This window comes from Streptomyces carminius, assembly GCF_002794255.1.
GTDB lineage: Bacteria > Actinomycetota > Actinomycetes > Streptomycetales > Streptomycetaceae > Streptomyces > Streptomyces carminius.
The window spans coordinates 2,501-117,843 of record NZ_PGGW01000017.1; the positions used below are offsets into that span (position 1 = coordinate 2,501).

Sequence of the window (115,343 nt, forward strand, 5' to 3'; positions counted from 1 at the left end):
CGGCCGAGGCATGGCCGGACACATGGACCTTGGCGTTGCCCTTGTGGACGACGTCGGCGCCCCACCGGGTCAGCCCGTTGATCACCCGGTAGACCGCGTTCTCGTTTCCCGGGATCAGCGAGGAGGCGAGGATCACCGTGTCGCCCGGGACGATGCGGATCTGGTGGTCCCGGTTGGCCATGCGCGACAGCGCGGCCATCGGCTCGCCCTGCGAGCCCGTGCAGACGAGCACCACCTCGTCGTCCGGCAGGTCGTCCAGTGTCTTCACGTCCACCACCAGGCCGGCCGGGACCCTGAGGTAACCCAGGTCGCGGGCGATTCCCATGTTGCGGACCATCGACCGGCCGACGAAGGCGACCCGCCGTCCGTACTCGTGGGCCGCGTCGAGGACCTGCTGGATGCGGTGGACGTGACTGGCGAAGCTGGCCACGATGATGCGTTTCCGGGCGCCCGCGAAGACCTGGCGCAGCACCTGTGAGATGTCCCGCTCGTGCGGGGTGAAGCCGGGCACCTCGGCGTTGGTGGAGTCCGCCAGCAGCAGGTCGATGCCCTCCTCGCCCAGCCGCGCGAAGGCGCGCAGGTCGGTGAGGCGGCGGTCCAGCGGAAGCTGGTCCATCTTGAAGTCACCGGTGTGGACGACCAGGCCCGCGGGAGTGCGGACGGCGACCGCGAGCGCGTCCGGGATGGAGTGGTTGACCGCCACGAACTCGCAGTCGAAGGGGCCGATGCGTTCGCGGTGCCCCTCGGCCACCTCCAGGGTGTACGGCCTGATGCGGTGCTCCTGGAGCTTGGCCTCGATCAGGGCCAGCGTGAGCTTGGATCCGATCAGCGGGATGTCGGGCTTCTCCCGCAGCAGGAACGGGACGCCGCCGATGTGGTCCTCGTGTCCGTGCGTCAGGACGATGCCGTCGATGTCGTCCAGGCGGTCCCGTACGGAGCTGAAGTCCGGGAGGATCAGGTCGACGCCGGGCTGCTCCTCCTCCGGGAAGAGGACACCGCAGTCGACGATCAGCAGCCGGCCGCCGTATTCGAAGACGGTCATGTTGCGGCCGATCTCGCCGAGCCCGCCCAGCGGGGTGACGCGCAGACCCCCCTCGGGCAGCGCCGGCGGGGAGCCGAGTTCGGGATGCGGGTGGCTCAAAAGTGTCTCCTCACCACGCGCGCCACGCGCCCTGACGGGGCACGTGGCGCGCGGTCGTCGTGCACTTGCGGTTGTCGGTCCTTATGTAGTTGTGAAGTCTGTTTCAGAGCTGTACCCCGCCGGCCGCGAGATCGCGCCTGAGCTGTTCCGTCTCCTCCGGGGACAGCTCGACGAGCGGCAGACGCAGCGGACCTCCCGGCAGGCCCTGGAGGGCGAGGGCCGCCTTGCTGGTGATCACGCCCTGGGTGCGGAACATCCCGGTGAAGACCGGCAGCAGCTTCTGGTGGATCTCCGTCGCCTTGGTGACGTCACCACTCAGATGTGCCTCCAGCATCGCCCGCAGCTCGGGGGTGACCACGTGGCCGACAACCGAGACGAAACCGATGGCGCCGACGGACAGCAGCGGGAGGTTGAGCATGTCGTCGCCGCTGTACCAGGCGAGGCCACTGGTGGCGATGGCCCAGCTGGCACGCCCCAGGTCGCCCTTGGCGTCCTTGTTGGCGACGATCCGCGGGTGCTCGGCCAGCCGGACGATGGTCTCCGTGTTGATCGGGACACCGCTGCGCCCGGGAATGTCGTAGAGCATGACCGGCAGGCCGGTGGCGTCGGCGATGGCGGTGAAGTGCCGGTACAGGCCCTCCTGCGGGGGCTTGCTGTAGTACGGCGTGACGGCCAGCAGGCCGTGGGCACCGGCCCGTTCGGCCGCGCGGGCCAGCTCGACGCTGTGCCGGGTGTCGTTGGTGCCGGCTCCGGCGACGATGTGGGCACGGTCCCCGACCGCCTCGACCACGGCCCGTACGAGCTGGGCTTTCTCCTCGTCACTGGTGGTCGGGGACTCACCGGTGGTGCCGTTGACGACGATGCCGTCGTTGCCGGCGTTCACCAGCTGGGCGGCGAGCTGCTGCGCGCCGTCGAGGTCGAGGTCGCCGTCCGCGGTGAACGGCGTGACCATCGCGGTCAGAACCCGCCCGAAGGGCGTCTGCGGTGTCGAGGTCGGAGCCATGGGTCCCACGCTACTCGCAGCCTGCGGTGCGACGCTCCCTCGGGAGGCCGGTTGCGGAGCCCGACACTGCCCGCTCGGGGGTTCAGACAGTGCCGGGTCCGTAGAACGAGCCTAGACGAACCATTCCCAATGCCGCAATTCGGACTGAGTGTGGGAGGCCGGCGTCCAGTCCGGCACGGCACGCCTCCCCTTCCACCCCGCCGGCGGCGGAAACGGGCGCGGTCCCCCGCGGCAGACTCCGGAGCCGGACGCTCCGCCGGAGGTCCGGGTGCTCTCCGCGGGAGAGCACGGACCACCGTCGGACCCCGCCCGAGGGGCCGCGCCGGACGGTCCGCGACGAGTCCGCGCCCTTCACCTCCATGGCCGTGCCGGGCCTCCGCGTCCGGGGGTACCGGCCCCGGAGACACCGGGCCCGCCCGGTGGGCGGGCAGGACCGGCCCGCCACCGCCGAAAGCCGCTGATAACCTCCTGCCTCACAGGCCCCACCGACCGTGCCCGTGAGCGAGGATCCCGTGCCCCTGCACTTTCTGACGGCCGACGGAGAACCGGACACCGCCCCCTCGGACGCACCCCTGCCCCACGAGGAACTCGAGCGGTGGCGGCGTCCGTACCGGCCCGGTCCCTGGCGGGTCGCCGGAGCGGCCCTGCTCCTGCTTCTCGCCTCCTACATGCTGCTCTCCACCCTGATCATCGCCATGGCCGGCACCCTCGCGGCGGCGGGCGTGTCCGTGCTCGTCTCCGCGCTGGTGATCGCGTACGCACTGCGCCTGCTGCGGGTGGGGGTGTGGGTCAGCACCCAGGGGATACGCCAGGTCGGTCTGTTCATGACGGTGACACTGGACTGGAAGGACGTGGCGGTCGTACGGACCGTCCAGCAGCCGGTGAAGTGGCTGGGCACGCCGCGCTCCGTACAGGGCCAGGCGCTGGTCGTCGAGCCGCGGGGCCGTGAGGCCCTGCGCACGGTCCTCACCGACCACAACGCCGACTTCCTGGCCCGGCCCGAGGCCTTCGACCGGGCCGCGGACGTGGTGGAGGGCTGGGCCGCGGAGTACCACCGCCCGTAGGTGCGGGAGGGGCCTCGGTGCGGGACGCCCCGGTCCTGCGGAGGTCCGCGGTACCCGCCGGGTGCCCCGACGCTCCCTTCCCGACGGCGCGCCGGGGGCACATCAGGGCGGTTCCGGGGGCAGAACACGGGATTGGTTCTCGGGTCTCGGGACCCTCCGGCCGGACCCGGCCCGTCCGGCGGGTCCTCCGCCCCGGCCCGGGCTCCCTTGAGCCCGGGCTCCTTCGACCGGTCCCCGGCCGGGGTGGCCGGGGTGTGGTCGGATCCTGCCCGAGCCGTCGCTCAGGCGGCGGTCTTCCCGGTCTCACGCACCGGTTTGCCGTCGTGCAGCGCGATGGCCCGCTGCATGGCCCGGCGGGCGCGCGGGGTGTCCCGGGCGTCGTGGTAGGCGACGGCCAGCCGGAACCAGCAGCGCCAGTCGTCCGGCGACTCCTCCGTCTCCTTCCGGCGCCGGGCGAAGACCGCGTCCGCCGCCTCGCGGTCGACGCGCCCGCCAGGAGTCCGGGGAAGGTCGTCCGCCGGCAGCCCGCCCTCCGCCTCCAACTCCCTGACCAGTCGGCCCGCGTTCCGGGCGAACAGGGTGTTGTGCCACAGGAACCAGGCACCGACACACGGCAGCACGAGGGCCGCCACGCCCATTCCCACCCCGGCGGGCTCGCCGGTCCTCAGCAGCAGCACGCCCTGCACGGCCACCACGGCGAAGACGACGACCAGCGCGATGGCGAGGAAGGCGTAGGTGATCTTTCCGCCCATGTCCGTCGGCCCGCCCGTCAGTCCAGGTCCAGGAAGTGCTCCAGCCCCACGGTGAGGCCGGGGGTGCCGACCACCCGCCGCACGCCCAGCAGGATGCCCGGCATGAAGCAGCTGTGGTGCAGCGAGTCGTGGCGGATGGTGAGGGTCTCCCCGGCGTCGCCGAGCAGCACCTCCTGGTGGGCGAGCAGCCCGCGCAGCCGCACCGCGTGCACCGGCACCCCGTCCACGTTCGCGCCGCGGGCGCCGTCGAGGGCGGAGGTGGTGGCGTCCGGCTGCGCCGGGCAGCCCGCCTCGGCCCGCGCGGCGGCGATGAGCTGCGCGGTGCGGGTGGCGGTGCCCGACGGCGCGTCGGCCTTGCCGGGGTGGTGCAGCTCGACGACCTCGACCGACTCGAAGAAGCGGGCCGCCTGCCGCGCGAAACGCATGGTGAGGACCGCTCCGATGGAGAAGTTCGGCGCGACCAGCACTCCGGTGCCGGGTGAGGCGTCCAGCCAGCCGCGCAGCCGGTCGAAGCGCTCGTCGGTCCAGCCGGTGGTGCCGACGACGCCGTGGATGCCGTGGCCGACGCAGTACTCGAGGTTGCCCAGCACCGCGTCGGGGTGGGTGAGGTCCACCGCGACCTGGGCGCCCGCCCCGGTCAGCGCCTCCAGGCTGTCGTCCTTGTCCAGGGCCGCGACGAGCTCCAGGTCGTCGGCGCCCGCCACGGCGCGTACGGCCTCGGAGCCGATCCGGCCGCCGGCGCCGAGGACTGCTACACGGAGCTTGCTCATGTGCGTGTTTCCTTCACGGGTGCGGAAGTACGGGGGTACGGCCGGGTCCGGGCCGGACGGCGTCAGACGACGGCCTCGTCCAGCCGGGCGGCCTGCTTGTCGGTCAGCGGGCCGATGACCGACAGCGAGGGCCGCTGTCCCAGGATCTCGCGGGCCACCGAGCGGACGTCGTCCGGGGTGACGGAGGCGATCCTCGCCAGCATGCCGTCCACCGACAACTGCTCCCCCCAGCACAGCTCGCCCTTGCCGATGTGGTTCATCAGCGCCCCGGTGTCCTCCAGACCGAGGACCGTGGAGCCGGAGAGCTGGCCTATGGCCCGCCGCAGCTCCTCGTCGTCCAGACCGTGCTCGGCGACGTGGTCGAGCTCGTCGCGGCAGATCTTCAGCACGTCGTGCACCAGGTTCGGACGGCAGCCCACGTACACGCCGAACAGGCCGCAGTCGGCGAAGCCGGAGGTGTAGGAGTACACGCTGTAGGCCAGTCCGCGTTTCTCCCGCACCTCCTGGAACAGCCGGGAGCTCATGCCGCCGCCGAGAGCCGCGCTGAGCACCCCGAGCGCCCAGCGGCGCTCGTCCGTGCGGGACAGCCCGGGCACGCCGAGGACCACATGGGCCTGCTCGGTGCCCCGGTCCAGCAGGTCGACGCGGCCCGCGGTGCGCACCCGGCGCGCGCCGGTGCGGGGGCCGATGGGCTCGGCGTCGGTGCGGGTCAGCGCGCCGGCCTCCTCGAAGGCCCGGTGCACCTGGCGTACGACCTCGTCGTGGTCGAGGTTGCCCGCGGCGGCGACGACCAGATGGGTCGGGTCGTAGTGGCGGCGGTAGAAGCGGGCGAGGCGGTCGCGGGTGAGGGCGCCGACCGTCTCGTTCGTACCCAGCACCGGACGGCCCAGCGGGGTGTCGCCGAGCATGGTCTTCGCGAACAGGTCGTGGACGCAGTCCCCGGGATCGTCCTCGGTCATGGCGATCTCCTCCAGGACCACCCCCCGCTCGGCCTCGACGTCCTCGGCCCGGATCAGCGAGCCGGTCAGCATGTCGCAGACGACGTCGACGGCCAGCGGCAGGTCGGTGTCCAGGACCCGGGCGTAGTAGCAGGTGAACTCCTTCGCCGTGAAGGCGTTCATCTCGCCGCCGACCGCGTCGAGCTCCGCGGAGATGTCCAGGGCGCTGCGCCGCCTGGTGCCCTTGAACAGCAGGTGTTCCAGATAGTGGGTGGCGCCGCCCAGGGCGGGTGTCTCGTCCCGGGAACCGACCCGGGCCCAGATGCCGAAGGTCGCGGAGCGGACGTCCGGCACGGACTGGGTGACGACCCGCAGGCCGCCGGGGAGCACGGTCCTGCGTACGGCCCCCGAGCCGCTCGCGGCCCCGGCCGGGACCGCGGCCCCTCCCCGGGCGCGATCGGAGGGGCCGGACGGGCGGGAGGCGGGATGGTGATGGGCGACGGCCCGCCCCACCGTGGCGGTGGGGCGGGCCGTCGTACGGGGCTTGCGCGTCACTTGGTCGCAGCGTCCTTCGCGTCGGCGGCCTCGGCGGACGCACCGTCGGCGCCCTTGCCGTCTTCCTCGTCCACGACGGGGATCAGCGAGAGCTTGCCCCGCTGGTCGATCTCGGCGATCTCGACCTGGACCTTCTGTCCGACCCCCAGCACGTCCTCGACGTTCTCCACGCGCTTGCCGCCGGCGAGCTTGCGGATCTGCGAGATGTGCAGCAGGCCGTCCTTGCCCGGCAGCAGGGAGACGAAGGCGCCGAAGGTCGTGGTCTTCACGACCGTGCCCAGGTAGCGCTCGCCGACCTCGGGCATCGTCGGGTTGGCGATGGCGTTGACGGCGGCCCGGGCGGCCTCGGCGGACGTACCGTCGGCGGCACCGATGTAGATGGTGCCGTCGTCCTCGATGGTGATGTCGGCGCCGGTGTCCTCCTGGATCTGGTTGATCATCTTGCCCTTGGGGCCGATGACCTCGCCGATCTTGTCCACCGGGATCTTCACGGTGATGATCCGCGGCGCGTTGGGGGACATCTCGTCCGGGACGTCGATGGCCTCGCTCATCACGTCCAGGATGTGCAGCCGGGCGTCGCGGGCCTGCTTGAGGGCCGCGGCCAGCACGGAGGCCGGGATGCCGTCCAGCTTGGTGTCGAGCTGGAGGGCGGTGACGAACTGGCGGGTGCCGGCGACCTTGAAGTCCATGTCGCCGAAGGCGTCCTCCGCACCGAGGATGTCGGTGAGGGTGACGTAGTGGGTCTCCCCCTCGATCTCCTGGGAGATCAGGCCCATGGCGATGCCGGCGACCGGCGCCTTGAGGGGCACACCGGCGTTCAGCAGCGACATGGTGGAGGCGCAGACCGACCCCATGGAGGTCGAGCCGTTGGAACCCAGCGCCTCGGAGACCTGCCGGATGGCGTAGGGGAACTCCTCGCGCGCGGGCAGCACCGGGACGATCGCCCGCTCGGCCAGCGCGCCGTGGCCGATCTCGCGGCGCTTGGGGGAGCCGACGCGGCCGGTCTCGCCGGTGGAGTACGGCGGGAAGTTGTAGTTGTGCATGTAGCGCTTGCGCGTCACCGGGGAGAGGGTGTCGAGCATCTGCTCCATACGGAGCATGTTGAGGGTGGTGACGCCCAGGATCTGGGTCTCGCCGCGCTCGAACAGCGCCGAGCCGTGCACCCGCGGGATCGCCTCGACCTCGGCGGCCAGGGTGCGGATGTCGGTCAGACCGCGGCCGTCGATGCGCTTCTTCTCCTTGATGACGCGCTCGCGCACCAGGGACTTCGTCAGCGCGCGGTAGGCGGCGGAGATCTCCTTCTCGCGGCCCTCGAACTGCGGCAGCAGCTTTTCGGCGGCCAGCGCCTTGACCCGGTCCAGCTCGCTCTCGCGCTCCTGCTTGGCGGCGATGGTGAGTGCCTGGGACAGCTCGTCGCGAACCGCCTGGGACAGCGCCTCGTACACGTCGTCCTGGTAGTCCAGGAAGATCGGGAACTCGCCGACCGGCTTGGCCGCCTTGGCGGCGAGGTCGGACTGGGCCCTGCACAGGTTCTTGATGAAGGGCTTGGCGGCCTCCAGACCGGCGGCGACGACCTCCTCGGTCGGTGCCTCGGCTCCGCCGGCGACCAGCTCGACGGTCTTCTCGGTGGCCTCGGCCTCGACCATCATGATCGCGACATCGCCGTCGGGCAGGACCCGGCCGGCGACGACCATGTCGAAGACGGCCTCCTCCAGCTCGCTGTGGGTGGGGAAGGCCACCCACTGGCCGCGGATCAGGGCGACGCGGGTGCCGCCGATCGGGCCCGAGAAGGGCAGGCCGGCCAGCTGCGTGGAGCAGGAGGCGGCGTTGATCGCGACCACGTCGTACAGGTGGTCGGGGTTGAGCGCCATGATCGTCTCGACGATCTGGATCTCGTTGCGCAGGCCCTTGCGGAAGGACGGGCGCAGCGGCCGGTCGATCAGGCGGCAGGTGAGGATGGCGTCCTCACTGGGGCGGCCCTCGCGGCGGAAGAAGGAGCCGGGGATCTTGCCGGCGGCGTACATCCGCTCCTCGACGTCGACCGTCAGGGGGAAGAAGTCCAGCTGGTCCTTCGGCTGCTTCGAGGCGGTGGTGGCCGACAGCACCATGGTGTCGTCGTCCAGGTAGGCCACGGCGGAGCCGGCGGCCTGACGGGCCAGCCGGCCCGTCTCGAAGCGGATGGTGCGGGTGCCGAAGGAACCGTTGTCGATGACGGCCTCGGCGTAGTGGGTCTCGTTCTCCACCAGGAAAATCTCCTCGTCTGCGTCCCTGCCCGGGTGGCGGGGACGGTGGTGGTGGAGCGTCTTCCCGTACGGGCCGGTCTTCGATCGAAGCTCCCGGGGCGAGTGCCCGGGGGCCACTACCGAGGACCGGCGGCGTGAAGGCGCTCCGCCTCGTCGGTATGTCGTTGTGGAACCAGACTACAAAGCTTCCGCCTGCCGCGGCTCCCGTTGAGCACGGCAGGTCTCCGGCGAGTACGGCAAAGGGAGCGGTCCCTGTCTCCGGGACCGCTCCCTCTCACCGGAACTACCGGGCGCCCGCGGCTCCGCGGCGGATGCCCAGCCGCTCGACCAGGGCGCGGAAGCGCTGGATGTCCTTGCGTGCCAGGTACTGCAGCAGGCGGCGGCGCTGGCCGACCAGGAGCAGCAGGCCACGGCGGGAGTGGTGGTCGTGCTTGTGGGTCTTCAGGTGCTCGGTGAGGTCCGAGATGCGGCGGGAGAGCATCGCGACCTGGACCTCGGGGGAGCCGGTGTCGCCCTCCTTGGTGGCGAACTCGGCCATGATCTGCTTCTTTGTAGCGGCGTCGAGCGACACGCGTACTCCTCTTGATTCTTCTCGTCGATGCCACCGAGTGCCCCTGGTCCGCTGCGCAGGGGGTCTTCCACGACTCGGGAGGCGAGGTCCGCTGGGCGCTGCTTCCAGTGGTGGTCCCGGCACGGCCCCCTGGGGGCTCCCCGGGAGGCCGGGGTGCGGTGCCACCGCGCTCCGGAAACGCGTACGCAAACGGCCACCGGCCAGCCTACCAGCCCCGCGACGGCCCGCTCACCGCCGACCGCCGGCCCGCTGCCGGCCCACTGCCGGTCCACTACCGGTCAGCTGCTGGTCATGCTCCGGGCCGCGGCGTAGACGTCCAGTACGGCCAGGCACAGCGGGACCAGCGACAGGAGCACGAAGCCCTCGGCGATGTCCAGGAAGCGGCCCCAGAAGGGGGTGACGCCGCGCCGCGGCACGATCAGCCCGATGGCGGTGAGCAGGGCCGCCGCGGCGGCGAGGGCGGCGGACAGCCAGATCGTCCGCAGGTCCAGGGCACCGTCGTCCCCCGCCAGCAGCTTCTGCAGCAGCTCGGCGGGCGGGTTGAGGGCCAGTCCGAGGGCGAGCAGGGCGAGGGCGGCCAGACCGGCGCCGAGAGTGCAGGCGACCTGGGCGGTGTACGGGAAGAGCCGTGCCCGCATCAGCGTTCCCAGCCCCGCGGCCAGCGCCAGGAGCAGGCCCCAGCCCGAGTCGGAGAAGCCCAGGACGGCGGCCGCGGCGACGACGACGGCCGCGCAGCCGCCGACGAGGCCGAGCAGCGTCTCGTGCCCGCGGCGGGCCTGCGCGGCGATGCGGTCGGCGTCGACGGGACCACCGGTGTCGGGCGCGGCGTCCGGGTCCTCGTCGTAGCGCAGGGCACCGGTGCGCGGTGCGGTGTAGCCGATGGGCAGCCGGGCGAAACGGGCCGACAGGCCCGGCAGGAAGGCCACGGTGCCGACCGCCACCGGTACGCACAGGGCCGCGGTCTCCACCGGGGAGAACTCGGCCAGGATGCCGGTGAAGGTGGCCAGGGTGCCCACCGTCGCGGCGAAGGCCGCGGCGACGAACGGGGCGTCGCCGCCGGGCGCGGCGGCGATCAGGGCGACGGAGGCGACCAGGACCGCCACGCAGCCGAGCAGGAACTGCAGCCTGCCGATGCCGCTCCCCTCCGCCAGGGGCAGCAGCCCGGAACCGGCGATCATGACGTGCGGCAGGGCGGCCAGGCCGAGGGCGACCGCGCACGTCCGGTCGTCGTACACCCGGGCCCGTACGGCCGCGAAGGCGATCAGCAGCACCCCGGTCACGGCGGCGATGATCCCCGGCAGACCGTGCATGTCGTGGCGGACCGGGTCGGCGAACCACAGTACGAAGGCCATCAGCGCCAGCAGCACCACGCCACCCACCAGCCCGGCGCCGCGCATCAGGTCGTCGCTCCACATCCTGCGGTCGCGGCTGACGGCGGAGGCGACCGCGTCGGAGACGTCGTCGAAGACGGCCGGCGGCAGCGACTCGGCGAACGGGCGCAGGCTGAGGACCTCGCCGTCCAGGATGCGCTGGGCGGCGAAGGAGCGGGCGCTGTCCAGTACGCCGCCGTCGCGGCGCACCAGGTGGTAGCCGACGGGCGCCCCCTCGGCGGGAGTCTGGCCGCTGAGCCGGAGGATCTCGGGGTAGAGGTCGGCGACCGGGACGTCCTCGGGGAGGGCCACGTCGATACGGCTGTCGGGCGCGACGATGGTGACCCGGCAGAAGCCGGTGGCGGCAGCCGGTGCGGTCGTACTCACCTCGGTATCCCCCTTGTGTGCTGCTCACTGGTTCCACACCGCGCCGGGACCGCCGCGTGGGCCGTTCCCGGCCCCGTGACCCGCCGCGGTTTCCGCCTGCGGCTGTGTCCTCGCGGTTCCGCGGCTTCCGCGGTTCTCGCAACTCTCGCGGTTTCCGCGGTACTCGCGCGGTCCTCTTCCGGCTGCGCGTGTGTCGCGCGCCACCCTACCGCCCCCCGCCCTCCGGCACTCCCAGTAGGATCGCCCCCCGCGGACGGAGTCCGTCGCCACGGGGGCGTCGGCAGGAACTGTCCCGTCCATCCGAGGGATTGATGCGCCGTGAGTCAGATCGTCGTCAAGCGACCGCCACGGGTTCTGCCGCCCGGTGTGCCCGGCGAGGATCTGCAGCTCCAGCCGCCCCCCGAACTGCCGCGCGGGCAGCAGGAGGGCGTGCTGATGCAGCTGCTGCCGATGCTCGGCATGGGCGGGTCGGTGGTGTTCTTCTTCATGCCGAACGCCCACCCGTTCATGCGCATCATGGGCATGGTGATGATCGCCTCCACGATCGCCATGCTCATCGCCACCCTGGTGCGTTTCCGCAGGGGCACCCAGGGCGAGATGGCGCAGTTGCGCCGGGACTACCTCAAGTACCTCGCGCAGATGCGCCGCAGGGTCCGCAGGACGGCGCACCGGCAGCGCGACGCCCAGTTCTACCTGCACCCCGCGCCGGACCAGCTGTGGGCCCTGGTCGCCGAGGGCGGCCGGGTGTGGGAACGGCGTGCCGGCGACGACGACTTCGTGCACGTGCGCGTCGGGCTGGGCACCCAGCGGCTCGCCACCGCGCTGGTGGCGCCCGAGACGGCTCCGGTGGACGAGCTGGAGCCGCTGACGGCCGGGGCGATGCACCAGTTCCTGCAGACGCACGGCACCGTCGACGGCCTTCCGATGGCCGTGTCGCTGCGCGCCTTCTACCACATGACGGTGAGCGGGGAGGCGGAGTCCGTGCACGGCGCCGTCCGCGCGATGGCGGCCTCCCTGGTGGCCCTGCACTCCCCCGACGACCTGGTGGTCGGGGTGGTGACCGGGCGCGGCGCGGAGGAGCGCTGGGAGTGGGCCAAGTGGCTGCCGCACACGCAGGCCGCCGGGACCGCGGACGGCGCCGGCACCCGGCGGCTGATCACCGGTGACGTGGCGGAGCTGGAGGGGCTGCTGGGCGCGAAGCTGGAGGGCCGCTCGCGGTTCAACTCCGCCGGGCAGCCCCTGCTGGACCAGCCGCACGTGCTGATCGTGCTGGACGGCGGCGCGACGGTGCCCCCGGGCTCGATGCTGGCCTCCGCCGAGGGGTTGCAGGGCGTGACGGTCGTCGAGGTGGTGCCCGGTGAGATCGGCAGCCCGCGCGGCGGCCTGTCGGTGGTCGTACGTCCTGACCGGTTGCGGCTGGAGTCGGGGCACGGCGCGGTGTACGAGGGCCGGCCCGACACGCTGTCCCCCGAGGCGGCCGAGGCACTGGCCCGGCAGCTCGCCCCGCTGCGCATGGGGACGGGCGGCGACGGCGACGAACCACTGCTGGCGAACCTGGAGTTCACCGACCTGCTGAACCTGGGTGACGCCGCGTCGGTCGACGTGCGCCGCACCTGGCGGCCGCGTTCGACGGCCGAACGGCTGCGCGTCCCGATCGGGGTCGGCGAGGACGGCCAGCCGGTCATGCTGGACCTGAAGGAGGCCGCGCAGGACGGCATGGGCCCGCACGGCCTGTGCGTCGGCGCGACCGGCTCCGGCAAGTCGGAGCTGCTGCGCACCCTCGTCCTGGGCCTGGCGGTCACCCACACCTCGGAGACCCTGAACTTCGTCCTGGCGGACTTCAAGGGCGGCGCCACCTTCGCCGGGATGTCGCAGATGCCGCACGTGGCGGCCGTCATCACCAACCTGGCCGACGACCTCTCGCTGGTCGACCGCATGGGCGACTCGATCCGCGGCGAGCTCAACCGCCGCCAGGAGCTGCTGCGCGACGCGGGCAACTACGCCAACATCCACGACTACGAGCGGGCCCGCGCGGCGGGCGCCCCGCTGGTCCCGATCCCCTCGCTGGTGCTGGTCATCGACGAGTTCAGCGAGTTGCTGACGGCCAAGCCCGACTTCATCGACATGTTCATCCAGATCGGCCGCATCGGCCGTTCGCTGGGCGTGCACCTGCTGCTGGCCTCGCAGCGGCTGGAGGAGGGCCGGCTGCGCGGTCTGGAGACGTACCTGTCGTACCGCATCGGTCTGCGGACCTTCTCCGCCTCCGAGTCCCGCGCGGCGCTCGGCGTGCCGGACGCGTACCACCTGCCGTCGGTGCCCGGTTCGGGCTACCTGAAGTTCGGCACCGAGGAGATGCTCCGCTTCAAGGCCGCCTACGTCTCGGGCGTCTACCGGCCGAGCACCGCCGGGTCCGGTGTCCCCGCCGGGCCGCTGCCCGCCGACCGCCGGCCGGTGCTGTTCACCGCCGCTCCGGTGCCGGTGCGGCACGCCGAGCCCGCCCGGCGGCCCGCACCGGAACCGGAGCCCGCCGCCGGTCCGGACGACGACGCGCTGGCGGACACCGTCCTGGACGTCGTCGTGCGCCGGCTGGAGAACCAGGGCCCGGCCGCCCACCAGGTGTGGCTGCCGCCGCTGGACGAGGCACCGCCGCTGGACGAGCTGCTGCCCGGTCTGACGGCCGTGGCCGGCCGCGGTCTGACCCAGCCCGACTACCCGCACGCGGGGCGGCTGACCGTACCGCTGGGCCTGGTGGACAAGCCCTACGAGCAGCGGCGCGAGACGCTGCTGCGCGACTTCTCCGGCGCCGCGGGACACATGCTGGTGGTCGGCGGCCCGCAGTCCGGCAAGTCCACCCTGCTGCGCACCCTGGTCTCCGCCTTCGCCCTCACCCACACTCCGCAGGAGGTCCAGTTCTACGGGCTGGACTTCGGCGGCGGCGGTCTGACCGCCGTGGCCGGTCTGCCGCACGTGGGCGGGATCGCCTCCCGGCTCGACCCGGAGCGGGTCCGGCGGACCGTGGCGGAGGTCGCCGGGATCCTCGCCCAGCGCGAGGAGTACTTCCGGGCGAACGGCATCGACTCCATCGCCACCTACCGGCGCCGCCGCGCCCGCGGGGAGATCACCGACCAGCCGTGGGGCGACGTCTTCCTCGTCGTCGACGGCTGGGGCGCCTTCCGGCAGGAGTACGACATGCTGGAGGAGACCGTCACCGCCGTCGCCGCGCGCGGTCTGGGCTACGGCATCCACGTCGTCATCAGCGCCGCCCGCTACATGGAGGTGCGCCCGGCGCTCAAGGACCAGCTGATGAACCGCCTGGAGCTGCGGCTCGGCGACACCATGGACTCGGAGTTCGACCGCAAGGTCGCCGCGAACGTCCCGGCGGACACGGCCGGCCGCGGCCAGACCCCGGAGAAGCTGCACTTCATGACCGCGGTGCCGCGCATCGACGGCGTCTGTTCGGACGAGGAGCTCTCCGAGGCCACCGCCGCGCTGAACCGCGCGGTGGCCGACGCCTGGCACGGCCCGTCGGCGCCGCAGGTCCGGCTCCTGCCCCGCGAGCTCCCCGCCCACCAGCTGCCCAAGGGCAGCGACTACCCGCAGCACGGCGTCGCGTTCGGCATCGATGAGAGCACCCTGCAGCCCGTCTTCGTCGACTTCGAGACCGATCCGTTCTTCCTCGTCTTCGGGGAGAGCGAGTCCGGCAAGACGGCCCTGCTGCGGCTGCTGGCCAAGCAGATCACCGAGCGCTACACGCCCGACGAGGCGCGCATCGTCGTCGCCGACTACCGGCGCGCCCTGCTGGGCAACATCCCGGACTCGCACCTGATCGTGTACGCGGCCATGTCGAACGCCATGGACTCGCACATGGCCGCGATGAAGGAGCTGATGGAGAAGCGCACCCCGCCGGAGGACGTCACCCCGCAGCAGCTGCGCGACCGCAGCTGGTGGGCCGGGCCGAAGATGTTCCTGATCGTGGACGACTACGAGCTGGTCTCCACCTCCAGCGGCAATCCGCTCGCCACGTTCACCGAGCTGCTGCCCTTCGCCCGCGACATCGGCGTCTGCCTCATCATCGCCCGCAACTCCGCCGGTGCCTCCCGCAGCTCCTTCGAGCCCTTCATGCAGCGCGTCAAGGAGCTCGGCGCCCAGGGCGTGGTCCTCTCCGGCGACCCGTCCGAGGGCGATCTCCTCGGCAACGCCCGCCCCCGGCCCATGCCGCCGGGCCGCGGCTACTACGTCTCCCGCCGGCGGGGGACGCCGCTGGTGCAGGTGGGCTGGCTGCCGGCGCGCTGACACCCGCCGGGGGTGGTCGTGTCCGGCACCGGCGCGACCACCCCCGGTGCCCCGCCTTCCAGGAGATCGGAGATATGAGCGGTCGTCTGCACGTCGAACAGCAGGAGCTGGACCGGCTCCTGAAGCAGCTGAACACCAGCCGGGATCAGATGCGCAAGGCGCTGGACGCCCTTCGGGACATCGGCCCGAAGAGCACGGGAAGCCAGGCTCTGGACAACGCGTGCGAGGAGATTCACGACAGCTGGGACGACGCCATCGGCAAGATCGCCGACGGCACGGACGCGATCGAGAAGATGCTCAGATCGACCAGGAATAACTACGAGGCGACCGAACAGGCCATCCGGGATGCCTTCGAGAAGGCCACCCCCGACTCCTCCCGTCCCGCGAAGCGCCCAGCGGAGGAACGCCCGTGAGCGACGACTACCCGACCATCGGCTTCGACCCGGCCCCGGGCAGGCTGAGCAGTATCGACGATCTGGCGGAAAAGCTGTCGAGAACCGCCGGCGGGCTGAAGAAGGCGCACGACGTCCTGACGGAGATCGGCAGGAGCGGAGCGCCGGGGCGCACGGCCTGGGAGGGCGAGGCCGCCACCGCCTTCGCCCGGGAAGGTCGGCGAGCTGCCCAGGTACCTCGACGACAGCCATGACGCGCTGAGCACCGCCGAGAAACAGCTGAGGGGCTGGCGCACCCAGCTCGCGAAGTACCAGGACAAGGCCCGCGACTACGAGGAGCAGGCCAAGGACGCCAAGGTCAGGAAGACGGCCGCCGAGTCCGAACACGCCAAGGCCACCACCGCGTACGACACCGCGGCGGCCGATCCTGCGCTGGGCCACGCGGGGCGTGTCTTCGCCGACCGGGCCGCCCTGGACAGCGCCCAGGCCCAGTACGACGCCGCCGCGGACCGGCTTCGCAGGGCGGGCCGGGCACTGGACACCGCCGCCGGGAAGATCGACACGGCCCGGGACGAACTGGAAGCCGTCATCAAGAAGGCCCGGGACCTCCTGGAGGAGCACCAGGACCACGCACGGACGGTTGCCTCCCGGCTCAGGAAGGCCAACGACAAGGCTCCGGACACCGGTTTCTTCGAAGGCATCGCCGACGCCTTCAAGAAGCTCGGCAGCAGGATCCAGGAGTGGTGCGCGGAACACGCCGACCTGCTCAAGGAGATCGGCGACTGGCTGGGCATCGCCTCCACGGTGCTGGGTGTCCTGGCGCTGGCCACGGTCTGGTGCCCGCCGCTGTCCGGCGGTCTGGCGCTGGCGAGCGCCGGCGTCTCCGCAGCCGCCTTCGTCTCGCACGGTGCCGCGAAGATCGGCGGAGCCGATGTGAGCGCGATGGACCTGATTGGCGACGGCCTGGGCGTCATCCCCATCGGCAAGGTGGGCGTGGTGGCCGCTCGCGGCGTCAGGGTCCCGATGAAACTCCACAAAGTGGACGGCCAGACGGTCGCATCAATCGACAGGGTGAACAAGATCCGGGGTCTGCGCGGCGCCGGCTTCGGATCCACGAAACTGGAGAAGGGCATGTTCGGACAGTCCTTGGCGCCGGGGAGCAAGCAGTTCAGCACCAGAGACATGGGCTTCGGTGACCGAATGAAGCTGGCCTGGGACAGTCATGTGCTGGACACTGTCGGATCCAGCGGTAAGGAGCGGGCGATGAGTTGGGTGGTCGAGAAAGTCGCACCACAGCGATTCAAGGACTCCCTGGGAGATGCCATCCGCGCAGACGGGACGCTGGATCCCAACTCCTGGTGGTCACGAGGCCCGCAGATTACCCAGCAGGCACCAGGCATCGCCATTGGCATGTACAACATGTTCACGGGAAGCGACACACCAGCAGCAGGCAAGCAGTGATTCTCCATTAACTCCCCGATGCAGTCAGATTCCAGGCGGTCGACACATCGTCACGAAAACCACGACATTCAAAGTTCGAGCGGCTTCCCGGGTCGAGGACAAGGGGGTACGCTACAGGCCCCGATATGTCATTACGCCGGCTCGGCGGGGCATCGCCCCTCTCTATGTTGTTCGTGGATTTCCCTCACATGCGGGCGAGCCTCCCACCGGTCTCCGACCGCGCTTCACCATCTACGAGGACATGGAGTGTGAAGAGCCGCTCTGCGTCGTGGCTCGCCGACCCGGCAAAGGCTCCGACGAGAGAAGGCTACTGGTACTGACTCCGTCGTTCGAGGAGTTCGGTTACCTCGCCAAGCCACCTCGAGGCAGAAGGTGGCGGCCGGCGTGGCAGGCAGAATCAGTCGACGGTGAAACCTTTACGGGGCACGGTGGCACCGTCCCTGCTTGGCTGCTCTTTGTCCTACTGTCACCTTTTTGGCTCATCATCAACCTAGCATGGCTGGCCAGCGGGTCCGGCGATTGGGTTTTCTCACCGCCTTCCCGGACAGCTTGGAAAAAAGTGGCACTTTTCCCCTCATTCTCACACCCCTGAAGTACCATGGCGTCGCCAAAAATTACAAAATGCGAACCAAGAGAATCGATATTCGCCTGGGATACGCACAAAGTGTCGTACACTGGGAAACGCACAACCCTGCATGATTGCACAGTTCATATCAAGGTCTTTCTCATTCGCCGCTCCGAACCAACTCGGACTTGGCGCTCCGGCACTGGGAGTCCTGCCACCTCCAGGCTGTCTGCCGCTCCCTTCCTGGAGAAGGACCATCGGGCAGCGACATCACATGCATGCAGATCCCCTGAAGCCATACGATCAGAAATCGGTTCCCCCTATGCCCGAGGATGATTTCTTCGCGTCTCCCGCCACATCCACCCCGGGTGGACCTGTGGAAGCAGACGGACCGGACTTCTTCCGGACAGCGCCGGAGGAGTTCCGCTCCCTCGGTGTGGAGCACACCGACGAGGAGCGCGAGGAGTGTCTCGTGCGGCTCGCGGACGACATCTGGCCCGGCGGGACGGACGAACAGCGGGAGCAGCTCCTCGCCTGGTATCGCGATGCCGCCGTCGCGGCAGCCGAGGACGGCGCCGCCTACACGGGTGTCTGCCTGCTGGGCACCGAGGACGACCGGGTCAGCACCGCCTCGCTGACGGTGCGCTGCGAGCCCATGGCGGGCAACGACGCGGATCTGGCGGCACGGGCGCTGCTGGAGGCGCTCTCCGTCGACGAACACCAGGACGTGCACCGGGTCGAAGCCGCGTGTGACCCGGCCGTACTCGTCCTCTCCGGCTTCGAGGTCACTCCCGGCGGCGACGCGGTCAGCACGGCTGCTCCGCCCTCCACCGCCTCCGTGTCCCCCCCTCGTGTTCGCCCGGGCCGATGTCTACTGTCCGTTGCCCATGGTGTCGCGGCTCCTGGTCCTCAGCCTCACCACTCCGTCCCTGCCGGACCTTCCCTGGTACGTCCGCAGACTGTCGGAGATCGCCGACAGCATCGAGTTCCCGTCGCTCTCCCCCACCGCCGACAGGTCACCGGACTCCGGTCCTGCGCCCCGCGGCGGTGCCGGCAAGAGCCCCATTTCGGCTTTCATTCCCTGACGCTCCTTCGGTCCGTCCTCGGTGGGGATCTCACGGAACGCGTGCGCGGAGCGGCTCGGGTGCGCGCCGCTCCGGGCCGGTCCCGCCGTCGAGGCCCCGGTGTTGTACGACGGGCATCCGAACCGCGACGGACTGTTATCTTGAGACCTCGGCAGACACGGAGCCGCACAGACACCGTGCGGCGCGGGAACGCCTCCGCCGCCGGCCACGAAGGGGAGAATCGCTGATGGGGACTCAGCAGGAGAAGGACGAGCTCTACGCCATGGACATCTCCGGCGCCGTGTGGGAGAGCGCGCCCGGCGGCCCGGAGGACGAGCGGGTGGAGATCGCCCACCTGCCGGGCGGAGCCGTGGCCATGCGCAACTCCAAGGACCCGGACACCGTGCTGCGCTACACCGCCGCGGAGTGGCGGGCCTTCGTACTCGGTGTGCGCGACGGGGAGTTCGACCTCAGGTCCTGAGGGCCCCGGCGCCGCAGGAGCACAGAAACGGGCGGGCGCCCGGCCGGTGGGCCGGGCGCCCGTCTGACGCGTTCGGTGGGAGTTCACTCCCGGGGAGTCCGGGGACTCAGAACTGGAACTGCTGCGCCGCCTTGTTGTCCGTGCGCTTGTAGCCGGAGGCCGCGCCCTCCAGTCCCTGGGAGATCTTGATGAGCGTGTCGCGCAGACCGGTGACGTTGTCGCTCCAGCCCCGGTGCTTGGCGTAGAAGGCCGCCTTGGCCTCACCGTCCCAGGTGTCCACCGTGGCCTTGACCTTGCCCTCCAGCGCGTTCAGCTGGCTCTCCAGGGTGGTGGCGACCCCCCTGATGTCCTCCGCGGCGGCGTGGACGGTCGCATACGTGATCTTGATGGTCATGTCTCCCCTTCCCTTCTTCCGTGTGGTCGTTACTTGGCGGTCGGGGTGACGCCCACGCCCGTGAAGTCGCTGATCGGGCTTGCCTTGGCGATCTGGTTGAAGCTCTCCATCTGGTCGATCTCGTTCGCGGTGAAGCCGTCCTTGCTCGCCCGGAGCGCCTCCTCCATCATCTGGAGCTTGCCGTCCAGGGCCCGCGCGAAGTCGTTGGCCTGACGCTGGAGGGTGTCGTAGGACCGGTGCGCCTCGCCCTTCCAGGCCCCCTCGATCGTGTCCACCACGGCGTTCAGGTTGGCGATCTTGGTCTTCAGCGTGGACTGCATCGACTGCACTTCAGAGATCAACTGCTGGAGCTGAGCGTCATCTGACTGGAAGTTTCCGCCGCTGCCGCCTTCTCCGGACATACCGTTCTCTCCTTGTTGGATATGAGTTGCTGCTTTTCACGGACCGGTCTGTGCCGGGCGCACGCCGAACGCGCCACCCGTTATGTGCGGCGCGTTCTCCGCACGAGAACAAAGGCACCGGCCGCCACCACGGCCGCCGCGGCACCCGCTCCCAGGTAGATCCACAGATCGTTGTCGCTCTCTTCGGCCGCCGCCTCGGAACTCGCCTTTTCTACCCGGTCGGCCCCGGCCTTGTCACCGCTTTTCGCGTCTTCCGAGCCGTCCCCCTCCGGGGAGGGGGACGCGGGCGGCGACGCGTCCAGTTCCACCGTCTCGATCGGGTTCTTGTCCGGGTCTCCCGGGTCGCCCTCGCCCTCGAGGAGGTGGATGCGCGGCCGGACGGCACCATAGCCGATGTACCTGCTGCGCACCTCGCTTTTCTCCTTACGGCCCGCAGTGTCGACCAGGACGCGGAGGACCTGGTTGGCCGTCCAGTCGGGGTGCTTCGACCAGATCAGGGCCGCGGAGGCGGAGGCGATGGCGGTGGCGGTGCTGGTGCCTCCGCCGTTCGGGCAGTACGACTGCATTTTCTCGTCGCACCATTTGGGGAGGTCGACTCCGGGAGCGGCCAGGTCGATGTAGTCACCCTTCTGAGAAAACTTCGCGACTTCTCCGTCCTTCCCGCTCGCGGCGACTGCGACGACGCCCGGGTAAGCGGCCGGGTAACTGACCAGATTGTGTTCCTGCCTTTCGTTCCCTGCGGCCGCAAAGACGAGTTTCCCCCGGGATATCGCATGTCTGATCGCGTCTTCCTCACCCGCGGCAGGAGGCCCACCGACGGAAAGGTTGATGATCTGCGCATCACTCCGTGCGGCGGCCCAGAGGGCCTTGCTCGTCGGAGCCCATTTCTCCGCGTCCTTCAGCCCCTCGATGCTCCCTCGGACGGGGAGCACCTTCGCCCCAGGAGCAAGTCCCTGGACCCCACCGTTCTTTCCAGTCCCCACGATGTACTCGGCCATGGTTGTGCCATGGCCCGTGTAGTCGTCGGAAGCCTCTCCAGGAGCCCCGGAAGCATCTATGCCCGGCAGGACCTGACCTTGCAGGGAGTCCGTGGTGGGATCGACACCACTGTCGACGACCGCGATCGTGATGCCCGCCCCTGTGCTGACCTCCCACATTTTCTCGGCCTGCATGGCATCCAGATGCCACAGTTGCGAACGAACGTCATCCGCCTGGGCCGCCGGTACCGGTCCCACCAGACAGGCGGCCCACACACCGGCCACCGCCAGCGCCGAAAGCAGGCGTCGCCACGTCGTACGCCGCGGCGGCGCCCCGCTCTCTTCGAGGTTGAGTCCTGCCGTCATCGTCGCTCTCTCGTGGGAATCAGTCGACCACGGGGGGAACTGTGTTGTTCCTCCCCGCCGTCCATGTCTCTTCGTCTTCGGTCAGATAGTCGGGGCGCCGGGCTTCGTTTCCGGATTCTTCCTGAGAGCTGGACGGCCTCCCGGCACGCGGCGGCACACCCATCGGGCTCCGGCCGCCGTCCGCCGCGCCGCTTCGGGCGAGGCCGGTGCCACCGGGTGTGAACGGGCGGGCCGCGCCCCCCTGCGCGGGAGTGTGCCGGGGGGTGCCGACAACGCCGCCAGGCGCCGATGCAGTCTGTCTGCGACCGGGCCCGTTGTTTCCCGCACCGATCGCGGACGCCCCCGTGGCACCGCCCACCGGAGGCCGACCCGTCGTCCCGTGTTCCGCTCCGACCACGGTTCCACGCGGGATGTGAGGGCTACCGGACCCACCGCGCTGGGGTTGCGAGGTACCACCGAAGACGCCGGTGCCCGGACGGCCGACCGGTGGCTGTGAGGCGTGAGGAGCACCGCTGATCGGTCCCGCGCCCGTGACGGGGCGTGCCAGGCCGTTACCCTTCCCCGGCGGGATGTTGGACGTACCTCCCGACGGCCCCTGCGTACCGCCACGGACTCCCTGGTACGGGCCCGCGTTCCTGGGGCCTCCGCCTCCGCCCGACCGGCTGCTGCTCAGCGGACCGTTGTGCGCGGGCGGAAGAGGAGCGATCGGACCGGGTCCGGTACCGCCTCCGCCGGTGGCGGGAAGCGGGGTGCGTGGCCCGGGGTCGGTTGCCGGCGGAGCCACCGGGGCCACAGTGTTGAGATCGGTCCGTACGTCCTGTCCGGGGACGGGTGCACCGTCCGGGACCAGCACGGTGTGCTTCTCCTCAGGTGCCGTGCCCCGCACCATGGTGCTCTCTCGGCGCTCCTGGGCCTGCGGCAGGGGCTCCGCCGTCCGGTACTCCTCCGCCGGAACGGAGGCGGTTCTCCTGCCAGGAGACTCGTACGGATCACCCGGTGCTCTCGGCGGCATCCCGACACTCGGCATCGGGCCGAACCTCGGCTCCTCCGAGGCCCGCATGTTGTCGTGCGAGACCGTGTAGTAGGAGGCCAGGCGGTTCATCTGGTTGATGGCCTCCTGTCGGTCCTCCTCCTTCTTCTTCGCGAGCTTGTACCGCTCGTTGGTCTCGACCCGCTCCTCGGCCGGGATCGCCTCCACCTTCGGGGCACCCAGGACGCTCGCGTCGCGCTTGGGCATGGCGCTCCGCACCGTGGCGAGACCGGCTCCGGCGGCCTTCAGGTGGATGCTCGCCTGTTCGGTGTAGTCGGCCAGGACGAGGGTGTTCTTGCTGAGATCACGCCCCCACGCCCGGAAGTTGTCGCCGAACTCGCCCTCCCAGTCGACCCTGTCGATGTGCGTTCTGAGGTCGTCGCCGATTTCCTTGATCTTGCCCGCGGCGTCCCAGAGCGCGTTCGCGGCGTTCTCGATCTCCCCGGGCCTGGCGTCCTCGACCAGGTCGAGCATCTCCTCGAGGTCCTTGCCCTCGAAGTCCGTGGAGCCCATGACACCGGCGCGCATCGCGCCGCCGAGGCCGAACGGGAGGAACATCCCGTTCCGCCGCAGGTCCGTGAAGACCAGCAGCGGAGCGACGTTCGGCTCGTCCGGTCTCTCCTGCTGCTCGTCGCTCATGGTCTCGTCTCCCCCGTCAGTAGGTCGTCTGGGTGTCGCCCTTGGTCGTCGGTTGCTCTTCCGTCTCCCGCTGGTGCTGCTGCGCCTGTTGCTGAAGCTGCCAGAAGCGCCGCTTCAGGTCGTCCTCCAGGTTGCCGAAGCCGATGTTCGCGCCGTGGACGGCGATGCCCATGGCCTCGATCTGGGCTCCCAGCACCCGGGAGAGCCCGGTGAGATGGGTGTGGACCCGGGTGTACTCGCGGTAGACGCCGTCGGCCTCGGCGAACTCCCCGCCGAAGGCGGCCCGGCTGACCTCCTGCTGCCCGACTTTGGTCGGGGAGGCCGGTGACTTCTCCAGGTCGCCGAGGATCCCGTCGACCCGCTTCTTGAACTCCTTGAGGGATTCGAGTTCGCCCTTGAGTCCCCCGGAGTCGGCCGGCAGCACCATAAGGTTCCCCCTCCGCCCGTTGGCCGTGTGCACGTTCCCTCGCGCACGGTCAACACTCTAGCCATCGCGTATGACGACACCAACTGTCATTCGGCCGAGGGCGGTTGGAACACGCCTCCGGAACGGTGCGCGGGGCCGGCCGGGATCTCCGTGTCAACCCGTCTTCCGCAACAGGAGTGCACCAGCCCGCCGGGCCGGCCGCCGTGGCGCGGCCCCGGGCGGGCGGTACGTCCGGTTCCGGTGACCGTTGTAAGGGTTCTGTAACCGTCGGCCGGGCGGTGAACCCCGGGTCCCGTCACCGCACCGGCCACCGTGCGCGCCGGCGGCGCCAGTCCCGGTGGACCAGGGAACCGCCCGCGATCACCGACACCAGGACGCCCCCGCCGAGCACCGTGTACGTGCCCAGGCGCTCGTCGCGCTCCTGGGGCGTCTCGCCGAGGTGGAGTTCCGCCGGGGTGGGCGGCTCGCCCCGGTCGATGTTCTCCGCCACCGGCTCGTCGATCCGCCGGTCGTCCTCGGTGAGCGCGCGGACGGGGTCGATGACCCCCCAGCCCACATGGCGGTCGTGCCCGGAGATGGAGCGCTCCGCCGTCTGCATGAGCTGGGCGGCGACATGGTGCGGTTTCCAGTCCGGGTGCTCGGCCACCAGCAGCGCCGCGACGCCCGCGACGTACGGAGCCGAGAAGCTGGTGCCGTTGTCGGCGCAGTGGCCGCCGCCGGGGACGGTGGAGATCATGTCGACGCCCGGGGCGGCGATGTCCACGAAGTCCCCGGACTGGGAGAAGGGAGCCCGTTCGTTGTTGCGGTCGGAGGACGCGACGGCGATGACGTTCTCGTACGAGGCCGGGTAGGTCTCCTTGACGTTGCCGCCGAGGCCGTCGTTGCCCGCCGAGGCCACGATGACGACTCCGGCCGCCACCGCCGCGTCGACCGCCCTCTCCAGCGCGGAGTCGGGCTCAAGGGCCTTGGCGGTGTCCTGGGAGATGTTGATGACCTTCGCCCCGGCTTCCACCGCGTAGTTGATGGACTCGGCCATGGTCCCCGTGTCGCCGTTGCCCTCGGCGTCGTTCTGCTGGATCGGGATGACGGTGGCCTCCGGCGCGATGCCGACGAAGCCGGTGTCGTCCGCCGGACGCGCGGCGATGATGCCGGCGACCTTGGTGCCGTGGCCGACGACGTCCTCCGTGCCGTTCTTCGCCAGCGGCTTGGGCTTGTTGCCGTACTTGTCCTTCTTGGGGTCCGGCAGGGTCCGCCGGCCCGACTTGGCGTCGACCGCGTCCTTCAGCTGGGGATGGTTGTCGTCCACCCCGGTGTCGATGACCGCGACCTTGACCCCCTTGCCCCTGGTCTTCTCCCAGAGCTGGTCCAGAAGCACTCGTTTGAGTGACCACGGCCGGCCCTCGTAGGGCTTGGCCGGGAAGGTGCACTGGCCCACCTCGGCCGCCGCGGGCGGGGCCCAGGCCAGGGGTACGGCGAGGGTGGCCAGGGCCGTCAGGCCGACCGCCGCGGCCGTGGGCGGCGCCGCCCACCGGCGGAGCCGGTCCGCGGCACGGACGCGCCGCGCGGTGGCTGTGACTGTCCTCATCGTGTGTCTCCCCGTCGTCAGGAACCCTGCGGCTGCCTGGCCGCGCTCTCGCTCAGCCGCGGCCCCGTCGGCAGGAAGCCGGACCAGGCGGCGGGTACCGGTACGGGCCGGGCGTTCTCGTAGCCGAGCCGGATCTGCGCCCGGTTGCCCTCCTGCGCCTCCTCCTGCGGGTCCTTCTTGCCGTCCGTGCCGATCCCGGCGTCGTCCTGGCCGCTGTCGGTGTTCGCCTGCACCGCGTAGCGCAGACCCGTGTCGGTCACCAGGAAGACGCCGCCGGAGCCGGTCTCCCGGCCCTTGATCTGCCGGAAGAGCAGTCCGGAGCCGGGGGTGACGTAGGAGTTGGTGGCCCTGTTGGGGAGGGTCGCGGGGTAGTCGCCGGCGGCCCAGGTGCTGAGCGTGGTGGTGCCCTTCTCCTCGTCCACGTCGCGCAGCACGTTGCACAGGGTGTCCCGGCCGCTGTCGGCGGTGTTGACCGGCCGGGCCTCCGGCTCGGGCCACTTCAGCTCGCTGCCGTAGAAGGTCCCCTCGGGCCGGATGGCGCCGGCGCTGACCTCCCTCGCCTTCCCCTGCTGGCCGAGCGTGGTGGCCTCCGGGGAGTTCAGCAGGAGCTTGGCCATGAAGTCGGTGACCGGCCGCACCGCGCCCCTGAGCACCACGTAGTGCTGGAGGCCGGTACCGGAGGGCGCGCGCAGCACCGTGCCGATCCGGTTGGCCTCGGCGTCCAGGTTCCCGGGGGCGCCGGCCGGGGTGCCGATGCCCTCGATGCCCCCGGGGAACCGGATCGGGCTGCCCGTCTTGAGGGTCTTCAGCCAGTCCTCGGTGACGTCCTGCGGCTCGGTGCTGCCGACGACGGTGCGCAGCAGTGTGTCGTCGGCCTCGATCTCGTAGGCGGTGCCGGTGCCGTCGACGATGTGCAGCTTCCCGCCGAGGCGCACGTACATCACGTCGCCGCCGCTCAGCCGGTTCTTCCCCTCGACCTTGTCCCTGTCCCGGTCGGCGAGGACGAACACGGCCTTCTGCGGCCCGTCGTCGCCGGGCCGGGTGCACACGGCCCAGCGCTTGGCCTTCACCGCCTCCTTGTCCCCCGGCAGCCGGTCGGGGGCGTAGGGGATGCCGATGGTGGCGCCGTGCGGGATCTTCCCGCTGTCCAGGACCTTCTCGTCGACCTTGACGATCTTGAGCTTGCTCGGGTCGAGGAGGAGTTTGGCGGAGGCCAGGTTGAGCACCGGGTGGAGCTGCTTCTTCCCGTCGGTCTCCAGGACGACGTACCGCGTGGTGGAGTCGCTGGCGATGATGACCCTCTCACCGGGGTTGTCCCAGCCTTTGGGCGCCTTCGGTTTGAACATGCCCCAGGCCCCGAAGCCCGCCAGGATCAGGACCCCGACGATCACACTGGGGAGCACCGCCCGCAGCGGACGCGGCGCCCCCTCCTCGGTGCCGCTCGGAGAAGGCTGGAGGAATGCCGAGACCAGCCTCTTCTTGGCGAAGGTGTAGGCGTTGAGCTCGTCCCGCCGTGATGCCATGACTCGATGCTTCTCCCCACTGGTCGGCACCGGCCGGCCCGCGTCCCCCCGGAAAAGGCCGGGCATCGCCGTCGGTGCCGATTGTCGGACCGGGCCCCTACTATGCCTGTTGGGGCTCACCCGCCGCCGCTCCGGTAGGGTGATCGCCCTGCCAACGCCCCTTTACGCCGGGGCGATTACGGACACAGGGGGATTTTCAGGGGATGGGGACCGCCACGCGGGCCCGGACCACCACGTCCGCGCCCGACACCTCGGCGCCGGACACCGCGCGCCGTGCGCCCGCCGGGCCGCGTCCGGCGCGTACGGCCGTGTTGCGCGCGGAGGCCCGCCGGCGTCGCCTGGGGCCTTTCCGGCTGGGGCAGTTGGTGCTGGTGGAGCTGGCCGCCGCGGTGGTGGTGGCGGCCGCCGCCGTCGACCGGATGCTGGTGGTCCCGGCCGCCGTGGTGGCCGTCCTCCTGTTGCTGCTCGCGGTTCTGCGACGGCGCGGCCGCCCGCTGCCCGAGTGGCTGGGCACCGCGGTGGCCCTGCGCCGGCGCCGCCGGCGGGCCGCGGCCGAGGTCCTGCCGCCGGACACCGATCCGGGGCTGGCGCCGGCCGCCGAGTGTGAGCCGGCGCTGCGCAGCCTGTCCTACACCGACCGGGAGCGGCGCGGCATCGGGATGGTCGGGGACGGCACGTTCCTGACCGCCGTGCTGCGCGTCGAGCCGCGCCCCGCGGCGCTGCGTTCCGGTCCCGCCGAACGTCCGCTGCCGCTGCGGCTGCTGGCCGACGTCCTGGAGGTGGACGGCATACGGCTGGAGTCGGTGCAGGCGGTGCAGTACACCCAGCCCGCGCCCGCCCCCCATCTGCCCGAGCGGTCGGTGGCCGCGACGAGTTACGGTCCCCTGCAGGCCACCAGCGGCACCCCCGCGGTACGGGTGACCTGGGTGGCGCTCAAGCTCGATCCGGAGCTGTGCCGGGAGGCGGTCCGGGCCCGCGGTGACGGTCTGGAGGGCGCCCAGCGATGCCTGGTGCGGACCGCGGACCAGCTGGCGAGCCGGCTGACCGGGGCGGGTTTCCGGGCGACGCTGCTGTCGGAACAGGAGCTGGTCACGGCGCTGGCGACGGCGTCCGGGGCCAGCCCCATGGCCACGGCACGGGCCGGACGGCCCGACTCCGCGCCCGCGCGGCGTACCGAGGAGCGGGCGCGCGCCTGGCGGTGCGACGACCGCTGGCACACCACGTACGGGGTGTCCCGCTGGCCCGAGTTGGGGCCGGGCGCCACCCCGCTGCCGTCGCTGGTGGCGCTGCTGACGGGGGTGCCCGCGCTGGCCACCGTGTTCAGCCTGACGTTGAGCCGGGGCGAGCGGCGTTCCGTGGCGGTGCGCGGGCATCTGCGGATCACCGCGCGCAGCGACGGCGAGCTGGTCGCGGCCCGGCACACCGTGGAGCGGCTGGCGCGCGAGCGGCGCACCGGGCTCATCCGGCTGGACCGCGAGCAGGTGCCCGGAGTGCTGGCGACACTGCCACTGGGAGGGACACGCTGATGCCCGGTTCCGCGGACTCCGCGGCCGCCGCCGTACGGCCGCGGCTGGGGTTCGGGCTGCGCGGGCCCCGGACGGCCCGTCAGATGCTGCCCGTCGAGCAGTTGGACGCGCTCGCGCTGCCGGTCGGCGACGACGGTGTGGTCGCCGGTGTGGATGTGCAGGAGCGCCCGGCGGTGCTCGGACTGCACCACCCGGTGCCGCACGACGTGGTGCTGGTGGGCGGGTTGTGGACGGCCCAGGTGCTGGCGCTGCGCGCGGCCGGCACGGGGGCGCGGGTGGCCGTCGAGACCGGCCGCCCGCAGGTGTGGACGAACCTGGCCCGGGCCGCGGGCGGCGACCAGCAGTGCATGACGCTCCACGACGTCGGCCGGGTGCCGCCGATGGGTGCGACGGCCGTCTCCCCGGTGGTGGTGATACGGGACTGCGGGATGAGGCCGCCGCGTGGCCGGGTCTCCGCCGGGCCCTGGCAGTCGGTGCTGACCCTGCTGCCGTATCTGAGCCCGGTGGCGCCCCGGTTGCTGCGGGGGGCCTCGCTCGCGGGCATCCAGCAGGTCTCCCCGGAGGAGGCCCGGCAGGTCGGGCGCATCCTGTCCCTGACCCGGCAGGAGACCGAGGCGCTGTCCACCCTCGCCGACGGCGTGACACTGTGGTGCGCGGGGCGGGACCGGCAGTTCGTGCTGACCCGGCCCACCGACGCGGAGGCCGGCCTGCTGGGCGCCGCCCGGCGGCTGGACTGATCCGCGCGCTCGGCCGCACTCCGGCGTACTCCGTCCCGGTCGTCATCCGTCCGTTGTCCGAGTGGGACGGGCCCGGCATGCCGTATCCGCGCCCATGGCGATTAGGGTGGGTCTGCGCGCGTGCGGGACAGTCCCGGGGAACCGGCCGGAGACCGTGGCGGCGGAGTGCCGGACACCGGCGTCCCCGGAGGCGAGGACGGTCCGCGCGGCCTGACCGGGTTGCTCGACCAGATCAGCAGGAGGCATTGTGAACAGCGACCGGGACGAGGTCCGCGTCGACGGGATCCCACCCGGCGACGACCTGCCCGAGGACGAGCTCGACGCCACGGGCGAGTTCACCATCGACTACACGCCGCCTGCCTGGTACACGCGGAACTCCGAGCCCGCCGCGCAGCCACCGGCGACCGCCGGCGGCGCAGACGCGGGTACGGGTGCCGGGGCGCCGCCCGCGTTCCCGCCGTCGGTGCCCGCACCGGCGCCCGCGCCCGACGCGCCGTCGGTGGGCGGCCGGAGTGGGCCCGGCGGGTCCGGAGGGCAGGACACCCGGAACGACCAGGAGGAGCAGTCCGGGAGCGGGGACGTGGTCAGTGGCGCCACCATGCGCTTCTCCGCCGCGGCGCTGCGCCGGGAGTTCGCCGAGCGGGACGCCGCCCGGGCGGCGGAGGACAGTGAGGCCCACGCCGGGGAGACCGGCCGTGAGCCGTCCGGTACCGTCCCGGACGATGCGGAGACTCCCGGGACAGCCGGGACACCCGCGGCCCACGACGAGCCCGGGGATGCGCCCGGGCCTCAGGAGTCCGCCGACTCCCCGGCGGCGCCGGAGCCGGACGGTGAGCCGCACGGCGCCGAACCGCAGCCGCCCGTCCCCCAGTCCCCGCCCGTGTCGCCGCCCGCCGCACCGCAGCAGCCGCCCACGCCCCCCTCGACGCCGTGGCCGCCCGTCCCGGAGGGCGGTACGCCGGCCGGACTGCCGCCGCTGCCGCCGCACTTCCAGCCCGCCGCACCGACCGAGGCCCAGCAGCCTCCGGCACCGCCCGCGCCCGAGGCGCCCGGGGCCCCCGCACCGAACCCCACCGCGCCACAGGGTGGTTACGGCTTCCCCCACCACCAGCCCCCGGCACACCCCCACCAGCCCCCGCAGCCGTCCGGACCCGCACAGGCGGAGACCCCCGTGTCACCGCCTCCGGTGCCACCCGAGGCCCCCGCGCCGAACCCCGCCACGCCGCAAAGCGGCTACGGCTTCCCCCACCACCAGCCCCCCGCACACCCCCAACAACCCCCGCAGCCGCAGCAACTCTCGGCACCTCCCGCGCCCGAGGCCGCCGCACCGAACTCCGCCATGCCGCAGGGTGGTTACGGCTTCCCCCACCACCAGCAGGCACCACCCGCACCGAACCCCGCCGCGCCACAAGGCGGCTACGGCTTCCCCCACCACCAGCCCCCGGCACACCCCCAACAACCCCCGCAGGCCCAGCAGCTCCCGCAGCCGCCGGACCCGCGTTCCGGCACCGGCTGGCCCGCCGACCCGCGACAGCAGCCGCCGAGCCAGCCCGGCGCGCTGGGCTACAACGCGTCGGTGGAGCTGTCCTCGGACCGGCTGCTGAACCAGAAGCGCAAGCCGCGGCCGCAGAGCAGCCGTGGCGGCGGCGGTTCCCGGTTCCGGCTCGGCGCGCGGAAGGAGGAGGCCGAGCGGCAGCGGAAGCTGCAGCTCATCCGCACGCCGGTGCTGTCCTGCTACCGCATCGCGGTGATCAGCCTCAAGGGCGGTGTCGGCAAGACGACGACCACCACCGCCCTCGGCGCGACACTCGCCACCGAGCGGCAGGACAAGGTCATCGCGATCGACGCCAACCCGGACGCGGGCACGCTCGGCCGCCGGGTGCGGCGCGAGACGGGCGCGACGATCCGCGACCTGGTGTCGGCGATTCCGTACCTCAACAGCTACATGGACATCCGCCGGTTCACCTCGCAGGCGCCCTCCGGTCTGGAGATCCTCGCCAACGACGTCGATCCGGCGATCTCGACGACCTTCAACGACGAGGACTACCGCCGTGTCATCGGCGTGCTGGGCCAGCAGTATCCGATCATCCTCACCGACTCGGGCACCGGTCTGCTCTACAGCGCGATGCGCGGCGTCCTCGATCTCGCCGATCAGCTGATCGTCATCTCCACCCCGTCCGTGGACGGCGCCAGCAGCGCCAGCACGACGCTGGACTGGCTGTCCGCACACGGCTACGGCGATCTGGTGCAGCGCAGCGTCACGGTCATCTCCGGGGTTCGCGAGACCGGAAAGATGATCAAGGTGGACGACATCGTGGCGCACTTCAAGACCCGCTGCCGCGATGTAGTGGTGGTCCCGTTCGACGAGCATCTGGCCGCGGGCGCGGAACTGGACCTCGACATGATGCGGCCCAGGACACGGGAGGCGTACTTCAACCTCGCCGCGCTGATCGCCGAGGACTTCGCGCGCCACCAGCAGGAGCAGGGCCTGTGGTCGCCGGGCGGGAACCCGCCGCACGTGGCACCGCCGATGCCCGGCCACTCCGCCCCGCCGCAGCCCCATCCTCAGCAGGCACAGCCCGGTGGGGTCCCGCCGCAGGTCCCGTATCCGCCGCAGCCGGGGCAGCCGTACGCGCAGCCTGACCGGCCGCCCCACCCGGGGCAGCCCGGTCAGGCACAGCCCGGCGGCTGGCAACCCGCTCCGCCCCCGCCCGCCGGGGCACCGGCCCCGCCCGCACCCGGCCAGCAGTGGCAGCAGCAGCCGCCCGAGCAGTGACGGCGGCATGACCCGGACGGCCGTCGGCCCCTGTCGTCACCCGACCGGGGCCGACGGCCGTCCGTGTGCCCGGGTGCCCGGGTGCTCAGCCCAGCAGGCCCTTGGCCATCCGCACGTCCTCGGCCATGCGCTCCAGTAGCCCCTCCAGCGTGGCGAACTTCTCCTGACCGCGGATGTAGGCCAGGAAGTCCACGGCGACATGGAGCCCGTAGAGCTCCAGGTCCACCCGGTCGATGGCGTACGCCTCCACCGTCCGCTCGGTGCCGTTGAACTGCGGGTTGGTGCCGACGGAGATCGCGGCGGGCATCGACTCGCCCGCCACGACCAGCCACCCCGCGTAGACGCCGTCCGCCGGAACCGCGGTGTGCGGCAGGGTCTCGACGTTCGCCGTCGGATAGCCCAGCTCGCGTCCGCGCTGGGCGCCGCGCACGACCACGCCCTCCACCCGGTGCGGACGGCCCAGCACCTCCGCGGCGCCCGCCACGTCGCCCTCGGCGACCAGCCTGCGGATGAGGGTGGAGGAGAAGGGCTCGCCGCCGCCGGCCGCGCCGCGCACGAACAGGTCGACGACCCGCACGTCGTAGTCGTACGTCCGGCCCAGTTCGGCCAGGGTCTCCACGGTGCCGGCGGCCCGGTGGCCGAAGCGGAAGTTGGGCCCCTCGACGACGGTGCGGGCATGGAGCCTGTCGACCAGTACCTTCACCACGAACTCGGCCGGTGACAGCCGGGAGAACTCCTCGGTGAAGGGGAGGACCAGGACCGCGTCCACTCCGAGTCCGGCCATCAGTTCCGCGCGCCGGTGGTGCGGGGCGAGCAGCGGCGGATGGCTGCCGGGCCGCACGACCTCGCTCGGGTGCGGGTCGAAGGTGACGACGACGGCGGGCAGGCCGAGTTCCCGGGCACGCTCCACCGTCCTGCCGATGATCACCTGGTGCCCGCGGTGCACCCCGTCGTAGGAGCCGATGGTGACGACGCTGCGCCCCCAGTCCTCGGGGATGTCCTCCAAGCCACGCCAGCGCTGCACAGTGCCCGCTCCTCGCCGAATGCCAGTTGGATGGTGCCGGTCCAAGGGTGCCATGACATCCCCGGCTCCCCGCACGGGACCCGCGCCCGCCGTGCGGGGTCCGGCCGTCGGAGGTACCGGGCGGACCGGGCGGGAGAGCACCGGGGACGGAGCGCCCCCGTGCGCGCCATGACTCACTCCGCGCGCCCGGGAAACGAGGTGAGTCCCGGTCCCCGAGTGGACAGGGAAACAGATGCGCACAGGAGGGGGATCGTGGGGCGCGCACCGGCCGGGTGCGCGCCCCACGGTGCGTCCGTCCCGTGGGGGCAGGTACGCGGCGGAGGGCCCGTGGCGTTCTCAGACGAAGACGGCCAGGCTTCTCGCCCTGCCGCCGTGTTCCTCGACCAGGGCCAGGAAGTCCCCGTCGGGGCCGAAGACGGCGACCGGGCCGGCCGGGCCGGTTCCGTCGCCGGGCGGCATGGCGATCCGCGCGCCGTTGGCCAGCAGCCGGGCCTGCTTCCCGTCCACGTCCCAGCGGGGGAAGGCGGCGGCCGCCGCCTCGCCGATGGGCATGACGGCCAGTTCCTCCTGGTGCTGGTCCAGGGTGCGCGCCACGTCCAGCCCGTAGGGGCCCACCCGGGTGCGGCGCAGCGCGGTGAGATGGCCGCCGACCTCCAGCGCGGCGCCCAGGTCGCGGGCGAGGGCCCGGATGTAGGTGCCGGAGGAGCAGACGACCGAGACCAGCAGGTCCGTCACGGGGGTGCCGTCCTCGGCGGTCTCCTCGCGCACGTCGTGCACGGTGAAGGAGGAGACGGTCACCGGCCGGGCGGCCAGCTCGACGTCCTCTCCCTCGCGAACCCGGGCGTACGCCCGCTTCCCGTCGATCTTGACGGCGCTGACCTTGGACGGCACCTGGAGGATGTCGCCGGTCAGCTCGGCGATCCGGGTGTCGACAGCCTCGCGCGGCAGGCCGCGGGCCGGGGTGGCGGCGGTGGTCTCGCCCTCCGCGTCGTCGGTGACCGTGCTCTGGCCGAGGCGGATGGTCCCGACGTACTCCTTGTCGGTCAGCGCCAGGTGCCCGAGCAGCCGGGTCGCCCTGCCGGTGCCCAGGACGAGGAGGCCGGTGGCCATCGGGTCCAGTGTGCCCGCGTGCCCCACCCGGCGGGTGCGGGCGATGCCGCGCATCTTGGCGACGACATCGTGGGAGGTGAAGCCGGCGGGCTTGTCGACGAAGACCAGCCCGCCGGGCTCCCGGTTGTCCGTGCGTGCCACTGGTCAGGCGTCCTTGCCGTCCGGGTCGCCCCCGGACTTTCCGGCCCCGTCCCCGGTGGCCGCGTCATCAGCGGCCTCGGCGGCCGCGTCATCGGTGTCCGCGGCGTCGGCGTCCGCGTCGTCGGTGTCCGCGGTGTCCTCGTCGACGGGTTTGCGGTACGGGTCGGCCTCACCGGCGTAGGTGGCGCCCGAGGACACCTGGCGTACCTGGGCGTCCGACGCCCTGGCCTTCTCCAGCAGGTCGTCGATGGTCCGGGCGTTCTCGGGGAGGGCGTCCGGGACGAACGTCAGGGACGGCGTGAAGCGCACGCCGGTCTGCCGTCCGACCTCCGAACGCAGTACGCCCTTGGCGCTCTCCAGCGCCGCGGCGGAGGCCGCCCGGTCCTCGTCGTCGCCGTAGACCGTGTAGAAGACGGTCGCCTCCCGCAGGTCACCGGTGACCCGGGTGTCGGTGATCGTCACATAGCCGAGCCGCGGGTCCTTGATCCGCCGCTGGAGGGTCTCCGCGACCACGACCCGGATGCGGTCGGCGAGTTTGCGTGCCCGCGCGGTATCGGTCATGTGTCTGCTTCTTTCTGTTTCGGGTGCGTTCGGTTCGGATGCTGCCCGGGACCGGTCGGGTGCGGTCCGGACGGGCTCAGTCCTCCTCGCCGTGGAACCGCCGCCGCACCGACAGCAGCTCCACCTCCGGCCGCCCGGCCACCAGCCGTTCGCACCGGTCGAGCACGTCCGTGACATGCGCCGCGTCCCCGGAGACCGCCGCGAGACCGATCAGGGCCCTGCGGTGAAGGTTCTGTTCCCCCACTTCCGCGACGCTCACCGCGTACTTGCGCTGCAGCTCGGCGACGATGGGACGGATGACCGACCGCTTCTCCTTGAGCGACCGTACGTCGCCGAGGAGCAGGTCGAAGGAGAGTGTGCCTACGTACATGCGTTGCGGGTCCAGCCGACCCGTGAGGCCTCGTCCGTGAGCCCTGCCGACGCCCGGCAGGGTCATGAGAACCGTACACGCAACGGCCCTCGCCGATCGACGGATATATCGGTGTACGCGCGACCGCCCGGCCGGCCCGGCGAACACGGCCGGGAGCCTCCCGCGAGCGGGAGGCTCCCTGTCCGTCACCTGCTGTGCTCACCGGCGGAGATCAGGCGCGGGGCTTCTCCCGCATCTCGTACGTCGCGATGACGTCGTCGACCTTGATGTCGTTGAAGTTTCCGAGGTTGATACCGCCCTCGAAGCCCTCGCGGATCTCGGTGACATCGTCCTTGAAGCGACGCAGTCCCTCGATGTTGAGGTTCTCCGCGACGACCTTGCCGTCGCGGATGAGACGCGCCTTGGTGTTCCGCTTGACCAGGCCGGAGCGGATGAGGACACCCGCGATGTTGCCGAGCTTGGAGGAGCGGAAGACCTCGCGGATCTCCGCGGTGCCCAGCTCCACCTCCTCGTACTCCGGCTTGAGCATGCCCTTGAGGGCCGCCTCGATCTCCTCGATCACCTGGTAGATGACCGAGTAGTAGCGGACGTCCACACCCTCGCGCTCGGCCAGCTGCGTGGCACGCCCCTCGGCGCGCACGTTGAAGCCGATGACGATGGCGTCGGAGCCGGTCGCCAGGTCGATGTCGGTCTCGGTGACCGCACCCACACCGCGGTGCAGGACGCGCAGGTCGACCTCCTCGCCGACGTCGAGCTGGAGCAGGGAGGACTCCAGTGCCTCCACCGAACCGGACGCGTCGCCCTTGATGATGAGGTTGAGCTGCTGCACCTCGCCCGCCTTGAGCACCTTGTCCAGGTCCTCCAGGGAGACCCGGCGGGTGCGCTTGGCGAAGGTGGCGTTGCGCTCCCGGGCGGCTCGCTTCTCGGCGATCTGGCGGGCCGTACGGTCCTCCTCGACCACCAGGAAGTTGTCGCCCGCGCCCGGGACGCTGGTCAGACCCAGCACCTGGACGGGGGTCGACGGGGTCGCCTCCTGGAGGTTGCCGCCCTTGTCGTCGAGCATCGCCCGGACCCGGCCGTACGCGTCGCCGACGACCATCGTCTCGCCGACCCGCAGTGTGCCGCGCTGGACCAGCACGGTGGCCACGGCGCCGCGGCCGCGGTCGAGGTGGGCCTCGATCGCGATGCCCTGGGCGGGCTGGTCCGGGTTGGCGCGCAGGTCGAGCGTGGCGTCCGCGGTCAGGACCACGGCCTCCAGCAGCTTGTCGATGTTCAGGCCGGGCTTGGCCGCCACGTCCACGAACATCGTGTCGCCGCCGTACTCCTCGGCCACCAGACCGTACTCGGTGAGCTGGCCGCGCACCTTCTGCGGGTCCGCGCCCTCGACGTCGATCTTGTTGACCGCGACCACGATCGGCACCTCGGCCGCCTTGGCGTGGTTCAGCGCCTCGATCGTCTGGGGCATCACACCGTCGTTGGCCGCCACCACGAGGATCGCGATGTCGGTCGACTTGGCACCGCGGGCACGCATGGCGGTGAACGCCTCGTGACCGGGGGTGTCGATGAAGGTGATCCTGCGCTCTTCGTCGTTGACCTCGGTCGCGACCTGGTAGGCGCCGATGTGCTGGGTGATGCCGCCGGCCTCGGTGTCGATGACGTTGGTCTTGCGGATCGCGTCCAGCAGACGCGTCTTTCCGTGGTCGACGTGACCCATGACGGTCACCACCGGCGGACGCGCCGTCAGGGCCTCGTCACCGCCCTCGTCCTCGCCGAACTCGATGTCGAAGGACTCGAGCAGCTCGCGGTCCTCCTCCTCCGGGCTGACGATCTGGACGGTGTAGTTCATCTCCTCGCCGAGGAGATGAAGCGTCTCGTCGGAGACCGACTGGGTCGCGGTGACCATCTCACCCAGGTTGAACATGACCTGGACCAGCGACGCCGGGTTGGCGTTGATCTTCTCCGCGAAGTCGGTGAGCGACGCACCGCGCGACAGCCGGACGGTCTCGCCCTTGCCGCGCGGCAGCATCACACCGCCGATGGACGGGGCCTGCATGGCCTCGTACTCCTGGCGGCGCTGCCGCTTCGACTTGCGGCCGCGCCGGGCCGGACCGCCGGGACGGCCGAAGGCTCCCTGCGTACCGCCGCGGCCACCGGGGCCGCCGGGGCGGCCGCCGAAACCGGGACGGCCGGCGAAACCGCCGCCACCGCCACCGGGACGACCGGCGAAACCACCGCCGCCACCGCCGCCGCCGGGACGCCCGGGACCACTCGGACGGCCGGCGAAGCCGCCGCCACCGCCACCGGGACGACCGGCACCGCCCGGACGGCCACCGCCGCCGGGACCGCGGCCGCCGGGACCCGGACGCGGGCCGGCCGCCGGACGCTGCGGCATCATGCCCGGGTTGGGACGGTTTCCGCCGCCCGGACGCGGGCCGGCCGAGCCGCCCTGGGCGCCCTGCGGGCGCGGCATGTTGCCCGGGCTGGGAGCACGGTTGCCACCGGGGGCCTGCGGCCGGGGGCCGCCGCCCTGGGCGCCGCCGCGGCCACCGGGACCGCCGGGGCCACCGGGACCCGGACGGGGGGCGCCGCCCGGCCGGGGCGTCTGCGGGCGCGCCATGCCGGTGGAGCCGCCGGAGGTGAAGGGGTTGTTGCCCGGCCGCGGGCCCGCCGGACGGCCGCCCGGCTTGGGGGCACCCGGACGGGAACCGCCCTGGCCGCGGCCGCCCTGCTGCCCCGAGGGACCGGGACGGGTGCCGCCCGGCTTCGGGGCACCCGGACGGGGCGCGCCCGGGCCTGCCGGGGGCGCGGTGAACTCCGGCTTGGCCGGAGCCGGGGGCTGCGCCGGCCCGGGCCTGGCCGGGGCCGGACGCTGCCCGGGTGCCGGGGTGTTCCGGGCGGCGGGGCCCGGAGCGGGGGTGTTCCTGGGGGTGGGGGGCGCGCTCTTGGCCGCGTCGGCCTTGGCCGCGTCGGCGGCTGGCTGGGCCGGCGGCTTGGGCGCACCGGGCTTGGGGGCGCCCGGACGGGGCGCCGCGCCGGCGGCCGGCTTGGGGGCGCCCGGCTTGGGCGCCGCCTGCCGCGGCGCCGCGGGCTTCGCCGCGGAACGGCCGGCGCCGCCGGCGCCGTTTCCGTTGCCCGCGTCGAATGCGTTGGTCAGCTTGCGTACGACCGGCGCCTCGATGGTCGAGGATGCCGAACGGACGAATTCACCGAGTTCCTGGAGCTTGGCCATGACGACCTTGCTCTCGACTCCAAGCTCCTTGGCGAGCTCGTATACCCGGACCTTAGCCACTTCGCTCCTTACGGTCCGGGGGGATCGTCCGCCGGACCTTCGCTACTGCATGGGCGTACTCATCGCGTACTCATCGAGTGCTCATCGCAATCTCGACCTACTTCCGACTCGCGAGGTACCTCTCCCGTGCGGCGGGTCGCCGTACGGGCCTTGTGCTTGCTTGCTGTCCTGCGCCGCTCACGTTCACCTACGTCGCCCGCGGCACCGCCTGTCGCAGTTCCGCGGTGTCGAGCGGCCCGGGGACCCGGAAGGCCCTCTGGAACGCCCGGCGGCGAATCGCCAGGTCGACACAGGCCGGTACGGGGTGCAGATAAGCACCCCGGCCGGGCAGCGTACCGCGATGATCGGGAACACAGCGGTCCCCGGCCAACACCACACGCAGCAGACCGGCCTTGCCCGACCGCTCCCGGCAGCCCACGCAGGTGCGTTCAGGGCATGCACGGGCATGTGTCCGGCCGGACATTCTTCAGTCTACCTCCTCGTGCCGACCGCGCCGCGGGCGGGTACGGACCGTGACCGGATCGCGGCCGGCCGTCAACCGGGCTCGGTGCGCTGTTCGGTTCGCTGCCCGGTGTTCTGCCCGGCGCTCTGCTCGGTGTCCGGCCGGATGTCGATCCGCCAGCCGGTCAGCCGGGCGGCGAGCCGGGCGTTCTGCCCTTCCTTGCCGATCGCCAGCGAAAGCTGGTAGTCGGGCACGGTGACCCGCGCCGACCGGGCGGCGGCGTCGACGACGTCGACCCTGCTCACCCGGGCCGGGGAGAGGGCGTTGGCCACCATATCGGCCGGGTCGTCCGACCAGTCCACGATGTCGATCTTCTCACCCTGCAGTTCGGCCATGACGTTGCGCACCCGGCCGCCCATCGGGCCGATGCACGCCCCCTTGGCGTTCAGCCCCGACCGGGTGGACCGTACCGCGATCTTGGTGCGGTGCCCGGCCTCCCGGGCGATGGCGGCGATCTCCACCGAGCCGTCCGCGATCTCCGGGACCTCCAGGGCGAAGAGCTTCTTCACCAGGTTGGGATGGGTGCGCGAGAGCGTCACCGACGGCCCGCGCATGCCCTTGGCGACCCGGACCACATACGTCCGCAGCCGGGTGCCGTGCGAGTAGTCCTCGCCCGGCACCTGTTCCTGCGGTGGCAGGATCGCCTCCAGCCTGCCGATGTCAACGAGAACGCTGCGCGGATCCTTCCCCTGCTGGACGACCCCGGTGACGATGTCGCCCTCCCGCCCGGCGTACTCGCCGAAGGTGATCTCCTCCTCGGCGTCCCGCAGCCGCTGCAGGATGACCTGCTTGGCGGTGGTCGCCGCGATCCGGCCGAACCCCGAGGGGGTGTCGTCGAACTCACGCGGCTCGGCACCTTCGGGCAGATCGGCCGGGTCCTCCTTCGCCCACACCGTCACGTGCCCGGTGGAGCGGTCCAGCTCGACCCGGGCCTGGCGGCGGCTTCCCTCGGTACGGTGGTAGGCGATCAGGAGAGCGGCCTCGATCGCCTCCACCAGCAGGTCGAAGGAGATCTCCTTCTCCCTCACCAGGCCCCGCAGGGCACTCATGTCGATGTCCACGGCTACGCCTCCTCCTGGCTCTCGTCGTCAGAGGCCTCAGCCCGACGTGCCTCTCCGGTCTTCTCCGCGGTCTTCCCGGCGCTCTTCTCGGCGCTCTTCTCTACGGCTCTCTCCGCGGCCTTGCGGTTGAACTCGACCTCCACCCGGGCCCGGGCGATCTCGCCGAAGGCGAGCCGGCGGGTGCTGGGCCTGCGGCCCTTGACGCCGGGCACCTCCACCTCCACGCCGTCCTCGTCCACACCGAGGACCCGGGCGAGGAGCTCGCCGCCGCCCGCCTCCTCACTCAGGTGCGCCTTCACCAGACGGCCGGTGGCACGGCGGTAGTGCCGCGGCGCGGTCAGTGGCCGGTCGGTGCCGGGCGAGGTCACCTCCAGCACGTACGGGGCGCCGCCCATCACGTCCGCGGCGTCCAGCGCCTCGGACGCCGCGCGGCTCAGTTCGGCGCAGGTGTCGAGCTGCACGCCCTCGTCGGAGTCCACCACAACGCGCAGGACGCGCCGCCTCCCGGCCGGGGTCACGGTGACCTCTTCCAGATCCAGGCCCCTGTCGGTGACGAGCGGCTCCAGCAGTCCTCGCAGCCTCTCGCTCTGGGTGGTACTCATCCGGGTGACTCCTCGGCCGCGTGTGCTGTTGTGGGAAACATCCAGTCCAGTGGGTCCGGGTGCCAAGCCTATCGTCTGCGGCGGACCGCGCCGACCGGATGATCCACGGGTGCTCCGCCGGGCGGCCGCCCCCCGTACGGGCCATGCCCGGGGCTCGGCGGCGCCCCGCCTCGGGGGACCTCACGAACACAGGTACGCTCGCAGGGCGGTGATCCCGCTGTCCCCGCCTCACAGAACCATCTCCCCAGGGAGCATCCGTGCCCATCGACTCGCGCCCGCGCCGGCGGAGCCTGCTGGCCGGCGGGGTGACGGGAGCCGCCGCACTGCTGCTGACCGGCTGCTCCGACAGTCCCCGGGACGCCGCCGCGCGCGAGCGCGCCTCCCGTGCGGGGCGGCTGCTGCGCCGCGCGGCCCGCGACAGCGCCCGGCTGCTGGACCGCTACGACCGGACCGGCGCCGCGCATCCCGCGCTCGCCGGACGGCTGGAACCGCTCCGGTCGGACGTGGCCCGGCAGCTGGCGGCCCTCGGCGGCACCGGGAGCACCGGCACCCCGGCGGGTACCGGCACCCCGGCGGACCCGGGCACCGCACGGGCCGGCGGCACGGACGTGCCCGCCGGGGCCGAGGCCGCGCTGAAGGCGCTGGCGGACGCCGAGCGCGCGGTGGCCGACGCCCGTACCCGTGCCCTCGTGGACGCCCCGCCCGAACCGGCCCGGCTGCTCGCCTCGGTCGCGGCGGCTGGGGCGGTGCACGTGTACCTGCTCACGGCTCCGCTCCCCCACCCGGCGGAGGAGGAGCCTCCGGTCCGGCGGCCGGGGTCCGGCCCGGGCCGGACCCCGTCGGGGCGGTCTCCCTCGGGACAGGCCGGGGACGGTAAGGACGTCTCCCCGGGGGCGGCCCCGGCCCCCGCCGGTTCCGGCGGCGGTGCGCTCCCGGCCGTCCGGGCCGCGCTCGCCGCCGAGCACGCCGCCGTCTACGGCTACGGTGTCGTCGGCGGCCGTGCCGACGAGGACCGGCGCGCCGAGGCACGCCAGGCGTACGACGCGCACCGCGCACGCCGGGAGGTCCTGCGCCGGGCGGTGCGGAAGCTGGGCGGGGTGCCCGAGCCCGCCGCCGCGGCGTACGCCCTGCCGTTCGAGGTCCCGGACGGCGCCGCCGCGGTACGGCTCGCCGCGGAGCTGGAGGAGCGGGTGGCGGCCGTCTACGCCGACCTGGTCCGGGCCGGTACGGGCGGGCTGCGGCGGGACGCCGCGGGCGCGCTGCGGGAGGCGGCGGTCCGCGCGGTGCGCTGGCGCGGCACGGGCGTACCCTTCCCTGGTCTCCCCGAGCGTTCCGCGCAGGCGCCCCCCGGGTCCTCCGGGGACCGCTGACGGCGGGGCGCCGGAGGACCGGGGAAACCGGGGAACCGGACAAGAAGGACCGCGACGGACCGCCGGAGAACCGCTGACACAAGGAAAGGCACGGCTCGGGCATGGCATCGGCTCCGCACCTCGACCCCCCGCAGCGGCTGGTGCGCGCCCTGGGCGCGGACTCCCCCTGGCTGGCGGCCCTCCCCTCCCTGGCGCGTGACGCCCTGGACCGCTGGGAGCTGACGGCCGAGCGGGTGGTGGCACCCGGCGGACGCGGCAGTCTGGTCGTCCTGGTGCGCCGGGCGGACGGCACCCCGGCCGCCCTGAAACTGCGCGCGGCCGGCGCCGGGGCGGAGGCGGCGGCCCTGGCCCGCTGGGACGGGCACGGCGCGGTGCGGCTGCTGGAGGCCGCGCCCGAGGCGGACGCGCTGCTGCTGGAACGGCTGCACGCGGAGGTGTCGCTGCGCTCGCTGCCGGAGGCGAAGGCCAATCTGGAGGCGGTCTCGGCACTGCGCCGGCTGTGGGTGCCCCCGGCGTCCGGCGGCGTTCCGGGCGCCCCGGGCTCCCCCGGCACCGGCTCCGCCCCGCCGGTCCCGGCGCCGTTCACCACCGTGGAGCGGCACACCGGCCGGGCCGTGGACCGGATCCGCCGGCACACGCCGCCACAGGCCCGCTCCCTGGCGGAGGAGGCCCTGGCGGTGCGTTCCGGGCTGCTGGCCGACACTCCCGAGAACCTGCTGCTGCACGGCGACTTCCGGCAGGGCGCGGTGCTCTCCGCGGACCCGGGGCGGGCGCACTGGCTGGCGGCCGGCCCGGATCCGCTGGTGGGCGAGCGGGCCTACGACCTGGCCCGGCTGATCCGCGACCGGCTGCACGACCTGATGGCCGGCTCCGGCGGCGCCGCCCGGACCCGGCGCCGGATCGCCAAACTGGCGGACTCCCTGGAGGTGGACCGCGACCGGCTGCGCGGCTGGAGCCTGTACCGGGCGGTCGAGTCGGGCACCCGGCAGCTCGCCGCCGGCAACCGCGCGGACGGCGAGCTCCTGCTGGAGTTCGCGAGCTGGCTCCGGGACTGAGGCCCGGACCCCTGCCCCGCGGCCCGGGCCTCAGCCGGCCAGTCGCTCCACCGCCGCCTCCACCGGCACCTCCTCGCGCTCGCCGGTACGCCGGTCCCGCAGTTCCACCAGGCCCTGCGCCGCGCCACGGCCCACCACCAGGATCCGCGGCACCCCGATCAGCTCCGCGTCGGTGAACTTCACTCCGGGCGAGACGCCCGTGCGGTCGTCCACCAGTACGCGCACCCCGGCCGCGGCCAGCCGGTCCGCCAGTTCCAGGGCCAGCTCGGTCTGGGCGCCCCTGCCCGCCGCGACGAGGTGGACGTCGGCCGGAGCCACCTCGTCCGGCCAGCACAGCCCCTTGTCGTCGGCCGTCTGCTCGGCGAGCGCGGCCACCGCGCGCGAGACGCCGATGCCGTAGGAGCCCATGGTGACGCGGACGGGTTTGCCGTCCCGGCCCAGCACGTCCAGCCCGAAGGCGTCGGCGTACTTGCGGCCGAGCTGGAAGATGTGGCCGATCTCGATGGCCCGGTCCAGCCGCAGCCCGGCGCCGCAGGACGGGCAGGGGTCGCCCGGCTCGACGGTGGCCACGTCCAGGTACTCGTCGACCTCGAAGTCCCGGCCGCACACCACGTTGCGGGCATGGGTGTCGGGCTTGTTGGCACCGGTGATCCAGGAGGTGCCGGGGGCCACGCGCGGGTCGGCGAGATAGCGGAGGGCGATCCCCGCCAGCCCCTGCGGGCCGACGTAGCCGCGTACCAGGGCGGGGCGGCCGGTGAAGTCCTCGGCGGTGACCAGCTCCACGGTGGCGGGCGCGAGGTGCTCGGCGAGTTTGCCGAGGTCCACCTCGCGGTCGCCGGGCACGCCGACGGCGGTGATCTCCCCGTCCACCTTGACCAGGAGGTTCTTCAGGGTGGCGGAGGCGGGTACGCCCAGGTGCTCGGCGAGGGTCTCGATGGTGGGGGTGCCGGGGGTGTCCAGCTCCTGGAGCGGGGGGTGGCCCAGAGGGTTCCCGGCGGGCTTCAGGGGGAAGGTGACGGCCTCGGTGTTGGCCGCGTAGCCGCAGGAGGGGCAGTCGGCGAAGGTGTCCTCGCCCGCGGCGGCCGGGGCGAGGAACTCCTCGGAGGCCGAGCCGCCCATCGCGCCGGAGACGGCGGAGACGATCCGGTGGTCCAGGCCGAGCCGGGTGAAGATCCGCACGTACGCCTCGCGGTGCAGCCGGTAGGACTCGGCCAGCTCCTCGTCGGAGGTGTCGAAGGAGTAGGAGTCCTTCATCAGGAACTCCCGGCCACGCAGGACGCCCGAGCGCGGCCGGGCCTCGTCCCGGTACTTGGTCTGGATCTGGTAGAGCATCACCGGCAGGTCCTTGTAGGAGGTGCACTGGTCCTTGACGACCTGGGTGAAGATCTCCTCGTGGGTGGGGCCCAGGAGGTAGTCGGCGCCCTTGCGGTCCGTCAGCCGGAACAGCAGCTCGCCGTACTCCGTCCAGCGCCCGGTGGTCTCGTAGGGCTCCCTCGGCAGCAGGGCCGGCAGCAGCACCTCCTGGGCGCCGGCGGCGTCCATCTCCTCGCGGACGATCCGGGTGACGTTCTCCAGGACCTGTTTTCCCAGCGGCAGCCAGGTCCAGATGCCGGCCGCGGTGCGGCGGACGTAGCCGGCGCGGACCAGGAGCCGGTGGCTGAGGGTCTCGGCGTCGGCCGGGTCCTCGCGCAGCGTCTTCAGCATCAGACGGGACATGCGCTGGAGGCGGGCTGCCATGGGGGTCTCCTGCGGACGGAACGGTCGTGCGGGGCGCGTGGGGTGCGCACGGTCCCCGCGGGGTCTGTGTCTTCTCGGCCTTCTCGGCCTTCTCGGTTCTTCTGTGCCTTCGCGGTCCTCGCGGTCCTCGCGGTCCTCGCGGTCCTCGCAGGAGACTACCGGCGCCGCAGCGGCAGCGGCGCACCCATCACCGCGTACGGGCTCGACGCGCTCGGGAACAGCACATGGCGGGCCAGGTCGCGGTAGCCCAGCGAGCGGTACAGGCCGCGGGCCGGGCTCTCGGTGTCGATGGCGGACAGGAGCGAGCGCGGCTCGACGGCCTCGTCGGTGATCCTGGTGATCAGCTCCCGGCCGATGCCGCGCTTCTGGTACGCCGGGTGGACGTGCAGTTCGGTGATGACGAACGCGTCGTCGAGCCACCCCTGGTGCCCGCCCCGCCGCAGATACGGTTCGACGACCGTGGACCACCACTGGGTGCGGTCGTTGGGCATTCCGTACACGAAGCCCACCAGCCGTCCGTCCGGCGCGACGGCGCCCAGGGAGCGGGCGTCGGGGGAGGCCAGGTGCCGCAGCACGATATGGCGGCGCACGCCGATCTCGTCGTCGGTCAGCCCGAAGGCGACCGCCTGGACGGCCAGCGCATCGTCGACCCGGGCGGTGAGGTCAAGGGGGCCCACCACGACGTCATCCATGGTCGTCGACCCTACTGGAGAGCGGCGGAGGAATCAGTGATCATCCCCGCGCCGGGGTCGTCGGTCCGGCCCGGCCCGGCCCGGTTCAGAACAGCACGCTCATGAAGGCCCCGACCTCGCGGAAGCCCACCCGCCGGTACGCGGCGCGGGCCGCGGTGTTGTAGTCGTTGACGTAGAGGCTGACGACCGGGGAGACCTCGGTCAGCGCGTAGCGCAGCACCGCCGCCATGCCGGTGACGGACAGTCCCTCGCCGCGGCGCTCCGGAGCGACCCACACGCCCTGGATCTGGCACGCCTGCGGGGTGACGGCGCCGATCTCGGCCTTGAAGACCACCCGGCCGTCCTCGATGCGGGCGAAGGCCCGCCCGGCGCCGACCAGTTCGGCGACCCGGGCCTGGTAGATCAGCCCGCCGTCCCCGGTGAGCGGGGAGACGCCGACCTCCTCGGTGAACATCGCCACACAGGCCGGCATCAGCACGTCCATCTCGTCCTTGCGGACACGCCGCACGTACGGATCGGGGCGTATGCCCTCGGGCAGCCGGTCGGTGGCCATCAGCGGCTGATGTGCGCGGATCTCGCGGGCGGGCCCCCAGTGCGGTTCCAGCCGGGACCACAGGGCGGCAGTGGGCCCGGCGGGCCCGACGACGGACGAGCAGCGGCGGCCCTGGCGGCGGGCCCGCTCGGCGAAGGCCCGCACCGCCTCCGGGCCGGCGCAGACGGGGACCAGGTTGGCCCCGGAGTAGCACAGTGCCTCCAGCCGGCCGCGGTGGTACCAGCCCCACATCTCGCCGCCGAGCCGCCAGGGGTCCAGGCCGGATCCCCGGACGCGGGCGGCGACGAAGGCGTTGTCGACGGGCTGGCGGTCGAGTACCGCGAGGGCGTCGTCGAGCTCGTGGGGTCCGACGGCGCGGGTGGTGGTCGTCGTCAACACGTGGGGTGCCTCACCATGCGGCCTGGAGGGGTGCGGGAACGATTTCCCGACTGTACCTCCAGGCCGCCGCGGCACCGGAACACCGGCGGAAGTCCGGTCAGCCGACGGAGACCTCCGGCGGCCCGGAGAGCGCGCCGTCCTTCTCCATCTGCTCGGCGATCTTCATCGCCTCGTCGATGAGGGTCTCGACGATCTTCGACTCGGGCACCGTCTTGATGACCTCGCCCTTGACGAAGATCTGGCCCTTGCCGTTGCCCGAGGCGACACCCAGGTCGGCCTCCCGGGCCTCGCCGGGACCGTTGACGACACAACCCATCACGGCCACCCGCAGCGGAACCTCCATGCCCTCCAGTCCCGCGGTGACCTCGTCGGCGAGCTTGTAGACGTCCACCTGGGCCCGGCCGCAGGAGGGGCAGGAGACGATCTCCAGCCGGCGCTGCCGCAGCCCGAGGGACTCCAGGATCTGGATGCCGACCTTGATCTCCTCCACCGGCGGTGCCGACAGGGAGACCCGGATGGTGTCGCCGATGCCCTCGCTCAGCAGGGCGCCGAAGGCGACCGCCGACTTGATGGTGCCCTGGAAGGCCGGACCGGCCTCGGTCACCCCCAGGTGCAGGGGGTAGTCGCAGCGCGCCGCGAGCTGCCGGTAGGCGTTGACCATCACGACCGGGTCGTTGTGCTTGACCGAGATCTTGATGTCGCGGAAGCCGTGCTCCTCGAACAGGGAGCACTCCCACAGCGCGGACTCCACCAGCGCCTCGGGGGTGGCCTTGCCGTACTTGGCCAGCAGCCGCTTGTCCAGCGAGCCGGCGTTGACCCCAATGCGGATGGGGACGCCCGCGTCCGCGGCGGCCCTGGCGATCTCCTTGACCTTGTCGTCGAACTGCCGGATGTTGCCCGGGTTGACCCGCACCGCGGCGCAGCCGGCGTCGATGGCCGCGAAGACGTACTTGGGCTGGAAGTGGATGTCCGCGATCACCGGGATCTGGGACTTCCTCGCGATGACGGGCAGGGCGTCGGCGTCGTCCTGGGAAGGGCAGGCCACCCGCACGATCTGGCAGCCGGACGCGGTCAGCTCGGCGATCTGCTGGAGGGTGGCACCGACGTCCGCGGTGACCGTGGTGGTCATCGACTGCACCGAGACCGGGGCGTCGCCCCCGACGGCCACGGAACCGACCTGGATCTTCCGGCTGGCCCGCCGTTCGGCCAGCTTCGTCGGTACGGACGGCATTCCGAGCGAAATCGCTGTCATCTGGTGTGCAACCCCAAGGTGTGGTTCGAATGCCCCGATCGGCCGCGGGCTCCGGCCTCTGAGATTACGGCACCCGGGAGGGCCCGGGCACATCGTGGTCCGCCTCCCGGCACGGCGTACCGCCTCCCGGCACGGCGGGCCGGGAGGCGGTACGGCGGCGGGTGAACGGACGGCGAACACGGCGCGGCCGGACGCCGCCGCCCCGGCGGTCAGCCGGCGAGGCGGACCGGGTTGACGATGTCGGCGATGAGCACCAGCAGCGTGAAGCAGACGAAGACGCCCGCCACCACGTACGCCACCGGCATCAGCCTGGCCACGTCGAACGGACCGGGGTCGGGGCGTCGCAGGACCCTGGCCAGGCCCCGCCGCACCGACTCCCACAGGGCGCCCGCGATGTGCCCGCCGTCCAGCGGCAGCAGGGGCAGCATGTTGAACAGGAACAGCGACAGGTTGAAGCCCGCGACCAGGAAGAGCATCACCGCCACCCGCTGCTCCGCCGGGATCTCCAGGGCGAAGACCTCGCCGCCGACCCGGGCCGCGCCGACCACGCCCATCGGGGAGTCCTGCTCGCGCTCGGCCCCGGCGAAGGCGGCGTTCCACAGGCCGGGGATCTTCTCCGGCAGCCGCAGCAGGGCCTCCACACCACTGGCCATCATGTCGCCCATCCGGTCGACGGCCTGTGGGAAGGACTGCTGGACGACCCCGGTGGCCGGGGAGAAGCCGAGGAAGCCGGTGGTGACGTACTCGCCCTCGACGTAGCCGCCGCGTCCGTCGGACTTGGCGACCTCGTTCCTCACCAGCTCCGCCTGGAGGACCAGGCGCTCGCCGTCGCGCTCGACGGTCACGGTGGCCGGGCCGATGGTGTCGCGGATGCGCTGCTGGAGCTCGCCCCACTCGGCGACCTCCTCCCCGTCGAACGCGACGATGGTGTCGCCGGGCTCGAGGCCGGCGGCCTTGGCCGGGGAGTCCGGGGCGCTCCCGGGACAGGTGTCGGTCCGCTCCGAGACCCTGATCACGCAGTCGGAGACGGTGGAGACGGTGGTGGTCGTGGTGTTGATGCCGAAGGTCATCAGCGTGGCCACGAAGATCACCACGGCCAGGATCAGGTTCATGAAGGGGCCGGCGAACATCACGATCACGCGCTTCCAGGGCTTGCGCGTGTAGAACAGCCGCTTCTCGTCGCCCGGCTTCAGCTCCTCGAAGGCCGCCGCGCGGGCGTCCTCGATCATGCCCCGGAAGGGCGAGGTGGAGCGTTGCCGGATGGCGCCGTCCTCACCGGGCGGGAACATTCCGATCATGCGGATGTAGCCGCCGAGCGGGATCGCCTTGAGGCCGTACTCCGTCTCGCCCTTCCGCCTCGACCAGATGGTGGGGCCGAAGCCGACCATGTACTGCGGCACGCGGACACCGAACATCTTGGCCGTGGACAGGTGGCCCAGCTCGTGCCAGGCGATGGAGAACAGCAGGCCGAAGACGAAGACGGCTATGCCGAGAAGGGTCATCACCATCGTCATGCGCGTGCCTCCGCTGTCGCCGTGCCGCCTGTGCCGCCTGTGCTGCCTGCCGCGTCCGTCCCGGATGCGGTACGTGCGGCGCGTGCCGCCAGTTCACGGGCCCGGGCGCGGGCCCAGCCCTCGGCGTCGAGGACCTCCTCCAGGGTCAGGCCGGTTCCCTTGGGGGTGCCGTGCTCTCCGACCACTGCGGCGACGGTGTCCACTATGCCGTTGAACGGCAGTCTGCCGGAGAGGAACGCCTCGACGCACTCCTCGTTGGCGGCGTTGAACACCGCGGGGGCGGTGCCGCCCAGCGCGCCGACGTGGCAGGCCAGGGAGACGGCGGGGAAGGCCTTCTCGTCCAGGGGGAAGAACTCCCAGTTCATCGCCTTCGACCAGTCGAAGGCGGGGCCGGCCTCGGGCACCCGGTGCGGCCAGCCCAGGCCGAGCGCGATGGGCAGCCGCATGTCGGGCGGGCCGCACTGGGCGAGGGTGGAGCCGTCGGTGAACTCCACCATCGAGTGAATGTAGGACTGCGGGTGGACGACGACCTCGATGCGCTCGAAGGGGATGTCGTAGAGCAGGTGGGCCTCGATGACCTCCAGGCCCTTGTTGACCAGGGTCGCCGAGTTGACCGTGATGACCGGGCCCATCGCCCAGGTCGGGTGGGCCAGGGCAGCGGTGGGGGTGACGTCCGCCAGCTCCTCGCGGGTGCGGCCCCGGAAGGGACCGCCGGAGGCGGTCACCAGCAGTTTGCGGACCTCGGCCCGGGTGCCGCCCATCAGCGCCTGGAACAGGGCCGAGTGCTCGGAGTCGACGGGGACGATCTGGCCGGGCCGGGCCAGGGCCCGCACCAGCGGACCGCCCACGATCAGCGACTCCTTGTTGGCCAGCGCCAGGGCGCGGCCCGCCGCCAGCGCGGCGAGGGTGGGGCGCAGTCCGATGGAGCCGGTGATGCCGTTGAGGACGGTGTGGCACTGGGAGGCGGCCAGTTCGGTGGCCGCCTCCGGTCCGGCCAGCACCTCGGGCAGCGGCCGCCCCGCCCCGTACCGGGCGCGCAGCGCCGTGCGCAGTTCGCCGGTCCGCGCCGGGTCGAAGACCGCGACGGTGGCCACGTCCAGCCGGTGGGCCTGCTCGGCCAGCAGCTCCACCCGGCCGCCCGCGGCGGACAGCCCGGTGACCCGGAAGCGGTCGGGATTGCTCAGCACCACGTCGACGGCCTGGGTGCCGATCGATCCGGTGGAGCCCAGGATGACGATGTCGCGCGGTCCGTCGGCGGGGGCGGCACCGTCGGGAGCGTCGGCCGGGTGGCTCAGATGCGGGTCGGCCAGCGGGGCGGGGCTTTCGGTCATTCCCCCATTGTGTCCGGTCCGCGGGACGGACGGTGCCGCCCCCGCCCGTCCCGCGCGGCGTCACCCGGTGCGCAGTTCCTCCACCGCCGTGGCGGAGCGCAGGAACAGCAGGGCGAGACCGGTCGCGGCCAGGACCAGTGCCAGCACGCCCGCGCCCTGGAGCGCGAGGTGGTCCAGGGGCACGGGAACGGCGCGTGTGACCCCGGGGACCTCGACGAACCGGCCGTGCTCCTCGAAGGAGGCCAGGTCGTCGCAGACGCCGGGGTCGGCGGCCTCGCACACCCACCGCCCGCCGGCACCCTCGGTCACCTCGGTGCCGAACAGCCCTCGGCCCAGCACGGCGCCCACGGCCGTCGCCAGCAGCACGGCCGGGACCAGCGGGGCCAGCGTCTGCCAGGCCACCGCCCGGCCCAGCACGGAGCGGGGCACACCGGCGGCCGTCAGGGCCGCGTGGGTGCGGCGGCGGGCGACGACGGCCTCCGCCACGGCGACCAGCAGCCCGGCGGCGGCGATCACCAGCGCCACGGCGACGGCCGCGTCCACCAGGTCCATGGTCCTCAGGTAGAAGGGGTCCCCCTCGTACTCGCCCGGTTCCGCCTCACCGGCCGCCCCGGCATCGCGGCGCCACACCTCCGCCCGTGCCCGGTCCACGGCCACGAAGTAGGCGCGCAGTGCCGCCGCTCCCGCTCCGAAGACCACGCAGACCAGCAGCGCGGCCTGGGTGCGGCTGCCGTGCCAGGGGTCGGCGAGCAGCCGCCGGGCGGCCAGCAGCGGGGCCGGGCGCCGGGCGAGGCGGTGCAGCACCCGGCCGGTGGTGTGGGAGATCCAGCCGGCGCCGAGCACCACGCCCAGGGCGGCGAGGAGGCCGCTCGCGAAGAGCAGGAGGGGCACCGCCTCGTCGGGGAGGACATCGGCGCGCAGTCCCGCCCCGGTGGCGAGGAACGCGCCGGTGCCGAGCATCAGCAGGATCCCGGACCACGGCCGCGGGGCCCGCTCCCGCCTCGCCTGCCGGACCACCCCGAACGGGCTCACCACCACGTGGCGCAGCATCGCCGCGGCGACGAGCGCCGCCAGCAGCGGCAGCCCGAGGACGGCGGCGGCCAGCGCGGGGACGGGCGGCAGGACGTCGGTCGGCAGCGGCAGCCTGCCCTGCGCGTCCGGCAGGTGCAGTACCTCGTGTGCGGCCAGGTAGACGGCGAGCGCCGCGGAGGAGCCCAGCAGGCTCGCCACGCCCGTCTCGGCGGCGGCGACGGCCACCGCCTGGCGCGGGGTGGCCCCGGCCAGCCGGATCGCGGCGAGCCGCCGGTCGCGGGCGGGCGCGCCGAGCCGGGCGCACTGCCCGGCCAGGGCCAGCACCGGGATGGTGAGCATCAGCAGGGCGGCGACCACGCCGGGCCGCAGCCCCGGCTCCTGGAGGATCTGCTTGTTGTACTGGTTGTTCAGGGAGACGCCCGCGTCGGCCCGGGGCCCCGGTTCGGGGATGGCCAGCACGTTCAGCGCGGCGTACACCGCCAGGGCGGCGAGCGCGGCGCTGAGCGCGGTGAGCACCACCCGCAGGGCGTCGGTGCGCGTCCCGGCCAGGGCCAGGCGCAGCAGCGCGGCGGGCCTCACCGGCGACCCCCTGCCGTACCGGCCGATATGTCGGCACCGAGGCCGGTGACGTCCACGGTGCCGTCCCGCAGGACGATCTCACGGTCGGCGTAGGCGGCGACCGCGGGCTCGTGGGTGACGAGGACGACGCTGGTGTGCTGCTCCCGGGCGACCCTGGTGAGCTGGCCGAGCAGCCGCTCGCCGGCCAGCGCGTCCAGCGCACCGGTGGGCTCGTCGGCGAAGAGCACCCTCGGCTCGGTGACCAGGGCCCGCGCCGCGGCGCACCGCTGCTGCTGGCCGCCGGACATCGCACCGGGCCTCACGTCGGCGACGTCCGCCACGTCCAGCCGCTCCAGCCAGTTCAGCGCGGCGGTGCGGGCCTCGCGCCGGCCCTTCCCGGCCAGCAGCAGCGGCAGGGCGACGTTCTCGGCCGCCGTCAGCTCCGCGACGAGCTGCCCGAACTGGAACAGCACCCCGAACTCGGTGCGCCGCAGCCGGGAGCGGTCCGCCTCCGAGCGGGCGTCGAGGCGCTGCCCCCCGTACAGCACCTCACCCGCGTCGGGGCGGAGGATGCCCGCCAGGCAGTGCAGCAGCGTGGACTTGCCGCAGCCGCTGGGACCGGTGACGGCGAGGATCTCCGCCTCGGCGAGTTCCAGGGTGACGCCGCGGAGTGCGGGCGTGGGTCCGTAGGACCTCACGAGGCCACGGGCCTGTAGGAGCGTCATGAGCGCACCTCCCGGTGCAGGTCGGCGACGCGCTCCAGCGTGGTCCGCAGCCAGCGCAGGTCGGCGTCGAGGTGGGCGATGGCGAAGTCGGCGGCGACCACGTCGGCCAGGGATGCCTCCGGGTCGGTCTTGACGGCGGTCAGCTCGCGCAGCCGGTCGGTGTGCGCCTGCCGCTGGGCGGTGAGGTAGCCGCGGGCCTGGTCGACGCCGTCCACCAGGAGGGCGACGACGACCTTGGCGAGCAGGGTGCTGCTGACGTACGGGGCCGGGGTCTCGACCGCTCCCAGCCACTCGCGGAGCCTGGCCCGTCCGGTGTCGGTGAGGGCGAACTCGGTGCGGTCCGGCCCGCCCTCGCGGCTCTGGCCCCGCCGCTCCACCAGGCCGTCGCGTTCCAGGCGGCCGAGCGTGCCGTAGACCTGGCCGAAGGCGAGCGGCCTGGCCCTGGGGAAGCGCTGGTCGTGCGTCTTCTTCAAGTCGTAGCCGTGCAGCGGCCCGGCGGCCAGCAGTGCGAGCAGGACATGGGCGGCGGGCGACATGACGCCGACTATTCCCTGAAAGAATAGCCGGCGTCAAGCCGCTCAGCCCGGCGGGCCCGTGCGGCAGGACCGCGGGAAACCCCGTTGCCGCCCCGCCGGGGACGCGCCAGACTGCCGCGGTGCTGATCCGACGCGAGCGCCCCGACGACCTCCCCGCCGTGACCGCCGTGACCGGCGCGGCCTTCGCCGGCCGGGCCCGGACGCCCGTTCCGGTGGAGGTCACCCTGCTGGACGAACTGCGCGGCTGTGACGGGTGGCTGCCCGCGCTGTCGCTGGTGGCCGAGGGCGCGGACGGGAAGGTGACCGGGCATGTGGTGTGCACCCGCGGCCGCGTCGGGGAGCGGCCCGCACTGGGTCTGGGGCCGCTGAGCGTGCACCCCGGTCACCAGCGGCGCGGCGTCGGCTCGGCGCTGGTCCACACCGTGCTGGGTGCGGCCGACGCTCTCGGCGAGCCGCTGGTGGCGCTGCTGGGCGAGCCCGCGTACTACGGCCGGTTCGGCTTCCGGGCGGCCGCGGAGTACGGCATCACCCCGCCCGATCCCGCCTGGGGGCGGTACTTCCAGGTCCGTACGCTGACCGCGTACGGTCCGGAGGACCCCGCACCGCGCGGCACCTTCGCCTACGCCGAGCCCTTCGGCCGGGTGTGAGCGGAAGCACCGTGATCGAGACGCGAAGCGCCCCGTACCACGAGGCCGGCGGCGAACTGCTGGACGTCCACCGGCCCGCCCGTCCGCCGGGCCACGGCGCCGCCCCCACCGTCCCGCCGTGGCACGGCAGAGGCCCGGGCGAGCGGGACGTGCTCGCGCCGCTCGCCCGGGAGGCCGCCGCCCCGGGGCTGGTGGTCGTGGTGCCCGACTGGCGCCCGGACGCGCCCGACGGCGGCTGGGGGCATCCGCGGGCGTCGGTACGGTTCGTCCGGGAGCGGGCGGGCGACTTCGGTGGCGACACCGGCCGGATCGTGCCGACGGGCTGGTCACTGGGCGCGTACCCCGCGCCGAGCGCTGCGGTCCGGCCCGGACTGGTGGACGGGTGGCGGCCCGCGGCGGCCGCCGGGATCGCGGGCCGGTACCTCTGGGAGCGCCCGGAGACGGGCCTGCGGGACCTGCGGGAGGAACTGGCGGCGGAATCGGTCCCCCGGTCCCCGTCCAACTGGTGCACGGCGGCGCCGACGGCATCGCGGCCGTCCACCACTCGCGGGACTTCGTGCCCGTCCTCCGCGGCCGGGGCTGGCCGGTGGCCTGTACCGAGACCGGGTCCGACCACGCGGGCGTGGTGCTGACCGAGTACGACCCCGCTCTGGGGCGCCGCGTCCCGGCCCGGAGCGCGGCGGCCCCGGCCGCCCGTCAGCCGATGCGGCGGTGGACGTCCGGGGCGGTGGACGGGCCCGGAGCGGCCTCGGCGATCCAGGGGCCGGGGACGGACGGGTCCAGAACGCCTTCCTCCAGCCAGGTGTAGACACCGCCGAGCACGCCGCGGACGACCTGGCGGTCGACGTCGTCGGTGTTGGCCCACAGTCGGCCGAAGAGCTCCTCGGCGCGGAGGCGGGCCTGACGGCAGAAGGCGTCGGCGAGCTGGTAGGCGGCACGGCCGTCGGCACCGTCGGCACGCAGCATCTCCGCCCGCACGCAGGCGGCGCTCATCGCGAACAGCTCGGCGCCGATGTCCACGATCCGCCCCAGGAAGGCCTGCCTGCGTTCCAGGCCGCCCTGCCAGCGGGCCATGCCGGCGAAGGTGGCGCGGGCCAGCCGGCGGCAGGCGCGCTCCACGTAGCGCAGATGGACCGCCAGGTCGCGGTGGCCGGCCGGCCGGAACTCCCGGTAGCTGCCGGGCAGCTGCCCCGGACCGGCGAGCAGTGTCGGCAGCCAGCGGGCGTAGAAACCGCCGGCCCGGGCGGCGGCCCGGGCCTTGTCGGCCGGGGAGGCGTCCGGATCGACCAGGTCGCCGGCGACCGACAGATGGGCGTCGACGGCCTCCCGGGCGATGAACAGCCGCATGATCTCCGAGGACCCCTCGAAGATCCGGTTGATGCGCAGATCGCGCAGCAGCTGCTCGGCCGGTACGCCGCGCTCGCCCCGGGCGGCGAGGGAGTCGGCGGTCTCGAAGCCGCGCCCGCCCCGGATCTGGACCAGTTCGTCGGCCATCCGGTACGCCGCCTCCGAGGCGTGGAGCTTGGCGAGGGCGGCCTCGATGCGGATGTCGTTGCGGTCGTCGTCGGCCAGCTGGGAGGAGAGTTCGAGAACGGCCTCCAGGGCGAAGGTGGTCGCGGCGATGAAGGAGATCTTGGTGCCGACGGCCTCGTGGCGGGCGATCGGCCTGCCCCACTGCTCACGGGCCGCGGACCACTCGCGGGCGATCCTCAGGCACCACTTGCCCGCGCCGGCGCACATCGCGGGCAGGGAGAGACGTCCGGTGTTGAGGGTGGTCAGCGCGATCCGCAGGCCGGCGCCCTCGGGGCCGACGCGGTTGGCCGCCGGGACGCGGACCCGGTGGAATCGGGTGACCCCGTTCTCGATGCCGCGCAGGCCCATGAAGGCGTTGCGCCGCTCCACGGTGATGCCCGCGGAGCCGGCCTCGACGACGAAGGCGGTGATGCCGCCGGGGTGCCCCTCACAGGCCGGCACGCGCGCCATGACGACGAGCAGGTCGGCGATGACGCCGTTGGTGGTCCACAGCTTCACGCCGTCCAGGACGTAGCTGTCGCCCTCGGGCACGGCGGTGGTGGCCAGCCGGGCCGGGTCGGAGCCGACGTCCGGTTCGGTGAGCAGGAAGGCGGAGATGTCGGTGGTGGCGCAGCGCGGCAGGAAGGCCTCCCTCTGCTCCTCGGTGCCGAACCGCGCCAGCGGCTGGGGGACGCCGATGGACTGGTGGGCCGAGAGCAGCGCGCCGAGGGCGGGGCTGGCGGAGGCGACCAGGGCCAGTGCCCGGTTGTAGTGGAGCTGGCTCAGCCCCAGGCCGCCGTAGCGCCGGTCGATCTTCATGCCGAGCGCGCCGATGGCCTTGAGTCCCTTGATCACCTCGTCGGGGACGCGGCCCTCGCGTTCGATGCGGGGGCCGTCCACCGAGGTCTCGCAGAACTCCCGCAGCCCGGCGAGGAACTCCTCGCCGCGGCGGGCGGCCGTGGCCCCGGGCCGGGGGTGGGGGTGCACCAGGTCGAGGCGGAGACGGCCCAGGAAAAGCTCCCTGGCGAAGCTCGGCCTGCGCCAGTGCTGCTCCCGGGCGGCCTCGGCCACCTGTCGTGCCTCACGCTCGGAGACGGTCATCTCGGGCTCACCTCGCACTGCCGACGGATGCCGGTCAGCCCTGTTTACCCGTTTGAGGGCTTATGTAACTCATGTCGCTTATCGTAGAACCGGTTACTACCGGCCAGTTGAAGCGCTTCGACGCCCCGACGCGCTGCATCTGGACAGCTAGTGGGGGCCGGTCTAGGGTCGGTCCGCAGATCCACTGTCGAAGCGCTTCACCAATCGCTCCCGCACCGCCTGGAGGACCCGTGGTCACTCTCGCCGAGGTCGCCCGGCACGCCGGGGTCTCCGCCAGCACCGTGAGCTACGTCCTCAGCGGCAAGCGTTCCATCTCGGCCGCCACCCGGGAGCGGGTCGAGGAGAGCATCAGGGAACTGGGCTACCACCCCAACGCGGGCGCGCGGGCGCTGGCCAGCAGCAGGTCGAACATCATCGCGCTGATGATGCCGCTGCGCACCGACATGTACGTGCCGGTGATGATGGAGATCGCGCTGGCCGTCGCCACCACCGCACGCTCCCACGACCACGACGTGCTGCTGCTGACCGGCGAGGAGGGCACGGCCGCGGTACGCCGGGTGGCGGGCAGCGGACTGGCCGACGCGATGATCCTGATGGACGTCGAGCTGGACGACGCCCGGCTGCCGCTGCTGCGCGAGACCGGGCGTCCGGCCGTACTGATCGGCGTCCCCACCGACGCCACCGGGCTCACCTGCGTCGACCTGGACTTCACCGCCACCGGCGCGCTGTGCGTGGAGCACCTGGCCGAACTGGGCCACCGCGATGTCGCGGTCGTCGGCGAGGCGGCCGCCGTCTACGAGCGGCACACCGGCTTCGCCGAGCGGACCCGGGACGGGCTGCGCACCCGCGCCGCCGAGCTGGGCGTGCGGCTGCTGCACCGCCCCTGCGAGGGCAGCTACGCGGCGATGGCCGGGACCCTCGCCCGCATCCTCGACGAGCGGCCCGGCACCACCGGCTTCGTCGTGCAGAACGAGGCCGCCATCGACCCGCTGCTGAGCCTGCTGCGCCGGCAGGGCAGGGCCGTCCCCGAGGACGTCTCGGTGATCGCCGTCTGCCCCGACCAGGTGGCCGCCCAGGCGTCCGTACGGCTGACCTCGGTGGCCATACCGGCTCACGAGATGGGGCGCCGGGCGGTGGAGCTGGTGATGGCCAAGGTGCGCGGCGAGCGGGAGGAGCGGCTCGAGCTGCTGCCGCCCCGGCTGACCGTGCGGGCCAGCTCGGGCCCGGCCCCCGGCCGGCCCTGACCCCCGCCCGTCCCCGCCCGGCACGCCCCGTCCTCCGCCACCAGCCGCAGGAGCACCGTGTCCGCCTCCCCCTCCCTCCCCTCCGCCTCTCCCGTCGGCACCTCCCCCTCCGCCGCCCCGTCCGTCCCGTCCGCCGGGTTCGCCCCGCCGCCCTCGTCGCCGGCGCAGCCCTCCCCCACCCGCGGCACCTTCCGGGTGCTCGGCGGCGCGCTGGAGTGGCGCGGGCGGCAGGAGACCCTGCGGCTGGAGCCCTGGGGGCCGGACGCCGTACGGGTACGGGCCCGGCTGGGCGGCCCCGTCCTGGCCGGGCTGCCGGGCGCGCTGCTGGCCGAACCGCCGCCGGGGGCCGCGGCCGAGATCCGGACCGAGCCCGGGTACGCCGTGCTGACCTGCGGCGCGATCACCGCCGTGGTGAGCGCCGAGGGCATGGTCCGCTTCCTGCGCACCGACGGCGGCGCCGAGCTGCTGACGGAGGACCGCGCCCACTTCTGGTGGCCCGGCTCCCGGCTGCACACCGCCACCGGCAACGGCTACCACCGTCTGGAGCAGCGCTTCGCCGCGTACTCCGGCGAGCGGCTGTACGGCCTGGGCCGGCACCAGCACGGGCTGCTGGACCAGAAGGGCACGGTGCTCGACCTCGTCCAGCGCAACGCCGAGGTCTCCATCCCGGTCCTGACCTCCTCCCGCGACTACACCCTGCTGTGGAACAGCCCGGCCGTCGGCCGGGTGGAGCTGGCGCACAACGGCACCCGCTGGGTCGCCGACTCCGCCCGCCAGATCGACTACTGGATCACCGCCGGGAACCCGGCCGACGCCCAGCGCCGCTACTCCGCGGCCACCGGCCGCACCCCGAGGCTGCCGGAGTGGGCGGCCGGCTTCTGGCAGTGCAAGCTGCGCTACCGCACCCAGGAGGAGCTGCTGTCGGTGGCCCGCGAGTACCGGCGGCGCGGCCTGCCCCTCTCGGCGATCGTCTGCGACTTCTTCCGCTGGACGCACCTGGGCGAGTGGCGGTTCGACCCGGAGCAGTGGCCCGATCCGGCGGCGATGGTCAAGGAACTGGACGAGCTGGGGGTCAAGCTGGTGGTCTCGGTGTGGCCGTCGGTCTCCCCGCTGAGCGAGAACCACGGGCCGATGGAGCACGCCGGGCTGTTCATCGGCACCGAGTACGGGCCGCTGGCCCACGCCGACTGGCCCGACAAGGGGGTGGCCGAGCCCGTCCAGGTCGCCTTCTACGACGCCACCGACCCCGAGGCCCGCGACTTCGTGTGGTCCCGTCTCCGGGAGAACTACCTCGCGCACGGCGTCACGGCCTTCTGGCTGGACGCCGGCGAACCGGAGCTGCGGCCCGGCTTCTCCGCCAATCTCCGCTACCACGCCGGCCCGGGCCTGGAGGTGGGCAACCTCTACCCGCGCGAGAACGCCCGCACCGTCCACGACGGCCTGGCCGCCGAGGGGGAAACGGAGATCATCACCCTCAACCGGTCGGTCCGGGCCGGGGCCCAGCGCTACGGCGCCGCCCTGTGGTCCGGTGACATCGGCACCGACTTCGCCACCCTGCGCCGCCAGCTCGCGGCCGGGCTCAACACCGCGCTGTCCGGCATCCCCTGGTGGAACACCGACATCGGCGGCTTCCACGGCGGCGATCCCGGGGACCCGGCGTACCGCGAGGTGATGGTGCGCTGGTTCCAGTTCGGCGCGTTCTCCCCGCTGATGCGGCTGCACGGCTTCCGCGAGCCCGGCACGCCGCTGGGGCCGGAGATGACGGGCGGCCCCAACGAGGTGTGGTCCTACGGGGCGGAGGCCGGGGAGATCATGGCGGCGTATCTGCGGCTGCGCGAGCGGCTCCGGCCGTATGTGCTGGCGCAGATGCGCACCGCGCACACCGAGGGGCTGCCGCCGATGCGGCCGCTGTTCCTGGAGTTCCCCGGTGACCCGGCCGCCTGGGAGGTGGCCGACGCCTTCCTGCTCGGGCCGGACCTGCTGGTGGCGCCGGTGCTGGAGGCGGGCGCCCGGGAGCGCACCGTCCACCTTCCGTCGGGCGCGGAGTGGGCGGACGCCTGGACCGGCGAGGCGTACCCGGGGGGGCGGGCCCGTCACCGTGCCCGCCCCGCTGGAGCGGATCCCGCTGTTCCTGCGGGACGGCGCCCGGCTGCCGGTCCGGGAGGACGCGCCGGCGCGGCACCAGCGGCACTAGGTGTGCCGTCCGCGGGGGGACGGCACGAGGGCGCCCGGATTGATAGGCAAGCGCCCACTTGCCTATCGTGGGGGTCATGGCGGAGGATGTCTTCAAGGCGCTGGCCGACCCCACCCGTCGGCGCATCCTCGACGAGCTGGTGGAACGGGACGGCCAGTCGCTGTTCGAGATCTGCGCGCGGCTGGCGGCCAAGCACGGTCTGGGGCTCTCCCGTCAGGCGGTCAGCCAGCACCTCGCCGTACTGGAGGCCGCGGACCTGGTCCGCACCCGGCGCCAGGGCCGCTACAAGTTCCACGACCTGAACACCGAACCGCTTGAGCGCATCGTGACCCGGTGGCTCAGGCCCGAATCGCCGGAGAGCGGCCCATGAGAATCCATCTGTCCAGTGTCCACGTCGACGACCAGGACAAGGCCCTGCGCTTCTACACGGAGGTGCTGGGTTTCCGGAAGAAGACCGAGGTCCCGCTCGGCGAGCACCGGTGGCTGACCGTCGTCTCGCCGGAGGACCCCGACGGCACCGAGCTGTCGCTGGAGCCCGACGACCACCCCGCCGTCGGGCCGTACAAGACGGCGCTGGCCGGCGACGGCATCCCGGTCACCTCCTTCGCCGTGGAGGACGTGCACGCCGAGTTCGACCGCCTGCGGGGGCTCGGGGTGCGCTTCACTCAGGAGCCGCTGGAGATGGGCCCGGTCACCACCGCGGTACTGGACGACACCTGCGGCAACCTGATCCAGATCGCCCACTACGCGTGAGCCCCGCCCGTCGGGGGCCTTCCGCCGCTGTCCGCCACGGGGGCGGGTTCAGCCCTTGACGGCGCCGGTGGGCATCCCCTTGCGGAAGTGCTTCTGGACGAAGGGCGAGAGCACGGCGACCGGCAGCAGGGCCAGCACCATGACCGCCGTCTGCACCGACGGGGCATGGAGCTGGCCGGTGTTGACGGTCTGGGACATGCCCACCGGCCGCTGGCCCTCCAGGACGATCTGGTTGAGCACCACCTGGAGCGGCATCTTCGTCCGGTCGTCGAGGTAGATGGCGGCAACCCTTCGTGGCGACACGTCGGTGGGGGTGTCGGTGGGGGCGTCGCGGCGGCACGAGGGGGCGCGGGGTGGCACGGGGTGGCGCGGGACGACGGGAGAGTAGACGGCGGTGTTCCACCGGCCGGGCATGTCGGTCGAAGCGCTTCGATACTGCGCCGAGATCAGGTGGGAGGGGTGCACCGCGCAAGAGTCGGCGCGGAGAAACGCCGGGCCCTCATATGCCTTGCGGAAGCAGGCAGTCGAGCGGCACAACCGGTTGTTGCCGTTCGGTGTCTTGACACCCACTCTTACTCGCCACAGCATCGAAGCGCTTCGAATAGTGGACCGCTCAACCGCCGCGCCCGGAGGGACCCGCCACCCGTGAGCACCCACCAGCCGCTCTTCCGCGACCCCCGGGCGCCCGTCCGCGAGCGCGCCCGGGACCTGCTGGAGCGGCTCACCCCGGACGAGCGCGTCGCGATGCTGCACCAGTTCGCCCCCGCGGTGGAACGCCTCGGCCTGGCCGCCTTCCGCACCGGTCAGGAGGCGCTGCACGGGGTGGCGTGGGCGGGTCCGGCGACCGTCTTCCCGCAGGCGGTGGGGCTGGGCGCGACCTGGAACGACGAGCTGGTGCGGCGGGTCGGCGAGGCGGTGGGCCGCGAGGCGCGCGCGATGCGGGCCCGCGATCCGCGTGTCGGGCTCAACATCTGGTCCCCCACCGTCAACCTGCTGCGCCACCCGCTGTGGGGCCGCAACGAGGAGGGCTACTCCGAGGACCCGCGCCTGACCGCCGCGCTGGCCACCGCGTACACCCGCGGTCTGCGGGGCGACGACCCGGTGCGCTGGCGCACCGCCCCGGTGCTCAAGCACTGGCTGGCGCACAACAGCGAAACCGAACGGGACACCTCCTCGGTGTCGGTGCGGCCCCGGGTGCTGCACGAGTACGAGCTGCCCGCCTTCCGCGGCCCGGTCGCCGCGGGCGCGGTGGCCGGGGTGATGCCCGCGTACAACCTGGTCAACGGCCGGCCCAACCATCTCTCCCCGCTGCTGGCCGAGCAGTTGCGCACCTGGTGCGACCACGACCTGGTGATCTGCTCGGACGCGGGCGCCCCCGGCAACCTGGCCGGCTCCCAGGGGTACTGCGGCACCCACGAGGAGGCCGTCGCCGCCGCCCTGCGCGCCGGGGTGGACAGCTTCACCGACCACGGCGAGGACCCCGCCCCCACCCTCGCCCGGGTGCGCGGCGCGCTGGAGCGCGGGCTGCTGAAACAGGACGACGTCGACACGGCGGTGCTGCGGCTGCTGGCGATGCGCTGCGCGCTGGGCGAGTTCGACCCGGAGCCGCCCGGCGGCGAGGATGCCGGGACCGCCGGGACCGCCGGAAACACAGCCGGAGCCGCGTTCGACACCCCCGGACACCGTGCGCTGGCCCGCGAGGCCGCCGAGCAGGCGGTCGTCCTGCTGAAGAACGACGGCCTGCTGCCGCTGGCCGGGGGCACCCGGGTGGCGGTCGTCGGGCTGCTGGCCGACGAGTGCAAGCTGGACTGGTACAGCGGCACCCTGCTGCGCCGCTCCACCCCGCTGGACGGGCTCCGCGAACGGTTCGGCGCCGACCGGGTGACGTACGCCGAGGGCTCCGACCGGGTGCGGCTGCGCTGCCGGGACGGCTGGCTGTCCGTACCGCCCTCCCCGCCGGGGCCGGCCGGCGGGGAGGGCGGTGACGGCGGTACGGCGGCGGGGACGCTGGACCCGGCACTGCGGCGGGGCCGCACCGATCTGCCGCCCCTGACGGTGACCGCCGAGCCCGGGGCGGCCGCGGAGTTCGCCCTGGCGGACTGGGGCGGCGGGGTGCTGACCCTGCGCGCGGCGGACGGCCGCTGTCTGTCGGTCGCCGAGGACGGCCTGCTGCGCGCCTCGGCGGAGCAGCCGGGCGGCTGGGTGGTCCGGGAGACCTTCGAGCTGCGCCCGTACCGCGGCGGGCGGCTGCTCTGGCACCGGGGCACGGGCCGGTACGTGACGGCCCCCGCGGACGGTGCCCGCCTCGCCCGGGACCGCGAGGCGGGCACCACCTTCACCCTGGAGACCGTCGAACGCGGCACGGACGCGGTGGCGGACACCGCCCGGGACGCCGACGTGGTCCTCGTCGTCGCGGGCAACGACCCGCACATCGGCGGCCGGGAGACCGAGGACCGCACCACCCTCGCCCTCCCTCCGCAGCAGGACCGGCTGTGGCGGGCGGCCCGCGCCGCCAATCCGCGCACCGCCCTGGTGCTCGTCTCCTCCTACCCGTACGCGGTGCGGGAGGCCGACGCCGCCCTGCCCGCCCTGCTGTGGACGGCCCACGGCGGGCAGGCCGCCGGGCAGGCCCTGGCCGCCGTGCTGACCGGCGACGTCCCACCGGGCGGGCGGCTGCCGCAGACCTGGTACGCCCGCGACGCGGACCTTCCCGGGCTGCTGGACTACGACATCATCGGCGCCCGCACCACCTACCTGTACTTCGGCGGCACCCCGCTCTACCCCTTCGGCCACGGCCTGTCGTACACCTCCTTCGCCTACGGCCCGCTGACGGCCGGACACGACGGCGGGACGCTGACCGCCCGCTGCGCGGTGACCAACACCGGGCACGCGGCCGGCGACGAGGTCGTTCAGCTCTACACCCGGGCGGTCGGGGTGGCCGGGCCCGAGCTGCCCCGCCCCCGCCGCGCCCTGGCCGCCCACCGCCGGATCCGCCTGGCCCCCGGGCAGACGGCACAGGTGGAGTTCGCCGTCCCGCTCGCCGACGCGCTCGGCTGCTGGGACGTCGCCCACGGCCGCTGGACGGTGACCCCGGGCACCTACGGGATCGACGCCGGCTCCTCCAGCACCGACCTGCGCACCACGGCGGTCGTCCGGGTGGACGGGGAGCCGCCACGGCCGCGGTCGGTGGCGGACCTGCGGGCCGCCGACTACGACGAGCAGCACGGCACCGAACTGGTGGACCTGACCCGGGAACGCGGCGACGCGGTCGCCACGGCCGGCCTGGGCCCGGGTGAACTGGTCTTCCACGCGTGCGACTTCCGCTCCCGCCCCACCACCGTCACCGTGACGGCCGCCCGCGCGGAGCCGGGCGAGGCGGAGATCGCCCTGCACCTGGACGACCCGGGCGGCGACCGGCTGCTGGCCTCGCTCACCGTCCCCGCCACCGGCGACCGCCACGCGTACACCACCGTGCGGGCCGAACTGCCCGATCCCCCCACGGGCGTACGCGGCCTGCTGGCCGTCCTGCACGGCCCCGTCAGACTGGCCCGCCTGGGCTTCGGCGGCCCCTCGTCCGCCGAATCCCCCTGACGACAGGCGGACCACGCCGCGTCCCGGCCCGATGGGGGCCGGCCGGGCCGCGGCGGCCCTTCCGGGCACGCCGCACGCCCCGCCGTCACACCGGCCGGATACGGTTCGGGGCACCGTCCGCCGCCCCGTGGAGGCGCCCATGAGCCGGGACGTCCCTCTGCTGCCCGTGCCCGCGCGCCTCGGTCCGCTCGCCGAACTGCCCGACTGGTCGCCCGGCCCGGTCGGCGGCGTACACCGCGAACAGGCAGGCGACGGCGGGCATGTCGGAACCGGCCGTCCTGGCCGCCACCGAGCACAGCCCGGTGGCGGCCAGGACGGTGTGGCCGGGGCCCGGCGGCCCGGGGCGCTGGTGGCGGGGCCGGCCGGCACGGCCCCCGGCGGGCCGGCCCCGGCCCGCCCGTCAGAGCCTCACAGTTCCAGGCCGGTGAGGACCATCACCCGCTCGTAGGTGTAGTCCTCCATGGCGAACCGCACGCCCTCGCGCCCGGTGCCGGACTCCTTGGTGCCGCCGTAGGGCATCTGGTCCGCCCGGTAGGAGGGCACGTCGCCGATGATCACGCCGCCGACCTCCAGGGCTCGGTGGGCGCGGAAGGCGGCCTGCACGTCGTGGGTGAACACGCCCGCCTGCAGGCCGTACTTCGAGTCGTTGACCGCCGCGAAGGCGGCCTCCTCGTCCTCGGCGGAGGCGAGGGTCAGCACCGGGCCGAAGACCTCCTCGCAGGAGATCCGCACGTCGGCGGGCACGTCGGCGAGGACGGTGGGCGCGTACGCGGCACCGTCCCGCTTGCCGCCGGTCAGCAGCTTCGCCCCGGCGGCGACCGCCTCCTCCACCCAGGACTCCACCCGCCGGGCGGCGTCCTCGCTGATCAGCGGGCCGACGTCGGTGGCCTCGTCCGAGGGGTCGCCGGTGACCTGCGCCTCGACCGCCTCGATCACCCTGGGCACCAGCCGGTCGTACACCGAGGCGTCGGCGACGACGCGCTGGACGGAGATGCAGGACTGGCCGCCCTGGTAGTTGGAGAAGGCGGCGATGCGCCGCGCGGCGAAGTCCAGGTCCTCGTCCGAGGACCAGTCGGCCAGCACCACGGCCGCGCCGTTGCCGCCCAGTTCCAGGGTGACACGCTTGCGGGGCACGGAGTCCAGGATGGACCAGCCGACCGGCCCGGAGCCGGTGAAGGAGATCACCGGCAGCCGCTCGTCGGCCACCAGGGACGGCATGCGGTCGTTGGGGACGGGCAGCACCGACCAGGAGCCGGCGGGCAGGCCGGTCTCGGCCAGCAGTTCGCCGATGAGCAGCCCCGACAGCGGGGTGGCCGGGGCGGGCTTGAGGATGATCGGTGTGCCGACGGCGATGGCCGGGGCGACCTTGTGGGCGCACAGGTTGAGGGGGAAGTTGAACGGCGCGATGCCCAGCACCGGTCCGCGCGGGAAACGGCGGGTCAGGGCGAGGCGTCCGGTGCCGCCCGCGTCGGAGTCCAGCCGCTGGGCGGTGCCGCCGTTGAAGCGGCGGGCCTCCTCGGCGGCCCAGCGGAAGACCGAGACACAGCGGCCGACCTCGCCGCGGGCCCACTTGACGGGCTTGCCGTTCTCGGCGGAGATCAGCCGCGCGATCTCCTCGGTGCGCTCGGTCAGCCGCCGCGTGACATGGTCCAGGGCCGCGGCGCGTACGTGCGCGGGGGTGGCGGCGAACTCGGCGGCCACCGAAGCGGCGGCGGCCACGGCCTGCTCGACCTGGTCCTCGGTGGGGACGGCGACGGTGCCGACGGTGCGGCCGTCCCAGGGCGAGGTGACCGTGAGGGTCTCGTCGCCGGTCGCCTCGCGGCCGGCGAGCCAGAACGCGTGCGGAGAGGTGGCTGTGGTCACTGCGTATCCCGGCCCTTCCGAGGTGGTGGTCCGACGTGGTGGTCCGTCGTGTGGAGCGGCGAAGGTGTGGAGGCGCGCGGTCGGGACGCGCCGGGAACCGGCGGTGGCGCACGGGTGCACGGTCGGCGCTCCCGCCTCCACCGTAGGGGCCGTACCTGCGCGGGGCTGTTGTCCAGCGTGTAGCAGTGGGGTGTTTCCCCGCTACGTTTCGGCGGGGCGGGCGCGGCCGATTCCCGCGAGCGCCATTGCCGTCGGCCCTTCTTGCCGCGATCATGACACGGCACGCAACCCCACCCGTCGAACTGGACACCCCAGGAGACGCGATGCGCATACGTACCAGAGGCCGGCGGTCCACCACCGCGGCCGTCCTCCTCACCCTCGCACTGGCCGTTCCGCTCGGGGCGCAGGCCACCGCCGCGCCCGGCGACGGCGGCCCGCGGGCCGCCACCGCGGGCGAACGGCAGTACGAGATCACCGGTGTCACCGGTGCCCCGCAGCGCACGGCCATCGCCCGCACCGGCGTGTCCGTGGACGCCGTGCGCGAGCACTCGGTGGTGGTCACCGCCGACGCCGCCCAGGCCGAGCGGCTCCGGAAGGCGGGCCACCGCCTGGCCGCGCTGCCCGCTCCCTGGGCCCGCGTGCCCGGAAGCGCCCCCGAGAAAGGTGAGGCGGGCGTCCTGGACTTCCCTTCCAGGGACTCCCGCTACCACAACTACGCCGAGATGACGGCCGCCATCGACGGCCATGTCGCCGAGCACCCGGACATCATGACCAAGCGGGTCATCGGCACCTCCCACCAGGGCCGCGACATCGTGGCCATCAAGATCAGCGACAACGCCCGCACCGACGAGGCCGAACCGGAGGTGCTCTTCACACACCACCAGCACGCCCGCGAGCACCTGACCGTCGAGATGGCGCTCTACATCATCCGGGAATTCGGCCGGCAGTACGGCTCGGACTCCCGCATCACCCGGATGGTGAACCAGCGGGAGCTGTGGATCATCCCCGATCTCAATCCCGACGGCGGCGAGTACGACATCGCGACCGGCGACTACCGCAGCTGGCGCAAGAACCGTCAGCCCACCCCCGGCTCCCGGTACGTCGGCACCGACCTCAACCGCAACTGGCCCTACAAGTGGGGCTGCTGCGGCGGCTCCTCGGGCAGCCCCTCCGACATCACCTACCGCGGCCCGTCCGCCGGTTCCGCCCCCGAGGTGCGGACCGTGATGGACTTCGTCGCCGGCCGGGTCGTCGGCGGTGAGCAGCAGATCACCGCACACATCGACTTCCACACCTACAGCGAACTGGTGCTGTGGCCGTACGGCTACACCTACGACGACACCGCCCCCGGGCTCACCCGGGACGACCACGACGCCTTCGCGGCCGTGGGCCGGGCGATGGCCGACAGCAACGGCTACACCCCGCAGCAGTCCAGCGACCTGTACGTCACCGACGGAAGCGTCAACGACTGGATGTGGGGCGAGCACGGCATCTTCAGCTACACCTTCGAGATGTACCCCGGGCCCAACGGCTCGGAGGGCTTCTACCCGCCCGACGAGGTGATCGAGCGGGAGACCAGCCGCAACGAGGACGCGGTGCTCCTGCTGCTGGAGAACGCCGACTGCATGTACCGCTCGATCGGCAAGGAGGAGCAGTACTGCGCCGCGTGAGCGGCGCCGCCGGCCGGTGAGGCCGAGCCGGTGAGGTCAGACCTGCGCCGCCCGGTCCGCTCCCTCGGCGGGCCGGGCCGGCGGCACGGCCGTCGTCGCCTTGAGCGCCAGCCACAGCTCCATCCGCGCGTCCGGATCGTCCAGCGACCGGCCGAGGATCTCCTCGACCCGCCGCATCCGGTAGCGGAGGGTGTGCCGGTGGACGCCGAGGTCGGCGGCGGCCGCGTCCCACTGCCCGTGCCGGGAGAGCCAGGCGTGCAGGGAGGCGACCAGATCGCCGCGGCCGTGCGCGTCGTGCTCGCGCAGCGCCCGCAGCATGCCGTCCGCGAAGGCCCGTACTGCGTCGTCGGCCAGCAGCGGGAGCACCGAGCCGGAGGCGACGTCCTCGTGCTCGACGAGTGTCCGGCCGCGGCGGCGGGCCACCGACAGCGCCTGCTCGGCCTGTTTGAGGGCGACGGTCACGGCGGCCAGCCCGGCGGGGGCCGAGAGGCCGATGACCACCCCGTGCTCCGGGCCGCCCGCTCCCTCGCCCGCGCCTGCGGTGCCGCCCTCGGCGGCGAAGTCCGCACAGGCGGCGGCCGCGGCCCCGCCGTCGGTCACCAGTCCCACCAACCGGTCGCCGTGCGGGACCAGCAGGACCGACTCCCCGGCCCGGGCCGCGGCCGCCTCGGTCCTGGCGGCCAGGGCCTCCACCGCCGGGGGCAGCCCGGCGTCCGCCGCCGCGGGTGGTGACGGCGGACCGCCCGTGCCGCCCTCCCGGTCCCGGTCCCGGGTGCCGGACGGCCGCCGGGCCGCCGGTACGGGTATGCCCTCCGCCACCACCACCCGCAGCGGCGCGTCCAGCAGTCCGCCGTAGAGGGTGCCCGCGACGGCCCGGGCGTGGTCGCCCTCCCCTGCCAGCAGCATCCGCAGCACCGCGGCGCCCAGCCGCTGCTCGGCCTCCCGCAGGGCGCGCGACCGCTCGGTGGCCAGGGTCAGCAGGGCGACGGCGGAGTTGACGGCGTAGCGCTCGGCGGTGCCCGGCGGGGCGTCCGTGCCGACGGCGAGTACGGCCCGCGCCCGCCGCCCGGAGCCGATCGACTGCAGTTCCACCCGGTCGGCCGCCGGGTTCCCGGGTCCGCCGTCCGGGCCGCCGTCCGGCCGGCCGGACGCACCGGCGGGCGGGCCGCCCACCACGGCGCTGGCGGGTGCGGGCCGGTCGCGCAGCCGCTCCACGTCGCCGGTCAGCCGCGCGGCGCGGCGGGCCGCCCAGGCCGGGGCGGCGGCGACCAGCGCGCCGGAGGCGTCGTAGAGGGCGGCCCAGCCGTCGATGTGGGCGGCCAGTTTCGCCAGCAGGGCGGCCGGGCCGCGCGCGGACTGCGCGGCCCGGGTCAGCTCGCGCTGGGCCTCGAAGCCCGCGGTGACCGCGCGGTACTGTTCGGCGGCGTTGGCCGCCGAGACCGCCTTGCTGATCGCCAGGAACGGGGTGCGCCGGGGCACCTCCAGCAGCGGGAAACCGGCCTCCCGGGCGGCCGTGAGCAGCGCCTGGGGCACCGTCTCGTAGGCGACCCCGGCGGCGAAGCCCAGACCGACCACCCCGGCGGCGGCCAGCCGCCCGACGTAGCGGCGCATCGCGTCGCCGTCCTCGACGTCCAGCTTCATCGCCGTGACCAGCAGCAGCTCCCCGCCCTCCAGGTACGGCACGGGGTCGGCCAGTTCGCTCACATGCGCCCAGCGCACGGGTACGTCCAGCCGGTCCTCACCCGCGCGCACGGTGAGTTTCAGTGAGGAGTGCTGGACCAGCGAGGCGAGGGTGAGCGGCATGGCTGATCGGAAGCCCTTTCCGGCGGCCGACCGCTTCGTCGGCGGTTTCCGGCAGACGGGGTGGTGACGCGAGACGGCGGTTTTTGGCCACACGGTAGTGACAGCAAGCCCGGACCATTACCAACCGTACAACCGCATGCGCCGTGGTGCACCGCCGTGTCCGGTTCGTCCCGCGTGTTTCCTCAGGTCTTCGGGGGCGCAGTCATTCCCCGAGTCTGGTCAGCACCGGCGGGCTCGTCTCGCCGCGGACCGTGGTGAGCGACACCACCGCGTGCCCCGGCGGCACCTCGTGGGCGAGGTCGGAGGCGGACCACCGCTCCCGCTGGACGGTGCGCACGGTCACCGACCTCGTGGTCGCCCGCACCCCCGTGAACAGGGTGCGCACTCCCCGGGCGGCGCGCCGGAGCGGCCCACCGGAGAAGTCGGGGTTGTGGGTGACGTCCTCGGTCTTGACCCACTCCCGGCCCCAGGCCTGCGCGAACACCTCACCGTCCCAGGTGCTCACCCCGGACAGCACCACCCGGCAGCCGACCGCCCCGACGGCCGCCGCGCGCAGCGGCTCGGGCAGTTCGTCCAGGCTGCGCAGCGCCAGCACCACGCCCGCGTTGGCGGTCCGCAGCCGCTGCACCGCCCGTACGGAGGCGGGGGTGAGGGTCTGCTCGGCGTCGTCGAGCACCAGGCAGGCGAACAGCGAGCGCTCGTCACGGTTGCGGGCACCGGCGGTGAACTGGGCGAGGAGCAGCCGGGCCAGCAGCCGGGACGCCTCGGCGTGCCCGCGTTCGGGCAGGTCGATCCGCACCCGCAGCGGATGCTCCAGATCGCGCATGGCGAAGGGGCGGGTGGTGCCGCCGGTGTCGAAGAACCCGGCGAACGCGGGCCGGTCCAGCAGCGCGATCCGGTCGGCCAGCAGCGGGCCGGGATCACCGGGGCGCCCCGACTGGCGCTCGCGGGCGTCCAGTTCGCGCAGGGCGGCACCGTCCCCGGCCGCCTCGCACGCCTGGCGCAGCGCGGCGAGCGCCACCGGCACCCCGTCGAGCAGTTCGCGCAGCTCGGGCACGGACGGGAAGCGGCCGTGCGCCGCCCGGTGGGGGCCGATCAGCTGGGCGAGGACGGTGGCGGCACGGCGGGTGTCGGCCTCGCTGCCGGGAACGCCGGGGCCGCCGGGCGCGTCCCCGACCAGCGCCTCGGCCAGTACGGCGGCGGCCTCGTCGGGGTCCTCGGTGCCGCCGTAGAGGTCGAGGTCGTGGGCGGAACCGGGGCTGCCGAGCCGGATCACCACGTCGTAGGCCTCGTCGGGACCGAGCCCGGCACCCGGCGCGCCCACGGCGACCACCGCGGCCCGCCCGGCGAGCGCCTGGAGCGCGAGGGACTCCACCGCCGGCCGCACCACCCGGCTGGTCTTGCCCGCCGCGGACGGCCCCACCACCAGCAGGGACGTACTCAGCAGCGCCGGTTCGAGAGCGAGGCGGACGCCCCGGTAGGCGTACGGATTGCGCTCCTCGTCGGGCGCGGCACCCAGCCGTACCTGACCGGTCAGCAGATCGTGGCGGGCCGCCCGTACGGGCAGGTCGCGGGCGCCGGAGGGGTGGGTGAAGGCGGCGGCGCCCCGCTCGAGCACCTCCCGGGCGAACTCCGGCTGCCGGGCGGGTTCGGCCCGCACCGACTGCCAGGCGCGCTCGATCCGGGCGTAGTCCACGTCGGTCATCCGCCCGGCGTGGATCTCGGCGGTCAGCCGGTCGGCGGCGGCGTGCTCGCCGGCGGCCCGCAGCCGGGGCCACAGAACCGGATCGGCGGGTCCGCCCCCGGACACGGCCGCGGGGGTGGTCCCGGCGCCGTCCCGGTCCGCCGGCCGGGGGCGGACATGGCGCCGCCAGACCTCGTCCCAGCGGCCGAGGCGGCCGAAGACATACGCCAGCAGGAGTGCGAGCACGACCCGGTAGACGTGGATGAGGTTCACGGCCTTCCCGGTGCCCCGCCAGGAGTCGGGCATGATCCAGCCCAGCGGCCACATCAGCGGGGGGAGGTAGCCGTTGTAGGCCAGCGACCAGACCAGCAGCCCGCCCAGCAGCGCCAGCGCCGCACCGCCCAGCAGCTGCCGGTCGTCCAGCCGGTCGGGGTCCTCCGGGGGTTTGGGCCGGTGCCCGTACCGCCACACGCCCGGCTCCGCCTCGGGGCGCGCGGTGCGCAGCCACTCCGTCAGGGCGGGCCCGGCGGCGGGTGCCTGACGCGGCATCGGGGGCACCGGCGGGGGCGGGGGCATCGCCGGTACGGCCCCCGGACCGCCGTGCGCCCACCGCAGCTCCCGCGGGTCCCGCGCGTCCCGTGCCCCGTGCGTCCCGTCGCCCACCATGCCCCGCTCTGCTCCTCGTCCGGTGCGCCCTCGCCCGTCCACCGCCCCAATCTAGTGCCCGGTCCGGGCGGTGTGCCGCCCCGCGGAGCCGGTCCTGTCCACCACGGCCAACACGACACGGCCACTTCTCCGCGGCGGTGCATGTCCGCCTCCCCCTCCTCCCCCTAGCCTGCGAGGAGCGGCACCGCCCTTTCGTACCGGTTTCCCACCGAATTCCGCGCCGACACCGCGCCGGACCACACCGCGACACCCACACACCGAGACACATCGAGACACACCGAGGAGCCCGACATGACCGGACCGTCCCGAGGCCCCGCCCTCCCCCAGGAGCGCCGTCTCGTCACCGAGATCCCCGGACCGAGGTCCCGGGAGCTGATGGCCCGCAAGCAGGCGGCCGTGGCGCAGGGCGTGGGGACCGTCATGCCCGTGTTCGCGGCCCGCGCCGGGGGCGGGGTGCTGCAGGACGTGGACGGCAACTCCTTCATCGACCTCGGTTCCGGCATCGCCGTGACCACGGTCGGCAACAGCGCCGAGGCCGTGGTGCGCCGCGCCGCCGCGCAGCTGGAGCGGTTCACCCACACCTGCGCGATGGTGACCCCGTACGAGGGGTACGTGGAGGTCTGCGAGGAGCTGGCACGGCTGACCCCCGGCGACCACGAGAAGCGCTCGGTGCTGCTCAACTCGGGCGCCGAGGCGGTCGAGAACGCCGTGAAGATCGCCCGCGTGTACACCGGGCGGCAGGCCGTGGTCGTCTTCGACCACGCCTACCACGGCCGCACCAACCTCACCATGGCGCTGACCGCGAAGAACATGCCGTACAAGCACGGCTTCGGGCCGTTCGCGCCGGAGGTCCACCGGGTGCCGGTGGCCTACCCCTTCCGCTGGCCGACCGGTCCGGACAACTGCGCCGAGGAGGCCGCGGCCCAGGTGATCGACCAGATCACCAAGCAGGTCGGCGCGGACAACGTCGCCGCGATCGTCGTCGAGCCGATCCTGGGCGAGGGCGGGTTCATCGAGCCGGCGAAGGGCTTCCTGCCGCGCGTCGAGCGGTTCGCGAGGGACAACGGCATCGTCCTCGTCGCGGACGAGATCCAGTCCGGTTTCTGCCGCACCGGCCGGTGGTTCGCCTGTGAGGACGAGGGCGTCGTCCCGGACCTGATCACCACCGCCAAGGGCATCGCGGGCGGTCTGCCGCTGGCGGCCGTCACCGGCCGGGCCGAGATGATGGACGCCGTGCACTCCGGCGGGCTGGGCGGCACCTACGGCGGCAACCCGGTGGCCTGCGCCGCCGCGCTGGGTGCCATCGAGACGATGCGCGAGCTGGACCTCAACGCGCGGGCCCGCCGCATCGAGGAGATCATGAAGGGCCGGCTGACCGCGCTGCAGGAGAAGTTCGGCGTCATCGGCGAGGTCCGCGGCCGGGGGGCGATGCTCGCGGTCGAGCTGGTGCGGCCGGGCACGAAGGAGCCCGACCCCGAGTCCACCGCCGCCGTCGCGCGCCACTGCCACCGCTCCGGTGTGCTGGTGCTGACCACCGGCACCTACGGCAACGTGGTCCGCTTCCTTCCGCCGCTGGTCATCGGCGAGGATCTGCTGAACGAGGGACTGGACGTGCTGGCGGAGGCCTTCGCCGGGCTCGGCTGAACGGGGACGGGTGAGGGCGTGGGGAGCGGCGTGAAGAATGTGTGCGAGGGCCATGGCCTTGCGGTGACACGGCTGTCCACCGCCCGGAGCCTGCCGTACGGTCTTTCTCGGAAGAACGCAGTACCCGGCCCGCGGGCGACCGCGGACGGTGCCGAGCCGGTGATTCCCCTCATCCGGCCCGGTGGTGCCCTCGCGCACACTCCTCACCGATCGGACGGCCGCCCGCCCCACACCCCCCGGGGCGCGCGGTGACCGGTCGTCACGGCGGCCCCGGAACTCTCCCCCCTGTTCCGGGGTCGCCGTCTCGCTTCCCCCGGCTCGCCCGGCCCCCCGGGCGCCTGCGGGACGTCCGCCGGCCCGCCGCCCGGGCCGTCTCCGCCGCGCTGCTTCTGCCGCTGCTGCTCCTGGCCGCCGTCGCCTGGCAGGTGACGGCCGGCGGACCGCTGGCGGCGGCGGACGGGCGGCTGGCCCGGGTGCTGCGGGCGAACGCCCCGCCGGCCGGTCCCGCCGAGTTCCTCGCCGACCTGGGCAACGTGGAGGTGGCGCTGCCCGTCCTGGCGGCGGCGCTGGGGTACGTGTGGCTGCGCGGACGCCGGCATCCGCGCGGCCCGCGGCCGATGGTGCCGGCAGTGGTACCGGCGACGGTACTGGCGATGGCCGCCGTACCGGCCCTGGTGGTGCCGCTGAAGGCACTGACCGACCGGCCCGGACCGTTCGGCGGCACGGGGTACTTCCCGTCCGGTCACGCGGTCACGGCCCTGGTCGCCTACGGTGCCGCCGCGCTGGTGGTGCTGCCGTACGTCCGCGCGGCGCTGCGCCGCACGCTGCCCGCGGCCGCCGTGCTGCTGTGCGCCGGGGTCGGCGCGGGACTGGTGTGGCGGGGCTACCACTGGCCGCTGGACGTGCTGGGCGGCTGGTGCCTGGGGGTGCCGCTGCTGGCCGCCGTCCGGTGGGCCGCCCGCCGCACACCCGGGCCGCCGGCACCGCCGCGCCCGCCCGAGGCGTGCGGCGGAGCACATCACGGCCCGGCGGCCGCGCTCCCGGAGCGGGGACGGGCCCGCCGGTGACCCGGATGCGCGGTGCTCCCGGCGTGCCTACGATGGCCGCGCATCCGTCCGTCTGGAGGAACCTTGTCTGTTTCCGGAGCTGGTTCCGGATCCGTCCCCGGGGCCCGGTCCGGCTCCGGCGACCTGTCCGCCTTCATCGCCGGTCTGCCCAAGGCCGAACTGCACGTCCACCATGTCGGTTCCGCGTCCCCGCGCATCGTCGCCGAGCTGGCCGCCCGGCACCCGGACTCGTCCGTCCCCGCCGACGCCGACGCGCTCGCGGAGTACTTCACCTTCCGTGACTTCGCGCACTTCATCGAGGTCTACCTGTCCGTGGTGGACCTGATCCGCGACGCCGGGGACGTCCGGCTGCTGACGTACGAGATCGCCCGGGACATGGCCCGGCAGAACATCCGCTACGCCGAGCTGACCGTCACCCCGTACAGCTCGACGCGGCGCGGCATCCCCGCCGAGGCCTTCATGGAGGCCATCGAGGACGCCCGCCGGGCCGCGTCCGCCGAGCTGGGCGTCACCCTGCGGTGGTGCTTCGACATCCCCGGCGAGGCCGGCCTGGAGTCCGCCGAGGAGACCTGCCGGATGGCCTGCGAGCTGCGCCCGGAGGGGCTGGTCTCCTTCGGGCTGGGCGGACCGGAGATCGGGGTGCCGCGCCCGCAGTTCAAGCCGTACTTCGACCGGGCGATCGCCGAGGGCCTGCACAGCGTCCCGCACGCCGGCGAGACCACCGGCCCGGAGACGATCTGGGACGCCCTGACCTCGCTGCGCGCCGAGCGCATCGGCCACGGCACCAGCGCCACGCGCGACCCGCGGCTGCTGGAGCACCTGGTGGAGCACCGGATCCCGCTGGAGGTCTGCCCGACCTCCAACCTGGCCACCCGGGCGGTGGCCTCCCTGGCGGAGCACCCGGTCGTGGAGATGGCCAAGGCGGGGGTCCTGGTCACCGTCAACAGCGACGACCCGCCGATGTTCGGCACCGACCTGTGCGCCGAGTACGGCATCGCCGCCCGGCTGCTGGGCCTGGACGCGGCCGGGGTGGCGGCCCTGGCGCGCGACGCCGTGACCGCCTCCTTCGCCCCCGACCAGGTCAGGGCGGAGCTGCTCGCCGGGATCGACGCCCACCTGGCCGCGTGGTCGTCCTGACCGGGCCCGCGCCCCTGCCGTACGTCACGGCGGTCGCCCACCGCGGCCACCCGTACCTGGAGCGGGAGAACACCCTGGCCTCCGTCCGCGCGGCGCTCGCGGCGGGCGCGGACGCGGTGGAGGTGGACGTCCGGCTCACCGCCGACGGCACCCCGGTGCTGCTCCACGACGCGACGCTGGAGCGCCTGTGGGGGGTGGACCGCCCGCTGGCCGCCGTCCGCGACCGCGACCTCCCTGCGGGCGTCCCCGCGCTGGGCGAGGCGCTGGCGGCGGTGGCCACCGCGCCCGGCACCCGGCTGCTGGTGGACCTGCCGGACCCGGCGGCCGTCCCCGCCGCCGTGGCCGAGGTCCGTGCGGCGGGCGCGCCGGAGTGCGTGTACTGGTGCGGCGGCCCGGCGGCGCTGCTCGCCGTGCGGGCGGCGGAGCCCGGCGCGGAGCTCGCCCTGACCTGGCAGCGGGCGGCACCCGTCCGCCCCACCCTGCTGGCGTCCCTGCGCCCGGCCTGGCTCAACTACCGCTTCGGACTGCTGGGCCCGGCCCTGGTGGCACGGGCGCGCCGGGACGGGGTGCGGGTGTCGTGCTGGACGCCGGACACCGGCCGCGCCATGCGGCGGCTGGTCGCGCTGGGCGTGGAATCGATCACCACCAACCGTGTCGACGTCCTGCGCGCGGTGCTGGACCGGCGGCGCTGAGCGCCGCTGCGGATCCGGGAACCGCACGCTCCGGTCCGGCACCGTACGCGCGCGTCCGCGCTGTCCGGCCGCCACCCGGCGGACGGACAGCGCGGCGGCCGGACCCCGTCGGCGTCTTTGACGGCGCCCCGGCTCGGTCCGAGGCCCCGGGGACACCGTCACCGGGCCGTGCGTGCGGCAGGGGCCGGGACGTGCCGGGCCCGGAAACCGCCGGCCCTCTTCCGTCCCCGCCGCGGTCACGGCGTCACGGCGTCACAGCGCAGTCATCACGTGCTTGACGCGGGTGTAGTCCTCCATGCCGTAGGCGGAGAGGTCCTTTCCGTAGCCGGACTTCTTGAAGCCGCCGTGCGGCATCTCGGCGACCAGCGGGATGTGGGTGTTGATCCACACACAGCCGAAGTCCAGCGCCCGGGAGGCGCGCATGGCGCGGGCGTGGTCCTTCGTCCACACCGAGGACGCCAGGCCGTACTCGACACCGTTGGCCCAGGCGAGGGCCTGCTCCTCGCCCGTGAACCGCTGGACGGTGATGACCGGGCCGAAGACCTCCTCCTGCACGATCTCGTCGTCCTGCCGCAGACCGGAGACGACGGTCGGGGCGAAGAACCAGCCCCGCTCCCCGACCCGGTGGCCGCCGGTCTCCACCCTGGCGTGGCCGGGCAGGCGCTCGATGAAGCCGGTGACCTTCGCCAGGTGGGCGGCGCTGTTCAGCGGCCCGTAGAAGCAGTCCTCGTCGCCGAGGTCGCCGGTCCGCACCTCGGCGGCGGCCTTGGTCAGCGCCGCGACGAACTCGTCGTGGACCGACTCGTGCACCAGGACGCGGGTGGCGGCGGTGCAGTCCTGGCCCGCGTTGAAGAAGCCGCCGTCGCGGATGCCCTCGACCGCCGCGGCGATGTCGGCGTCCTCGAAGACCACGCAGGGGGCCTTGCCGCCCAGTTCCAGATGGACCCGCTTGACGTCCCTGGCGGCGCTGCCGGCGACCTCCGTGCCCGCGCGGACCGAGCCGGTGATGGAGGCCATGGCCGGGACGGGGTGCTCGACCAGCAGCCGGCCGGTGTCGCGGTCGCCGCAGACGACGTTGAAGATACCGGCGGGCAGGTCCATCTCCGCCAGCACCCCGCCGATGATCTCCGCCAGCAGCACGGTGGAGGCCGGGGTGGTGTCCGAGGGCTTGAGGACGACGGTGTTGCCCGCGGCCAGGGCCGGGGCGAACTTCCACACGGCCATCATCATCGGGTAGTTCCAGGGGGTCACCTGGGCGCAGACGCCGACCGGCTCGCGCCGCACGAAGGACGTCATGCCCGCCATGTACTCGCCCGCGGAGCGGCCCTCCAGCAGCCGGGCGGCGCCCGCGAAGAAGCGCACCTGGTCGATCATCACCGGCAGTTCCTCCTGCCGGGTCAGTTCCAGTGGCTTGCCGGTGTTCTCGCACTCGGCCGCCAGCAGTTCCCCGCCCCGGCGCTCCATCGCGTCGGCCACCTTCAGCAGGAGTGTCTGCCGGGTGCCGGGGGTGGCGTCGCGCCAGACGGGGAAGGCGGACTCGGCGGCGGCCATGGCCGCGTCGACGTCGGCGGCGGCCGACAGCGGGGCGGTCGCGTACGCCTCACCGGTCGCCGGGTTGACGACCTCGGTGGTGCGCCCGTCGGCGGCGTCCCGGTACTCCCCGCCGATGTGGTTGCGGAGCCGGCGCAGTTCGGTGGCCACTTCGCACCCTCCTGCTCTGTTGTCCGATGAATGAGACACCCACCCTAACCACCGGAGAACCTGTTGGGCACACCCTCCGGCCCGGGATTTCTTCCTGCCCAAACACTCTAACGGCGCAAGACCCGACGTACTCCTCGATGGCGATCCATGCGAGGACCCCCTCCTCGCGGCATGCCGCTGCCCCGGCCGTGAGCCCGCCCCCGCGGAGTCTCCCGCCGACCCGCCGACCCGCCGACCCGCCGACCCGCCGTCACACCCCGGCCCGGACGGGATGCTTGACCTCAAGCGCGGTTGAGGTGCCAGGCTCGGACCATGACCACGACCACACAGGACGACACGACCCTCCTCTTCCGCAACACCATGCGCATCGCCGACGGCCGTCTGGAGGACTTCCGCGACGCCGTCGTCCGGGCCGTGGAGTTCGCGCGGCGGCACGGACCGCAGCTGATGGTGGAGACCTTCATCGACGAGGAGCGGATGCTCGCCCACAGCTTCCAGCTCTACCGGGACTCCGACGCGGTCCGCGCGCACTGGAGGCTCGCGGACCCGTACATCCGGGAGGTGATGGAGCACTGCCGGGTGGAGCGCTTCGAGGTGTTCGGCGAGCCGGACGACGAGGTGGCGGCGGGCGTGCGTGCGGCACTCGGCGGGCAGTGCCCGCTCACGTTCGCCCCCCGGGCCGCCGGCTTCGTGCGCTTCGCCGCGACGGCCCGGGGGTAGCCGCGGCACCGCACCGCACCGGGTCCGTGACCGGAGTGCTCCGGCACCGGCGCCGGGGACCATTCGGAGGAAACCGCGCGGCACCGGCGTCCGGTGCCGCCCGTGCCGCGGCCGGGGTCCGTACCGTGCCAGTGACCGATGTCCCCGGTGCTCGTTCCCCGTCGGGGGAAGACACGATGCCGGACGCGAGCGGAGGTGCCCGTCATGATGGACGCACCCGAGGACCTCCTCTGGGCGCGCGGACTGCACTACGAGCACGAGGGGTCGCCCGCGCTGCTGGACGTCTCCGTCGGGGTTCGTGAGGGCGAGGTCCTGGCCGTCACCGGAGCACGCGGCTGCGGCAAGTCCACCCTGCTGGACTGCCTGTCGGGACGGCTGGTGCCCGGCCGCGGCGAGGTGTGGTTCGACGGCGTCCCCCTGCACACCCTGCCCGCCCCCGCCCGCGAGCGGCTGCGCCGCCGCCGCTTCGGCTGGGTCGGCGACGAGCCGCGGCTCCTGCCGGAGCTGACCGCCTGGGAGAACGCGGCGCTGCCGCTGCTGCTGGCGGGCCGCGGGCGCCGCGCCGCCCGCCGCGCCGCGTACGAGTGGCTGGACCGGCTGGACGTCGGCGGGTGCGCCCGCAGCCTGCCGGGCGCGCTGCCGCAGTCGCAGCGGCAGCGGGTGGCCGTCGCACGGGCCCTGGCGCACTCCCCTGCCGTGGTCTTCGCCGACGAGCCGACCGCGCCGCTGCACCGGGCCGACCGGGCCCAGGTGCTGCGCGCCCTGACCGCCGCGGCCCGCACCCACCGGATCGCCGTCGTGCTGGCCGGCCACGACGAGCAGACCGCCCGGGTGGCGGACCGCCGGATCACGCTCGTGGACGGCCGCCGGACAGACGCCGGGGAGCCGGCCGGGGAGCCGGCCGGGGTGTTCGGCGGTACGGCGTCCGGAACCGCGGGACCGGAGGGCAGGACGGCGTGCTCGCTCTCCGTCTAGTGCGCACCGCCGGTCCGGCGGCCCTGGGGTGCCGGGCCCTGGTGACCGTGGTCGCCGGAGCCGTGGGCCTGCTGCTGCTGGGCGCCCTGGAGCACGCCGCCGCGCGCCCCGCGGACCCCGGGGCGGCGCTGGTCCGGCTGCTGTGGTGCGTGGTACCGCTGGCCGCCGGGACGCAGCTCGCCGTCGCGGCGGCCCGTGTCGACCCGTGCGCGCGGCCCCGCGCGGGGCTCGACGCGGTCGGGGTGGGCCCGGCTCGGCTGGCGCTGCTGGCCGCGGTGTGCACGGCACTGTGCTGTACGGCGGGCAGCGTGCTGGCCCTGGCCGTCTTCCTCCAGCTGCGCGGCGGAACGGCCGACGGGCTGCCATGGGCCGCCGCGCTGACCCTGCTGGCGCTGCCGCCGCTGGCCGCGACCGGGGCGAGCACGGTGGCGCTGCGGCGGCGCGGCCGTACCGCCCCGGGCACCGCCCCGGCGGCGCTCCCCCACCGGCCGCCGCCCCTGTCGGCGGAGCTGCCGTGGGGGGTGGCGGTCACCGCGGTCGGGCTGACCGCGGTGGCCTACGCCGCCGACCGGGCCGGCGGCGCGGTCGGCGGCCGGGTGCCGCTGCCCGGCTCACCGGACGGCCCGGCCCCGGGTGTGCTCGGCGGCTGGCTGATCGTCGCCGCGGGCCTGACGCTGGCCGGGCCCGGACTGGTCCAGCTGTGCGGACTGCTGCTGGCGACGGGACGGCCGGGCGCGCTGCGGCTGCTGGCGGGCCGGACGCTGCGGGCCCAGGCGCCGCAGCTGGGCCGGCCGCTGGGGATCCTGTGCGCGGTGACGGCGGTCGCGCTGGCGGCGGGACGGCTGTACCCGCCCGGCGCCGGGAAGCCGGGCGGCGGACCGGCGGTGGCGCTGGGCGCCGCGGTGGTCCTGGTGTGCGCGGTGGGCAGCGCCCTGGGCTCGGCGGCGGAGGCCGGCGCCGTCCGCGCCCCGCTCACGGACGGTCTGCGCCGGCTGGGCGTCTCCGCCGGACAGCTGCGCGCCGTGGCGGCGCTGCGGGTGGCGGCGCTGCTGGCCGTACTGGGCCCGCTGGTGTGGCTGGTCGCGGAGCTGGCCGTACTGCCGCTGACCCGGTGAGAGTGCCCGGGTGGGGCCGGGCGAGTGCCCGGCGCGCGTCACTCCGGGCCCGCGGCGGCACCCAGGACGACCATCTCGCCGGGGTCGAAGGAGACACCGACGGCCGTACCCGGCTCCGGCGCCGCGGGCAGCGGGCAGGACGCCTCCAGGTCCGGCCCGGAGCCGGGCCGCAGCAGCAGCGCGAGCTCCGAGGAACCGCCGCCGCGCAGGGTGCGGGCGACCACGGTGCAGGGCAGGCCCCGGGCCGGGGCGGGTGTCAGCCGCACCCCGGCGGGCCGGATCAGCAGGGTGTGCGCCCCGGGCGGGGTGCCGGGCGGCACGGGCACCGTCCCCCAGGGGGTGTCGGCCGCCGTACCGCGCACGGTCGCGGCGGCGATGTTGGTGAAGCCCAGGAAACGGGCGACGGACTCGGAGACGGGACGCCGCCACACCTCCACCGGGCCGCCGGTCTGGGCAACGCGTCCTTCCTCCATCACCACCACCCGGTCGGCCAGCGCGAACGCCTCGCCCTGGTCGTGGGTGACCGCCAGCACGGTGGTGCCCAGCCGGCGGAAGAGCTGCCGCAGCTCGACCACCAGCCGCTCGCGCAGGGAACGGTCGAGCTGGCCGAGCGGCTCGTCCAGCATCAGCAGCCCGGGACCGGGGGCGAGCGCGCGGGCGAGCGCGACGCGCTGCTGCTCGCCGCCGGAGAGCTCGGTCACCCGGCGGCGTGCGGCACCGGGCAGTCCGACGAGGTCCAGCAGCCCGGCGACCCGCTCCTCGGCCCGCGCGCGGGACTCGCCGCGCATCCGCGGGCCGAAGGCGATGTTGCCCCCGACATCGCGGGTGGGGAAGAGCTGGTGGTCCTGGAACATCAGGCCCACCCCGCGCCGGTGCGGCGCCACCCCCCGCTGGTCGCGGCCGGCGAGCAGCACCCGTCCGGCGTCCGGCTCCGCCAGCCCGGCGACGGTCCGCAGCAGGGTGGACTTGCCGCTGCCGGAGGGGCCCAGCACGCAGACGATCTCGTGCTCGGCGACGTCCAGGTCGACGGCGTCCAGGGCGGTGCGGCCGCCGAACCGGACGGTGACCGACTCCAGGCGCAGCGCGGCCATCCCTACAACTCCCCGTGTCGTTCGGTGCGAATGCCCTCCAGCACCAGCAGGACGGCCGCGCACACCACCATCAGAATGGTGCTGAGGGCCATCGCCTGGCCGTAGTTTTCCGGACCGGCCCGGCCCAGCAGCCGGGCGACGGCGACGGGCAGGGTGGGGGCGTCGGCTCGGGCGATGAAGACGGTGGCGCCGAACTCCCCGAGGGAGACGGCGAACGCGAAGCCCGCCGCGACCAGCAGCGACCGCCGGACCAGCGGCAGGTCGACCTCGCGCCACACCCGGGCCGGCGAGGCGCCCAGCACGGCGGCGGCCTCGCGCAGCCGGTGGTCCACGGCCCGCAGCACCGGCAGCAGGCCCCGCACCACGAACGGCACCCCGACCAGCGCCTGGGCCAGCGGGACCAGGATCCACGAGGAGCGCAGGTCCAGCGGGGGCTCGTCCAGGGCGATCAGGAAGCCGAAGCCGACGGTGACCGCCGAGGTGCCCAGCGGCAGCATCAGCAGCGCGTCCAGGCCGCGCACCAGATGCCCGGCGCTCCCGCCCGGCCCGCGCAGGGTGAGTGCGACGGCGGCCGGGACACCGACGGCCAGGGCGATCGCGGTGGCGACGGCGGCGTAGGACAGCGAGTTGCCGACCGCCTCCAGCGGGGCGACGGTGAAGGTCCCGCCGGAGGCGTCGGCCGAGGCCAGGGCGCGGTAGTGGGCCAGTCCGTAGCCGTCGGGCCCGCTCAGGGAGCGCTCGACGAGCACGGCGAGCGGGGTCAGGAGCAGCACGGCGACCTGGGCCACGACGGCGGCCAGCAGCGTCCACTGGCGCGGCCCGCGCGGGCGGCGGGCGGTGCCGGCGGCGTCGACCAGCCCCGAGGTGCCCCGGTGGCGGCGGACGGTGCGGGCGTGGACGGCCAGCAGGACGGCGACCGCGGCGAACTGCACCAGGGTCAGCACGGCGGCGGTGGGCAGGTCCAGCAGCTGGGCGGTCTGCCGGTAGATCTCCACCTCCAGGGTGGCGTAGCGGGGGCCGCCGAGGATCTGGACGACGCCGAAGGAGGTGAAGGTGAACAGGAAGACCATCAGCGCGGCGGCGGCCGCGGCCGGGGCGAGCGCCGGGAGCGTCACGGTGCGCCAGGCCGCGAGGCGGCCCGCGCCGAGCACCCGGGCGGCCTCCTCCTGCCGGGGGTCGAGCTGCGCCCACAGCCCGCCGACGATCCGGACCACCACGGCGTAGTTGAAGAAGACGTGGGCGAGCAGGATCGCGGCGGGGCCGGTGACCGGCGGCACGCCCCACTGCGCCAGCAGCCCGCCGCGGCCCAGCAGTCCCAGGAACGCGGAGCCGACGACGACGGTGGGCAGCACGAACGGTACGGTGACCGCCGCGCGCAGCAGCCGCCGGCCGGGGAAGTCGTACCGGGCCAGGACGTAGGCGCCGGGCAGCGCCAGCAGCAGGGTCAAGGCGGTGGAGGCCGCCGCCTGCCACAGCGTGAACCACAGCACGCCCAGGATGCCGGGATCGGTGAGCACCTCGGCGAACCGCTCCGGGTGCCATCGCCCGCCCTCGTACAGGCCGCGGGCGGTGATGGCGGCGACCGGGTAGGCGAAGAACAGCGCGAGGAAGACGGCGGGCGGGACCGTCAGGGCGAGCCGCGGCACCGCCGACCGGAGGGTGCCGCTCCCCCTTCCCGCCTTCCTCTCCTCCCCTGCCTCCCTCGTCTCCCCTGCCTCCCTCGCCTCGCGGCGGGTCACCTCACGACGAGCGAGGTCCACGTGTCGATCCACGCCTCGCGGTTCTCGGCGATCCTGCCGGGGGCCATGGTGTACGGGTCCTCGATCCTCTCGCCGTACTTCGTGAACACCTCGGGCAGTTCGGTGCCCTCACGGACGGGGTTGACGAACATCTGCAGCGGCATGTCCTCCTGGAAGGTCTCGCTCACCAGGAAGTCCAGCAGCGCCTTGCCGCCGGCGGGGTTGTCCGCGCCCTTCAGCAGCCCGGCGAACTCGATCTGCCGGAAGCAGGTGCCGGTCGCCACCCCGGTGGGGGCCCGCTCGGGCGCGGGGTCGGCGTCGAGGACCTCGGCGGGCGGGCTGGAGGCGTAGGAGACGACCAGCGGCCGGTCACCGCCGCCCTCGCCGCCGGCGGAGCCGGAGAAGCGGTCGTAGTAGGCCTGCTCCCAGCCGTCGACGACCTCGACCCCGTTGGCCTCCAGCTTCTTCCAGTACTCGGCCCACTCCTCGCCGTACTCGGCGACGGTGGCCAGCAGGAAGCCCAAGCCGGGCGAGGAGGAGGCGGCGTTCTCGGTGACCAGCAGGCCCTTGTAGCGGGGTTCGGTCAGGTCGTCCAGGGTCTTCGGCGGTTCGATGTCCCGCTCGGCGAACCAGGCGCGGTCGTAGTTGACGCAGACGTCGCCGGTGTCGACGGGGGTGACGCGGTGCTTCTCGCCGTCCAGGCGGTACTCGGCGGGTATCTTCTCCAGGCCCTGTGCCTCGTAGGGCGTGAACAGGCCGTTGTCCAGGGCCCGGGAGAGCAGGGTGTTGTCCACGCCGAAGAAGACGTCGCCCTGCGGGTTGTCCTTGGACAGGACGGCCTGGTTGAGGGCCGATCCGGCGTCGCCGCCGCGCAGCACCCGCACCTTGTGGCCGGTCCGCTCGGTGAACTCCTTCAGCACCTCCTCGGAGGCCGCGAAGGAGTCGTGGCTGACGAGGGTGACGGTGCTGCCCTTCTTCCCGTCCCCGCCTTCCGCGCCGGGGCCGTCCCCCGAGCCGCCGCAGGCGGCCAGGGCGGAGGCGGTGAGCGTGCCGAGGACGGCGACACCGAGGGCACGCCGGAATGTGGTGACCATGCTGTGCTGACTCCCTACGCCGGTGCTAACCGGATCAGGTTCGAGGGTCTGCGGCCCACCGGCCGGGCTCCTCGCCCGGGCGGCGGCACCGCACTCTCAGCGCTGTGCGCGCTCCCCTGTCGGTACTTGCTGTTCCGTTGTCCGCTGTTCGACCGCTTCGGCACCGTGTGCGAACGTCGCGGCCGCCGCCACGGTACCAGCCGCCGCCCGTACCGCCGGCGCCCGGTGTCAGCGCTCGCGTCAGCGTTCGGTGGCGGCGAGCTGGCCGCAGGCCCCGTCGATCTCCTGCCCCCGGGTGTCGCGGACGGTGACCGGCACGCCGTGGGCCTCCAGGGCGGCGACGAAGGCGCGCTCGTCCTCGGGCCGGGAGGCGGTCCACTTGGAGCCGGGGGTGGGGTTGAGGGGGATGAGGTTGACGTGTGCCCGCTTCCCGGCCAGCAGCCGCCCCAGCAGGTCACCGCGCCACGCCTGGTCGTTGATGTCGCGGATCATGGCGTACTCGATCGAGACCCGGCGCCCGGACCGCTCGGTGTACTCCCAGGCGGCGTCGAGGACCTCGCGGACCTTCCAGCGGGTGTTGACCGGCACCAGGGTGTCGCGCAGTTCGTCGTCGGGGGCGTGCAGGGAGACCGCCAGCCGGCACTTGAGGCCCTCGTCGGCGAGCCGGCGCATCGCCGGTACCAGGCCGACGGTGGAGACGGTGATGCCGCGCTGGGACAGGCCCAGTCCGTCGGGCTCGGGGTCGGTGAGGCGGCGGACGGCGCCGATGACCCGGTTGTAGTTGGCCAGCGGTTCGCCCATGCCCATGAACACGATGTTCGACAGCCTGGCCGGGCCCCCGGGCACCTCCCCGTCTCGCAGGGCGCGCATGCCCTCGACGATCTGGTGGACGATCTCGGCGGTGGACAGGTTTCGGTCCAGTCCGGCCTGCCCGGTGGCGCAGAAGGGACAGTTCATGCCACAGCCGGCCTGCGAGCTGACGCACATGGTGACCCGGTCCGGGTAGCGCATCAGCACGGACTCCACCAGCGTTCCGTCGTGCAGCCGCCACAGGGTCTTGCGGGTGGCGCCGTCGTCACAGGTGACGTGCCGCACCACGGTCATCAGCTCGGGCAGCAGCGCGTCCGCGAGCCTGCCGCGCGCGGCGGCCGGGATGTCGGTCCAGGCGGCCGGTTCGGCGGCGTACCGGGCGAAGTAGTGCCGGGACAGCTGCTGGGCGCGGAACGGCTTCTCGCCGATCGCGGCGACCGCCTCCCGCCGCTCGGCGGGATCGAGGTCGGCGAGATGCCGCGGCGGCTTGGTGGCTCCGCGCGGCGCGACAAAGGTGAGTTCTCCGGGTGCAGGCATAACCCCTCCAGTGTCGCAGACCGGCGGCGGCGTCCCGGCCCGGAGCGGTGCGACCGTGGTCACCCCCGGCCGTCCTCCGCCGTCGCCGGCCACGGCGCACCCGGCGGTCGGTGCGCCCGGTGAGGCCCGGGGGTCCGTCGCCGGAACGGGTGCGGTCAGCCTTCTCCCTGCCCGGCGTCCCGGCCGAGGGCGAGGCCGATGACTTCGGCCCGACGGGCCCTCCCCCACCGGGCAGCCCCATGCCCTGCCGTGGCCGAACGTCACCGGTGGCCAGGAGGGCCGGCCCGCCGTCACGTCCGGTTCCGGCCCGGACGGTCTCCCGGCGGCCGGATCCGCGATCGGCTCCGCCGTCCGGTAACCCCGGCACCTGACACGGCAGGGGCCCGCCGCTGGGGCAGCGGCGGGCCCCTGCCCCGCGACGGGGCGGGCGGGCGGTCAGCCCGTGCCGGTGAAGACGGTCAGCAGCAGCCAGACCACGGGGGCGGTCGGCAGCAGGGAGTCGAGGCGGTCCATGATGCCGCCGTGGCCGGGCAGCAGGCTGCCCATGTCCTTGATGCCCAGATCGCGTTTGATCACGGACTCGCCGAGGTCGCCCAGCGTGGCGCTGACAGCCACGGCCAGTCCCAGCAGCAGGCCCTGCCACCAGGCACCGCCGTCGATGAGGAAGTGCACGGACAGCGCGCCGGCGGCCATGGCGAAGACCATGGCCCCCAGCAGTCCCTCACGGGTCTTGCCGGGGCTGATGCGCGGGGCGAGCTTGCGCCGCCCGAAGCGCCAGCCGACGGCGTACGCCCCGGTGTCGCTGACGACGGTGAGCAGCAGGAAGACCAGCACCCGCCACGGGCCGTCGTCGGCCGCGAGCATCATGGTCACGAAGGTGGCCAGGAAGGGGACGTAGAAGGCGGCGAAGACGCCCGCCGTGGCGTCCCGCAGGTACTCCCGGGGGTCGTCCGTCATCCGCCACACCAGTACGGCCGGCACGGTGAGGGACATCGCCACCCAGGCGCCCTCGGCGCCGCGGACGTATCCGGCGACGACCATGGCGGCGCCGCCGACGGCCAGCGGCACCAGGGGCACCCGGATCTGCTTGCGCTCGGCGAGCCGGGAGGTCAGCTCCCAGAGCCCGACCACGACCGCGACCACGACCACGCCGACGAAGACGGGCTTGTAGACGAACAGGGAGAGGGCGACGGTGGCGCCCAGGGCCAGGCCGACCCCTATCGCGGCGCGCAGGTCGCGGCCCGCCCGCTTCCGGCCCGCCGCGCGGCCCCGCCGGCCGGGGACGGCCGGTGCTCCGGACGGGCCGGCGCCGGGGGTCGGAGGTTCGCCGGGCGGGCGCCCTGCCGCCCGGTCGTCACGGCCTTCCTGGTCACCGCCGGAGTTTTCGGGCACGTTGGGCATGTGCCGAGTCTGCGGCGCGTCACCGCCCTCGTACACATAACCCGCCGGGGCCGGGGGCACCTCCGCGCGGAGCGAGGAGGCGGGGCCCTGCCCGGGAGGGCCCCAGTAGCCGGGGTGGCCGGTGTTGCCGGGGTGTCCGGCGCCCGGCGGCGCTCCCCAGGATGAGTCGTTCACGGGAATCGCAGCCTCTAGACCTCGAGCAGCTCGGCTTCCTTGTGCTTGAGCAGCTCGTCCACCTGCGCCACGTACTTGGCGGTGGTGTCGTCGAGCTCCTTCTCGGCGCGGCGTCCCTCGTCCTCGCCGATGTCGCCGTCCTTGATGGCCTTGTCGATGGTCTCCTTGGCCTTGCGGCGGACGCTGCGGATGGAGATCTTGGCGTCCTCGGCCTTGCTCTTGGCGACCTTGATGTACTCCCTGCGGCGCTCCTCGGTCAGCTCCGGGAAGACGACCCGGATGATGTTGCCGTCGTTGGAGGGGTTGACGCCGAGGTCGGAGTCGCGGATGGCCTGTTCGATGTTGCGCAGCGCGCTCTTGTCGAAGGGGGTGACCACGGCCATGCGCGGCTCGGGCACCGAGAACGACGCGAGCTGGTTGATCGGGGTCATCGCGCCGTAGTAGTCGGCCACGATCTTGTTGAACATCGCCGGGTGCGCACGGCCGGTGCGGATCGCGGCGAAGTCCTCCTTGGCGACGACGACCGCCTTCTCCATCTTCTCCTCGGCTTCGAGGAGGGTCTCTTCGATCACCACGTGCTCCTGGTTAGATGAATTGAGCCGGAAAGCCCTGGTTCCTGCACGGTGTCCGACCGGCAGGCCGTTGTCCATCCCCGCGCCGTGCCCTTCGTGCGGCACGGTGTTGCCGCGCGGTGTCCGCGCCGGGGCGCGCGTACCCGGACGCCGCGTCGTGCCGGTGAGGGCCTCAGGTGCGGGAGCCCTGATCGTTCACGAGCGTGCCGATCTTCTCACCCTTCACCGCTCGTGCGATATTCCCCTCGACCAGCAGCTCGAAGACGAGGATCGGGAGTTTGTTGTCGCGGCAGAGGGTGATGGCGGTGGCGTCGGCCACCCGCAGGTCGCGGGTGATGACCTCGCCGTACTCCAGCGCGTCGAACTTCACCGCGCCGGGGTTCCGCGCCGGGTCCGAGTCGTAGACGCCGTCGACCCCGTTCTTGCCCATCAGCAGCGCCTCGGCGTCGATCTCCAGGGCACGCTGGGCGGCGGTGGTGTCGGTGGAGAAGTAGGGCATGCCCATCCCGGCGCCGAAGATGACCACCCGGCCCTTCTCCAGGTGCCGTACCGCCCGCAGCGGAATGTAGGGCTCGGCGACCTGGCCCATGGTGATGGCCGTCTGGACCCGGGAGTCGATGCCCTCCTTCTCCAGGAAGTCCTGCAGCGCGAGGCAGTTCATGACCGTGCCGAGCATGCCCATGTAGTCGGAGCGGGCCCGGTCCATGCCGCGCTGCTGGAGTTCGGCGCCGCGGAAGAAGTTGCCGCCGCCGATGACTACGGCGATCTCGGCGCCGCCCCGGACCACCGCGGCGATCTCGCGGGCGACCTTGTGCACGACGTCCGGGTCGACACCGAGCCCTCCGCCGCCGGCGAACGCCTCGCCGGAGAGCTTCAGCAGGAAGCGGCGGCGGTCGTGGTGTTTCCCGGAAGCACTGCCTCCGGAGTCGGTGTCCTGTTTCATGCGGATCTCCTCGTGCACATGCGGAGGAGGCCATCGCCGGTGGTCCCTCACGGTCCCCGAAAGCGGCAATGGCCTCCTCGTCACAACTGCGGTCGTCCGGTCCGTGCGGCGACGGACCGGGACGGCCCCCGTACCCGGCCCTGGCCGGGCATCGCCGGTCCGCCGTGGAAGTTACGGCGGGCCGGTCAGGCGCCGACGCGGAAGCGGGCGAAGTGCCTCAGCGTGACACCGGCCTCGTCCAGCACCTTCTTGACGGTCTTCTTGTTGTCCTTCGCGAAGGGCTGGTCCAGGAGGCAGTTCTCCTTGAAGAAGCCGTTCACGCGGCCCTCGACGATCTTCGGGAGGGCCTGCTCGGGCTTGCCCTCCTCGCGCGCGGTGGCCTCGGCGACCCGGCGCTCGTTCTCGACCGTCTCGGCGGGGACCTCCTCACGGGAGAGGAACTTCGGGCCGAACGCGGCGATGTGCTGCGCGACGTCCTTGGCGACCTCGGCGTTCTCCTGCTCCAGCTCGACCAGGACACCGACCTGCGGGGGCAGGTCCGGGCTGGTGCGGTGCATGTAGGCGGCCACGTAGCCGTCGGAGAACCGCGCGAAGCGGTCGAGGACGATCTTCTCGCCGAGGGTGGCGTTGGCCTCGTCCACGTACGCCTGGACGGTCTTGCCGGGCTCGACCTCGGAGGCCAGCAGCGCCTCGATGTCGGCCGGGGAGGTGGCGGCGACATGGGCGGCGATGGTGTCGGCGACGGCGAGGAACTTCTCGCCCTTGGCGACGAAGTCGGTCTCGCACTTGAGCTCGACCAGCACACCGGACTTGCGGTCGTCGGCGAGCAGGGAGACGACGGCGCCGTTCTCGGCGGTGCGGGACTCGCGCTTGGCGACGCCCTTCTGGCCCTTGATCCGCAGGATCTCGACGGCCTTGTCGACGTTGCCCTCGGCCTCGTCCAGCGCCTTCTTGCAGTCCATCATGCCGGCGCCGGTGAGCTCACGGAGCTTTTTGACGTCGGCGGCGGTGTAGTTCGCCATGGTCGGTGAATCTCTTCTCGGAAAGTCGGTGAGGATGGGTCGGTCGGCGGGTGCGCGGCCGGGGGCGGTGCTCCTGGCACCACCCCCGGCCGTACCCACCGTGCGGCTTTCTCAGGCCTGCTGCTCGGCCGGCTTCTCGCTCTCGCCCTCGGCGGGGGCGGCCTGCTCCTCGGCGGTGGCCGGGGCCTCGGACGCCTCCTCGGCGGTGGCCGGGGCCTCGGACGCGTCCTCCGTGGCGGCCGGGGCCTCGGACGCGTCCTTGGTCTCGGCGGCCTTCTGGGCGTCGCCCTCGAGCAGCTCGCGCTCCCACTCGGCGAGCGGCTCGCCGGCGGTCTTCTCGCCCTTGCCCTCGCCGGCACCGCCGGAGCGGGCGATGAGGCCCTCGGCGACCGCGTCCGCGATCACCCGGGTGAGGAGGGTGACGGAGCGGATCGCGTCGTCGTTGCCCGGGATCTTGTAGTCGACCTCGTCCGGGTCACAGTTGGTGTCCAGGATCGCGACGACCGGGATGTTGAGCTTGCGCGCCTCACCGACGGCGATGTGCTCCTTCTTGGTGTCCACGATCCAGACGGCGCTGGGCACCTTCTGCATGTCCCGGATACCACCGAGCGTCTTCTCCAGCTTGGCCTTCTCGCGGGAGAGGACCAGCAGCTCCTTCTTGGTGAGGCCGGAGGCGGCCACGTCCTCGAAGTCGATCTGCTCGAGTTCCTTCAGACGCTGGAGACGCTTGTGGACGGTCGAGAAGTTGGTCAGCATGCCGCCGAGCCAGCGCTGGTTCACGTAGGGCATGCCCACGCGGGTGGCCTGCTCGGCGATGGCCTCCTGGGCCTGCTTCTTGGTGCCGACGAACATGATGGAGCCGCCGTGGGCGACGGTCTCCTTGACGAACTCGTAGGCGCGGTCGATGTACGACAGCGACTGGAGCAGGTCGATGATGTAGATGCCATTGCGCTCGGTGAAGATGAAGCGCTTCATCTTCGGGTTCCAGCGGCGGGTCTGGTGCCCGAAGTGGACGCCGCTCTCCAGCAGCTCCCGCATCGTGACGACGGCCATGGCCGTATCTCCTCGGGGTACTCGGTTGTACGCGGCGGCCGGACGGCCGCCGCTCCTGACGCCCCGGCGCGCTGTGCCTGCGAAGTACCGGCCTGGGGACGGTGTCCTTCGAGGACCGAGATGCGCGGCCACCGGTGAGGGTGGCGGGGCGTGCGAAGTCGACCCGGTGACCCGGATCGCACCAGAAGTGTACGGGACCGGGGAACCGGCAGGCGACACGCACGGGACCGGCGGCGGCCGTACCGGGCCCTGCCCGGCGGCGACGGGCCGCCGCGGGCCGCCGCGGGAGCGGGCGGACCGCCCTATCGGGTGACGGACTTGTCCACAACCGGCCGGTGGTCCACACTTTCCGGCCCGGATCCCCGCCACACCCTCTCCTCCGTCACGCTGCACCCGTGAACCGCCGAATCCTCGCCCTGCTGCTGTGCTGCCCGTCGCTTCTCGTCCCGGCCGCCGCCCCGGCCCGGGCCGCCCCCGGGGACGGTCCGGACGGTGGCCGGCCGCCCGCCGCCCGGATCCGGCCGGTACCGGGAGCGGTGGAGCACGGCTGGAGGCCGCCGCCCGCGCGGTGGGCGGCCGGCCACCGGGGTGTGGACCTGGCGGCCCGGCCGGGGGACCCGGTGCGGGCGGTGGCGCCGGGGCGGGTCTCGTTCGCGGGGACGGTCGCCGGGCGCGGGGTGGTCTCGGTGGAACTGGCGGGCACGGGCGCCCCGCCGCTGCGCACCACGTACGAGCCGGTCGGGGCCCGGGTCCGGGAGGGCGACCGGGTCGCGGCGGGGGATGTGGTGGGTGTGCTGGAAGCGGACGGCTTCCACTGCCCGGCCGGGTGCCTGCACTGGGGGCTGCGCCGCGGCGAGGTCTACCTGGACCCGCTCTCCCTGCTGGGGCCGGGCCGCTCCCGGCTGCTTCCGGTGCTGGGCGTCCCGCTTCCGCGCGGGCCGGGGTCGGGGAGCGGCCCGGAGGACACGGCGCGGTCGGCGCCGGTGGCCGCCACCGGGAGGCCGCCCGCGCAGGAGGCTGCCGCGGGAGCCGTGGCGCTGGCCCTGGCTGCGGCCGCGGTCTGGGCCCACCGCCGCCATGTCAGGTCACGCGCCGGGCGGGCGACCGGGTAGCCGGGGCGGCCGGTGCGCGGGACACTCCGGCGTCCGCGGGCACCGCCCGGCGACGGAGCGGCGCGCGCCCACGGCGGTCCGGCACGCACGGGCCGAAGGCGGCGCGGAGACGCGGTGGGCGGAACGCGGTGCCCTGGACGCGAGGACCGTACGGCAGTGGGAGGCGGGAGGCGGGAGGCGGGAGGCGGGAGGCGGGAGGCGGGAGGGGAGGGGAGGGGTCACCCCCCGACACCGTGAAGCGCCATGGCCACGGCGGCCTGTGCGATCTTCTCCGGATCCTCCGCGGCCCCCAGTTCGATACGGCGGACCGCCGCGTCCACGACGCCCTGCAGCAGGGTGGCCGTCAGGCGGGGCTCGCCGTGGCCGAGGGCCCCGAGGGCGTCCACGACCATGGTGATCAGCCCGCCGTGGGCGGCGCGGATCTTCTCCCGGGCACCTGTGTCCAGTTCGCCGGCCGAGATGGCGACGACGGCCCGGTGGCGGCGGTCCCCGGCCAGGGCCAGCTGTCGCCGTATGTAGGCCTCGACCTTCGCCTCGGGGGTGCCGGCCCGTTCCATGGCGGTCTCCACCTCGGCTGCCCAGACGGGGAAGTCGACGGCGCACAACTCCTCGACGACGGCGGCGCGGGAGCGGAAGTACTCGTAGACGGAGGAACGGGCCAGTCCCGTGCGTGCGGCCAGGGCGGGAAAGGTCAGCGCTTCCGTACCGCCCTCGGACAGCAGGGACCGGGCCGCCTCCAGCAGTGCGTCGCGCTGCATCGTACGGTGTTCGGCCACCGAGGCCGCTCGAATCCTGGGCACGTGTCCCACTGTAGGGAGAGCGGCACCGGTTCAGCGACCCACATCGGCAAGCTTGGTCCTCAGCTGCAGTACCGACTTGGTGTGGATCTGGCTGACCCGGCTCTCGGTGACCCCGAGCACCTGCCCGATCTCGGCGAGGGTGAGCCCCTCGTAGTAGTAGAGGATCACCACGGTCCTCTCCCGCTCCGGCAGGGTGTTGACCGCGCGGGCCAGCAGCCGCCGCAGCTCGCGGTCCTCCGCGACCTCGACGGGGTTGTCGGCGGCCGTGTCCTCCAGGGTGTCCACGAGGCGGTCCCCGCCGTCGCTGCCGGCGTGGAGCACCTCCTCGAGGGCGACCATGTTGGTCAGAGGCAGCTGGCTGAAGATGCCGTGAAGCTCCTCCAGGGGGATGCCCATCTCGTCCGCGACCTCGGCCTCCGACGGAGTGCGCCGCAGCGTGGCCTCCAGGGCGGCGTGGGCCCGCTCGAATGCCCGGGCCTTCTGCCGCAGGGAGCGGGGGATCCAGTCCAGTGCCCGCAGTTCGTCGATCATGGCTCCGCGGATGCGGGTGATGGCGTATGTCTCGAACTTGATCGAGCGGTCCGGGTCGAACTTCTCGATGGCGTCGATCAGGCCGAAGACCCCGGAGGAGACGAAGTCGGCCTGCTCCACGTTGGTGGGCAGGCCGACACTGACCCGCCCGGCCACGTATTTGACCAGGGGCGAGTAGTGGAGGATCAGTTGTTCCCGCAGCCGCTCGTCGCCCGTGCACTTGTACGACCGCCACAGTTCGTCGAGCGATCTGGGAGGGGCAGGGCGTGCAGCGGCATCGGCTGCAATCGGTTCTGCCGTGGCCGTGCGGTCGGGCCCGGAGGTGTGGTGGGGCATGCGTCGTCTTGAGCCGTTCTGCCGTGGTCTGCGCGCTGACGCTGGTGGGACCGGTGGGACGGAATCCTTGGGAGCGTAGCGTGACTGGAGCATCGCTCAGTGCGAGGAGTGGTCGATCAGATATACGCAGATACGTTCCGCTGACCGCACCCCGGGGTTACCCGGGAGGTCGGGCCGGGGCAGCCGCGCGGCGTGGGGTGGCCTGTTCGGCGGGCCTGCCCGCCGCCCTTTCACCCGATCGCCCCGGGGCGGGGATCGGGCCGTCACCTGTTGGGGTGTTGGTTCGCGTACCGCGCCAGCCGCCAGTGGCCGCCGTCGTGTTCGACGAAACCGAGTGACCGGAGTTCCCGGAGACGGGTGAGTGCGCGGTCCTCCGTGAGGGCGGCGCCCCGTGCCGCCGCGGCGGTGTCGAACCCGCCTCTGGCCGGCAGCGCCTCCAGAACGCGCGCCGCTTCCGGCGCCAGCAGGTCGCGTGGCAGCATCGGCCCGCGCCGTTCGGGGGCGAGCTCCCCGATGCCGCCGACCAGTTCGATGATCTCGGCCGCGTCGGTGACGACGAGGCCCTCGCCGCGCAGAAGCTGGTGGACGCCCGCGGACAGCCCGCTGCTCACCGGCCCGGGCACCCCCATGGTGACCCTGCCGAGCGAGATCGCCCGCCGGGCGGTCACCAGCGAGCCGCTGCGCAGTTCCGCCTCCACCACGACGGTGCCGCGGGTGAGGGCCGCGATCACCCGGTTGCGCAGTACGAACCGGCTGCGGGTCGGATGGTCGCCGGGCGGCAGTTCGGCCACCAGCAGTCCCTGCTCCCCGATACGCCGGATCAGTCCCCTGTTGCCCGGCGGATAGGCGACATCGACTCCGCACGCCAGAACACCGACGGTCGCCCCGTCCACCACGAGGGCCCCGTTGTGGGCGGCGGCGTCCACGCCGTACGCCGCACCGGAGACCACTGTCCAGCCGCGTACGGCCAGGCTGGAGCCGAGTGTCGCCGCGACGTGGGAGCCGTAGTCCGTGCAGGCCCGGGCGCCCACGAGGGCGACGGAGCGCAGTGCCCACAGCCGCAGTGAGGCCCGCCCTCTCACCCACAGCCCGACGGGGCGGCCGTCTCCCAGGTCGTCCAACTGGCTCGGCCACTCGGCGTCCCCGGGGCAGACGAAGCGCCCGCCCAGTGCGGTGACGGCCGCCAGGTCGGCCTCGGGGGTGAGGTCGCGGGTGCGCTGCCGCAGTCCGGCCCAGCGGGCCGGGGAGGCGCCGGGCAGCGGGGGGCCGGAACCGAGGGCACGGAGGGTCTCCACGGCCCCGTACCGGTCGATCCATCTGTTCATCGCCTCGTCGCCCGGCTCGCCGACCCTGGTGAGCGCCGCCCTGGCCGTGCGCTCCTCCTGGCCGGTCATGCCCGGCCACCGGTGAGTGCCGTACCGCGCCGCACGCCGGTGCGCAGTTCCAGCGCGCCGTCCACGTCGCCGGCGGTGGGCCGGTCGTGTCCGGCGAGGTCGGCCAGTGTCCAGGCGACCCGCAGAACGCGGTCCAGGCCGCGTGCGGTGAGCAGTCCGCGTTCCATGTCCTCCTCGGCCCGGCCCAGCGCGCCGGGCGTTGCCGGCCATCTGGTCCGCAGTTCGTGTCCGGGGACTTCGCTGTTGGTGTGCCAGGGTGTGTCGGCGTACCGGGCGGCGGCGCGCTCCCGGGCGGCGCGTACGCGGGCCGCCACGGTGGCGGTGGATTCAGCGCCGCCGCCGGGGGAGACCAGCTCGGAGCGGGTGACGGGCTCGACGGTGACTCTCAGGTCGACGCGGTCCAGCAGCGGGCCGGAGAGACGTGCGCGGTAGCGCCTGACCGAGGAGGGCCGGCACTCGCAGCCGCCGCCCCGGGAGCCGTGCCGGCCGCAGGGGCAGGGGTTGGCGGCGAGGACGAGCAGGAAGCGGGCGGGCATGCGCATCATGCCCTGGGCCCGGGCCACCACGACCTGCCCGGATTCCAGCGGCTGGCGCAGCGCGTCGAGCACCCGGGCACTGCACTCGGCCGCCTCGTCAAGGAAGAGCACCCCGTGGTGGGCGAGGGAGACGGCTCCGGGCCGGGGCAGCCCGGTGCCGCCGCCGACGAGGGAGGCCATGGTGGCCGAGTGGTGGGGCGCGCAGTACGGGGGCCGTTCGACCAGCGGCTGCCCGGGTGGCAGCACCCCCGCCACGGAGTGGACGGCGCTGACCTCCAGCGCCTCCTGCGGGGCGAGCGGCGGCAGCAGTCCGGGGAGCCGTTCGGCGAGCATCGTCTTGCCCGCGCCGGGCGGGCCCTTGAGGAAGATGTGGTGGCGCCCCGCGGAGGCGACCTCCAGGGCGCGCCGGGCCGTGGTCTGGCCGGCGACCTCCCGCAGGTCGACGGTGCGCTCGCCGCCGATCCCCGTGATGCCTCCCCCGGCCCCGGGGACGGCGAGTCCGGCGAGCATCGCGGCCGTGGTGCCGTCCTCGACCTGGTCCTCGTCGGGGACGGGCTCATCGGTCAGGACGGCGACGAGCTGCCGCAGGGAGCGGACACCGAGCACGGAGACGCCGGGGACCAGGGCGGCCTCGGCGGCGGTCTGCTCGGCGACGACGACCTGCCGGTACCCGGCGTCGGCGGCGGCCAGAACGGCGGGCAGGACACCGCGGACCGGCCGGACGCGGCCGTCGAGTCCCAGCTCTCCGATCATGACCAGCTCGGTGAGCTCCCGGGGGTCGATCCGCTCCGCGGCGCCGAGGACCGCGCAGGCCACGGCCAGGTCGAAGCCGCTTCCGCTCTTGGGCACCGAGGCGGGGCTGAGTCCCACGGTGAGCTTCTTCTGCGGCCAGTCGATTCCGGAGTTGACGACGGCGGCCCGGACCCGGTCGCGGCTCTCGACCAGGCTCTTGTCGGGCAGTCCCACCAGGGTGAAGGTGGCCACTCCCGGTTCGAGGTCGGCCTGGACCTCGACGACCACGCCCTCGACGCCGACGAGCGCGACCGAGCAGGTGCGGGCGAATCCCATGTCAGGCCACCCCCCGGAGGTGCTCCACCCGGGGCGCGCCGCGCTCGGGCAGGACGATGCCGACGAGGTCGATGCGGACTCCGCCGGTGGGCGGGCGGCCGTACCGGGCGATCCAGCGCTCGGTGAGCCAGTGGGAGGCGAGTCTGCGCAGCCGTTCGGCCTTGCGCGGGGTGATGGCCGCCGCCGGGTGTCCGTAGGGACCGGTTCTACGTGTCTTGACCTCGCAGACGACGAGTGCGTCGGCGTCCCGGGCGACGATGTCGATCTCGCCGTCCCGGCAGCGCCAGTTGCGTTCCAGGACGGCCATGCCGGCCTGGCGCAGCCGTCTGGCGGCCAGGTCCTCGCCGTAGCGTCCGAGTGCGTCTCTGCCGTTCATCGGTACCACCTCCGGGTCCGACTCTGACGGCTGCGGAGACGGTCGGCCGATCATGGTCCGTTTCTGTGGACGGCAGACCGGTTGTGGATATCTCGCTCACCCGTGCGGGTGAGGCGCGGGTACGGCCGCACACCCGGGCCCCGGGCTCACCGCTTGAAGCCGGAGTCCTCGGGCAGGTCGAGATCGCTCTTGTTGAGCTCCTCGATGTTCACGTCCTTGAAGGTGAGTACTCTGACCTGCTTGACGAAGCGGGCCGGGCGGTACATGTCCCACACCCAGGCGTCGGCCATCGAGACCTCGAAGAAGACCTCGCCCTGGACCGAGTGCACCTGCATCTCGTAGTCGTTGGTGAGGTAGAAACGCCGTTCGGTCTCGATCACGTACTTGAACAGGCCGACGACGTCCCGGTACTCCCGGTAGAGCTTCAGCTCCATCTCGGTCTCGTACTTCTCGAGGTCCTCGGCGCTCATGACGTGTTCCCCTTCAGGCGTGCGTCCCTCCATTGTGCGCCAGGCTCCTGCGCCGTTCGCGGAGCGCGGCGAGGGGGCCGTACGCTGCGCCGCCGAAGATCAGCACGGCTCCGGCGGCGATCGCCACCAGGAGGGGCCCCAGCGGGCCGGGCCGGGAGATCCCTCCGGGGAGGTCCGCGAAACTTCCGGGGCGATCCACCATGCCCGCGCCGGACAGCGGCCACACGGTGGCGTCGACCCGGCCGGTCACCGCCTCCCGCTCCACGGAGCCGTTGTCGGCGTCCTGCAGATGCGTCCGGGAGTCGAGGGATTCGGAGCGGTGGTCGCCGAGGAGGAAGAGCCGTCCTTCGGGCACGGTCGCCTCGAAGGCGGTGAAGGAGGCCCGGTCCTGCCCCCGTACGTACGGCTCGTCGACCGGTGTGCCGTTGACGGCCAGTCTTCCCCGTCCGTCGCAGCACTCGACGGTGTCGCCGCCGACGCCGACGACCCGCTTGGTCACCGGCACCCCACCCCAGACCGAGTCCCGGAAGACGACTATGTCACCGCGTCTGACCTGGTCGCCGTCGATGCGCTGGGCCAGCACCCGGTCCCCGGCGTCCACGGTGGGGGCCATGGAGCCGGTCGGCACGGTGTAGGGCTGGTAGAGAACGGCCGCCCAGACGAAACCGCCGAGGAAGAGCACGCAGCCGATCGCCGTGGCCACCGACGACAGGACATGGCCCAGTCGGCCGCGGCGTCTTCCGGTACGTCCCGCTCTGCTCACTGCGCGCTCTCCGGAAGGTCTGGGTCCACCGACGGTCTCGCCGCACCCTACCTCCGGAGAGGCCCGCTGGTCAGCCCACGTCCCGCCGGGCCGGTCCGCCGGGAGGGCCGCCCGCCGCCGGTGCCCTCAGCCGCCTGCGCAGCAGCACCAGCGGTACCGCGCCCACCAGCCCCAGGGCGGCCGGTGCCATGGCCAGGCCCTGCTTCTCGAAGGTGTCCGGCACCGGCAGGGTGCCCCAGCGGTCGACCGGCCATGCCCTGACGACGGCCCGCCCCACGACCTCGTCCACGGGGACCGTCCCCTTGCCGGGGAGCTCCTGGTGGAAGCGGGAGTCCAGGGAGTTCTGGCGGTTGTCGCCCATCACCCACAGCCGGTCCTCGGGGACCTCGACCGGGCCGAAGCCCTCACTGCCGCACGGGGTGCTCCCGGGGTAGATGTAGGACTCCTCGTCCAGGGCCTTGCCGTTGACCGTGACCGGGCCGTTCTTCTCGCAGGCCACGGTGTCGCCGCCCACCGCGATGACCCGTTTGATCAGGTCCTGCTCCTCGGCGGAGGGCAGCAGACCGATGAAGCTCATGAACTCCTGGAAGGCGGCGCCGATCCCGCCGGAGCCGTCCGGCGCGTCGTCCAGCCAGCCCCCCGGATCGCCGAAGACGACGACCTCGCCGCGTTCGGGCTCGGCCCCGAACCAGGGGGTCAGCTTGTCCACCAGGACCCGGTCGCCGCGCTGCAGGGTGTTCTGCATCGAGTCGGAGGGGATGGAGAACGCCTGGATCAGGAAGGTCTTGATCAGCAGCGCCAGGATCAGTGCGATTCCGACCAGCAGGGGGAGTTCCTTCAGGAAGGAGCGCTGTTTCTTGCCTGTCACGCTCTCCCCGCCGTCCGGGCTCGCACCATCCGGATGCCCGCTGTCCGGATGCCCGCTGTCCGGGCTCCCGCTGTCCGGTTCGGCGGCCGGCCTCTCACCCCGCTCCTCCTGCGCCTTGCCGGTCCGCCGCCTGTCCGGCCCGTCCGCGTCGGAGCGCGCTCCGATCGCCACGTCCCCCACATCCACTCCTCACACTGCTCGTACGGTGTCCTCGCCCGCGCCTCAGCCGCCGCAGGCCCACAACACCCATAACGAGCGGGAGTTCCACAGGGCTCGGGAACTGCACCATGTCATTGTCGCCGCCCGCGGCGGCCGAGGCGGGCTCGCCGCGCGGGTCCGGTACCGACGCGTAGGTCTCGGGCTCCTCCAGTCGCCGCCAGTGGGAGTACGGCCAGGCGATCACCACGGCCTTGCCCACCACGAGGTCCTCCGGAATGGTTCCCTTCCCCGGTTCCTCCAGGTGGTAACGGGAGTCGGCGGAGTTGGCCCGGTGATCACCCATCACGAAGATCCGGTTCTGGGGGACCCGCACCTCGAAGGTCATCTGTGAGGGGGCGTTCCCGGGGTGGAGATACGGCTCGTTCAGCGGTGTGCCGTTGACCGTCACCCGGCCGTCCTCGTCGCAGCACCTGACGGTGTCGCCGCCCACCGCGACGACCCGTTTGATCAGGTCCTGCTCGTCGTCCGAGGGCAGCAGACCGATGAACGTCAGGAGCTGTCTGCCCTGCTTGATCCCCACCGGGTCGTTCCGGTCGGGCTTGTCCTCGGGCGGCAGCCAGCCGCCGGGGTCCTTGAAGACGACCACGTCGCCGCGTTCGGGGCGGGCGCCGAACCAGGGGGTCAGTTTGTCCACCAGGACCCGGTCGTCGATCCGGATCGTCTGCTCCATCGAACCGGAGGGGATGACGAACGCCTGGACCAGGAAGGTCTTGAGGACCAGGGCGATGAGCAGCGCCACGCCCACCAGGATGGGTATCTCCTTGGTCACCGACAGCCGGCGCCGGCGCCTGATCCGCCTGGCCGCGCGCCGCCGGTCCGCCCGTCCTTCGCCGGGGCCGCGCAGCGTCGTGCGGGAGTCCTGGTCCGCGTACGCGTACGCGCCGCCCGCCCGGCCTCCTCCCCGGGGCCGTCCTCGTCTACCCATGGCGGCCCCGCAGGGAGGTCCAGCGGCCGGCCGGCCAGACGATCCGGTCGGCCCGGCCGATCACCCGGTCCACCGGTACGGTGCCGCCGCCGGGGCTGCCGAGGTGGTCCCGCGAGTCCCGGGAGCGGGAGCGGTGGTCGCCCATCACCCACAGCCGCCCCCCGGGGACCTCGATGTCGAACGGCACGGCCGAGGGCCGGTCGTCGGGATGCAGGTACGTCTCGTCCACCGGTTGGCCGTTCACCTCGATCCTTCCCCGCGCGTCGCAGCACCTGACCCTGTCCCCGCCGACGCCGACGACCCGTTTGACGTAGTCGGCCCCGTCCCGCGTTCCCCGGTCGAAGGAACCCGCGCCGTCGAACACCACAACGTCCCCGCGCCGCGGATGGTTGCCGAAACGGTAGGCCAGCTTGTTCACCAGTACACGGTCGCCGACTTGGAGCGTGTTCCCCATGGAGTCGCTGGAGATGCGGAAGGGTTCCGCCACGAACGCCTCGGCCGCCGACAGGGCCAGGAGCGCCGCGGCGACCGCCACCACCGCCATACGCACGGAGCGCGACCGGCGTCCCCGCCCCGTGCAAGGGGCGGGGACGCGGTCGCGCTCCGTGGGCTGTGCGTCGGTGTCCATCGAGCCGAGAGCCTAACCCGACGGCCCGGTGCTCCGCGGCGAAGGCGGTACGGGCCCGGCACCGCGGGTACGTCCCGAGGACACCGCGGGCCGCCGCGCGGCCCCGGCCGCGGATCAGCGCTCGCGCTTCTCCTTGATCTTCGCGGCCTTGCCGCGCAGCTCGCGCAGGTAGTAGAGCTTGGCGCGGCGGACGTCACCGCGGGTGACGACATCGATCTTCTCGACGACCGGGGTGTGCACCGGGAAGGTGCGCTCCACGCCGACGCCGAAGCTGACCTTGCGGACGGTGAAGGTCTCGCGGATGCCGGCGCCCTGGCGGCGGATGACGACGCCCTTGAACTGCTGCACTCGGGAGCGGTTGCCCTCGATGACGCGCACGTGGACGTTGACGGTGTCGCCCGGGCGGAAGGCCGGGATGTCGCTGCGCAGCGAGGCGGCGTCGACGCTGTCGAGCAGGTGCATGACGGTCTGCTTTCCTCGCCGATGCCACAGGTCATCGGCGGAACGATTCGTTGGGTGGTCTGGCGGCCCCGGTGCCGGGCCGGCGTCGGTCCCCCTGTGGCAGGGTCGCGGGCCGGGCGTGGGGCAGCGGCCTATTCTTCCACGCCTTTGGCGGTGCGCCCAAATCGGCCGTCCGGCAGCTCGGTCCAGCCCAGTTCCGCGAGGAGTTCGCGGTCCTGGGCCCCCAGTGCCGCGGGATCGCAGCGTTCGACGAGGTCCGGCCGGTACCGCGCGGTGCGGCGGAACGCCTGGTCGCGGCGCCAGCGGGCGATCCGTCCGTGGTGACCGCTGAGCAGCACCTCCGGAATGCCCCGGCCGCGCCACAGCGGCGGCTTGGTGTAGACGGGGCCCTCCAGGAGGCTTGCCATGGCGCCGGGGGCGAAGGAGTCGTCGCGGTGGGACTCGGCGTTGCCCAGGACCCCGGGCAGCAGCCGGGCGACGGCCTCGACCATGACCAGGACGGGGGCCTCTCCCCCGGCCAGCACGTAGTCGCCGATGGACAGCTCCCGCACCCGCAGGCGCTCGCCGTACTCCTCGATGACGCGGCGGTCGATGCCCTCGTAGCGGGCGGGGGTGAAGACCAGCCAGGATTCGGCCGCCAGCTCGACGGCCGTCCGCTGGGTGAAGGGGCTGCCGCTGGGGGTGGGGACGACGAGGACCGGTTCCCTCCCGTCCTCGTCCGAGGCGAGGATCGTGTCCAGTGCCTCGCCCCACGGTTCGGGCTTCATCACCATGCCGGGGCCGCCGCCGTAGGGGGTGTCGTCGACGGTGTTGTGCCGGTCGTGCGTCCAGCGCCGCAGGTCGTGGACGCGTACGTCGAGCACGCCGCGGGCGCGGGCCTTGCCGACGAGGGAGACGTTCAGCGGCTCCAGGTACTCGGGGAAGATCGTGACGATGTCGAGCCTCACCGGGCCGCGCCCCCGTCGTCCCCGGTCCCGGCCCCCTCATTGCCGCCGCCGTTCCCGGAGCCCCGCGGAGTCCGGCCCGCGGTCTCGGCCCGGTCGTCCAGCAGACCCGGCGGGGGATCGACCACCGCCCGCTGCGCCGCCAGGTCGACCTCCGGCACGATCTCGCCGACGAAGGGGATCAGCACCTCGCCGCCGTCCGCCCTCCGCACCACCAGCAGGTCCTGGTACGGCAGATGGGCGATCTCCTCGATCCGTCCGACGGCCGTCCCGTCCCGGGTGACGACCTCGAGGTCGACCAGCTGGTGGTCGTAGTACTCGTCGGGGTCCTCGGGGCTCTCCTCCGGGTCCACCTCGGCAATCAGCAGGGTGTTCCGCAGTGCCTCGGCGGCCGTGCGGTCCCGCACCCCCTCGAAACGCAGGAGCAGCCGCCCGCTGTGGACGCGGCCCTCGGCGATGGTCAGCGGGCCCGCGGAGGCCGGGTCGGTGGCCAGGACGGCGCCGGGGGCGAGCCGCACCTCGGGCTCGTCCGTCCGCACCTCCACCGTGACCTCGCCCCTGATGCCGTGTGCGCGGCCGACGCGCGCGACTACCAGCTGCACTGCTCACAAACTCCAGATGGTCCGGTCACCGGCACGGGCCGGGGGCGGTGGGATGCCGCCCCCGGCCCGTGCCGGTGTCTCGTGCTGTCTGCCGCCGTCCCCGGTGGCCCCGGTCAGCGGATCTGGTCCGCGTCGACGAGGTCGACGCGGATGCCCCTGCCGCCGAGAGCTCCCACGACGGTGCGGAGCGCGCGTGCCGTCCGGCCGTTGCGGCCGATGACCTTGCCGAGGTCCTCGGGGTGCACCCGGACCTCCAGCACACGTCCGCGGCGCAGGTTGCGGGAGGCGACCTCCACCTCGTCGGGGTGGTCGACGATGCCCTTCACCAGATGGTCGAGGGCTTCTTCCAGCATGGTCACGCCTCGGTCGACCCGGCGGCGCCGGTCTCGGCCTCGTCCGCCTTCTTGTCGGCCTTGTCGGCCTTCTTCGCCTTCGGGGTGATGGCCTCGCCCCCGGGCTCGTCCGCCGACTGCTTGGCGGCCGCCTCGAAGACGGCGCGCTTGTCGGCCTTGGGCTCGGGGACCTTCATCGGCTCCGGGGCCGGCAGGCCCTTGAACTTCTGCCAGTCGCCGGTGACCTTCAGGATGGCCTGCACCGGCTCGGTCGGCTGCGCGCCGACACCCAGCCAGTACTGGACGCGCTCCGAGTCGACCTCGATGCGCGAGGGGTTCTGCACCGGGTGGTACAGACCGATCTCCTCGATGGCCCGGCCGTCACGGCGCGTACGGGAGTCGGCGACGATGATGCGGTAGTGAGGCGAACGGATCTTGCCCAGTCGCTTCAGCTTGATCTTGACTGCCACGGCTGTGGTGTCTCCTGGTCTCTGACGTGGTGGGACACGGCGGGATGCCACGTGGGGTTGTGGTACCCGGGTGCCCGATGGACGCGTCAGCCGGAGGAGAGAGGGGTCCTGTGCGGCTGCCGAGTACAGCCGCCCATTGTGCCACACCTCGCGGGGGGAACCGGTCTCCCCCCGGCTCCCCCGGCTCTCCGGCCGACCGCGTCCCTTCAACCCACCGCGACCACCTCCGGGATGCGGAACGGCTGTCCGCAGGCCCCGCACATGATCGGCGCCTGCGCCAGCACGGACGGGACGACCCGTACGTTGCGCCCGCAGTCGCAGACCGCCTTGACCCGCACCCCTCCCCCCGAGGAGCCGTGCCGCGCGGCGGGTCCCCGGAAGGTGTGCGAGGTGTCGGTGGCGGTGGCGGCACTGTGGGCGCGCAGGGCCCGCTGCAGCCGCTCGATCGTCGGCCGGTAGCGCTTTCTGGCCTCGGGCGTCATGACGACCAGCGAGAAACCGCTGCTGGGGTGTGGTTCGTCGGAGTGCTCCAGACCCAGATCCTCGGCGATCGCCAGGAAGCGGCGGTTGTGGTAGCGGCCCGCGCGCGAAGTGTCCCGGACACCGCGGGCGGCGGCGATCCCGTGGACGGCCTCGTGCAGCAGCCGTTCGAAGGAGAGCTCGGCGCCACAGGCGGACGACGACTCCCCGATCAGCGATTCGGGCGCGGCCAGGTCGGGCAGCTCGGGGTGGTGCCGTTGAATGTCGGCCCACGCGAGCGCCAGTTCGGCGGCAAGAACAGGTGGTGTCGTGCTCACGTCGTACACAACGAGCCGGGGTGTCCCGGTGTTCCGATTCCGGGGCATCCCAAATAATTTGCGCCTACTCGTCAGTTGCCGGTCGTTGTCGCCCTGACCCGGGCGGGTGGGGCCGATCCGGGGAGGACCGGCCCCACCCGCCCCAAGCCGGGACGTACTGACCCGTCAGTACGGTCGTTCCGCCCGGCCGGCCGCGGGACCGGCGGGCCGCCCCCGCCGCCGCCCTCGCGGGTCAGTAGGCGCGGGCGACCACGGCCACCGTTCCCGGGGCGTCGTCGGCCCGCGGCACCGATCCGTCCTCGGCCACCAGGCACCGCACCGTGGCGGCCTGCTCGGCCAGTGCCGCCTCGCCCTCCGGGCCGAGGTCGGCCCACGGGATGCGGGCCCAGTTCCCGGCGGCGGCCGCCTCGGCCGCCTCGGCGGTGGTCCGCACCTCCACCGTGCGGGACTCGCGGCGCTCACGGGACTGGCGCAGCAGCAGCGCCTGGTCCTCCTCCAGCAGCTTGGGGCACAGCCCGGGCAGCGCGTCGAGCGCCACTGGCTCCTTGCCGCCCGCGATGCGGCGGACCAGCATCGCGGTGCCGTTCTCCAGGTCGCGCGGGCCGATCTCGACACGCAGCGGCACGCCCTTGAGCTCCCAGTCCACGGCTCGGCGGCCGAAGGGGGTGTCGGTGCGGTCGTCCACCTTCACCCGGACGCCGGCCGCGGCGAGCTTCTCGCCGACCTCGCGGACCCTGGCGAGCACCGCCTCGTCGCCCTTGATGGCCAGGACGACGGCCTGGACGGGTGCCAGGCGCGGCGGGACGCGCAGACCGTTGTCGTCGCCGTGCGTCATGATCAGGCCGCCGACCATCCGGGTGGAGGTGCCCCAGGAGGTCTGCCAGACCAGTTCCCGCTCGCCGTCCTTCGACAGGTAGCGGGTGTCGAAGGCCTTGGCGAAGTTCTGGCCCAGCTCGTGGCTGGTGCCCATCTGGAGGGCCTTGCCGTCGCCCATCATGCCCTCCAGGGTGAGGGTGTTGATGGCGCCCGCGAAGCGCTCCCGGGGGGTCTTGCGGCCCAGGACGACGTCCATGGCCAGGACGTTCACCATGAAATCGGCGTAGACCTCCCGGTGGATCCGGGCGGCGTAGTCGCGCGCGTCCTCGTAGGTGGCGTGGGCGGTGTGCCCTTCCTGCCACAGGAACTCACTCGTTCGCAGGAAGACACGCGGACGCATTTCCCAGCGCACCACGTTGGCCCACTGGTTGATCAGCAGGGGCAGGTCGCGGTAGCTCTGCACCCACTTGGAGAAGTAGTCGTTGATGATCGTCTCGGAGGTCGGCCGGACGACCACCGGCTCCTCCAGCTCCTTGCCGCCGCCGTGCGTGACCACGGCCAGCTCGGGGGCGAAGCCCTCGACGTGCTCGGCCTCCCTGGTCAGGTACGACTGCGGGATGAACAGGGGAAAGTAGGCGTTGTCGGCGCCCGCGGCCTTGATCCGGGCGTCCATCTCGCGCTGCATCCGCTCCCACAGCCCGTACCCGTACGGCCGGATGACCATGGTGCCGCGCACCGGTCCGTTGTCGGCCAGTTCGGCCTTGCTGATCACGTCCTGGTACCAGCGCGGGAAGTCGTCCGCCCGGGGGGTGAGTACGGGAGCCTTTGCCATGTCGCGCATGTTACGGCGCCCTGCTGCGGATGCGTGAATCAGGTTGTCGGGAGAACGTAGGAGTGCGCTCGGCGGACGCGGATGTGAACACTCCGGCCCGCCCTCTGGACTCGGGGACAGAAGCGCAGTTCCCTGGCATTCGGGGACTTTGGACCTCTCGGGGGACGAGACGGCGGCCGGGTATCCGGCGATCCTTCCACGGAATGGGGATGTTGCGATGGCACCCACGCTCGCACAGCGGCACCTCCCGCGGCCCGCCCGGGACTGGGCGGAGATTCAGGAACGGATGCTGGTTCCGCTCTACGAGGCGGTCTACGAGCGGTTCGAGGTCGGACGGCACGCGCACGTCCTGGGCCTGGGCTGCGGTTCGGGGCTGGCACTGGTGCTGGCCGCCGCCCGCGGCGCGACCGTCACGGGCACGGACAGCGACGAGGCCCGTCTGGAACTGGCCCGGCAGCGGCTGCTGCCGGAGCCGCAGTGGGGCGCGCGGCACTGGGCCGCGCGGGTGCTGCCGAGCGAGCCGGACGGCGGGCCGGACGCCGCCGCGCTGCGCGAGGGGCCGCCGCCGACCCTGGTGACCGCCTTCGACGCCCTGCCCGACGCCGCCGTGCTCACCCGGGTGGCCCAGGTGACCGGGCGGGGCACCCCGGTGGTGCTGGCGGGCTGGGGCCCGGTCGAGCGCTGTGCCGCCGCCCCCGCGCTGCGGGTGGCCGAGCGGCTGGCCGAGCCGCGGCTCCCGGTGGGCCGGTGCTGGCGGCCGGGCGGCCGGGACGATCTGGAGGACCTGGCCCGGCGGGCCGGGCTGCGCCTGGACGGCTCGGGACGGGTGGCGTGCCCCTTCGGGTACGCCGACCTGGAGAGCGCCGTACGGGGCCTGGTCTCCACGGGGCTGTACGACGCGGCCGTCCGGGCGACGGACGAGGGGCAGGTCACCAAGGAGCTGACGGAGGCGCTGCGCCCCCATGTCCGCCCCGACGGCACGGTGTGGATGCAGAACCTGTTCCGCTACGTGGTCGCCATGACGTGACGGCGCCGCCGCTCCCCCGCCGGACCGGCGGTGCGCGCCTGCCGGTCCGGCGGGGGAGCCGGCCGGGTCACTTCGGAGGCAGCAGGTCCCGGAACTCCTGGGGCAGCTCGAAGTCCTCCGCGTCCGCCCCCGCGCCGGGCAGCCCGAAGGCGCCGCCCTGGCCCGCGGCACGGCGCTCGGCGACGGCCTGCTCCTCGGCCCTGCGCTTCATCGGGTTGCCCGAGCGCTGCTTGCCCTTGGCCTTCTTCTGCTGCTTGCCCTTCTTCCGGCTGCCGCCGCCCGCCCCGGGCATCCCCGGCATCCCGGGCATTCCCGGCATGCCGCCGCCCTGGGCCATCTTCGACATCATCTTGCGGGCCTCGAAGAAGCGCTCCACCAGGTTCTTCACCGCGCTGACGTCCACGCCCGAACCGCGGGCGATACGGGCCCGCCGCGAACCGTTGATGATCGTGGGATCGGTGCGCTCGGCCGGGGTCATCGACTTGATGATCGCGGCGGTGCGGTCCACGTCACGTTCGTCGATGCTGTTGATCTGCTCCCGGATCTGCCCCATGCCGGGCATCATCCCCAGCAGTTTGGAGAGGGAGCCCATCTTGCGGACCTGCTCCATCTGGGACAGGAAGTCGTCGAGGGTGAACTCCTTGGGCCCCTTCGCCAGCTTCTCGGCCATCTTCTCGGCCTCTTGCCGGCTGAAGGTCTGCTCGGCCTTCTCGATGAGGCTGAGGACGTCGCCCATGCCCAGGATGCGGGACGCCATGCGGTCCGGGTGGAAGGCGTCGAAGTCGTCCAGCTTCTCGCCGTTGGAGGCGAACATGATCCGGCGGCCGGTGACGTGCGCGACCGACAGGGCCGCGCCGCCGCGGGCGTCGCCGTCGAGCTTGGTCAGCACCACGCCGTCGAAGCCGACGCCGTCGCGGAACGCCTCGGCGGTGTTGACCGCGTCCTGGCCGATCATGGCGTCCACGACGAAGAGGGTCTCGTCGGGACGGACCGCGTCGCGGATGTCGGCGGCCTGCCGCATCATCTCCTCGTCGATGCCCAGCCGGCCGGCGGTGTCGACGACGACCACGTCGTACTGCTTGGTGCGGGCGTACTCGATCGAGTCGCGGGCGACCTTGACCGGGTCGCCGGTGCCGTTGCCCGGCTCGGGCGCGTAGATCCCCACCCCCGCGCGCTCGGCCACGACGGTGAGCTGGTTGACGGCGTTGGGGCGCTGCAGGTCGCAGGCGACCAGCAGCGGGGTGTGACCCTGGGCCTTGAGCCAGCGGCCCAGCTTGCCCGCCAGGGTGGTCTTGCCCGCGCCCTGCAGGCCGGCCAGCATGATCACCGTGGGCGGGTTCTTGGCGAACCGCACCCGGCGGGTCTCGCCGCCGAGGATGCCGACGAGCTCCTCGTTGACGATCTTGACGACCTGCTGGGCGGGGTTCAGCGCCTTGGAGACCTCGGCGCCGAGTGCGCGCTCCTTGACCTGCTTGATGAAGGCCCGCACCACGGGCAGCGCGACATCCGCCTCCAGCAGGGCGATGCGGATCTCGCGCGCCGTGGCGTCGATGTCCGCCTCGCTCAGCCGGCCCTTGCCCCTGAGGTTCTTGAACGTCGCCGTGAGGCGATCGGAGAGAGTGTCGAACACGTCGGTCGCGGATCCTTCGCGTTGGCGGCGGTGGCGGTCGACCTCCAAGAGTATCCGCCCGCCGCCGCCTCGGTCAGCCGCCCAGGGTCCGCCCCAGATCCCGGGCGAGCTCGGCGGCCTCCTCCGCCGGCAGCGGGGCGCCGTCCGGCCCGGTGACGTAGAAGGCGTCCACCGCGTTGGCGCCGAGCGTGCTGACGTGCGCGCTGCGCACCGCGACACCCGCGTCCTCCAGTGCCCGCCCGATCCGGTAGAGCAGACCGGGGGCGTCCTGGGCACGTACCTCCAGCACGGTGGCCAGCCGCGATCCCGCCGGGGCGACCGTCACCCGCGGCGGCGGGGCCCCGGCGCCGCGGCGGTGGCGGGGCGTGCCGCGGTAGGCCCGCTCCCGCTCGGCGAGCCGGGCGGGGATGTCGAGGGAGCCGTCCAGGGCGCGCACCAGGTCGGCGCGGAGCCGGGCGGCCTGCGGCAGCGAGCCGTACTCGGCGGCGACCCGCCAGCTCAGCAGCAGAACGGCGCCCTCGCCGGACGGGCCCGTGCCGGAGGGTCCCCCGCCGGGCGGGGCCACGGCACGCAGGTCGGCGGTGCGCACGGTGAGCCGGTGCAGGGCCAGGACGCCGGCGGCGGCGGGCAGGGCACCGGGCTGGTCGGGCAGGGCGATGAGGAGTTCGACGCCGACCGGTTCCGGGTCCGTCTCCGGGGCCGCGTCCGCGACCGCTTCCACGGCCGTGTCCGCAGTGCCGTCCGCAGTGCCGTCCGTGGAGCGGACGCCGGGGGGCGCCGGCTCTGTCCGGGTGCGCAGGGACAGCACCGGACCGCCGGTGCGCCGGGCCTCGGCGGCCAGCCGTTCGGCCCCGGCGGGAGGCCGGAAGGTGTCCCGCCCCGGGCCGCCTTCCTCGCCCGTCAGCACCGCGCCGACCCGTTCGACCAGGTCGGACACCAGTCCCGCACGCCATGCCGACCAGGCGGCGGGCCCGGTGGCCTTCGCGTCGGCCTCGGTGAGGGCGTGGAGCAGTTCCAGGGTGCCCGCGCCGCGGACGGCCCCGGCCACCGCGGTCACGGTCGCCGGGTCGTCCAGATCGCGCCGGGTGGCGGTCTCGACCAGCAGCAGATGGTGCCGCACCAGGGTGGCGAGGGTATCGGCGTCCTCGGCCCCGAAGCCCATCCTGGCGGCCATGTCGCGGGCGATGGTCTCACCGGTGACGCTGTGGTCACCGGGCCAGCCCTTGCCGATGTCGTGCAGCAGCGCTCCGACCAGCAGCAGGTCGGGGCGGCCGACCCGGCGCAGGTGGGCGCGGGCCCGCACCGCGGTCTCGATCAGATGACGGTCCACCGTCCAGCGGTGCACGGCGTTGCGCTGCGGGCGGCAGCGCACCCGTTCCCAGTCCGGAAGCAGCGCGGTGACCAGGCCCTCGGCCTCCAGCGCCTCCCACACCCCGATCAGGGGCTCGCCGGCACCGAGCAGCGTGACGAACGCCTCGCGGGCCTCGGCGGGCCAGGGCACCGGCAGCGGCGGTACGTCGGCGGCCATCGCGCGCACCGCCGGCCGGGCCAGCGGCAGTCCGGCCTGGGCCGCGGCCGCCGCGGCGCGCAGCGTCAGGACGGGGTCGCGTCCGGGCCGGGCGGTACGGGCGAGCACCACCTCGCCGTCCTGCTCGACGACGTTCTCGGCGAGCGGGGTGCGCGGACCGGGGCGGGCGGCGGGGCGGGCCCGCGAGCGCAGCACCCGGCCGACCTCGCGCCAGGTGACGTCACCGGCGTAGGAGATCACCCGGGCGGCCTCGTACACCCGGCGCAGCAGGGCGTCCGCGTCGGGCAGCGCGAGGTCTTCGGCGATCTGGTCCTGCTCCTGCAGGGCCAGCCGGTCGGTGGCGCGGCCGGTGGCCAGTTGGAGGGCGTCACGGATGTCGAGCAGGGTACGGCGGGCCTCGTCCAGCCCTTCGCGGGGGGCGTCGGCCAGCCAGGAGGCGGCCACCGCGCGCAGGGCGGTGGCGTCGCGCAACCCGCCGCGGGCCTCCTTCAGGTCGGGTTCGAGGAGGAAGCGCAGTTCACCGTGGCGCCGGGCGCGTTCCCCGATCGCCTCGCGCAGTTCGGCCAGCCGCCGGGGTGCGTCGGCGCGCCACCGGGCGAGCAGCTCGGTGCGCAGGCCGGCGGTGAGCTCCGCGTCACCGGCGACATGCCGGGCGTCCAGCAGTCCGAGCTGCACCCTGAGGTCCTCGGCGGCGGCCCGCCGGGTCTCCTCGGGGGTGCGCACCGAGTGGTCCAGGGCGATGCCCAGGTCCCACACGGGGTACCAGAGGCGGTCGGCGAGGGCGGTGATCTCGCCGATGTCCCGTCCGGTGTGCACCAGCAGCAGGTCCAGGTCGCTGCGCGGGGAGAGCTCCCCGCGGCCGTAGCCGCCGACGGCGACCAGGGCGACTCCGTCTCCCGGGTCGCCGAGCAGTCCGGCGAGCCAGGCGTCGGTCAGCTCCGCCAGGGCCCTGCGGCGCGGCGGCCCGGGCCGCCCCTCCCCGGTGAGGAGGCGCAGCCGGGCCGCCGCGTAGGTGCCGGGCTCCGCCCCGGTCTCCCCGGCCCCGCCGGCGGGGCCGGCGGGGTCCGGGGAGACCGGCGGGGGTGCCGCGCTCATGTGGCTTCCCGTTCCGTCACAGGGCGTCCGGACCGCGTTCGCCGGTCCGGACCCGCACCGCGGTGTCCACCGGCACGCTCCAGACCTTGCCGTCGCCGATCTTCCCGGTGCGGGCGGCCTTGACGACCACGTCGAGGAGCTGCTCGGCGTCGTCGTCCTCGACGAGGACCTCGATGCGGATCTTGGGGACCAGGTCGACGGTGTACTCCGCGCCCCGGTAGACCTCGGTGTGACCGCGCTGCCGGCCGTATCCGCTGGCCTCGGTGACGGTGAGGCCCTGGACGCCGAACGCCTGCAGTGCCTCCTTCACCTCGTCGAGACGGTGCGGCTTGATGACTGCGGTGATGAGCTTCACGCGTCCACCTTCTTTCCGGGCTCCCCGGACGGGGGAGCCGTCACGCTGTCGGTCTGGCTGCCGGTGGCCCCGGCCGTGCCGCGGGAGCCGGGCGCACCGCCCACCGCGCTGAAGTCGTAGGCGGTCTCGGCGTGGTACGCCTGGTCCAGACCGGCGGTCTCGTCGTCCTCACCGGCGCGGAAGCCGATGGTGACGTCGATCAGCTTGGCCAGGATCCAGGAGACCACGAAGGAGAAGGCCATGACCGAGAAGGCGCCGACGGCCTGCTTGCCGAACTGCTCCACGCCGCCCACGCCGTCGATGGCCAGGAAGCCGACCAGCAGGGTGCCGACGACACCGCCGACCAGGTGGACGCCGACGACGTCCAGGGAGTCGTCGTAGCCGAGCTTGTACTTCAGGCTGACCGCCCAGGAGCAGACCAGGCCGGCGACCAGACCGATGGCGATCGCGCCGACGGCGTTGACGTGCGCGCCGGCGGGGGTGATGGCGACCAGGCCGGCGATGGCGCCGGAGGCCGCGCCCAGGGTGGTGAAGGCGCCGTGCCGGACGCGCTCGTAGATCAGCCAGCCCAGGATGGCGGCGGCGGTGGCCACCTGCGTGTTCAGGGCCATGGTGGCGCTGGTGCCGTTGGCGCCCAGCGCGGAGCCGGCGTTGAAGCCGAACCAGCCGAACCACAGCAGGGCGGCGCCCAGGACCACCAGGGGGAGGCTGTGGGGGCGCATCGGCTCCTTCTTGAACCCGATGCGCTTGCCCACCACCAGGACGGCGGCCAGCGCGCCGACGCCGGCGTTGATGTGGACGGCCGTGCCGCCGGCGAAGTCGATGACCTCCAGCTCGAACAGCCAGCCGCCCTCGGCCCAGACCCAGTGGGCGACGGGGAAGTAGACGACCGTGGCCCACAGGGCGATGAACACCGCCCAGGCGCTGAACTTCACCCGGTCGGCCAGCGCACCGCTCATCAGGGCGGGCGTCAGGACGGCGAACATGAGCTGGAAGAGGACGAAGGCGAAGACCGGGATGCCCTCGTCACCGCCGGTGAGCGTCTCGACGCCGATGCCCTTCAGGCCGATGAACTCGAAGTTGCCGATCACACCTCCGGTGTCGGTGCCGAAGGCGAGCGAGTATCCGTAGAGGACCCACAGGACACTCACGATGCCCAGCGAGATGAAGGACATCATGAGCATGTTGAGGGCGCTCTTGACCCGCACCATGCCGCCGTAGAACAGCGCCAGGCCGGGTGTCATCAACATGACCAGCGCAGCGCTGATCAGTACAAAAGCGGTATCCGCGCCGTTCAATGCGGGCGCCTCCTCGCGTCGCGACCCGTGGGGGCGGATCTGGGGATCAGGATGCGCCACAGATTCGCGAAGCCCCGTTTCCTCCGATGCCGTGCGGTGTTTCGCGGCCGTGACGAAGGCACGTGTCGTGTTACGGCCGGATGAACGCGCCCCCTGGCCGGAACCGTTCGGTCATCCTTCCCCCTCCGGCCGGTCCCCGGCCCCACCACGCCGAACGGCCGTGACGGCCGCCCCGCGCGGACCGGATGCGCGGGGCGGCCGTCACGGCCGTATAACAACCGGGAATCGGCCCGGCGACGACGGGCCGGACGGCCGGCTCAGACCGCGAGGGCCACCTCGCCTCCCTCCGGCAGTTCGCCGGCGAGCCGCTCGGCGACCTCGGCGACCTCGGCGACATGCCCGAACTCGCGGGCCGCGCCCGCCACGGTCTTGCGGATGCGGTTGTTGACCCGCTCCGAGCGGAGCCGCTTGGCCACCCCGAGTGCCTGCCCGGCCAGGGCGGCGCACTGCTCGGGCTCCCGCTGCAGCAGGTGGACGGTGGCCATCCCCGCGAGGTTGAGCGCGTACGACCGCTGGTGGCCGCCGCCGTCCTCCCCGCACTCCCGGCCGAACAGCTCCACCGCCTTCCCCATGGCGGGCTGCGCGAGCGAGGTGTACGCCGGGCTGCGGCCCGCCACGTAGGCGAGGTCGCGGTAGGAGTGGGCGTTCTCGGCGTGCAGTTCGGCCTCGGAGAAGAACGTGATCCAGCCCGGGTCGGTGTCGTCCCGTCCGGCGTCGGAGAAGGCGTCCTCGGCCATCCGCACCGCTCGGTGACACTTGTCGGGCTTGCCCAGGTTCGCGTACGCGCGTGCCTCCATCGCGTACAGCATGGCCTGGGTGCGGGGCGTGGCTCCGGCCCGGCCGCCGTACTGCGCGAGGTGGATCAGCTCCAGCGCGTCCTCGGGGCGGCCCAGGTGGATCATCTGGCGGCTCATGTTGGACAGCACGTACGAGCCCAGCGGCCGGTCACCGGCCTCCTTGGCCGCGTGCAGGGCGAGGACGAAGTACTTCTGGGCAGTCGGCTGGAGCCCGATGTCGTAGCTCATCCAGCCGGCCAGTTCCGACAGCTCGGCGGTGACCCGGAACAGCCGCCGCCGCACCGGCTCGGGGTGGGAGTCCTGGAGCAGGTCGGTGACCTCGTGGAGCTGGCCCACGACGGCCTTGCGCCGCAGCCCTCCGCCGCACTGGGCGTCCCACCCGCGGAACATCACGACGGTCTGCTCCAGCAGTTCCAGCTCCGGGCCGGACAGCCGGGGCGCACGGCGCCCTCCCCGGTCGGCCGCCGGCGGGGCGGGGGCGTCCGGTCCGCCGGGCGCGGGCACCAGCCAGCGCTGCATCGGCTCGATCAGGGCGGGACCGGCCGCCATCACCAGGGAGGTGCCGAGGAAGCCGCGGCGGGCCAGCATCAGGTCGCTGCGGGAGAACTCGCCGATCATCTCCACCGTCTGCGGCCCCGTCCAGGGCAGGTCGACGCCGTCGGCGGAGGCGGTCCGGCGGCAGGCGCGCAGCCCCAGGTCCTCGGCGGAGACCACACAGCCGAAGCGTTCGGAGAACAGCTCGGAGAGGATACGCGGGATCGGTTCGCGGGGCTGCTCGCCGTCCAGCCAGCGGCGTACCCGGGAGGTGTCGGTGCTGATGTGGTGCGCGCCCAGCCGGCGTGCGCGGCGGTTCACCTGCCGGGCCAGCTCCCCCTTGGACCAGCCGCTGCGCACGAACCACGAGGCCAGCAGCTCGTTCGGGCGCTTGCCGGCGGCACCGCCGCTGCTGTCGTTGCCGCTCACTGGAAAGCCCCCATTCCGACCCGTGCACGGTCCTCGGACCGGACCGCGTGCCGTGGAGCGGACATGCGGGCGGTGCGGATGCGCGCCGGGCGTCTTCCGTGTGGTTCCGTCCTTGCGTGAACCGAAAGTAATCCTACGATCACTGATCCGGCGAGTGAAATTGCAAAACCGCCACCATTCGCCACCCCTTCGGGTGAACCGCAACCCCGGTCCCCCGGGGTTCACTTGGTCGTGGAGAGGAGTACGACCGCCGAAGGGAACGTACGGCCG

The 115,343-nt window shown here is 73.4% G+C and carries 95 protein-coding genes, 3 pseudogenes and 1 riboswitch (1 of these 99 cut by a window edge); of the genes and pseudogenes, 28 read left to right on the plus strand and 70 right to left on the minus strand.

Annotation, left to right across the window (positions count from 1 at the left end; all coding sequences use genetic code 11):
* Together CUT44_RS05395 and dapA are read right to left on the minus strand one after the other, a co-directional pair.
* Positions 1-1,141: the 5' portion of a ribonuclease J gene (locus CUT44_RS05395; RefSeq protein WP_100201003.1), read on the minus strand. 545 nt of this gene lie to the left of the window's left edge; the window shows 1,141 of its 1,686 coding nt (coding positions 1-1,141); the start codon lies at positions 1,139-1,141; its stop codon lies off the left edge, out of view.
* Between the two features lie 103 nt (positions 1,142-1,244).
* Positions 1,245-2,144 carry a 4-hydroxy-tetrahydrodipicolinate synthase gene (dapA, locus tag CUT44_RS05400; protein ID WP_100201004.1) on the minus strand — a complete coding sequence of 300 codons (900 nt, stop codon included), beginning with the start codon at positions 2,142-2,144 and terminating at the stop codon, positions 1,245-1,247.
* Between the two features lie 512 nt (positions 2,145-2,656).
* Here dapA and CUT44_RS05405 point away from each other — a divergent pair.
* Positions 2,657-3,208 carry a hypothetical protein gene (locus CUT44_RS05405; RefSeq protein ID WP_100201005.1) on the plus strand — a complete coding sequence of 184 codons (552 nt, stop codon included), beginning with the start codon at positions 2,657-2,659 and terminating at the stop codon, positions 3,206-3,208.
* Between the two features lie 281 nt (positions 3,209-3,489).
* On the opposite strand, the gene CUT44_RS05410 is transcribed toward CUT44_RS05405, so the two are convergent.
* From CUT44_RS05410 to eccD, 6 genes are all read right to left on the minus strand, one after another.
* Positions 3,490-3,960, minus strand: coding sequence for a tetratricopeptide repeat protein (locus CUT44_RS05410; RefSeq protein WP_100201006.1), 471 nt, complete (start codon positions 3,958-3,960; stop codon positions 3,490-3,492).
* Between the two features lie 17 nt (positions 3,961-3,977).
* Positions 3,978-4,730 (minus strand): 4-hydroxy-tetrahydrodipicolinate reductase, encoded by a 753-nt coding sequence (gene dapB, locus CUT44_RS05415; protein WP_100201007.1) that lies wholly within the window; start codon positions 4,728-4,730, stop codon positions 3,978-3,980.
* A gap of 62 nt (positions 4,731-4,792) precedes the next feature.
* Complete coding sequence (locus CUT44_RS05420; protein ID WP_233221247.1) at positions 4,793-6,223, minus strand: M16 family metallopeptidase; 1,431 nt, start codon at positions 6,221-6,223, stop codon at positions 4,793-4,795.
* A complete protein-coding gene (locus tag CUT44_RS05425) occupies positions 6,220-8,466 on the minus strand; it encodes a polyribonucleotide nucleotidyltransferase (RefSeq protein ID WP_100201008.1) in 2,247 nt (748 codons plus the stop codon). The genes CUT44_RS05420 and CUT44_RS05425 overlap by 4 nt, the downstream gene beginning before the upstream one ends.
* A gap of 283 nt (positions 8,467-8,749) precedes the next feature.
* Complete coding sequence (gene rpsO / locus CUT44_RS05430) at positions 8,750-9,037, minus strand: 30S ribosomal protein S15 (RefSeq protein ID WP_100201009.1); 288 nt, start codon at positions 9,035-9,037, stop codon at positions 8,750-8,752.
* Positions 9,038-9,315: 278 nt separating this feature from the next.
* A complete protein-coding gene (eccD, locus tag CUT44_RS05435) occupies positions 9,316-10,794 on the minus strand; it encodes a type VII secretion integral membrane protein EccD (protein WP_100201010.1) in 1,479 nt (492 codons plus the stop codon).
* A gap of 318 nt (positions 10,795-11,112) precedes the next feature.
* On the opposite strand from eccD, the gene eccCa reads away from it, so the two are divergent.
* The 4 genes from eccCa to CUT44_RS33835 all read left to right on the plus strand — a co-directional run bounded on the left by eccCa (position 11,113) and on the right by CUT44_RS33835 (position 16,940).
* Positions 11,113-15,087: a type VII secretion protein EccCa gene (gene eccCa / locus CUT44_RS05440; protein WP_100201011.1), complete on the plus strand. Its 3,975-nt coding sequence runs from the start codon at positions 11,113-11,115 to the stop codon at positions 15,085-15,087.
* A 74-nt stretch (positions 15,088-15,161) separates the two neighbouring features.
* A complete protein-coding gene (locus CUT44_RS05445; RefSeq protein WP_100201012.1) occupies positions 15,162-15,500 on the plus strand; it encodes a type VII secretion target in 339 nt (112 codons plus the stop codon).
* Positions 15,497-15,733: a hypothetical protein gene (locus CUT44_RS33830; RefSeq protein ID WP_233221248.1), complete on the plus strand. Its 237-nt coding sequence runs from the start codon at positions 15,497-15,499 to the stop codon at positions 15,731-15,733. Before CUT44_RS05445 ends, CUT44_RS33830 begins: the two co-directional genes overlap by 4 nt.
* A 550-nt stretch (positions 15,734-16,283) precedes the next feature.
* The gene (locus CUT44_RS33835) at positions 16,284-16,940 is read left to right on the plus strand and encodes a hypothetical protein (protein ID WP_233221249.1); all 657 of its coding nucleotides are present in this window, start codon (positions 16,284-16,286) and stop codon (positions 16,938-16,940) included.
* Between the two features lie 1,436 nt (positions 16,941-18,376).
* Here the strand turns inward: CUT44_RS33835 and CUT44_RS05460 are convergent.
* Positions 18,377-18,571, minus strand: coding sequence for a hypothetical protein (locus CUT44_RS05460; protein ID WP_158239571.1), 195 nt, complete (start codon positions 18,569-18,571; stop codon positions 18,377-18,379).
* A 245-nt stretch (positions 18,572-18,816) separates the two neighbouring features.
* Between CUT44_RS05460 and CUT44_RS05465 the strand changes: the two genes are divergently transcribed.
* The gene (locus tag CUT44_RS05465; RefSeq protein WP_100201015.1) at positions 18,817-19,050 is read left to right on the plus strand and encodes a DUF397 domain-containing protein; all 234 of its coding nucleotides are present in this window, start codon (positions 18,817-18,819) and stop codon (positions 19,048-19,050) included.
* Between the two features lie 106 nt (positions 19,051-19,156).
* On the opposite strand, the gene CUT44_RS05470 is transcribed toward CUT44_RS05465, so the two are convergent.
* The 7 genes from CUT44_RS05470 to eccB all read right to left on the minus strand — a co-directional run bounded on the left by CUT44_RS05470 (position 19,157) and on the right by eccB (position 26,392).
* Positions 19,157-19,444: a WXG100 family type VII secretion target gene (locus tag CUT44_RS05470; RefSeq protein ID WP_100201016.1), complete on the minus strand. Its 288-nt coding sequence runs from the start codon at positions 19,442-19,444 to the stop codon at positions 19,157-19,159.
* Between the two features lie 29 nt (positions 19,445-19,473).
* Positions 19,474-19,845 (minus strand): WXG100 family type VII secretion target, encoded by a 372-nt coding sequence (locus CUT44_RS05475; RefSeq protein ID WP_100201017.1) that lies wholly within the window; start codon positions 19,843-19,845, stop codon positions 19,474-19,476.
* Between the two features lie 80 nt (positions 19,846-19,925).
* Positions 19,926-21,188, minus strand: coding sequence for a S8 family serine peptidase (locus CUT44_RS05480; RefSeq protein WP_199185620.1), 1,263 nt, complete (start codon positions 21,186-21,188; stop codon positions 19,926-19,928).
* A 19-nt stretch (positions 21,189-21,207) separates the two neighbouring features.
* Complete coding sequence (locus CUT44_RS32980) at positions 21,208-22,857, minus strand: WXG100 family type VII secretion target (protein ID WP_158239572.1); 1,650 nt, start codon at positions 22,855-22,857, stop codon at positions 21,208-21,210.
* Positions 22,858-22,873: 16 nt separating this feature from the next.
* Positions 22,874-23,284, minus strand: a complete 411-nt coding sequence (locus CUT44_RS05495) for a hypothetical protein (protein WP_100201020.1) — start codon at positions 23,282-23,284, stop codon at positions 22,874-22,876.
* Positions 23,285-23,579: 295 nt separating this feature from the next.
* Entirely contained in the window at positions 23,580-24,869 is a 1,290-nt protein-coding gene (gene mycP, locus CUT44_RS05500) for a type VII secretion-associated serine protease mycosin (protein ID WP_100201021.1), read from the minus strand.
* Between the two features lie 17 nt (positions 24,870-24,886).
* A complete protein-coding gene (gene eccB, locus CUT44_RS05505; protein WP_100201022.1) occupies positions 24,887-26,392 on the minus strand; it encodes a type VII secretion protein EccB in 1,506 nt (501 codons plus the stop codon).
* 203 nt (positions 26,393-26,595) lie between these two features.
* Between eccB and eccE the strand changes: the two genes are divergently transcribed.
* The 3 genes from eccE (at position 26,596) to CUT44_RS33840 (ending at position 31,431) form a co-directional block, all read left to right on the plus strand.
* Positions 26,596-27,918, plus strand: a complete 1,323-nt coding sequence (eccE, locus tag CUT44_RS05510; RefSeq protein ID WP_100201023.1) for a type VII secretion protein EccE — start codon at positions 26,596-26,598, stop codon at positions 27,916-27,918.
* A complete protein-coding gene (locus CUT44_RS05515; RefSeq protein WP_199185621.1) occupies positions 27,918-28,655 on the plus strand; it encodes a hypothetical protein in 738 nt (245 codons plus the stop codon). The genes eccE and CUT44_RS05515 overlap by 1 nt, the downstream gene beginning before the upstream one ends.
* Positions 28,656-28,902: 247 nt before the next feature.
* A complete protein-coding gene (locus tag CUT44_RS33840; protein ID WP_100201024.1) occupies positions 28,903-31,431 on the plus strand; it encodes an SCO5717 family growth-regulating ATPase in 2,529 nt (842 codons plus the stop codon).
* Positions 31,432-31,516: 85 nt separating this feature from the next.
* Here the strand turns inward: CUT44_RS33840 and CUT44_RS05525 are convergent, their stop codons facing one another.
* From CUT44_RS05525 to rimP, 8 genes are all read right to left on the minus strand, one after another.
* Complete coding sequence (locus CUT44_RS05525; RefSeq protein ID WP_100201025.1) at positions 31,517-32,455, minus strand: bifunctional riboflavin kinase/FAD synthetase; 939 nt, start codon at positions 32,453-32,455, stop codon at positions 31,517-31,519.
* 336 nt (positions 32,456-32,791) lie between these two features.
* Positions 32,792-33,706 (minus strand): tRNA pseudouridine(55) synthase TruB, encoded by a 915-nt coding sequence (gene truB, locus CUT44_RS05530; RefSeq protein ID WP_100201026.1) that lies wholly within the window; start codon positions 33,704-33,706, stop codon positions 32,792-32,794.
* Between the two features lie 3 nt (positions 33,707-33,709).
* Positions 33,710-34,267: a 30S ribosome-binding factor RbfA gene (gene rbfA, locus CUT44_RS05535; RefSeq protein WP_100201027.1), complete on the minus strand. Its 558-nt coding sequence runs from the start codon at positions 34,265-34,267 to the stop codon at positions 33,710-33,712.
* Positions 34,268-34,343: 76 nt separating this feature from the next.
* Entirely contained in the window at positions 34,344-34,637 is a 294-nt protein-coding gene (locus tag CUT44_RS05540) for a DUF503 domain-containing protein (RefSeq protein ID WP_100201028.1), read from the minus strand.
* 211 nt (positions 34,638-34,848) lie between these two features.
* Positions 34,849-37,926, minus strand: a complete 3,078-nt coding sequence (gene infB / locus CUT44_RS05545; protein ID WP_100201029.1) for a translation initiation factor IF-2 — start codon at positions 37,924-37,926, stop codon at positions 34,849-34,851.
* 187 nt (positions 37,927-38,113) lie between these two features.
* Entirely contained in the window at positions 38,114-38,389 is a 276-nt protein-coding gene (locus CUT44_RS05550; protein ID WP_100201030.1) for a YlxR family protein, read from the minus strand.
* 71 nt (positions 38,390-38,460) lie between these two features.
* On the minus strand, positions 38,461-39,489 hold the full coding sequence (gene nusA / locus CUT44_RS05555; protein ID WP_100201031.1) for a transcription termination factor NusA: 1,029 nt from the start codon (positions 39,487-39,489) through the stop codon (positions 38,461-38,463).
* A 2-nt stretch (positions 39,490-39,491) separates the two neighbouring features.
* On the minus strand, positions 39,492-40,091 hold the full coding sequence (gene rimP, locus CUT44_RS05560; RefSeq protein WP_100201032.1) for a ribosome maturation factor RimP: 600 nt from the start codon (positions 40,089-40,091) through the stop codon (positions 39,492-39,494).
* 926 nt (positions 40,092-41,017) lie between these two features.
* On the opposite strand from rimP, the pseudogene CUT44_RS05565 reads away from it, so the two are divergent.
* Positions 41,018-41,461 (plus strand): annotated as a pseudogene (locus CUT44_RS05565) (ferritin-like domain-containing protein); the annotation flags it as partial.
* A gap of 101 nt (positions 41,462-41,562) precedes the next feature.
* Positions 41,563-42,516, plus strand: a complete 954-nt coding sequence (locus tag CUT44_RS05570) for an aminoglycoside phosphotransferase family protein (protein WP_100201033.1) — start codon at positions 41,563-41,565, stop codon at positions 42,514-42,516.
* A gap of 30 nt (positions 42,517-42,546) precedes the next feature.
* Here CUT44_RS05570 and CUT44_RS05575 read toward each other — a convergent pair whose 3' ends face one another.
* The 9 genes from CUT44_RS05575 to CUT44_RS05615 all read right to left on the minus strand — a co-directional run bounded on the left by CUT44_RS05575 (position 42,547) and on the right by CUT44_RS05615 (position 52,824).
* Positions 42,547-44,253 carry a proline--tRNA ligase gene (locus CUT44_RS05575; RefSeq protein ID WP_100201034.1) on the minus strand — a complete coding sequence of 569 codons (1,707 nt, stop codon included), beginning with the start codon at positions 44,251-44,253 and terminating at the stop codon, positions 42,547-42,549.
* A 155-nt stretch (positions 44,254-44,408) separates the two neighbouring features.
* Entirely contained in the window at positions 44,409-44,945 is a 537-nt protein-coding gene (locus CUT44_RS05580; protein WP_100201035.1) for a GNAT family N-acetyltransferase, read from the minus strand.
* Positions 44,946-45,030: 85 nt separating this feature from the next.
* Positions 45,031-45,876, minus strand: a complete 846-nt coding sequence (locus tag CUT44_RS05585) for a GNAT family N-acetyltransferase (RefSeq protein WP_100201036.1) — start codon at positions 45,874-45,876, stop codon at positions 45,031-45,033.
* Positions 45,877-45,973: 97 nt separating this feature from the next.
* A complete protein-coding gene (gene ispG, locus CUT44_RS05590; protein ID WP_100201037.1) occupies positions 45,974-47,128 on the minus strand; it encodes a flavodoxin-dependent (E)-4-hydroxy-3-methylbut-2-enyl-diphosphate synthase in 1,155 nt (384 codons plus the stop codon).
* Between the two features lie 209 nt (positions 47,129-47,337).
* Positions 47,338-48,642: a M50 family metallopeptidase gene (locus tag CUT44_RS05595; protein ID WP_100201038.1), complete on the minus strand. Its 1,305-nt coding sequence runs from the start codon at positions 48,640-48,642 to the stop codon at positions 47,338-47,340.
* Entirely contained in the window at positions 48,639-49,973 is a 1,335-nt protein-coding gene (gene dxr / locus CUT44_RS05600; protein WP_100201039.1) for a 1-deoxy-D-xylulose-5-phosphate reductoisomerase, read from the minus strand. Before dxr ends, CUT44_RS05595 begins: the two co-directional genes overlap by 4 nt.
* A gap of 60 nt (positions 49,974-50,033) precedes the next feature.
* The gene (locus CUT44_RS05605; RefSeq protein ID WP_100201040.1) at positions 50,034-51,584 is read right to left on the minus strand and encodes a hypothetical protein; all 1,551 of its coding nucleotides are present in this window, start codon (positions 51,582-51,584) and stop codon (positions 50,034-50,036) included.
* Positions 51,581-52,288, minus strand: coding sequence for an ABC transporter ATP-binding protein (locus CUT44_RS05610; RefSeq protein ID WP_100201041.1), 708 nt, complete (start codon positions 52,286-52,288; stop codon positions 51,581-51,583). Before CUT44_RS05610 ends, CUT44_RS05605 begins: the two co-directional genes overlap by 4 nt.
* Positions 52,285-52,824, minus strand: coding sequence for a PadR family transcriptional regulator (locus CUT44_RS05615; RefSeq protein WP_100201042.1), 540 nt, complete (start codon positions 52,822-52,824; stop codon positions 52,285-52,287). Before CUT44_RS05615 ends, CUT44_RS05610 begins: the two co-directional genes overlap by 4 nt.
* Before the next feature lie 119 nt (positions 52,825-52,943).
* On the opposite strand from CUT44_RS05615, the gene CUT44_RS05620 reads away from it, so the two are divergent.
* Together CUT44_RS05620 and CUT44_RS05625 are read left to right on the plus strand one after the other, a co-directional pair.
* Complete coding sequence (locus tag CUT44_RS05620) at positions 52,944-53,471, plus strand: GNAT family N-acetyltransferase (RefSeq protein WP_100201043.1); 528 nt, start codon at positions 52,944-52,946, stop codon at positions 53,469-53,471.
* An 11-nt stretch (positions 53,472-53,482) separates the two neighbouring features.
* Entirely contained in the window at positions 53,483-54,103 is a 621-nt protein-coding gene (locus tag CUT44_RS05625) for an alpha/beta hydrolase (RefSeq protein WP_100201044.1), read from the plus strand.
* Positions 54,104-54,167: 64 nt separating this feature from the next.
* On the opposite strand, the gene CUT44_RS05630 is transcribed toward CUT44_RS05625, so the two are convergent.
* Positions 54,168-56,084, minus strand: coding sequence for an acyl-CoA dehydrogenase family protein (locus CUT44_RS05630; RefSeq protein WP_100201045.1), 1,917 nt, complete (start codon positions 56,082-56,084; stop codon positions 54,168-54,170).
* Between the two features lie 230 nt (positions 56,085-56,314).
* Here CUT44_RS05630 and CUT44_RS05635 point away from each other — a divergent pair, with 230 nt between their 5' ends.
* The 4 genes and pseudogenes from CUT44_RS05635 (at position 56,315) to CUT44_RS05650 (ending at position 60,275) form a co-directional block, all read left to right on the plus strand.
* Positions 56,315-57,328, plus strand: a complete 1,014-nt coding sequence (locus tag CUT44_RS05635; RefSeq protein ID WP_100201046.1) for a LacI family DNA-binding transcriptional regulator — start codon at positions 56,315-56,317, stop codon at positions 57,326-57,328.
* A 195-nt stretch (positions 57,329-57,523) separates the two neighbouring features.
* Positions 57,524-59,522: pseudogene (locus tag CUT44_RS05640) on the plus strand (glycoside hydrolase family 31 protein).
* Positions 59,523-59,598: 76 nt separating this feature from the next.
* A complete protein-coding gene (locus tag CUT44_RS05645) occupies positions 59,599-59,892 on the plus strand; it encodes an ArsR/SmtB family transcription factor (RefSeq protein ID WP_100201047.1) in 294 nt (97 codons plus the stop codon).
* Positions 59,889-60,275 carry a VOC family protein gene (locus tag CUT44_RS05650; protein WP_100201048.1) on the plus strand — a complete coding sequence of 129 codons (387 nt, stop codon included), beginning with the start codon at positions 59,889-59,891 and terminating at the stop codon, positions 60,273-60,275. The genes CUT44_RS05645 and CUT44_RS05650 overlap by 4 nt, the downstream gene beginning before the upstream one ends.
* 48 nt (positions 60,276-60,323) lie before the next feature.
* Here the strand turns inward: CUT44_RS05650 and CUT44_RS33845 are convergent.
* Positions 60,324-60,560 (minus strand): annotated as a pseudogene (locus tag CUT44_RS33845) (carbohydrate ABC transporter permease); the annotation flags it as partial.
* Positions 60,561-60,920: 360 nt separating this feature from the next.
* Here CUT44_RS33845 and CUT44_RS05660 point away from each other — a divergent pair.
* Positions 60,921-63,866 (plus strand): glycoside hydrolase family 3 C-terminal domain-containing protein, encoded by a 2,946-nt coding sequence (locus CUT44_RS05660; protein WP_100201050.1) that lies wholly within the window; start codon positions 60,921-60,923, stop codon positions 63,864-63,866.
* Between the two features lie 408 nt (positions 63,867-64,274).
* Here CUT44_RS05660 and CUT44_RS05670 read toward each other — a convergent pair whose 3' ends face one another.
* Positions 64,275-65,729 carry an aldehyde dehydrogenase family protein gene (locus CUT44_RS05670; RefSeq protein ID WP_100201052.1) on the minus strand — a complete coding sequence of 485 codons (1,455 nt, stop codon included), beginning with the start codon at positions 65,727-65,729 and terminating at the stop codon, positions 64,275-64,277.
* A 323-nt stretch (positions 65,730-66,052) separates the two neighbouring features.
* Between CUT44_RS05670 and CUT44_RS05675 the strand changes: the two genes are divergently transcribed.
* Positions 66,053-67,399 (plus strand): M14 family metallopeptidase, encoded by a 1,347-nt coding sequence (locus tag CUT44_RS05675; RefSeq protein WP_100201053.1) that lies wholly within the window; start codon positions 66,053-66,055, stop codon positions 67,397-67,399.
* 36 nt (positions 67,400-67,435) lie between these two features.
* Here CUT44_RS05675 and CUT44_RS05680 read toward each other — a convergent pair whose 3' ends face one another.
* Entirely contained in the window at positions 67,436-69,202 is a 1,767-nt protein-coding gene (locus CUT44_RS05680; RefSeq protein ID WP_100201054.1) for a PucR family transcriptional regulator, read from the minus strand.
* A 202-nt stretch (positions 69,203-69,404) separates the two neighbouring features.
* Positions 69,405-71,552, minus strand: a complete 2,148-nt coding sequence (locus CUT44_RS05685; protein ID WP_199185622.1) for an ATP-binding protein — start codon at positions 71,550-71,552, stop codon at positions 69,405-69,407.
* 291 nt (positions 71,553-71,843) lie between these two features.
* Between CUT44_RS05685 and gabT the strand changes: the two genes are divergently transcribed.
* From gabT to CUT44_RS05705, 4 genes are all read left to right on the plus strand, one after another.
* A complete protein-coding gene (gene gabT / locus CUT44_RS05690) occupies positions 71,844-73,196 on the plus strand; it encodes a 4-aminobutyrate--2-oxoglutarate transaminase (RefSeq protein WP_100201055.1) in 1,353 nt (450 codons plus the stop codon).
* A 248-nt stretch (positions 73,197-73,444) separates the two neighbouring features.
* Positions 73,445-74,263 carry a phosphatase PAP2 family protein gene (locus CUT44_RS05695; protein WP_332888252.1) on the plus strand — a complete coding sequence of 273 codons (819 nt, stop codon included), beginning with the start codon at positions 73,445-73,447 and terminating at the stop codon, positions 74,261-74,263.
* A gap of 63 nt (positions 74,264-74,326) precedes the next feature.
* Complete coding sequence (locus tag CUT44_RS05700; RefSeq protein ID WP_100201056.1) at positions 74,327-75,400, plus strand: adenosine deaminase; 1,074 nt, start codon at positions 74,327-74,329, stop codon at positions 75,398-75,400.
* On the plus strand, positions 75,388-76,092 hold the full coding sequence (locus CUT44_RS05705; protein WP_233221250.1) for a glycerophosphodiester phosphodiesterase: 705 nt from the start codon (positions 75,388-75,390) through the stop codon (positions 76,090-76,092). Before CUT44_RS05700 ends, CUT44_RS05705 begins: the two co-directional genes overlap by 13 nt.
* A 252-nt stretch (positions 76,093-76,344) precedes the next feature.
* Here the strand turns inward: CUT44_RS05705 and CUT44_RS05710 are convergent, their stop codons facing one another.
* Positions 76,345-77,793 carry a gamma-aminobutyraldehyde dehydrogenase gene (locus CUT44_RS05710; protein WP_100201057.1) on the minus strand — a complete coding sequence of 483 codons (1,449 nt, stop codon included), beginning with the start codon at positions 77,791-77,793 and terminating at the stop codon, positions 76,345-76,347.
* 312 nt (positions 77,794-78,105) lie between these two features.
* Here CUT44_RS05710 and CUT44_RS05715 point away from each other — a divergent pair, with 312 nt between their 5' ends.
* From CUT44_RS05715 to CUT44_RS05725, 3 genes are all read left to right on the plus strand, one after another.
* Positions 78,106-78,513 (plus strand): hypothetical protein, encoded by a 408-nt coding sequence (locus tag CUT44_RS05715; protein WP_100201058.1) that lies wholly within the window; start codon positions 78,106-78,108, stop codon positions 78,511-78,513.
* A 207-nt stretch (positions 78,514-78,720) separates the two neighbouring features.
* Entirely contained in the window at positions 78,721-79,488 is a 768-nt protein-coding gene (locus CUT44_RS05720) for an ABC transporter ATP-binding protein (protein WP_100201122.1), read from the plus strand.
* The gene (locus CUT44_RS05725; protein ID WP_100201059.1) at positions 79,470-80,603 is read left to right on the plus strand and encodes a hypothetical protein; all 1,134 of its coding nucleotides are present in this window, start codon (positions 79,470-79,472) and stop codon (positions 80,601-80,603) included. The genes CUT44_RS05720 and CUT44_RS05725 overlap by 19 nt, the downstream gene beginning before the upstream one ends.
* A gap of 38 nt (positions 80,604-80,641) precedes the next feature.
* On the opposite strand, the gene CUT44_RS05730 is transcribed toward CUT44_RS05725, so the two are convergent.
* The 9 genes from CUT44_RS05730 to rpsB form a co-directional block, all read right to left on the minus strand.
* Positions 80,642-81,694, minus strand: coding sequence for an ABC transporter ATP-binding protein (locus tag CUT44_RS05730; protein ID WP_100201060.1), 1,053 nt, complete (start codon positions 81,692-81,694; stop codon positions 80,642-80,644).
* A gap of 2 nt (positions 81,695-81,696) precedes the next feature.
* The gene (locus CUT44_RS05735; protein ID WP_408646713.1) at positions 81,697-83,454 is read right to left on the minus strand and encodes an ABC transporter permease; all 1,758 of its coding nucleotides are present in this window, start codon (positions 83,452-83,454) and stop codon (positions 81,697-81,699) included.
* Positions 83,430-84,527, minus strand: coding sequence for a thiamine ABC transporter substrate-binding protein (locus CUT44_RS05740; protein WP_100201062.1), 1,098 nt, complete (start codon positions 84,525-84,527; stop codon positions 83,430-83,432). Before CUT44_RS05740 ends, CUT44_RS05735 begins: the two co-directional genes overlap by 25 nt.
* A riboswitch (TPP riboswitch) is annotated at positions 84,522-84,655 on the minus strand. It overlaps the preceding gene by 6 nt.
* A gap of 112 nt (positions 84,656-84,767) precedes the next feature.
* Positions 84,768-85,874 (minus strand): 23S rRNA (adenine(2503)-C(2))-methyltransferase RlmN, encoded by a 1,107-nt coding sequence (gene rlmN, locus CUT44_RS05745; RefSeq protein ID WP_100201063.1) that lies wholly within the window; start codon positions 85,872-85,874, stop codon positions 84,768-84,770.
* A 435-nt stretch (positions 85,875-86,309) separates the two neighbouring features.
* Entirely contained in the window at positions 86,310-87,449 is a 1,140-nt protein-coding gene (locus tag CUT44_RS05750) for a phosphatidate cytidylyltransferase (protein WP_100201064.1), read from the minus strand.
* 14 nt (positions 87,450-87,463) lie between these two features.
* Positions 87,464-88,021 (minus strand): ribosome recycling factor, encoded by a 558-nt coding sequence (gene frr, locus CUT44_RS05755; RefSeq protein ID WP_100201065.1) that lies wholly within the window; start codon positions 88,019-88,021, stop codon positions 87,464-87,466.
* Positions 88,022-88,193: 172 nt separating this feature from the next.
* A complete protein-coding gene (pyrH, locus tag CUT44_RS05760) occupies positions 88,194-88,964 on the minus strand; it encodes a UMP kinase (RefSeq protein ID WP_100201123.1) in 771 nt (256 codons plus the stop codon).
* 185 nt (positions 88,965-89,149) lie between these two features.
* Positions 89,150-89,986 carry a translation elongation factor Ts gene (gene tsf / locus CUT44_RS05765; RefSeq protein ID WP_100201066.1) on the minus strand — a complete coding sequence of 279 codons (837 nt, stop codon included), beginning with the start codon at positions 89,984-89,986 and terminating at the stop codon, positions 89,150-89,152.
* A 111-nt stretch (positions 89,987-90,097) separates the two neighbouring features.
* Positions 90,098-91,039 (minus strand): 30S ribosomal protein S2, encoded by a 942-nt coding sequence (rpsB, locus tag CUT44_RS05770; RefSeq protein ID WP_100201067.1) that lies wholly within the window; start codon positions 91,037-91,039, stop codon positions 90,098-90,100.
* A gap of 395 nt (positions 91,040-91,434) precedes the next feature.
* Here rpsB and CUT44_RS05775 point away from each other — a divergent pair, with 395 nt between their 5' ends.
* On the plus strand, positions 91,435-92,151 hold the full coding sequence (locus CUT44_RS05775; protein WP_199185623.1) for a murein hydrolase activator EnvC family protein: 717 nt from the start codon (positions 91,435-91,437) through the stop codon (positions 92,149-92,151).
* A 218-nt stretch (positions 92,152-92,369) separates the two neighbouring features.
* On the opposite strand, the gene CUT44_RS05780 is transcribed toward CUT44_RS05775, so the two are convergent.
* The 17 genes from CUT44_RS05780 to proS form a co-directional block, all read right to left on the minus strand.
* Entirely contained in the window at positions 92,370-92,909 is a 540-nt protein-coding gene (locus CUT44_RS05780) for a TetR/AcrR family transcriptional regulator (RefSeq protein ID WP_100201069.1), read from the minus strand.
* Between the two features lie 72 nt (positions 92,910-92,981).
* Positions 92,982-93,818, minus strand: coding sequence for an RNA polymerase sigma factor WhiG (gene whiG / locus CUT44_RS05785; RefSeq protein ID WP_100201070.1), 837 nt, complete (start codon positions 93,816-93,818; stop codon positions 92,982-92,984).
* Between the two features lie 263 nt (positions 93,819-94,081).
* Positions 94,082-95,212: a DNA-processing protein DprA gene (dprA, locus tag CUT44_RS05790; RefSeq protein WP_100201071.1), complete on the minus strand. Its 1,131-nt coding sequence runs from the start codon at positions 95,210-95,212 to the stop codon at positions 94,082-94,084.
* Entirely contained in the window at positions 95,209-96,816 is a 1,608-nt protein-coding gene (locus tag CUT44_RS05795) for a YifB family Mg chelatase-like AAA ATPase (RefSeq protein WP_100201072.1), read from the minus strand. The genes dprA and CUT44_RS05795 overlap by 4 nt, the downstream gene beginning before the upstream one ends.
* A gap of 1 nt (position 96,817) precedes the next feature.
* On the minus strand, positions 96,818-97,192 hold the full coding sequence (locus CUT44_RS05800) for a YraN family protein (RefSeq protein ID WP_100201073.1): 375 nt from the start codon (positions 97,190-97,192) through the stop codon (positions 96,818-96,820).
* A gap of 146 nt (positions 97,193-97,338) precedes the next feature.
* On the minus strand, positions 97,339-97,662 hold the full coding sequence (locus CUT44_RS05805) for a DUF2469 domain-containing protein (protein ID WP_100201074.1): 324 nt from the start codon (positions 97,660-97,662) through the stop codon (positions 97,339-97,341).
* 13 nt (positions 97,663-97,675) lie between these two features.
* Positions 97,676-98,425 (minus strand): signal peptidase I, encoded by a 750-nt coding sequence (lepB, locus tag CUT44_RS05810; protein WP_100201075.1) that lies wholly within the window; start codon positions 98,423-98,425, stop codon positions 97,676-97,678.
* A 70-nt stretch (positions 98,426-98,495) separates the two neighbouring features.
* Positions 98,496-99,464, minus strand: a complete 969-nt coding sequence (gene lepB, locus CUT44_RS05815) for a signal peptidase I (protein WP_100201124.1) — start codon at positions 99,462-99,464, stop codon at positions 98,496-98,498.
* Entirely contained in the window at positions 99,388-100,437 is a 1,050-nt protein-coding gene (gene lepB, locus CUT44_RS05820; RefSeq protein WP_100201076.1) for a signal peptidase I, read from the minus strand. The genes lepB (CUT44_RS05815) and lepB (CUT44_RS05820) overlap by 77 nt, the downstream gene beginning before the upstream one ends.
* A complete protein-coding gene (gene lepB, locus CUT44_RS05825; RefSeq protein ID WP_100201077.1) occupies positions 100,430-101,065 on the minus strand; it encodes a signal peptidase I in 636 nt (211 codons plus the stop codon). The genes lepB (CUT44_RS05820) and lepB (CUT44_RS05825) overlap by 8 nt, the downstream gene beginning before the upstream one ends.
* A gap of 114 nt (positions 101,066-101,179) precedes the next feature.
* Positions 101,180-101,527, minus strand: a complete 348-nt coding sequence (gene rplS, locus CUT44_RS05830) for a 50S ribosomal protein L19 (protein WP_100201078.1) — start codon at positions 101,525-101,527, stop codon at positions 101,180-101,182.
* 131 nt (positions 101,528-101,658) lie between these two features.
* The gene (gene trmD / locus CUT44_RS05835; RefSeq protein WP_100201079.1) at positions 101,659-102,474 is read right to left on the minus strand and encodes a tRNA (guanosine(37)-N1)-methyltransferase TrmD; all 816 of its coding nucleotides are present in this window, start codon (positions 102,472-102,474) and stop codon (positions 101,659-101,661) included.
* On the minus strand, positions 102,471-103,073 hold the full coding sequence (rimM, locus tag CUT44_RS05840; protein WP_100201080.1) for a ribosome maturation factor RimM: 603 nt from the start codon (positions 103,071-103,073) through the stop codon (positions 102,471-102,473). The genes trmD and rimM overlap by 4 nt, the downstream gene beginning before the upstream one ends.
* Before the next feature lie 113 nt (positions 103,074-103,186).
* The gene (locus tag CUT44_RS05845; protein WP_100201081.1) at positions 103,187-103,426 is read right to left on the minus strand and encodes an RNA-binding protein; all 240 of its coding nucleotides are present in this window, start codon (positions 103,424-103,426) and stop codon (positions 103,187-103,189) included.
* Positions 103,427-103,428: 2 nt separating this feature from the next.
* Entirely contained in the window at positions 103,429-103,875 is a 447-nt protein-coding gene (gene rpsP / locus CUT44_RS05850; RefSeq protein WP_100201082.1) for a 30S ribosomal protein S16, read from the minus strand.
* Positions 103,876-104,081: 206 nt separating this feature from the next.
* Entirely contained in the window at positions 104,082-104,672 is a 591-nt protein-coding gene (locus CUT44_RS05855) for a hypothetical protein (protein ID WP_408646714.1), read from the minus strand.
* Positions 104,673-104,904: 232 nt separating this feature from the next.
* Positions 104,905-106,320, minus strand: a complete 1,416-nt coding sequence (gene proS / locus CUT44_RS05860; protein ID WP_100201125.1) for a proline--tRNA ligase — start codon at positions 106,318-106,320, stop codon at positions 104,905-104,907.
* A 217-nt stretch (positions 106,321-106,537) separates the two neighbouring features.
* On the opposite strand from proS, the gene CUT44_RS05865 reads away from it, so the two are divergent.
* Positions 106,538-107,347 (plus strand): class I SAM-dependent methyltransferase, encoded by an 810-nt coding sequence (locus CUT44_RS05865; RefSeq protein ID WP_100201084.1) that lies wholly within the window; start codon positions 106,538-106,540, stop codon positions 107,345-107,347.
* Positions 107,348-107,414: 67 nt separating this feature from the next.
* On the opposite strand, the gene ffh is transcribed toward CUT44_RS05865, so the two are convergent.
* The 5 genes from ffh to nsdA all read right to left on the minus strand — a co-directional run bounded on the left by ffh (position 107,415) and on the right by nsdA (position 115,073).
* Entirely contained in the window at positions 107,415-108,977 is a 1,563-nt protein-coding gene (gene ffh / locus CUT44_RS05870) for a signal recognition particle protein (RefSeq protein WP_100201085.1), read from the minus strand.
* 73 nt (positions 108,978-109,050) lie between these two features.
* Positions 109,051-111,600 (minus strand): [protein-PII] uridylyltransferase, encoded by a 2,550-nt coding sequence (locus tag CUT44_RS05875; protein ID WP_100201086.1) that lies wholly within the window; start codon positions 111,598-111,600, stop codon positions 109,051-109,053.
* Positions 111,601-111,616: 16 nt separating this feature from the next.
* Entirely contained in the window at positions 111,617-111,955 is a 339-nt protein-coding gene (locus CUT44_RS05880) for a P-II family nitrogen regulator (protein WP_100201087.1), read from the minus strand.
* Entirely contained in the window at positions 111,952-113,253 is a 1,302-nt protein-coding gene (locus CUT44_RS05885) for an ammonium transporter (RefSeq protein WP_100201088.1), read from the minus strand. Before CUT44_RS05885 ends, CUT44_RS05880 begins: the two co-directional genes overlap by 4 nt.
* 317 nt (positions 113,254-113,570) lie before the next feature.
* The gene (gene nsdA, locus CUT44_RS05890; protein WP_100201089.1) at positions 113,571-115,073 is read right to left on the minus strand and encodes a transcriptional repressor NsdA; all 1,503 of its coding nucleotides are present in this window, start codon (positions 115,071-115,073) and stop codon (positions 113,571-113,573) included.
* Between the last annotated feature and the right edge of the window lie 270 nt (positions 115,074-115,343).

What these genes read in the sequence shown, in the direction of transcription:
- dapA (WP_100201004.1), bottom strand. Translation starts at nt 2,144, where the DNA reads ATGGCTCCGACCTCGACACCGCAGACGCCCTTCGGGCGGGTTCTGACC.
- CUT44_RS05410 (WP_100201006.1), bottom strand. Translation starts at nt 3,960, where the DNA reads ATGGGCGGAAAGATCACCTACGCCTTCCTCGCCATCGCGCTGGTCGTC.
- dapB (WP_100201007.1), bottom strand. Translation starts at nt 4,730, where the DNA reads ATGAGCAAGCTCCGTGTAGCAGTCCTCGGCGCCGGCGGCCGGATCGGC.
- CUT44_RS05445 (WP_100201012.1), top strand. Translation starts at nt 15,162, where the DNA reads ATGAGCGGTCGTCTGCACGTCGAACAGCAGGAGCTGGACCGGCTCCTG.
- CUT44_RS05460 (WP_158239571.1), bottom strand. Translation starts at nt 18,571, where the DNA reads ATGGGGCTCTTGCCGGCACCGCCGCGGGGCGCAGGACCGGAGTCCGGT.
- CUT44_RS05465 (WP_100201015.1), top strand. Translation starts at nt 18,817, where the DNA reads ATGGGGACTCAGCAGGAGAAGGACGAGCTCTACGCCATGGACATCTCC.
- CUT44_RS05470 (WP_100201016.1), bottom strand. Translation starts at nt 19,444, where the DNA reads ATGACCATCAAGATCACGTATGCGACCGTCCACGCCGCCGCGGAGGAC.
- CUT44_RS05475 (WP_100201017.1), bottom strand. Translation starts at nt 19,845, where the DNA reads ATGTCCGGAGAAGGCGGCAGCGGCGGAAACTTCCAGTCAGATGACGCT.
- CUT44_RS05480 (WP_199185620.1), bottom strand. Translation starts at nt 21,188, where the DNA reads ATGACGGCAGGACTCAACCTCGAAGAGAGCGGGGCGCCGCCGCGGCGT.
- CUT44_RS32980 (WP_158239572.1), bottom strand. Translation starts at nt 22,857, where the DNA reads ATGAGCGACGAGCAGCAGGAGAGACCGGACGAGCCGAACGTCGCTCCG.
- CUT44_RS05495 (WP_100201020.1), bottom strand. Translation starts at nt 23,284, where the DNA reads ATGGTGCTGCCGGCCGACTCCGGGGGACTCAAGGGCGAACTCGAATCC.
- mycP (WP_100201021.1), bottom strand. Translation starts at nt 24,869, where the DNA reads ATGAGGACAGTCACAGCCACCGCGCGGCGCGTCCGTGCCGCGGACCGG.
- eccB (WP_100201022.1), bottom strand. Translation starts at nt 26,392, where the DNA reads ATGGCATCACGGCGGGACGAGCTCAACGCCTACACCTTCGCCAAGAAG.
- eccE (WP_100201023.1), top strand. Translation starts at nt 26,596, where the DNA reads ATGGGGACCGCCACGCGGGCCCGGACCACCACGTCCGCGCCCGACACC.
- CUT44_RS05515 (WP_199185621.1), top strand. Translation starts at nt 27,918, where the DNA reads ATGCCCGGTTCCGCGGACTCCGCGGCCGCCGCCGTACGGCCGCGGCTG.
- rbfA (WP_100201027.1), bottom strand. Translation starts at nt 34,267, where the DNA reads ATGACCGATACCGCGCGGGCACGCAAACTCGCCGACCGCATCCGGGTC.
- CUT44_RS05540 (WP_100201028.1), bottom strand. Translation starts at nt 34,637, where the DNA reads ATGTACGTAGGCACACTCTCCTTCGACCTGCTCCTCGGCGACGTACGG.
- CUT44_RS05550 (WP_100201030.1), bottom strand. Translation starts at nt 38,389, where the DNA reads ATGTCCGGCCGGACACATGCCCGTGCATGCCCTGAACGCACCTGCGTG.
- rimP (WP_100201032.1), bottom strand. Translation starts at nt 40,091, where the DNA reads ATGAGTACCACCCAGAGCGAGAGGCTGCGAGGACTGCTGGAGCCGCTC.
- CUT44_RS05570 (WP_100201033.1), top strand. Translation starts at nt 41,563, where the DNA reads ATGGCATCGGCTCCGCACCTCGACCCCCCGCAGCGGCTGGTGCGCGCC.
- CUT44_RS05575 (WP_100201034.1), bottom strand. Translation starts at nt 44,253, where the DNA reads ATGGCAGCCCGCCTCCAGCGCATGTCCCGTCTGATGCTGAAGACGCTG.
- CUT44_RS05580 (WP_100201035.1), bottom strand. Translation starts at nt 44,945, where the DNA reads ATGGATGACGTCGTGGTGGGCCCCCTTGACCTCACCGCCCGGGTCGAC.
- ispG (WP_100201037.1), bottom strand. Translation starts at nt 47,128, where the DNA reads ATGACAGCGATTTCGCTCGGAATGCCGTCCGTACCGACGAAGCTGGCC.
- CUT44_RS05595 (WP_100201038.1), bottom strand. Translation starts at nt 48,642, where the DNA reads ATGACGATGGTGATGACCCTTCTCGGCATAGCCGTCTTCGTCTTCGGC.
- dxr (WP_100201039.1), bottom strand. Translation starts at nt 49,973, where the DNA reads ATGACCGAAAGCCCCGCCCCGCTGGCCGACCCGCATCTGAGCCACCCG.
- CUT44_RS05610 (WP_100201041.1), bottom strand. Translation starts at nt 52,288, where the DNA reads ATGACGCTCCTACAGGCCCGTGGCCTCGTGAGGTCCTACGGACCCACG.
- CUT44_RS05615 (WP_100201042.1), bottom strand. Translation starts at nt 52,824, where the DNA reads ATGTCGCCCGCCGCCCATGTCCTGCTCGCACTGCTGGCCGCCGGGCCG.
- CUT44_RS05630 (WP_100201045.1), bottom strand. Translation starts at nt 56,084, where the DNA reads ATGACCGTCTCCGAGCGTGAGGCACGACAGGTGGCCGAGGCCGCCCGG.
- CUT44_RS05645 (WP_100201047.1), top strand. Translation starts at nt 59,599, where the DNA reads ATGGCGGAGGATGTCTTCAAGGCGCTGGCCGACCCCACCCGTCGGCGC.
- CUT44_RS05650 (WP_100201048.1), top strand. Translation starts at nt 59,889, where the DNA reads ATGAGAATCCATCTGTCCAGTGTCCACGTCGACGACCAGGACAAGGCC.
- CUT44_RS05675 (WP_100201053.1), top strand. Translation starts at nt 66,053, where the DNA reads ATGCGCATACGTACCAGAGGCCGGCGGTCCACCACCGCGGCCGTCCTC.
- CUT44_RS05680 (WP_100201054.1), bottom strand. Translation starts at nt 69,202, where the DNA reads ATGCCGCTCACCCTCGCCTCGCTGGTCCAGCACTCCTCACTGAAACTC.
- CUT44_RS05685 (WP_199185622.1), bottom strand. Translation starts at nt 71,552, where the DNA reads ATGGTGGGCGACGGGACGCACGGGGCACGGGACGCGCGGGACCCGCGG.
- gabT (WP_100201055.1), top strand. Translation starts at nt 71,844, where the DNA reads ATGACCGGACCGTCCCGAGGCCCCGCCCTCCCCCAGGAGCGCCGTCTC.
- CUT44_RS05715 (WP_100201058.1), top strand. Translation starts at nt 78,106, where the DNA reads ATGACCACGACCACACAGGACGACACGACCCTCCTCTTCCGCAACACC.
- CUT44_RS05720 (WP_100201122.1), top strand. Translation starts at nt 78,721, where the DNA reads ATGGACGCACCCGAGGACCTCCTCTGGGCGCGCGGACTGCACTACGAG.
- CUT44_RS05730 (WP_100201060.1), bottom strand. Translation starts at nt 81,694, where the DNA reads ATGGCCGCGCTGCGCCTGGAGTCGGTCACCGTCCGGTTCGGCGGCCGC.
- CUT44_RS05740 (WP_100201062.1), bottom strand. Translation starts at nt 84,527, where the DNA reads ATGGTCACCACATTCCGGCGTGCCCTCGGTGTCGCCGTCCTCGGCACG.
- rlmN (WP_100201063.1), bottom strand. Translation starts at nt 85,874, where the DNA reads ATGCCTGCACCCGGAGAACTCACCTTTGTCGCGCCGCGCGGAGCCACC.
- pyrH (WP_100201123.1), bottom strand. Translation starts at nt 88,964, where the DNA reads ATGAAACAGGACACCGACTCCGGAGGCAGTGCTTCCGGGAAACACCAC.
- tsf (WP_100201066.1), bottom strand. Translation starts at nt 89,986, where the DNA reads ATGGCGAACTACACCGCCGCCGACGTCAAAAAGCTCCGTGAGCTCACC.
- rpsB (WP_100201067.1), bottom strand. Translation starts at nt 91,039, where the DNA reads ATGGCCGTCGTCACGATGCGGGAGCTGCTGGAGAGCGGCGTCCACTTC.
- CUT44_RS05780 (WP_100201069.1), bottom strand. Translation starts at nt 92,909, where the DNA reads ATGCAGCGCGACGCACTGCTGGAGGCGGCCCGGTCCCTGCTGTCCGAG.
- whiG (WP_100201070.1), bottom strand. Translation starts at nt 93,818, where the DNA reads ATGCCCCACCACACCTCCGGGCCCGACCGCACGGCCACGGCAGAACCG.
- dprA (WP_100201071.1), bottom strand. Translation starts at nt 95,212, where the DNA reads ATGACCGGCCAGGAGGAGCGCACGGCCAGGGCGGCGCTCACCAGGGTC.
- CUT44_RS05795 (WP_100201072.1), bottom strand. Translation starts at nt 96,816, where the DNA reads ATGGGATTCGCCCGCACCTGCTCGGTCGCGCTCGTCGGCGTCGAGGGC.
- CUT44_RS05800 (WP_100201073.1), bottom strand. Translation starts at nt 97,192, where the DNA reads ATGAACGGCAGAGACGCACTCGGACGCTACGGCGAGGACCTGGCCGCC.
- CUT44_RS05805 (WP_100201074.1), bottom strand. Translation starts at nt 97,662, where the DNA reads ATGAGCGCCGAGGACCTCGAGAAGTACGAGACCGAGATGGAGCTGAAG.
- lepB (WP_100201076.1), bottom strand. Translation starts at nt 100,437, where the DNA reads ATGGGTAGACGAGGACGGCCCCGGGGAGGAGGCCGGGCGGGCGGCGCG.
- lepB (WP_100201077.1), bottom strand. Translation starts at nt 101,065, where the DNA reads ATGGACACCGACGCACAGCCCACGGAGCGCGACCGCGTCCCCGCCCCT.
- rplS (WP_100201078.1), bottom strand. Translation starts at nt 101,527, where the DNA reads ATGCACCTGCTCGACAGCGTCGACGCCGCCTCGCTGCGCAGCGACATC.
- CUT44_RS05845 (WP_100201081.1), bottom strand. Translation starts at nt 103,426, where the DNA reads ATGCTGGAAGAAGCCCTCGACCATCTGGTGAAGGGCATCGTCGACCAC.
- proS (WP_100201125.1), bottom strand. Translation starts at nt 106,320, where the DNA reads ATGGCAAAGGCTCCCGTACTCACCCCCCGGGCGGACGACTTCCCGCGC.
- CUT44_RS05865 (WP_100201084.1), top strand. Translation starts at nt 106,538, where the DNA reads ATGGCACCCACGCTCGCACAGCGGCACCTCCCGCGGCCCGCCCGGGAC.
- CUT44_RS05875 (WP_100201086.1), bottom strand. Translation starts at nt 111,600, where the DNA reads ATGAGCGCGGCACCCCCGCCGGTCTCCCCGGACCCCGCCGGCCCCGCC.